The 115,343-nt window shown below is 45.4% G+C and carries 80 protein-coding genes (1 of these 80 running past the window's edge); 63 read left to right on the top strand and 17 right to left on the bottom strand.

Translation table 11 applies throughout. From position 1 onward, the window contains the following. The 4 genes from ACFQ21_RS09590 to ACFQ21_RS09605 all read left to right on the top strand — a co-directional run. A partial coding sequence (locus ACFQ21_RS09590; protein ID WP_377578315.1) for a gliding motility-associated C-terminal domain-containing protein occupies positions 1–3,274 on the top strand: 3,274 nt, incomplete at its 5' end. A gap of 9 nt (positions 3,275–3,283) precedes the next feature. Further along, positions 3,284–4,219, top strand: coding sequence for a PorP/SprF family type IX secretion system membrane protein (locus ACFQ21_RS09595; RefSeq protein WP_377578317.1), 936 nt, complete (start codon positions 3,284–3,286; stop codon positions 4,217–4,219). A 210-nt stretch (positions 4,220–4,429) separates the two neighbouring features. After that, positions 4,430–5,845 carry a sensor histidine kinase gene (locus tag ACFQ21_RS09600; RefSeq protein WP_377578320.1) on the top strand — a complete coding sequence of 472 codons (1,416 nt, stop codon included), beginning with the start codon at positions 4,430–4,432 and terminating at the stop codon, positions 5,843–5,845. An 89-nt stretch (positions 5,846–5,934) separates the two neighbouring features. After that, positions 5,935–6,294: a response regulator gene (locus ACFQ21_RS09605; protein WP_377578323.1), complete on the top strand. Its 360-nt coding sequence runs from the start codon at positions 5,935–5,937 to the stop codon at positions 6,292–6,294. A gap of 26 nt (positions 6,295–6,320) precedes the next feature. Here ACFQ21_RS09605 and ACFQ21_RS09610 read toward each other — a convergent pair whose 3' ends face one another. Further along, the gene (locus ACFQ21_RS09610; protein WP_377578326.1) at positions 6,321–6,698 is read right to left on the bottom strand and encodes a hypothetical protein; all 378 of its coding nucleotides are present in this window, start codon (positions 6,696–6,698) and stop codon (positions 6,321–6,323) included. Positions 6,699–6,827: 129 nt separating this feature from the next. Between ACFQ21_RS09610 and ACFQ21_RS09615 the strand changes: the two genes are divergently transcribed. Beyond that, positions 6,828–7,994 carry an alginate lyase family protein gene (locus ACFQ21_RS09615; RefSeq protein WP_377578329.1) on the top strand — a complete coding sequence of 389 codons (1,167 nt, stop codon included), beginning with the start codon at positions 6,828–6,830 and terminating at the stop codon, positions 7,992–7,994. Between the two features lie 69 nt (positions 7,995–8,063). Further along, complete coding sequence (locus ACFQ21_RS09620; RefSeq protein ID WP_377578332.1) at positions 8,064–8,294, top strand: hypothetical protein; 231 nt, start codon at positions 8,064–8,066, stop codon at positions 8,292–8,294. Positions 8,295–8,333: 39 nt separating this feature from the next. On the opposite strand, the gene ACFQ21_RS09625 is transcribed toward ACFQ21_RS09620, so the two are convergent. Further along, on the bottom strand, positions 8,334–9,641 hold the full coding sequence (locus ACFQ21_RS09625; RefSeq protein ID WP_377578335.1) for a glycoside hydrolase 5 family protein: 1,308 nt from the start codon (positions 9,639–9,641) through the stop codon (positions 8,334–8,336). A 326-nt stretch (positions 9,642–9,967) separates the two neighbouring features. Between ACFQ21_RS09625 and ACFQ21_RS09630 the strand changes: the two genes are divergently transcribed. From ACFQ21_RS09630 to ACFQ21_RS09655, 6 genes are all read left to right on the top strand, one after another. Beyond that, the gene (locus ACFQ21_RS09630) at positions 9,968–10,915 is read left to right on the top strand and encodes an acetyl-CoA carboxylase carboxyltransferase subunit alpha (RefSeq protein WP_377578338.1); all 948 of its coding nucleotides are present in this window, start codon (positions 9,968–9,970) and stop codon (positions 10,913–10,915) included. A 116-nt stretch (positions 10,916–11,031) separates the two neighbouring features. Further along, positions 11,032–11,868 carry an MBL fold metallo-hydrolase gene (locus ACFQ21_RS09635; protein ID WP_377578341.1) on the top strand — a complete coding sequence of 279 codons (837 nt, stop codon included), beginning with the start codon at positions 11,032–11,034 and terminating at the stop codon, positions 11,866–11,868. A 7-nt stretch (positions 11,869–11,875) separates the two neighbouring features. Continuing rightward, positions 11,876–12,649 carry a patatin-like phospholipase family protein gene (locus ACFQ21_RS09640; RefSeq protein ID WP_377578343.1) on the top strand — a complete coding sequence of 258 codons (774 nt, stop codon included), beginning with the start codon at positions 11,876–11,878 and terminating at the stop codon, positions 12,647–12,649. Continuing rightward, positions 12,639–14,639, top strand: coding sequence for a urocanate hydratase (locus ACFQ21_RS09645; RefSeq protein WP_377578673.1), 2,001 nt, complete (start codon positions 12,639–12,641; stop codon positions 14,637–14,639). Before ACFQ21_RS09640 ends, ACFQ21_RS09645 begins: the two co-directional genes overlap by 11 nt. Before the next feature lie 69 nt (positions 14,640–14,708). Further along, entirely contained in the window at positions 14,709–15,317 is a 609-nt protein-coding gene (locus ACFQ21_RS09650; protein ID WP_377578346.1) for a porin family protein, read from the top strand. A 99-nt stretch (positions 15,318–15,416) separates the two neighbouring features. Beyond that, entirely contained in the window at positions 15,417–16,034 is a 618-nt protein-coding gene (locus ACFQ21_RS09655) for a porin family protein (protein ID WP_377578349.1), read from the top strand. Between the two features lie 80 nt (positions 16,035–16,114). Here ACFQ21_RS09655 and ACFQ21_RS09660 read toward each other — a convergent pair whose 3' ends face one another. From ACFQ21_RS09660 to ACFQ21_RS09680, 5 genes are all read right to left on the bottom strand, one after another. Beyond that, a complete protein-coding gene (locus ACFQ21_RS09660; protein WP_377578352.1) occupies positions 16,115–16,555 on the bottom strand; it encodes a GNAT family N-acetyltransferase in 441 nt (146 codons plus the stop codon). 19 nt (positions 16,556–16,574) lie between these two features. After that, positions 16,575–17,843, bottom strand: a complete 1,269-nt coding sequence (gene tyrS, locus ACFQ21_RS09665; protein ID WP_377578355.1) for a tyrosine--tRNA ligase — start codon at positions 17,841–17,843, stop codon at positions 16,575–16,577. 118 nt (positions 17,844–17,961) lie between these two features. Further along, complete coding sequence (locus ACFQ21_RS09670) at positions 17,962–18,594, bottom strand: carbonic anhydrase (RefSeq protein ID WP_377578358.1); 633 nt, start codon at positions 18,592–18,594, stop codon at positions 17,962–17,964. Positions 18,595–18,603: 9 nt separating this feature from the next. Next, positions 18,604–20,160, bottom strand: coding sequence for a SulP family inorganic anion transporter (locus ACFQ21_RS09675; protein WP_377578361.1), 1,557 nt, complete (start codon positions 20,158–20,160; stop codon positions 18,604–18,606). Between the two features lie 133 nt (positions 20,161–20,293). Further along, on the bottom strand, positions 20,294–20,632 hold the full coding sequence (locus tag ACFQ21_RS09680) for a hypothetical protein (protein WP_377578364.1): 339 nt from the start codon (positions 20,630–20,632) through the stop codon (positions 20,294–20,296). 257 nt (positions 20,633–20,889) lie between these two features. On the opposite strand from ACFQ21_RS09680, the gene ACFQ21_RS09685 reads away from it, so the two are divergent. Continuing rightward, positions 20,890–21,363, top strand: coding sequence for a pyrophosphohydrolase domain-containing protein (locus ACFQ21_RS09685; RefSeq protein WP_377578367.1), 474 nt, complete (start codon positions 20,890–20,892; stop codon positions 21,361–21,363). On the opposite strand, the gene ACFQ21_RS09690 is transcribed toward ACFQ21_RS09685, so the two are convergent. The 3 genes from ACFQ21_RS09690 to ACFQ21_RS09700 all read right to left on the bottom strand — a co-directional run bounded on the left by ACFQ21_RS09690 (position 21,360) and on the right by ACFQ21_RS09700 (position 22,200). Next, the gene (locus tag ACFQ21_RS09690; RefSeq protein ID WP_377578370.1) at positions 21,360–21,512 is read right to left on the bottom strand and encodes a hypothetical protein; all 153 of its coding nucleotides are present in this window, start codon (positions 21,510–21,512) and stop codon (positions 21,360–21,362) included. The genes ACFQ21_RS09685 and ACFQ21_RS09690 overlap by 4 nt on opposite strands. An 85-nt stretch (positions 21,513–21,597) precedes the next feature. After that, a complete protein-coding gene (locus tag ACFQ21_RS09695) occupies positions 21,598–21,849 on the bottom strand; it encodes a hypothetical protein (protein WP_377578373.1) in 252 nt (83 codons plus the stop codon). A gap of 201 nt (positions 21,850–22,050) precedes the next feature. Continuing rightward, positions 22,051–22,200, bottom strand: a complete 150-nt coding sequence (locus ACFQ21_RS09700) for a hypothetical protein (RefSeq protein WP_377578376.1) — start codon at positions 22,198–22,200, stop codon at positions 22,051–22,053. A gap of 73 nt (positions 22,201–22,273) precedes the next feature. On the opposite strand from ACFQ21_RS09700, the gene ACFQ21_RS09705 reads away from it, so the two are divergent. The 8 genes from ACFQ21_RS09705 to ACFQ21_RS09740 all read left to right on the top strand — a co-directional run bounded on the left by ACFQ21_RS09705 (position 22,274) and on the right by ACFQ21_RS09740 (position 42,084). Further along, a complete protein-coding gene (locus ACFQ21_RS09705; protein ID WP_377578380.1) occupies positions 22,274–23,164 on the top strand; it encodes a hypothetical protein in 891 nt (296 codons plus the stop codon). Positions 23,165–23,263: 99 nt separating this feature from the next. Then, the gene (locus ACFQ21_RS09710; protein ID WP_377578383.1) at positions 23,264–25,309 is read left to right on the top strand and encodes a carboxy terminal-processing peptidase; all 2,046 of its coding nucleotides are present in this window, start codon (positions 23,264–23,266) and stop codon (positions 25,307–25,309) included. Positions 25,310–25,399: 90 nt separating this feature from the next. Then, positions 25,400–26,194 (top strand): thymidylate synthase, encoded by a 795-nt coding sequence (thyA, locus tag ACFQ21_RS09715; RefSeq protein WP_377578386.1) that lies wholly within the window; start codon positions 25,400–25,402, stop codon positions 26,192–26,194. 153 nt (positions 26,195–26,347) lie between these two features. Next, positions 26,348–26,800: a hypothetical protein gene (locus ACFQ21_RS09720; RefSeq protein ID WP_377578389.1), complete on the top strand. Its 453-nt coding sequence runs from the start codon at positions 26,348–26,350 to the stop codon at positions 26,798–26,800. Positions 26,801–26,927: 127 nt separating this feature from the next. Then, the gene (locus tag ACFQ21_RS09725) at positions 26,928–29,447 is read left to right on the top strand and encodes a PIG-L family deacetylase (RefSeq protein WP_377578391.1); all 2,520 of its coding nucleotides are present in this window, start codon (positions 26,928–26,930) and stop codon (positions 29,445–29,447) included. Positions 29,448–29,593: 146 nt separating this feature from the next. Next, entirely contained in the window at positions 29,594–31,279 is a 1,686-nt protein-coding gene (locus ACFQ21_RS09730) for a sodium:solute symporter (protein ID WP_377578393.1), read from the top strand. A 131-nt stretch (positions 31,280–31,410) separates the two neighbouring features. Further along, positions 31,411–33,843, top strand: a complete 2,433-nt coding sequence (locus ACFQ21_RS09735) for an ABC transporter permease (RefSeq protein ID WP_377578395.1) — start codon at positions 31,411–31,413, stop codon at positions 33,841–33,843. A gap of 318 nt (positions 33,844–34,161) precedes the next feature. Further along, entirely contained in the window at positions 34,162–42,084 is a 7,923-nt protein-coding gene (locus ACFQ21_RS09740) for an Ig-like domain-containing protein (protein WP_377578397.1), read from the top strand. A 187-nt stretch (positions 42,085–42,271) separates the two neighbouring features. On the opposite strand, the gene ACFQ21_RS09745 is transcribed toward ACFQ21_RS09740, so the two are convergent. Both ACFQ21_RS09745 and ACFQ21_RS09750 read right to left on the bottom strand, forming a co-directional pair. Next, on the bottom strand, positions 42,272–43,357 hold the full coding sequence (locus tag ACFQ21_RS09745; RefSeq protein ID WP_377578399.1) for a Gfo/Idh/MocA family protein: 1,086 nt from the start codon (positions 43,355–43,357) through the stop codon (positions 42,272–42,274). Between the two features lie 286 nt (positions 43,358–43,643). Continuing rightward, positions 43,644–44,678 (bottom strand): DUF6588 family protein, encoded by a 1,035-nt coding sequence (locus ACFQ21_RS09750; protein ID WP_377578401.1) that lies wholly within the window; start codon positions 44,676–44,678, stop codon positions 43,644–43,646. A gap of 226 nt (positions 44,679–44,904) precedes the next feature. Here ACFQ21_RS09750 and ACFQ21_RS09755 point away from each other — a divergent pair, with 226 nt between their 5' ends. Continuing rightward, positions 44,905–47,340 carry a serine hydrolase gene (locus tag ACFQ21_RS09755; RefSeq protein ID WP_377578403.1) on the top strand — a complete coding sequence of 812 codons (2,436 nt, stop codon included), beginning with the start codon at positions 44,905–44,907 and terminating at the stop codon, positions 47,338–47,340. A gap of 204 nt (positions 47,341–47,544) precedes the next feature. Here ACFQ21_RS09755 and ACFQ21_RS09760 read toward each other — a convergent pair whose 3' ends face one another. Continuing rightward, a complete protein-coding gene (locus tag ACFQ21_RS09760; protein WP_377578405.1) occupies positions 47,545–48,648 on the bottom strand; it encodes a family 20 glycosylhydrolase in 1,104 nt (367 codons plus the stop codon). 224 nt (positions 48,649–48,872) lie between these two features. Here ACFQ21_RS09760 and ACFQ21_RS09765 point away from each other — a divergent pair, with 224 nt between their 5' ends. From ACFQ21_RS09765 to ACFQ21_RS09830, 14 genes are all read left to right on the top strand, one after another. Further along, the gene (locus ACFQ21_RS09765) at positions 48,873–51,101 is read left to right on the top strand and encodes a cation:proton antiporter domain-containing protein (RefSeq protein ID WP_377578407.1); all 2,229 of its coding nucleotides are present in this window, start codon (positions 48,873–48,875) and stop codon (positions 51,099–51,101) included. A 132-nt stretch (positions 51,102–51,233) separates the two neighbouring features. Continuing rightward, the gene (locus ACFQ21_RS09770; protein WP_377578409.1) at positions 51,234–54,431 is read left to right on the top strand and encodes a ligand-binding sensor domain-containing protein; all 3,198 of its coding nucleotides are present in this window, start codon (positions 51,234–51,236) and stop codon (positions 54,429–54,431) included. Positions 54,432–54,675: 244 nt separating this feature from the next. Next, entirely contained in the window at positions 54,676–55,419 is a 744-nt protein-coding gene (locus ACFQ21_RS09775; protein WP_377578411.1) for a LytR/AlgR family response regulator transcription factor, read from the top strand. A gap of 292 nt (positions 55,420–55,711) precedes the next feature. Beyond that, a complete protein-coding gene (locus ACFQ21_RS09780; protein ID WP_377578413.1) occupies positions 55,712–57,937 on the top strand; it encodes a glycosyl hydrolase family 18 protein in 2,226 nt (741 codons plus the stop codon). A gap of 84 nt (positions 57,938–58,021) precedes the next feature. Continuing rightward, positions 58,022–60,790 (top strand): Ig-like domain-containing protein, encoded by a 2,769-nt coding sequence (locus tag ACFQ21_RS09785; RefSeq protein ID WP_377578415.1) that lies wholly within the window; start codon positions 58,022–58,024, stop codon positions 60,788–60,790. A gap of 136 nt (positions 60,791–60,926) precedes the next feature. Next, positions 60,927–62,132 carry a formate-dependent phosphoribosylglycinamide formyltransferase gene (gene purT / locus ACFQ21_RS09790; RefSeq protein WP_377578417.1) on the top strand — a complete coding sequence of 402 codons (1,206 nt, stop codon included), beginning with the start codon at positions 60,927–60,929 and terminating at the stop codon, positions 62,130–62,132. A 58-nt stretch (positions 62,133–62,190) separates the two neighbouring features. Beyond that, positions 62,191–62,544: a TerB family tellurite resistance protein gene (locus ACFQ21_RS09795; RefSeq protein WP_377578419.1), complete on the top strand. Its 354-nt coding sequence runs from the start codon at positions 62,191–62,193 to the stop codon at positions 62,542–62,544. A 684-nt stretch (positions 62,545–63,228) separates the two neighbouring features. After that, the gene (locus ACFQ21_RS09800; RefSeq protein ID WP_377578421.1) at positions 63,229–64,749 is read left to right on the top strand and encodes a catalase; all 1,521 of its coding nucleotides are present in this window, start codon (positions 63,229–63,231) and stop codon (positions 64,747–64,749) included. Between the two features lie 59 nt (positions 64,750–64,808). Further along, positions 64,809–65,828: a glutamyl-tRNA reductase gene (locus tag ACFQ21_RS09805; protein ID WP_377578423.1), complete on the top strand. Its 1,020-nt coding sequence runs from the start codon at positions 64,809–64,811 to the stop codon at positions 65,826–65,828. Between the two features lie 37 nt (positions 65,829–65,865). Further along, on the top strand, positions 65,866–66,951 hold the full coding sequence (gene hemH / locus ACFQ21_RS09810) for a ferrochelatase (RefSeq protein WP_377578425.1): 1,086 nt from the start codon (positions 65,866–65,868) through the stop codon (positions 66,949–66,951). A 5-nt stretch (positions 66,952–66,956) separates the two neighbouring features. Next, the gene (locus ACFQ21_RS09815) at positions 66,957–67,466 is read left to right on the top strand and encodes an ankyrin repeat domain-containing protein (RefSeq protein WP_377578427.1); all 510 of its coding nucleotides are present in this window, start codon (positions 66,957–66,959) and stop codon (positions 67,464–67,466) included. A gap of 93 nt (positions 67,467–67,559) precedes the next feature. Then, positions 67,560–68,456, top strand: a complete 897-nt coding sequence (locus tag ACFQ21_RS09820) for a helix-turn-helix transcriptional regulator (protein ID WP_377578429.1) — start codon at positions 67,560–67,562, stop codon at positions 68,454–68,456. A 67-nt stretch (positions 68,457–68,523) separates the two neighbouring features. Then, a complete protein-coding gene (locus tag ACFQ21_RS09825) occupies positions 68,524–68,916 on the top strand; it encodes a DUF983 domain-containing protein (protein ID WP_377578431.1) in 393 nt (130 codons plus the stop codon). Positions 68,917–69,005: 89 nt separating this feature from the next. Next, a complete protein-coding gene (locus tag ACFQ21_RS09830; RefSeq protein WP_377578433.1) occupies positions 69,006–69,356 on the top strand; it encodes a response regulator in 351 nt (116 codons plus the stop codon). 58 nt (positions 69,357–69,414) lie between these two features. Here the strand turns inward: ACFQ21_RS09830 and ACFQ21_RS09835 are convergent, their stop codons facing one another. The 3 genes from ACFQ21_RS09835 to ACFQ21_RS09845 all read right to left on the bottom strand — a co-directional run bounded on the left by ACFQ21_RS09835 (position 69,415) and on the right by ACFQ21_RS09845 (position 73,654). Then, on the bottom strand, positions 69,415–71,082 hold the full coding sequence (locus ACFQ21_RS09835; RefSeq protein ID WP_377578435.1) for a metallopeptidase TldD-related protein: 1,668 nt from the start codon (positions 71,080–71,082) through the stop codon (positions 69,415–69,417). 10 nt (positions 71,083–71,092) lie between these two features. Further along, the gene (locus ACFQ21_RS09840; RefSeq protein ID WP_377578437.1) at positions 71,093–72,811 is read right to left on the bottom strand and encodes a metallopeptidase TldD-related protein; all 1,719 of its coding nucleotides are present in this window, start codon (positions 72,809–72,811) and stop codon (positions 71,093–71,095) included. Positions 72,812–72,940: 129 nt separating this feature from the next. Beyond that, entirely contained in the window at positions 72,941–73,654 is a 714-nt protein-coding gene (locus ACFQ21_RS09845) for an OmpA family protein (protein ID WP_377578439.1), read from the bottom strand. Positions 73,655–74,113: 459 nt separating this feature from the next. Here ACFQ21_RS09845 and ACFQ21_RS09850 point away from each other — a divergent pair, with 459 nt between their 5' ends. The 4 genes from ACFQ21_RS09850 to ACFQ21_RS09865 all read left to right on the top strand — a co-directional run bounded on the left by ACFQ21_RS09850 (position 74,114) and on the right by ACFQ21_RS09865 (position 79,185). Continuing rightward, complete coding sequence (locus ACFQ21_RS09850; protein ID WP_377578441.1) at positions 74,114–75,265, top strand: hypothetical protein; 1,152 nt, start codon at positions 74,114–74,116, stop codon at positions 75,263–75,265. Next, the gene (locus ACFQ21_RS09855) at positions 75,213–77,417 is read left to right on the top strand and encodes a hypothetical protein (RefSeq protein WP_377578443.1); all 2,205 of its coding nucleotides are present in this window, start codon (positions 75,213–75,215) and stop codon (positions 77,415–77,417) included. Before ACFQ21_RS09850 ends, ACFQ21_RS09855 begins: the two co-directional genes overlap by 53 nt. Before the next feature lie 6 nt (positions 77,418–77,423). Further along, positions 77,424–78,158, top strand: a complete 735-nt coding sequence (locus ACFQ21_RS09860) for an SDR family NAD(P)-dependent oxidoreductase (RefSeq protein ID WP_377578445.1) — start codon at positions 77,424–77,426, stop codon at positions 78,156–78,158. A 106-nt stretch (positions 78,159–78,264) separates the two neighbouring features. Beyond that, on the top strand, positions 78,265–79,185 hold the full coding sequence (locus tag ACFQ21_RS09865) for a DUF6268 family outer membrane beta-barrel protein (protein WP_377578447.1): 921 nt from the start codon (positions 78,265–78,267) through the stop codon (positions 79,183–79,185). A gap of 399 nt (positions 79,186–79,584) precedes the next feature. Here ACFQ21_RS09865 and ACFQ21_RS09870 read toward each other — a convergent pair whose 3' ends face one another. Further along, positions 79,585–82,089, bottom strand: coding sequence for a phosphocholine-specific phospholipase C (locus ACFQ21_RS09870; protein WP_377578449.1), 2,505 nt, complete (start codon positions 82,087–82,089; stop codon positions 79,585–79,587). 486 nt (positions 82,090–82,575) lie between these two features. Here ACFQ21_RS09870 and ACFQ21_RS09875 point away from each other — a divergent pair, with 486 nt between their 5' ends. The 23 genes from ACFQ21_RS09875 to ACFQ21_RS09985 form a co-directional block, all read left to right on the top strand. Continuing rightward, complete coding sequence (locus tag ACFQ21_RS09875; RefSeq protein WP_377578451.1) at positions 82,576–84,213, top strand: hypothetical protein; 1,638 nt, start codon at positions 82,576–82,578, stop codon at positions 84,211–84,213. A 2-nt stretch (positions 84,214–84,215) separates the two neighbouring features. Then, a complete protein-coding gene (locus ACFQ21_RS09880; RefSeq protein ID WP_377578453.1) occupies positions 84,216–84,764 on the top strand; it encodes a condensin complex protein MksE in 549 nt (182 codons plus the stop codon). Beyond that, entirely contained in the window at positions 84,739–88,419 is a 3,681-nt protein-coding gene (locus ACFQ21_RS09885) for an ATP-binding protein (protein WP_377578455.1), read from the top strand. Before ACFQ21_RS09880 ends, ACFQ21_RS09885 begins: the two co-directional genes overlap by 26 nt. A gap of 289 nt (positions 88,420–88,708) precedes the next feature. After that, positions 88,709–89,134 carry a helix-turn-helix domain-containing protein gene (locus ACFQ21_RS09890; protein WP_377578457.1) on the top strand — a complete coding sequence of 142 codons (426 nt, stop codon included), beginning with the start codon at positions 88,709–88,711 and terminating at the stop codon, positions 89,132–89,134. 165 nt (positions 89,135–89,299) lie between these two features. After that, positions 89,300–89,911, top strand: coding sequence for a DUF4255 domain-containing protein (locus ACFQ21_RS09895; RefSeq protein ID WP_377578459.1), 612 nt, complete (start codon positions 89,300–89,302; stop codon positions 89,909–89,911). Between the two features lie 3 nt (positions 89,912–89,914). Further along, a complete protein-coding gene (locus ACFQ21_RS09900) occupies positions 89,915–91,093 on the top strand; it encodes a hypothetical protein (protein WP_377578461.1) in 1,179 nt (392 codons plus the stop codon). Positions 91,094–91,102: 9 nt separating this feature from the next. Beyond that, entirely contained in the window at positions 91,103–92,545 is a 1,443-nt protein-coding gene (locus tag ACFQ21_RS09905; RefSeq protein ID WP_377578463.1) for a phage tail sheath family protein, read from the top strand. Positions 92,546–92,597: 52 nt separating this feature from the next. Further along, positions 92,598–93,029: a phage tail protein gene (locus tag ACFQ21_RS09910; RefSeq protein ID WP_377578465.1), complete on the top strand. Its 432-nt coding sequence runs from the start codon at positions 92,598–92,600 to the stop codon at positions 93,027–93,029. Positions 93,030–93,032: 3 nt separating this feature from the next. Then, positions 93,033–93,500 (top strand): phage tail protein, encoded by a 468-nt coding sequence (locus ACFQ21_RS09915; RefSeq protein WP_377578467.1) that lies wholly within the window; start codon positions 93,033–93,035, stop codon positions 93,498–93,500. A 3-nt stretch (positions 93,501–93,503) separates the two neighbouring features. Next, positions 93,504–93,677 carry a DUF5908 family protein gene (locus tag ACFQ21_RS09920; protein WP_377578469.1) on the top strand — a complete coding sequence of 58 codons (174 nt, stop codon included), beginning with the start codon at positions 93,504–93,506 and terminating at the stop codon, positions 93,675–93,677. Then, complete coding sequence (locus ACFQ21_RS09925; protein WP_377578471.1) at positions 93,677–94,357, top strand: CIS tube protein; 681 nt, start codon at positions 93,677–93,679, stop codon at positions 94,355–94,357. The genes ACFQ21_RS09920 and ACFQ21_RS09925 overlap by 1 nt, the downstream gene beginning before the upstream one ends. Before the next feature lie 30 nt (positions 94,358–94,387). Further along, positions 94,388–96,025: a type VI secretion system tip protein VgrG gene (gene vgrG / locus ACFQ21_RS09930; RefSeq protein ID WP_377578473.1), complete on the top strand. Its 1,638-nt coding sequence runs from the start codon at positions 94,388–94,390 to the stop codon at positions 96,023–96,025. Between the two features lie 11 nt (positions 96,026–96,036). Continuing rightward, positions 96,037–96,330: a PAAR domain-containing protein gene (locus ACFQ21_RS09935; protein ID WP_377578475.1), complete on the top strand. Its 294-nt coding sequence runs from the start codon at positions 96,037–96,039 to the stop codon at positions 96,328–96,330. 23 nt (positions 96,331–96,353) lie between these two features. Continuing rightward, the gene (locus ACFQ21_RS09940) at positions 96,354–96,773 is read left to right on the top strand and encodes a GPW/gp25 family protein (RefSeq protein ID WP_377578477.1); all 420 of its coding nucleotides are present in this window, start codon (positions 96,354–96,356) and stop codon (positions 96,771–96,773) included. Next, positions 96,770–101,302: a carboxypeptidase-like regulatory domain-containing protein gene (locus tag ACFQ21_RS09945; RefSeq protein ID WP_377578479.1), complete on the top strand. Its 4,533-nt coding sequence runs from the start codon at positions 96,770–96,772 to the stop codon at positions 101,300–101,302. The genes ACFQ21_RS09940 and ACFQ21_RS09945 overlap by 4 nt, the downstream gene beginning before the upstream one ends. Positions 101,303–101,331: 29 nt before the next feature. Beyond that, entirely contained in the window at positions 101,332–104,826 is a 3,495-nt protein-coding gene (locus ACFQ21_RS09950; protein ID WP_377578481.1) for a coiled-coil domain-containing protein, read from the top strand. Positions 104,827–104,866: 40 nt separating this feature from the next. Then, the gene (locus tag ACFQ21_RS09955; protein ID WP_377578483.1) at positions 104,867–106,234 is read left to right on the top strand and encodes a contractile injection system tape measure protein; all 1,368 of its coding nucleotides are present in this window, start codon (positions 104,867–104,869) and stop codon (positions 106,232–106,234) included. Next, complete coding sequence (locus tag ACFQ21_RS09960) at positions 106,221–107,723, top strand: ATP-binding protein (protein ID WP_377578485.1); 1,503 nt, start codon at positions 106,221–106,223, stop codon at positions 107,721–107,723. Before ACFQ21_RS09955 ends, ACFQ21_RS09960 begins: the two co-directional genes overlap by 14 nt. A 21-nt stretch (positions 107,724–107,744) precedes the next feature. Next, on the top strand, positions 107,745–108,929 hold the full coding sequence (locus tag ACFQ21_RS09965) for an eCIS core domain-containing protein (RefSeq protein WP_377578487.1): 1,185 nt from the start codon (positions 107,745–107,747) through the stop codon (positions 108,927–108,929). A 3-nt stretch (positions 108,930–108,932) separates the two neighbouring features. Further along, positions 108,933–110,168: a hypothetical protein gene (locus ACFQ21_RS09970; protein ID WP_377578489.1), complete on the top strand. Its 1,236-nt coding sequence runs from the start codon at positions 108,933–108,935 to the stop codon at positions 110,166–110,168. Positions 110,169–110,206: 38 nt separating this feature from the next. After that, positions 110,207–112,171, top strand: a complete 1,965-nt coding sequence (locus tag ACFQ21_RS09975) for an eCIS core domain-containing protein (RefSeq protein ID WP_377578491.1) — start codon at positions 110,207–110,209, stop codon at positions 112,169–112,171. A 31-nt stretch (positions 112,172–112,202) separates the two neighbouring features. Beyond that, on the top strand, positions 112,203–114,071 hold the full coding sequence (locus ACFQ21_RS09980) for an eCIS core domain-containing protein (RefSeq protein ID WP_377578493.1): 1,869 nt from the start codon (positions 112,203–112,205) through the stop codon (positions 114,069–114,071). Between the two features lie 24 nt (positions 114,072–114,095). Beyond that, positions 114,096–115,343 carry the 5' portion of an eCIS core domain-containing protein gene (locus ACFQ21_RS09985; RefSeq protein ID WP_377578495.1) on the top strand. 429 nt of this gene lie beyond the right edge of the window, so 1,248 of the gene's 1,677 nt are visible here — the first part of the coding sequence; the start codon lies at positions 114,096–114,098; its stop codon lies off the right edge, out of view.

Consider the following 115,343-nt stretch of genomic DNA (forward strand, 5'->3'; position numbering starts at 1 on the left):
CGACTTCACGATCGAATGGTTCGAAGGCAACACAACAACGACAGCACTTGGCACAACGGTAGGTGTAGTGGGCGGAGCCAACGGAGAGACAGCTTCTCAGTTACCAGCGGGTACATATACTGTACGTGTAACGGATAATGTATCTCCAGGCAACAGCTGTTTATCAACTGCGACCTTCACCGTAACGGATGATCTTCCTGTAATCGCTATCGAGCAGGCCGCTATAACACTGACGCACCAGGCCGATTGTAATCCAGCGGATGGTTCAGCACAGGTAACAGACATTGAAGTTGATGGAGTATCGATAGGCAGTGTAGCAGGGTATACGTTCGAGTGGTTTGAAAGTGATGGTACTACGGTAGTAGCTTCATCAGGTTCAGCCGCTACGATTGGTACAGCTATAGCAGCAGGTGACTACTTTGTACGCGCAACGAACACAGCATCAAACTGTAGCACATCACTGACACCGTTCACAATCAATAACATCACAGTAAATCCTACGATTGCAGCTTCAACCAACAACAGCAACACCAACTGCGTTGGTGCTACACCGAACGGAACGATCACGGTTCAGATCAACGGAGGCGCTCCTGTAGCCGACTTCACGATCGAATGGTTCGAAGGCAATACAACAACGACAGCACTCGGCACAACGGTAGGTGTAGTGGGCGGAGCCAACGGAGAGACAGCCTCTCAATTACCTGCCGGTACATATACCGTTCGAGTAACAGACAATGTATCTCCAGGCAACAGCTGTTTATCAACTGCGACCTTCACCGTAACGGATGATCTTCCTGTAATCGCTATCGAGCAGGCGTCTATAACACTGACGCACCAGGCTGATTGTAATCCAGCGGATGGTTCAGCACAGGTAACAGACATTGAAGTTGATGGAGTATCGATAGGCAGTGTAGCAGGGTATACGTTCGAGTGGTTTGAAAGTGATGGTACTACGGTAGTAGCTTCATCAGGCTCAGCCGCTACGATTGGTACAGCTATAGGCGCAGGTAACTACTTCGTGCGTGCTACAAATACGGCATCGAACTGTAATACCTCGCTCACTCCGTTTACGATCAATGATATATCTGTAAATCCTACAGTAGTAATTGTGCAGAATGCTCCTAACGTAGCATGTAACACAAGCTATACCGGAGAGTTGACAGCTTCTGTAACAGAAGGCACAACAACGGGTGTTACCACCGGGTATACCTTTGAGTGGTTCCGTGGTGCCAACAACACGAACGCGGTCGACTTCATTGCAACAGGTGTTACGCTTTCCGGAATGCAGGAAGGTGACTACACAGTTCGGGTGACCGATGTAGCATCAGCAGGCAACGGATGTATCGGTATAGCAACGATATACCTGGAGAGAGAAGTACCGGTATATAACAACGATGTTACGACCATCGCACAGACACAATGTGCTCCTGCATTAGATGGCTCTATTAAGGTAACTACGGTGAGACAGGATTTGATGGGGACTACCAGGTTCCTCGATATGAACGATCCTGCTGAACTTGCTAACTTCTCGTTCCAGTGGTTCGATGCAGCACAGAGTCCGATAACGGGCGTTGTTAATGGCAATGCAACATCGCCGAACCTGACCAGTGGCACATACTACGTGCAGTCAACCGATAACCTGGGTTGTACCTCGTTGTTCACCATTGCGATTATCGATGATAATACAGCTCCTCCAGCGATTTCTCTGGATGCGTTTACAAACCCGGCAGTATGTATACTTCCTGAAGTTACCGGTTCATTGAGCGTTATTGCTGACAATAATCCGAACTTTGGAAACTATACATTCGCCTGGTACCAGGGTAACAATACTTCTGGGGCTGTTGTCGATTCCGATAATGAATTGAATGGTATACCGTACACCGCTACAGCGACCTATACAATACGCGTAACAAACAATACTACGCACTGCTTCTCGGATGCGACATTCAAATTCAAGACCGATACAGTTGCAGTTCAGACACTCGCTTCTGCTACACCGTTAACAAGTTGTATCACCACAAACGGAAGCTTGTTTGCAACCGTGCCGCGCGGTGATGGTAGTTTGTACGACTACGACTGGTATACCGGTTCAGTTGTAAGCGGTACTCCGATTTATACTGGAAGTGTAGTAACAATTGCTCCGCTGGGTGTATATACCGCTGTAGCAAAGCACCCCACACTGAATTTCTGTACGATATTGCCGGATACAGCTACGGTAACCGACAGCAGAATATACCCGGAGGTAAATATTACACCAATGTCTCCGCTTACGTATTGCGATCCTGCTAAGCTCAACGGTGCTGCCAATGCGGATGTAAATGGTACCATCATCGGGTATACTTTCGATTGGTTCGAAGGTTCGATCTCGGGTTTACCGCACTTCACCGGAAGCGCAGCGACCAACCTGGCAGCCACAACGTATGTGGTACGCGCTACCGATGTAGTCTCAGGTTGCACAGGAAGTAATAGTATAACGATCACCGCTGACCCGATGACAGTGCCTGTTCCGCAGGTAGTGCTCGTGGCGAACCGTACGGATTGTGAAACCCCGAACGGTATACTCTCCGCATCCGTGAATGGCAACATCAGCGACTATGCTTTCAACTGGTATGACGGTGGTGCTGTTAAGCCGAACGCAGATGCTACCGGTGATGTATACTGGAATCTCGATGCAGGACAGTACGCAGTAACGGCCATTGAAGAAATATCAGGTTGTGCTTCGGATCCGGTTATAGGAAAAGTAGAGGCCATATATGTATATCCTGAGTTTATGCTGAAGACAACGCCTGCGTTGTGTACTGAGCAGAATGGTACTGCAGAACTGATTATTCTGAACGGAAGCGATATTCAATCTATCGAATGGAATATCAACGGTACATTAATGACTGGTAATATAATCGGTCAGCTTCCTGCAGGTACCCATACTGTTACCGCGATAACGTCACTGCATTGCGAAAAGTCAGAGACCGTGGTGGTGAAAACAGAGATCAATGTTTATAACGCAGTGTCTCATAATAACGATGGTATGAACGACTTCTTTGAGATCGGATGTCTCGAAGAGTTCAAGAACAACCACGTTCGAATCTTCAACCGTGCCGGAACGCTGGTATATGAACAGCGCGGGTATAATAACCAGGATCTGGTCTTTACCGGTGTGTCGAACCGCGGTATTAGTATACTGGGTAACGGATTACCAGATGGAACATACTTCTATATTATCGATAAAGGTGATGGATCGGAAGTGAAGACCGGATATTTAGAACTGTTGAAATAAAAGACCCTTATGAAAAAAATGATAATATGCCTGGCTCTGATGGGAATGTCTGTTCCCTGGAAACTTTTTGCGCAGCATAATATTGTATACTCACAATATTTATTCAATGGCTTGCTGATTAACCCCGCCTATGCGGGAAGTCACGTGCAGCTTAGCGCCACACTGAACTATCGCAACCAATGGATCAATTTTGACGGAGCTCCTGAAACAACAACACTGGGTGTACACTCCGCTTTTCGAAGAGAGCGTGTAGGCCTGGGGTTGTTAGTAACGAACGACAAGATCGGTAGCTATAGGAATACAGGTCTCTTCGGAAGTTACGCCTATATCATCAAGCGTCCGGGCGGGGGAGTTCTCTCGCTCGGTGTGCAGGGTGGCTTCAACAACTTTAAGGCAGACTTCACCGAGCTGAATTTAAAGGCTGATGCTGACCCGATCTTCAATGGATTTTTCAATGAACTAAGACCTAATTTTGGCGGTGGTATATTTTACTATAACAAAAAAATGTTTGCCGGTTTTTCAGTGCCAACCATACTGAAGCATGCTGATTTCTTTAAAGGCTCATTCGAGCAATTGGCATTACCACGTGTATACTATCTGCATGCCGGTACAACGTTCCCGATCGATCGCATGGAGAAAGTGAAAGTAAGTCCTTCCTTCTTATTGCGCGTACAGGATGGAACGCCACTGAGTGCCGATATAAACCTGAACGTTATCTTTTATGATCAGATCAGCATCGGACACTCGTATCGTACGGGCGATGCTATTATCACATTCCTGAGCTTCAAGCTGAGCGAGAAATTCCACTTCGTTTACTCATACGACTGGACTACTTCGGCTATCGGAAATTACTCGCGGGGTACGCATGAGTTCACGCTTAACTTCCGCACCCGGATCCGCAACGTTCACAAAGATGTGGAATGTCCGTACTTCTATAGTCACTAATCAGGAAGTTATAGCGAGTTGCTTTTATCTGGACAAGTTTATCTGGATAAGTTGATGCAGTATTGCGGTTATCAAATCCCACATTGATAGCAGTCGTTGTACGTATTGGGGAACAAAAGAGTTTACCATTGTTCAGTATGTAGGTTTTTCGGTCAGTTTGGGCGGGCACATGTTTTTAGCCGTCACAATAATTTTGATTCCGAAAATTGTATGGAAGTCTATAACAAGGTAATACAGGTTGGTTCGCTGAAGATAGAGATTTCCATTTCCGACAGGACCAACACGATTTTATATCAATCTCCCAGCGACCATCAGACAGCCGCGACCAATCCTTATTATGTTAACCTGACAGCCCGTGATGAAGACGACAAACGTATCTGGCAAACTCCTGTCATGGACGATCACGGTGAAGTAAAATTTTATACCTCCATATACGAGGCCATCGAAGACGCCCGCAGGAAACTCGGTGAAGCCGGTGAAGGCTTACAGTTTGACTTGCCCGGCATTTCTAAAGAATTACAGATTCTGCTGATAGAAGATATACAGGAAGACCTTGAACTGATGTCCATGACGTTGCGTAAAGCCGGTATGCGGTTCAAGATCAAGCAGGTGGATACCCGCGAAGAATTCGTACAGGCACTAGCCGATTATAATGCTGATATAATTTTGTCAGATCATGCTATACCTCAATTCAATTCACTTGAGGCGTTGGCAATGGCCCGTAAGGTAAAGACAGATATACCATTCATCATTGTGAGTGGCGGTGTATCACAGCACATGGCGAAAACATGTATTCAACAAGGCGCCAATGATTACGTATTGAAATCAGATATATACCGTTTACCTCTGGCGATTCAAAAAGCGTTACGCACCAGTAATACATCGTACGCTACACGCGAAGATCTGATTCACCGGGTAGAAGAGCTCACCAAAACAAATCACGAGATTGAACACATGATATATGGTGTGGCGCATAATTTACGTTCACCGTTGAACTCTGTGTTAGGACTATTGGACCTTGCCAAACAGGAAAGTGAAGCAGCTTCTAAAAACCTGAAGCATTATTTTCAGATGATGGAAGAAAGTATACGGAAGCTTGATAGCTCAGTGAACGATCTCCTGAAGTATGCCCGTAATTCCAAGAGAGAAATTACCATTGAGAAGATTGACTTCCGCACGATCATCGAAGACGGTATACAGCAGATGAAGTTCATGAAAGGATTTGATCGCATTCGTGCTACTGTGGATGTAAATCAATCGTCCTTATTTTATTCAGATGCGTACCGTATACGCGCCATTATAAACAACCTGATCTCGAACTCAGTAAAATATATGGATTACTCCAAGTCCAGCCCTTCCATTGAGGTTAACGTGGAAGTAAAAAAGCACCAGGCTACACTGGCATTTAAAGACAACGGTATTGGTATCAACTCATCTTATCTGTCAAAAATATTCAGTATGTTTTACCGTGCCACGTCTCAGAATGAAGGGTCTGGTCTGGGACTATACCTTGTAAAAGAAACCGTACAGCGACTGGGCGGTACGATTCACGTTGAGTCGGAGGAAGGCGATGGCACTGCATTCTACATCACGCTGCCGAATCACTACGCAACCTCCATGAGTTAAGCAGACACCTGAATACGCTACATTTCTGACGAAGTTTTACAGTTAGCCGGAATAAATTATATTGCCAGCCTGTACAAGAATGGCTTTATATGAAAATACTCGTCTGCGATGATGATGATGTGGTGCTGGGAATAATCAAACTTACCTTACAAAATGCAGGAATGGAACCCTACCTCGCCGGTGACGGGAGAGAGGCATTGCGCCATTTACGTGAACATGAACATTTTGATCTGATCATCACCGATATTCACATGCCCTATCACAATGGTGATGAAATATTAAAGATGGTGCGTGAAGAGCAACAGAAAAATACTCCCATAATCATGCTTTCTTCAGATGGTGAAGAAGAAGTGATTGCGCTCGCGCTTAAGCTGGGTGTTAACGAATTTATCACCAAGCCCCTTGATCCTGCCAAGCTCCTCAAGAAAATTAAGAAGCTGGTAAAGTAGTCTGGGTATAGTTCAGGACTGGTTTGTCAGACTGTTTCCTCTTCTTTCTGCGTCAAAATTTTTTCCTTCTTAATGTCGATTCTCAGAAAGGCATACAAACTCATGTATATATTGGCGATCCACACCAATGCAAAACCGGCAATGATATAGCCGCGCCAGTCGTGTAGCAGTAAAGTATAGCGAGTGAGGATTAACATGAATATCGTTACATAGTGACTGAAACAATATTCGCAGGTAAAGAGGTAAAAGAATTTTCGTTGCACGATGGTGTGGCAATCTTTACTTTTTCGGATGCAATATTCCCGTGGTTCCTTAAATACTTCTTCATGCGTAACCGTCCAGGCAATGCACGCAATCGGGATGGCCAACACAAACAGCCAGATAACTTGTTCATTTAATTCCATAGTCAGTAGCGATTCCGGTATGCTATAAAATCTCTTGCCAGCACTGGTGTTCTTTTTCAAATGGGCTATAAAAAGATGCAATCATATTTTGGGGGTAATATCTGCCGGTTGCGTCTTATCAATATGATCATGAAATGTTTAAGAGTGTGGTTGACGATTCACCTTTTAATAGTACCTGCCTATGTGCAAGCGCAGTCTCAACGAAATGTCACTGCAGTCCTGAAAGCACATATACTCTCAGAAGCAAACCAGGCATTGAAGGAGACTCCCGTTACCGTTACAGCGGCACACAGCGAGCGTAGTGCAGGAGGGAAGCATGACTTTTATTCCGAAGGTGATTACTGGTGGCCTGATCCTGAAAATCCACAAGGTCCCTATATTCAGCGGGACGGCATGACGAACCCGGATAATTTTACAGCGCATCGTAAAGGGATGATTCGCTTCAGCAGAATTATAGGCGCGCTGGCATCAGCCTATAAAATTACCCGTGACGATAAATATGTAAAGCACGCCATGATCCACCTCCGGGCATGGTTTGCAGATACAACTACGATGATGAACCCTTCGTTGCTTTACGCGCAAGCTATCAAAGGCAGACATACCGGGCGAGGTATAGGTATCATCGATACGATTCACCTGATGGAGGTAGTACAAGGTATAATGGCGATGGAAGAGTCGCGCAGCATGAGCCGCGAGCTACTGCAACAGACACGACAATGGTTTCGCCTATACCTGCAATGGCTTACAACACATCCGTATGGTAAAGATGAAATGAATGCAGAGAACAATCATGGTACCTGCTGGGTAATGCAGGTTGCCGCTTTCGCGAGATTTACTTCGAATGATACGCTTCTGAATTTCTGCAGAGATCGCTATCAAAATATATTACTTCCGAATCAAATGGCTACTGACGGAAGTTTTCCCCGCGAACTCAAACGCACCAAACCATATGGCTATTCCCTGTTTAATCTCGATGCCATGGTTATGGTATGTCATATACTTTCGGATGCTGACCACGACCTGTGGCACTATAAAACAGCCGATGGAAAAAGTATACAGAAAGGAATTGAATTTTTATACCCGTATGTAAATGACAAAAGTAAATGGTCTTATCCGAAAGATGTTATGTACTGGGATCAATGGCCGGTAGCCCATCCGTTCTTGGTGCTCGGAGCTAACACATTCAAACAGCGTAACTGGTTTGAAACATGGAAAGGCCTCGACCATAATCCAACGGTGGAAGAAGTACTTCGAAACCTGCCGGTACGAAACCCGATCATCTGGTTACAGAATTGACAACCTCTATAGTTGCTGCGGAGTAAAATAGTTTACTTTTGTGCTCAGTAAACAGAACGATGCGCACCTATGAAAATGGTTAGTAGAACAATCGGCAACGGGTATTTTAAAGTTACCTTCTATTCCAATGAAGAATGGCAGGAATTTCTTGAAGTACAGAAAATGATGGGCAATGATATAGCATCACTCGAAGTTGCCGATGTAAAAGATATTCGTGAAGGATTTATAACCCGCTGGCGAGATTATACCCAACGCTTCTACAGCGAAACCAGTCCCCACACATTTATAATCGAAGAGTAAAAAAGAAGAGGCAGAGCAATCTCTACCTCTTCTTACTCCTTAATCCTTACTTCCCAATTCTCCTATCTTCACGGCATAATCCTGAATAATCAAATTAGTCGCAGAGTCCCGGTCATACACCGAATACCATCCCTGCGTTTCATGGGGTGGGTCGCCTATAAAATCATCTCCGGCCTTCCAGATACAGGCAGGTTGTCGCGGTCTGCCTTCGCCACCCCACGCCCAGAAGTTACAACCGGCAACAACACTGTTCGATTGATTTGCTTTTTGATATATACCCTGAAATATACTCGCATAGTATAGATTGCGTATGCGTGTAGAAGATGCTGCATCGTGACTGTTGCTGTCGCGCGAAATACCAAACTCCTCCAGTACTAATGGCTTGTTCAGTTTGCGGGCAATCGCTTCATGATGATCGAGATAATTTAAAGCATAGTGTACAGAAGAGTCGTACGTTTCTTCAGCACGCTGCGGATCATATACATTCCAGTTCTGCACCCATATATGAATGGTCATATAATCTATACTCTTGAATGAATGATCTTTCTCCGGATCGGTACCGGCATACGCAGATGAAGTAGTGCCTTCACTGCCGGTAGTTACCAGGTGATTGGTGTCGAGTTTCTTGATCAATGCAGATGTATTCTCAATCCATGAAGTATATTCTTTTGTATGATTGACACCCCGCGGCTCGTTGCAAAGTTGCCACGCCATAATTGTGGGATCATCTTTATAGTGTATATCCGAGTAAGAATTTTTACGATTGACAATAAACGTGATGTGCTTGTTCAGCATCTCCACCGCCTGCGGATGAGTATAGAACTGCGCGACAAATTCCTGGTAGCGTCCCCAGTCTCCACCCGGGTGTGGCGGTGGATACGGAATAGAGTCCGCGGCATTTGCCCAGACTATATATTGTCCCATGCCGCCCGACCAGTTCCAGAAGTTGGAGAGGCAAACAATAGCGTACATATTTCGCGCACGCATTTCATGTAACAGAAAATCGAGACCGTCTAGTACCTCTTCGTTATATATACCTGGAGCTGTTTGCAATGCAGGCACCATACGGTACGGCTCGGAGTCAGGACCTTCACTCGCGGCCATAATGCGCAGGTTGGTAATGCCCATCGCTTTGAGTCGGTCTAGTTCACGAATCAGTCGTGCACGATCTCCGCCCTTGCCTTTCGATCCCAGATTTAGTCCGTACCAAAAATTGGTGCCGAGGTAGTAATAATCTTTTGTTCCGATCTTGAAATGTGTTCCGTCTACCGTAACAAATTCTGCTTTCTTCTGGCAGCCGGGTAAGGCCAGTATAGTGGCCATCAGGAGCCAATGAATAATCTTCATGATGTATAATAGCGTTTGGTTGTTATGATAAAAATAGAGTATAACAATGCAGTGTACTGTTGACAGTTGTGCTAAAGAGCGGGGGTAAATCTTTCAATTCGCCTCCGATATTCAGTGATCAAAGTATATCTGCGGATCGGATGATAGTAGATCGTGAAGATGCGACAAAGAGACTATCCGGTGTGGAATTCAAAAGCGGGCCATAGGATACGTTAAAAAAATAAAAAACAGAAATCGGAGGATAGTTTTTCTTTTCATGCATTTCTCTTCCAGAAATTACCGATATTTCACAATACTTCTAACTTTGTGCCCACAAAATCGACCATATGCTATTGGATTTTGAGAAGCCTATTGCGGAGTTGGAGTCAAAACTTGGCGACATGAAAGGTTTAGCCAGCGACAGCGATAAGGAAGTACAAGCTGCTGTGAAAGCACTCGAAAAGAAAATTCTTGATCTCAAGAAAGAGACTTTCGAGAATCTTACCGGCTGGCAACGTGTTCAACTTTCGCGTCATCCCGACAGACCGTATACACTTGACTACATCTATGAGATCACAACTGACTTTATCGAGTTGCACGGTGACCGCACTGTGTCTGACGATAAAGCGATGGTGGGTGGTCTTGGAACTATTGATGGACAAACCTTTATGTTAATCGGCCAGCAGAAAGGCCGCAATACCAAGCAGCGCCAGTTGCGTAACTTTGGTATGGCGAACCCGGAAGGCTATCGTAAAGCGCTGCGCCTCATGAAGATGGCTGAGAAGTTCAACAAACCTATCGTAACGTTCATTGATACTCCGGGAGCTTTCCCTGGACTTGAGGCAGAAGAGCGCGGACAAGGTGAAGCAATTGCGCGTAACCTAAAAGAGATGTTCGGACTTACAGTACCGGTAATCTGTATCGTGATTGGTGAAGGTGCTTCAGGTGGTGCCTTGGGTATAGCGATCGGTGATCGCGTGTTAATGCTCGAGAACTCCTGGTACTCGGTAATTTCTCCTGAAAACTGTTCAACCATTCTTTGGAGAACCTGGGACTATAAAGAGCAAGCTGCAGAGTTACTGAAGCTTACCGCGAAAGATATGCATGCGCTTAAACTGGTAGATGGTATCATCAGAGAGCCACTCGGTGGCGCACATACTGATGTAAAGTGGATGGCAAAAGAAGTGAAGAAAGTTATATTGGAACAAACCAAAGAACTTCTGAAGCTTACACCGCAGCAACGTATCGAACAACGTATCGATAAGTTCTGCAGCATGGGTGTTGTAAAAGAATAAGAACCTTAAACTTTAGGAATAAAAGGCTACCGGATATCGGTAGCCTTTCTTTTTTATAAAAATCCCGATACCTTAAGCGCCAGAGAAATACATCGAAGCTATATACCTGCACGAGAATGAAACTACATGTAATGAATACCGGCCTGTTTAAACTTGACGGAGGTGCCATGTTTGGCGTAGTACCTAAATCGATCTGGCAAAAAACAAATCCTGCCGATGAAAACAATCTCTGTACATGGGCCATGCGTTGCCTGCTGATAGAAGACAAAGGCAAACTGATATTGATTGACAACGGCATTGGCGATAAGCAGGATGCTAAATTTTTCAGTCACTATTATTTGCATGGCGATGATAGTCTCATCAAGTCACTGAACAAAGCAGGTTTTTCAGAGAGTGATGTAACCGATATGTTTCTCACACACCTTCACTTCGATCATTGCGGGGGAGGTGTACGGTACGAGAATTCGAAACTTGAACTGGTATTTAAGAACGCAACGTATTGGTCTAATGCCGATCACTGGCAATGGGCAACCAAACCCAACCCGCGCGAAAAGGCGAGCTTCATAAAAGAAAATATACTTCCGATGGAGCAAAGCGGCCACCTGAAGTTTATCGATATAAATACATCTCCGTTTTCGCAGTTCGAGATATTCTATGCATCCGGCCATACGGACAAAATGATGATTCCGAAGATCCGGTATAAAAACAAAGTGATCTGCTATATGGCCGATCTGCTCCCGTCTGTTGGACATATACCGCTGGCGTATGTAATGGGATATGACACGCGTCCGTTAATGACACTGGAAGAGAAGGAGAAATTTTTGAACGAAGCAGCGGATAACGGCTATATACTCTTCCTGGAACACGACCCGGTAAATGAGTGCTGTACCGTAAAACGTACAGAGAAAGGTGTGCGGGTTGATCAGACTTTTTCATTGGCAGAAATTCTATAAACTATATATGAAGATCGGTATTGTACTCTCCGGAGGCGGAGCAAGAGGTATATCACACATTGGTGTGTTAAAAGCATTGGAAGAGTTTGGTGTCAAGGCGAATTGTCTCGCGGGCACCAGCGCAGGTTCCATTGTAGGATCGCTCTATGCATATGGCTATAGCCCGGATAAAATATTGGAAATTATTCAGGCCACCAGTCTCTTTAAGTCTGTTCGTCCGGCATGGGCGTTAACAGGATTGCTCAGCCTCGAGGGACTTCGCGATGTATTGCTGAAATATATACCGGAGAACTCGTTTGAGTCACTCAAAGTACCGATGACCATCGCTGCAACGGATATCAAAAAAGGCAAAGCGGTCTATTTTTCTAAGGGAGAATTGATCCCGACTATATTATCGTCATGCTGTGTTCCGGCTGTGTTTAATCCGATACAATTTCAGGAGTGCACATTCGTGGATGGTGGTATAGTAGACAATCTCCCATCAAAGTCCATTCGTGAGCAATGCGATTTTCTGATCGGTTCACACTGTAACTATATATCCGATGATGTCGATGTGAAAAATTTCAGAACCGTTATTGAACGCAGTCTGCTCATCGCCATCAACGGAAATACTACCGTAAGCAAAAGCCTTTGCGATGTATTGATCGAACCTCCGGAAGTAGGCAAAGTAAGCGGCTTTGATCTGAGCAAGGCAAAAGATCTTTTTGAAATCGGGTATCAGTTTACCAGGAATAATTTTAAACCTGAAGATTTCCGGGCCTATGACAACGCTGAGTTTTAAAGAAGAGATACTGCAAGGTATACCGGATGAATTACCACCCGTAAAACCGTACGATGCTTCGGTGAATCATGCACCGAAGCGTAAAGATATACTCACGACCGAAGAGAAAAAGCTGGCGGTTCGAAATGCGCTCCGGTATTTTCCGGCACGTCATCATGAAGTACTGGCGCAGGAGTTTTATGATGAGCTCATGCGGTACGGACGTATCTATATGTATCGCTTTCGCCCAGCCTATACTATGCATGCGCGGCCGATCACGGAGTATCCGCACAAGTCGCTGCAGGCAGCGGCTATCATGCTTATGATCCAGAATAATCTCGATCCGGCAGTAGCACAACATCCGCACGAGTTAATTACCTACGGTGGTAACGGTGCTGTATTTCAGAATTGGGCGCAATATCTTCTCACCATGAAGTATCTCGCGCAGCTTACAAACGAGCAAACCCTGCACATGTACTCCGGCCACCCGATGGGTATATTTCCTTCGTCCAGGGAAGCACCGCGTTGTGTTGTTACTAATGGTATGATGATCCCTAATTATTCCAAACAGGATGACTGGGAGCGTTACAACGCACTGGGTGTAACACAATATGGACAGATGACGGCTGGCTCCTATATGTATATAGGTCCGCAAGGTATAGTACACGGAACAACCATTACGATACTGAATGCCGGTCGTATGATCAGCAAAAAAGGAGAGGGACTTGCCGGAAAATTATTCGTTACCTCGGGGCTCGGTGGCATGAGTGGCGCCCAACCGAAAGCCGGAAATATAGCGGGCTGTATTACGGTAGTTGCTGAAGTAAATGCGAAGGCAACACAGAAGCGTCATGAGCAGGGATGGGTGGACGAAGTGATCACCAACCTGGATGATCTGGTAACGCGCGTACGAATAGCACAGCAACAGAAGGAAGTAGTTTCCATTGCGTACCAGGGTAACGTGGTGGATGTATGGGAGAAATTTGCTGCTGCCAATATATATATCGATCTCGGCTCAGATCAGACTTCGCTTCATAACCCCTGGGCTGGTGGTTATTATCCAGCGGGACTTACCTTCGAAGCTGCGAATGATTTGATGGCCAACAACCCGGAACATTTTCAGGCGCGCGTGCAGGAGTCGTTACAACGGCATGCCCAGGCGATCAACAAACATACCGAACGCGGCACGTATTTCTTTGACTACGGAAATGCGTTTCTCCTGGAAGCTTCACGGGCCGGTGCGGATGTGTGGGCGAAGGATGGTATAAATTTCAGATATCCATCGTATGTGCAGGACATTATGGGACCGCTGTGTTTTGATTATGGATTTGGTCCGTTCCGCTGGGTATGCACCTCGGGCAATGAACAGGATCTTGACTATACGGATAAACTTGCCGCTGATGTATTAAAAGATATACTGAAGCATGCACCTGCAGATATACATGCACAGCTTCATGACAATATTCAGTGGATTACACAGGCCAAAGAAAACCGATTGGTAGTAGGCTCGAAGGCTCGTATACTATATGCCGATACCGAAGGCCGCATTGCTATAGCGCTTGCTTTTAACGAAGCCATACGTTCGGGCAAAATAGGACCGGTTGTATTAGGGCGCGATCATCACGATGTATCGGGTACGGATAGTCCGTATCGAGAGACATCCAATATATATGACGGGTCTCGTTTCACGGCTGATATGGCGATCCACAATGTTATAGGCGATTCATTTCGCGGAGCAACCTGGGTATCCATTCACAACGGTGGGGGTGTGGGTTGGGGCGAAGTGATCAATGGAGGTTTCGGTATGTTGCTGGATGGTACCGATGATGCCGAACGCAAACTCCGGAACATGCTATATTTTGATGTTACCAATGGTATAGCACGCAGAGCATGGGCACGCAACGATCATGCTGTTGCAACAATCGGACGTGCTATAAAAAATCAGGCCGACCTTACTATTACGCTTCCTAACGAAGTTAGCGGTAGTTTACTGGATAAATTAGCTCCTTAAACCTTAGTAATCTTTTATCGTTTGATTGTTTGTTTAAAATTTGCACCCACTAACAACAATCAAACGCTTATGAAAAAACTATTAACTGTTTTATTATCGCTAGGTGCTTTCATGTCAACGGTTTATGCACAGACGACACAAGGCAACCTGGTATTTGGAGGATCGGTCGGCTATTGGTCAAGCACAGAGGAGAATGCATTTGAAGATGAGAAGGAGTCCGAATTTACTTTTTCGCCAAGTGTAGGATACTTTGTTGTTGATAACCTGGCCGTTGGAATAAACCTGCAATTGACTTCTAACAAGTATGACAACGGAGTAGGTGGTGATGACAAGACTACTACATTTGTTGTAGGACCGTTCGCACGTTACTATAAATTTACATCAAACGATAAATTTGCGTTCTACGGTCAGGCTGGCTTTGACTTCGGATCCCGTAAGTATGAACCAGACGGGGGAAATGAAGTGAAGTCTAGCGCTTTCGACTTCTATATATCACCAGGTTTCTCGTATTTCTTCAACGAGCATTGGGCTATAGACCTGCAATTACAGGGTATCCGGTATGAATCTTATGACCCTAACACCGATGGTGATGCAGACGATGACAAAGATTCGCAATTCTCAATAGGTGTAGATTCTTTCAATCCATCTTTAGGTATACGCTTCTATTTAGGTAACTAAACTGTTTATAACTCATTAAATCGCCGAAAACCTCTGCCTATAGCAGGGGTTTTTCTTTATAGGCACTATATTTGAGTATCGTGGATTAAACCAATTCATATGAAAAACAACCATTTTAAATTTGTGATGATTGCAGCGCTTGTACTGGTAAGCACAGGAGTGTTTGCGCAAGCTCAGCTTGCAATAGGTATTAAGGGAGGTCCTAATTTTGCGAAACTAGATGGAACAGATGCTGCCGGAACCTATAAAAGCAGAACCGGCTGGCATGGTGGTGCGTTTGCTCTTTTTAAATTCAGTAAAATAGGTATTCAGCCTGAAGTACTTTTTTCACAACAGGGTTCAAAGATCAAAGTAAATCAAAACGACCTGGAGCAGAACTATAGCTACGTAAACGTACCAATCATTGTAAAGCTATATACAGTAGCCGGTATAAACTTGCAGGTAGGTCCGCAGTTTGGTTTTGTTACCAAAGCTGAACGTGATGAGGTAGATGTTAACGGTATTAAAACAACGCAGGATGTTAAAGACCGTTTGAAAGGTTCTGATGTGAGTCTTGCGTTAGGTGCAGGCTGGGATCTTCCATTTGGTTTGACTCTGGATGCACGCTATAACCTTGGCTTGAGTAAAATTGACGACAACGATCCGGCTGCTCAGGATGTAAAGAACCAGGTATGGCAAGTGTCATTGGGTTATAAACTTATCAAGCTTGGTAAGTGATAAAGAAATGATCGTATAGCTATATCCTATAGCTTGCTAAAAAGAAAAAGCTGCTTTTACGGGCAGCTTTTTTTTATGACTTATATCGAAGTGTTCCAGCGATAAAGATTATCAAAGGCCGCCTCACCGTATTGTATAAATCCGTTGCGGGTATAGAAGAGGTTTGCTTTACTGCCTTTCAATGCAAGGAGTATAATCTCCTGAGAATTTTCCTGAGCTTTACCTTTCACACGATCGAGTGCTATACGACCTATACCCTGTCCCTGATAGGCAGGATCGATATAGAAATGCTCAAGCTTTAGCGCATACTCTTGTTGCAAGGTTGCGTAGAACCCGATCACTTTACCGTCTGCGATAACAAGGGTTGTGTCTTCCGGTCTGAAATTCTCGACCAGTCGTTCTCTGGCGCGCTGCGGATCAAAGCGGCCTATATTTTCAAGGCTTTCTTTCATCGAAGCGATTCTGATGGATACCAGCGTTTCAATATCCGAAGCGATAGAAATCCTGAACTCAATTGTCACAGACGAGAAGCTGTAAATCTTAAATTACTTTTATCAGGTAGTAATTCTTCTTGCCTTTCTGCGCGAGTAAATATTTACCGTAGAGTAAATCTGCTGCCGTAAGCTTGCGCTCGAGATTGATCTTCTCTTTGTTGATACTTACTCCGTTACCCTGAATGGCTTTACGCGCTTCACCCTTGGAAGTATATATCTGCGTTTTTTCACCCAGTAAACCGATTGGATCTACGTTGTCGCTGAATATACTTTTTTCTACCGTAAAGGTTATGCTTTCATCGAAAGCGTCTTCAATTTCTTCACCGGATAATGTCTTGAAATCTTCGAATGACGAACCAAAAAGTATACTGGTCGTATCCTGTGCTCTTTTCAGTTTCTCTTCACCGTGTACGCGCGCAGTTATATCTTCCGCGAGTGCACGTTGAAGTGTTCCGGTGCGCGTGCTGTTTTCAAGCTCCAGCGCTTCAATCTCTTCTTTACTCTTCAAAGTAAAGATGCGTATGAAGTTAGGAGCATCGGCATCCGATACATTAAGCCAGTATTGGTAGAATTTATAGGGCGATGTCTTCTTCGGATCAAGCCATACGTTACCACCTTCGGTTTTGCCGAACTTGGTTCCGTCTGCTTTGGTAATAAGCTTGGTGGTTAATGCAAAAGCATCACCATTGGATTTACGCCTGATGAGCTCCGTACCGGTGACTATATTTCCCCACTGATCCGATCCACCCATCTGTAACTTGCAGTTCTTGTTCTCAAACAACCAATAGAAGTCGTAGCCCTGCACCAGTTGGTAGGTAAATTCGGTAAAGGATAAACCTGTCTCCAGGCGTTTCTTTACAGAGTCTTTTGCCATCATATAATTGACGGTAATATGCTTACCAACATCGCGGATAAACTCAAGCAGTTTAAAGTCTTTGAACCAGTCGTAGTTGTTTACGAGTTCAGCTCCGTTCTCACCGCTAAAGTCGAGGAAGCTTTCCAGTTGCCTGCGTACACACGCTACGTTGTGTTGCAGTATATCTTCAGAAAGCAAATTACGTTCAGCTGATTTACCAGACGGATCACCCACCATACCCGTGGCACCACCTACCAGCGCTACCGGCTTGTGCCCGCAGCGTTGAAAGTGAACGAGTGTCATAATCTGCACCAGGTGACCGATGTGCAGGGAGTCTGCCGTTGGGTCAAAACCTATATATCCTGAAGTAACTTCTTTATCCAGTTGTTCTTCCGTACCCGGCATGAGATCATGCACCATTCCGCGCCAGCGCAGTTCTTCTACAAAATTCTTTTTCATCTGTTTATAGTGGCGCAAATATAGCCGAGTGGGGGCTAGCTTCAAAAAACAAGGCCCAATGTTCTGTAAACACGGGCCTCTCGGGAATATTAATAACTAGCTGATAACTTGATTATTATTATTCAATGATATAGCGGTAGATTGGATCGATATCACACGTGTGATCGACCCGGCAAACCTGGTCGATCAAACCGTTGTCGATGTGATACACCCAACCGAGAATAATCGGGCGTTGTTCGCCCTTCCATGCGCGCTGCACGATCGAGGTCTTGGCCAGGTTTGTGCATTGCTCCATCACATTCAATTCAACCAACCGGTCGGCCCGTGCATCGAAGTTCTCGATTGCCTCAAGCTCCTGGCGGTGAATGCGATACGTATCTTTAATGTTACGTAACCACTTGTTGATAAGGCCGTAGTCGTTGTTTGTCATCGCGGCCTTAACACCTCCGCAGCCATAGTGGCCACAAACTATAATGGTCTTTACCTTCAACACCTGCACGGCATATTGCAATACACTCAAGAGGTTCAGGTCGGTGTGCACTACCAGGTTGGCTATATTACGATGTACAAATATATCTCCCGGCTCTGTGCCTGTCACTTCGTTCGCAGGTACACGGCTGTCCGAACAACCGATCCAGAGAAATTCAGGAGTCTGTACAAACTGATGTCTTTTGAAAAAATCTTTATCGTATTTGACGCGTTCCTGCGCCCATGCTCTATTTTGAAGTATTAGTTTTTCGTGTGATTCCATGGAATGTAATTAGTTAGGTATCCGGAAAAATTCGCTTGATGATGAGTACGTCTTCTTGACTTCTACTTGTATGTTCCTGCTTGGAGCGTTAAGTATAAAGTCTTCGATGGTCTCTATAATATCCGCATCAATAAACTGCGAATTTCCTCCGTCTATAATCAGGTTGGCACCTTCGGGTATACGTTCAAATGTCTGACGTAACACGGCTTTGTTGAGGAATGATACATCTTTGTTGAGGCGCAGCAGGTAATTACCCTCGTGCTTGACAATAGATATAGCTTCGTGAAAATTACTTTTCAACACGAAGAACACACCTACAACTATACCGATAAAGATACCCACCAGTAAGTTGGTTAACAGTATAGCAATAATGGTAACAATGAAAGGAAGGAACTGGTCCCAGCCTTTACGGAACATCTCTCTGTAGAGTGATGGCTTGGTAAGTTTATACCCTGTCATGAGCAGTATACCAGCCAGTGCCGAGAATGGAATTAAGTTTAATATACCTGGAATAAGTACGATCGCCAGCAGGAGCATGGAGCCATGAAGTATAGTTGACATCTTGGTGCGCGCACCGGAATTGATGTTGGCCGATGAACGTACGATTACCGCAGTGATAGGCAACCCTCCGATAAGTCCGGATACAAAGTTACCAATACCTTGTGCTCTCAATTCACGGTTCAGCGGAGTGATGCGTTTGAATTCATCCAGCTTATCGGCCGCTTCAATACTCAACAGACTTTCAAGACTTGCTACCAGGGCAATGGTAATGGCTGTGATATAGATCTTGGGATTTCCGAACTGTGTAAAATCAGGGAACGAGAACAGGCCCAGAAAATCATTGAAGTCTTTCGACACCGGCAGCGACACGAGGTGCTCTTGTTGAATCGTAAGAGAAGGAGAAGATTTGAACAGCACATTTAGCACAACACCCAACACCACAGCAACGAGAGGTCCCGGAACAAACTGGAAGAACTTGTGTCTCTTGAGTGCCGGCTTATCCCACAGGATCAGGATCGCGATGGATAAAACGCAGATTATAATTGCTCCCGGAGACAGGTAATTTAACGCAGAGAATATTTCTGAAAATGTATTCTCGCCATCTGACTGAATGAACGATTCATCACCTTCGTAGTCTTTGTCATATCCCAAAGCATGAGGAATCTGCTTCAGAATGAGAATGAGACCAATGGCCGAGAGCATTCCTTTAATAACACTGGCAGGGAAGAAGTGCCCGATCGATCCGGCCCGAAGAACTCCCAATACAAATTGAAATATACCAGCCAATACAACGGCCAGTAAAAATGCCGGGTACGATCCTATATCATGAATGGCGGCAATAACAATGGCTGTTAAACCAGCCGCTGGTCCGCTCACGCTCAGGTTAGAGCCGCTGAGTGAACCGATAACAATACCACCGACAATACCGGCTATAAGACCTGACAGCAGCGGAGCGCCAGAAGCCAGTGCTATACCCAGGCACAACGGTAAGGCTACCAGAAATACAACGATACTGGCAGGTATATCATACTTAAAATTCCCGAAGGGGTTTGAAACATTTCGCATTTGAAAAATAATTGACTTGATAAAAAGTTATGCTTGCTGATGACGCTAATGCGTGTACAGAAAATTCCAGTTCATTCCCTTCTTTACACGAGAGAGAAAGCTATGTTCCAGAGATTGCTAAAGAGTCAGCGGGTCAGGCTTCGGGAGGGGGGCAGAAAAGTTCTTTGCTTCGGGTGAGCAGTTTTGTGTTTGAACTTATCCAGTGAACTTTATTGAGAGCTACTACGGTAAACGTTTCAGGATGAATGTGGTGCGTAAGCAGAAGATCAATCTCGGATGATACCGGGTTTCCTTCTTCAGAGCAGGAGCCTGCTATATCTTTTTCTTCTTCGTTGGCTGCACCGGCTACAAGTTTGGCGATATTTTCCATCATCTTCCGGTTCTGCAATAACTGAAGCGCTTCGACTTCAGCCAGGAAGAAGTTCATGTTGAAAAAGATGATCACTGTAAACAGCGTCATTATTTTCTTCATAACCATGTTGGCAAATACCTTCATCAAGGTCAAAAGTACGTTATTTTTTCAAAATTGGTTTCGATTCACGTTCTTCGGGCGTTAAATCAAAAGCGTTTAAACCCATTTTGACCTTTCAAATGCCTGATAAACATGCCAGAAAGAACAGTTCGGAAGCTGTATTAAATTTAGCTTAAAAATTTAGAGAAGGTACGTGAACCGGCTTTTGGTAAACAGAAACTATACATCGTGATTATACTATAATAAACCTGAAATACATGAAACAGCCTGATGCGTTGAACCTGGTAGCCGAATTTCACAAAACTTTTAAACATCCGATTCTCGATAAACCCGCTATACCGGGAGAAGACCGATGCAAACTTCGTGTAGCACTAATCGCCGAGGAATTGAAAGAACTTGAAGTAGCTATACTCGAGAAAGATATAGTTAGTGTTGCTGATGCACTATGCGATATTCAATATGTACTCTCCGGAGCTATACTGGAGTTTGGTCTGGGAGACAAGTTCAGTGCATTGTTTGAGGAAGTACAGCGCTCGAATATGAGCAAAGCGTGTCGCACAGAAGATGAAGCCAAAGCAACTGTTGAACACTATCTGAAGAAGGATGGTACTGAATGTTATTATAAACAGGAAGATGGTAAATGGCTGGTATACCGTAAGTCTGATAACAAGACGATTAAATCAATAAACTATAGCCCGGCTGATCTGGATGGTATAGTTACCAAAGCTTAAATATAGAATTCAAATTGAAAGACTGAATCCTGGCCACGCTGTTGTAAGGGATTGATTGCCAGGATTTGGCCTTCGTTATAGGCCTTGATGAACTCCGTTCTGCTGATTCTTAATTTACTATGTCCGGGCTTTACGCGGTGATACTGCATACGGCCGGACGTGTTAGCTGTAGCCGTATAAATATAGCTGAACTGCAAGGGGATAGGGGAGGGTATATACCGCATACCAAACTACTCATCCGTTGTACGAATTTCTGAACTCTAATTGTATAATCGAATTCTGCTGCGCGTTGTACTGGGCCAATAGAGCATACGCCCATTGTGGTACATAGTTAAAGTTTCCTTCAAGCTCATCAATCTTCATACACAGTTCGCGTACATAAAATCGTATCTGCTCCAGATTTCTGCAGGCCGTGGGCTTCTCAAAATTCCGGGAGGTAAAATTCTTTAGCTCCGTTTCTATCTTTTTGCGCTCGTAGTCGTTCATAATTGTGTGTATTATTACACAATAATACGTATTATTTAGATAAAATATTAATATATATTGTGTAAAATTGCACAAATATTTTTGACATAGAAATCCCATTCTGAATCCAGAGAAATATCCACTATTAAATTAGATTACTTAATTTAATTAACTGAAAATCAGGCACTAATTGATGAGTAATTAAAGTTACAGATCACTATTCTAGTCCAACGAATTTTTAGTTACCCAGTAACGATACGCTATCAGCGCCTGATCAAATTTGCTCAATTGTGTAATGTCCCGCTTGCTGTAACGAGGTATAATGGCTTTATTGATGCGCGCCAGAATTTTAAAAAATGTTTTTGACAGCATGCTCTGTAATATGTTTATTTCCTAAATCGTTTTAATCCTTATATTTAAAAGTAAAGTACTAAACCAGAACTTAATGCAAACACAAAGCCCCTTTCTAGAAGTATGGAATCTCTGCATGATCATAGGTGCTATCATCATGACTGCTGCCGGAATTGCAATCTACCTGCTACACAAACTAAGGATATCAACCATAAAAGATTACAAGGCGAAATACGACTATATCAACCAAAAGGAAATTAAGAATTACAAAAAAGTATTCCTCTGCTTCGCTGTGGCGGCTATGCTGTTGATCAACTTATATAGCATGGGTAAACTGCACACCGTAGAGGTATGGTTTTTTGTAAGGCTCTTTATGTCGATTGCCGGTGGTACGCTTGTAGCTTATGTAGCTGCACTGGTGCTGGATTACTACTACCCGACTGTATTGAACGGTAAACTTCGTAAATGGCGCTTCATGCCGCGTACGAGTGCAGCCGGTAACAAGATGAGGTTACTCAGCGAAGAAGAAGAAGATGTACACCTGGAAGAAGGTATGCAGGCGGAGGAAAATGTTTTCTCGATCGACTATGATGTGTGGATTGACGAGAAAAGCGGTGAAGTAAAGATCGACAAGTATCCCGGCCATTTACAGGCATTGAAATGCAATAGCTGCGGATTCTACACGATGCGGATTGTTAAGGAAGAAATTACCCGCCATCCAAGTAAAGATGCAGCCGGTGAATTGATTAAGCACTTTCAGTGTTCATACTGCAAATCTGTTCGTGCGACTGCCTATAATATTTCGACAAAAGAAGCTGACGATTACCGGAATGAAGGTATCCATACCTTTAAACGGAACAAAAATATTGACATGGTGCGCGTAGAAATTCACTCCAGTGTTTCAGGTAAGAAATTCTTTGAGTTTCAGAGTCTTGAGCAGGCGCAGAAGTTTTTGGATGAATATGACTCCGAAAAAGGAGGCTAGACTTTTTTATAGAAGTATGATCGTAAACGTCCTTTCTTACGTTATGAAGAAAGGCATACGATTTGCCGGCAATAGTAGAAAGGGAATAAAATACAAGGGATGATGATGAAGAAAACATTTTTTGCAGGGATTATCAGTACAGTACTTTTAGTACCCGGCTTTCTTTTTGGAGGCATTGCAGACACAACGCAGTTAAAGCCGAAACCTGTTTTTGGGAAAGAGGCGAAAGTTGTTACCTATATATTGGATAACAATCACTACCGGAAGATAACACTGAACGACTCGCTGTCGTCTGTTATCCTCGACAGCTATATCAAGAACCTCGACAACAACAAAACGTACTTTACGTCAGCCGATCTCGCGACTTTCGAAAAGTATCGTCTGGTGATCGATGATATGACGCGCGCTGAAAACGTAAACGCAGCATTTGATATATATACTGCGTTCAGAAAACGTTTTGTTGAACGCATGGACTATATATCCAAGAACCTGATCAAGGAAAAGTTCGACTATACAACCAACGAATTTTACGAGACAGATCGCGATAAAGAGCCGTGGTGCAAAAACGAACAAGAGCTCAACGAAGTCTGGAGAAAGATCATTAAGAGCCAGGCACTCAGCCTTAAGCTTGCCGGAAAAACACAAGCCGAGATTGAGAAGATGTTGACAGAACGTTACGATCGTTTCAGAAAGTCCATCCTTCAGTTTAACAGCGATGATGTTTTCAGTCTGTATATGAACAGCATCACCGAGTCGTATGATCCCCATACCAACTACCTGTCACCGAAAGCTGCCGATATCTTCAAGCAAAATATGAGCTTGTCGCTGGAAGGTATAGGAGCGAGACTGCAAACTGAAAACGACTATACCAAAGTAGCAGAAGTTATCGTAGGAGGTCCTGCACACAAGAGCGATCTTATTCATAATGGCGACCGCATCATTGGCGTTGGTCAGGGTGAGAAAGGTGAAATTGTAGATGTTATCGGCTGGCGTATTGACGATGTTGTAAAACTTATCAAAGGTCCGAAAGGCACTACCGTAAAATTACAGATACTCCCGGTAGAGTCTGGTGTGAATGGCCCGTCCAAGACTATACAAATCGTACGCGATAAAGTAAAGCTGGAAGATCAGCAAGCCAAGAAGAGTGTTATGCACTACGAGAAAGATGGCAAGAACATGAACCTCGGTGTTATCACACTGCCAAGTTTCTACATGGACTTTGAAGCCTATCAAAAAGGCGATCCGAATTATACCAGTACATCGCGCGATGTGAAACGTCTCATCAAAGAATTACAAGACGAAAAAGTAGATGGCATTGTGCTCGACCTGCGTAACAACGGAGGAGGTTCTCTTACCGAAGCGATCGAACTTACCGGTTTGTTTATCAAGGAAGGTCCTGTGGTGCAAGTGAAGAACTCTCTGAATCGCATCGATGTACAGACTGATGATAACCCGGCAGTTATCTATAACGGTCCACTGGTAGTGTTGACCAACCGCTTCAGTGCATCAGCATCTGAGATATTTGCGGGTGCTATACAAGACTACCATCGCGGTGTTGTAGTGGGTGAATCTACATTCGGTAAAGGAACCGTACAGACTGTTATTGATCTGAAACGTTTCATCAACGATCCGGATAATGAAGTAGGTGAATTGAAACTTACTTTCCAGAAATTCTACCGCGTTACGGGAAGCAGCACACAGAACAAAGGTGTTACTCCCGATGTAAAATTACCCACAGCACTCGATCCTCAGCAGTTTGGTGAGAGCTCAAACCCAAGTGCTTTACCGTGGGATGAGATCAGAGGAACACTATTCCAGAAGACTCCTGTAATCAACGATCGCGTAATTGCGAACCTGAACAAGTCATACCAGGAACGCCTGAAGTCTGATAAAACACTGGCGCAATTTGTAAACGATACGGAAGAAGTTCGCCAGAGCTACCGTGATACCAAGGTATCGTTGAATGAAGTAGCGCGTAAAAAAGAAATGGAAGACGCAGAGAAGAAAAAAGCTTCACGTACTTCACTCAGCACAAGTCTTCCCAACAAAGAAATACCAACGTCTGATCTGAAGGAGTTAGACGATGAATACCTGCGCGAAGGACTCTTCGTATTGGGCGATCTCATCATTACAAAAATCGGTTAATCAATCAGTTACAGCTTCATGAAGTTATTTTCTCAACACGCTTGAGAAAGTAACTTCATGTGCCGTACTTGCATGGGATTGTAAATTCCTATGAAGCAGTATCTCGACCTGATGCAAGACATCCTCGATAACGGGGCAAGCAAAACTGATCGCACCGGCACCGGTACATTATCCGTATTCGGAAGACAACTTCGATTCGATCTATCAAAAGGTTTCCCGCTTGTTACTACCAAGAAGCTTCACTTACGATCTATCATTTACGAATTACTCTGGTTTCTAAATGGCGATACCAACATCAAGTATCTGAACGATAACGGTGTGACTATCTGGGACGAGTGGGCTGATGAAAATGGAGAACTCGGTCCGGTATACGGAAGCCAGTGGAGAAGTTGGCCTGCACCGGATGGCAGACACATCGACCAGATCACACAAGTAATCAACCAGATCAAACAGAAACCGGATTCACGCAGACACATCGTTACCGCCTGGAACCCTGCTGAAGTTGATAAGATGGCGTTGCCTCCATGTCATGCACTGTTTCAATTCTATGTAGCCGATGGTAAATTATCGTGTCAGCTATACCAGCGCAGTGCAGATTACTTTTTAGGTGTTCCGTTCAACATTGCATCGTATGCGTTAATGACCTATATGTTTGCGCAGCAGTGTGATCTGCAGCCCGGTGAATTTGTGTGGACTGGTGGTGATGTACATTTATATACCAATCACCTCGAGCAAGCTAAACTTCAGTTATCGCGTGAGCCGCACGCATTGCCGGAACTAGTAATCAAACGCAAACCCGAATCAATCTTCGCCTATGCGTTTGAAGATTTTGAGATACGCAATTACCAGTCGCATCCATCCATCAAGGCTCCTATAGCAGTCTAGGCTTTTATCGTTAACAGAATTTTAACAATTGTATAGGTTGTACTGCATGCTGTTCGTGTGGTACAACAAGACGTTTATACACGCAATCTTTTTAGAAGTAGTACAAGTCTGCCGCAGTTAAATTTCGTATATTTAACATAGCTACACACTCCTATGAAACCCCTGTGCATACTCTGGCTGGTACTGTCTTCTTTTGCAGAAGATATTCCTTTTAAATCAAAAGATGAGTTTGAGGTCAACCTCGATTTCAAATTCAGAACACGCGTTAAAGAAACATCCGAAGTATATACTTCAACAGCTTCCAATACCTCCGGTCCATTACCGTATCTCACCATCAGTATGAAAGTATTAAAGCTTGCACCGGGCGAAACCAAGATCCGTATCATCAATAGCAAAGGTCAGCTGCTATATACACGCAAAGCTGTTGAAGGCACCGTTGTAAACCTGGACATGGGCTATACCGATGATATTAAAGGCCGTGTCACCGAGCACGAATATACCCTTGTATTTATATCACAGGACAAAAAGCCCTTGAGTCGCATTGTGATTCATTTCCAGGAAGATGGCTCATACTTCATCAACGATGAAAAGCGTGGTAAGGTATAACGGCCCATCGTTTCGCAACATCAGGTGCCATTCATGTATCTTCTGCCACGCCCAATCGCATGAGTGATGTTGGTTTTCATTTTTTTAGCGTTAATTCGCACCAACAAAACTATATCCACCATCCACCATGAGGACTTGTGTTTTTGTGCTTCTGCTGATGCCATCATTTATTTTTGCGCAGCAGAACAGGCAACCTGATGCCGCACAGATAAAATTAAAATTAAAGAAACTGAATGTACTCGCATCCGTGCTATATATGGCGGCACATCCCGATGACGAGAACACGCGCATCATAACCTATCTCTCGAACGACTATCTCACGACTACTGGTTATTTATCATTGACCCGCGGTGATGGCGGACAGAATCTGATCGGACCGGAAATCCGTGATCAGCTTGGTTTGATCCGCACGCAAGAGTTACTCGCTGCCAGGCGCATTGATGGCGGACAACAATTCTTTACACGTGCCAATGACTTCGGATTCTCGAAGTCTGCCGATGAGACTTTTCGCATTTGGAATAAAGATGAAGTACTGTCGGACGTAGTAGCAGTATTCCGTCAGTATCAACCCGATGTGATTATCACACGTTTTCCTCCGGATGAGCGCGCAGGGCATGGTCATCACACAGCCTCTGCTATACTCGCACAGGAAGCTTTTGATCTCGCTGCCAATAAAGATATATATGCTGATCAGGTGGCACAATTCGGAACCTGGCAACCCAAACGTTTATATACCAACACCGGCAGATGGTGGAATACAACCATCAACGAAAATACGCCCGGTATAATAACGTTACGCGTTGGAGAGTATAGCACCTTGTTAGGACAGTCTTACACGGAGATTGCAGCCATCAGTCGCAGTCAGCATAAGAGCCAGGGATTCGGTTCCAGCGGTACACGCGGTGATCAGCCGGAGTTCCTGGAGTATATGAAAGGTGCACGGGCTGAGAAGAATATACTCGAAGGTATAAATACAACCTGGAGCCGTGTAAAAGGTGGTGATAAAATTCAGCCACTCGTTACAAAAGCCATCGCTGAATTTGACGGAGAGAAACCATCGGCAACCGTAAAGATTCTATTGTTATTGCGCAAGGAAATACAAAAGCTTGAACCGGGTATATGGAAAACACGCAAGCTTGCCGAAACGGAACAGCTTATAGCCGACTGCCTTGGACTTTTCATGGATGTTACTGCCGACAAATATTATGTAGCGCCCGGGCAACAGGTAACAACATCACTGGAGCTTGTGAATCGTTCCGGTATAGATGTTACCGTGAATCGCATACAGGCGAGCGACCTGGGTATAGATTCAACACTGTCGCTTGCGTTGAAGAATAATATACCAGCCAACATCAGGTATATAAAAGCAGTGCGTAAATCAAAGCCTTACTCATCGCCTTACTGGTTAACCGAAAATCACGGAGTGGGCCTGTTTACGGTAACGGATAAAAGTCTCATTGGTAAACCGGAAAATGACCCGGCTATACAATTTACATTGGATGTTACGATAGCAGGAGAGGCGTTAACCATAGTACGACCGCTGCGTTATAAATGGACTGATCCTGCCAAAGGAGAACAAGCACGTCCGTTTGAAATTGTACCACCTGTATTTGTAAATGCCAACAGCAGCGTAGTAATCTTCAGCGATGCCAGTCCGAAGGATATCACCATCACCGTTACCTCGGCCAGTGACGGGCGTGTATCCGGTACGTTGCGCCTTGATTTACCCCAAGGCTGGAAAACACAACCGGAATCTATACCTTTTGAATTAACCGAGCGTGGACAGGAGCAGACAAAAACATTTCAGTTATATCCGTCTTCCAAAGAAGAAACTACGGTGGTGAAGGCAGTAGCCGTCATTGGCAACGAATCATTCGATCACAGCTTCCAGACCATCAGCTACGATCACATCCCGACACAAACACTTTTACCAAAAGCTGAAACGAAAGTTGTGCGGATGGATCTGAAGAAAGATGGAAAGATCATTGGCTATATCCGTGGTGCAGGCGATGATATACCGGCAGCATTGCGCTATATGGGCTATACCGTACTTGAAATGAAGAACGAAGAGGTAAACTTACTTAACCTGAAACAGATGGATGCCGTTGTACTGGGAGTACGCGCCATTAATACCAACAAACGCATGGGCTATATTATGCCTGCGCTGCTGGAATATGTAAAAGCAGGAGGAACACTCGTAGTACAGTATAACACCAATGGCGACCTGACCACGAAAAACTTTGCACCGTATCCGCTGGAGCTGTCACGCGACCGCGTAACGGAGGAAGATGCCGAGGTGAAAATTCTAAAACCCGATCATCCGCTCGTAAATATACCCAACAAGATTACTGCGAAAGATTTTGATGGCTGGGTACAGGAACGCGGACTATATTTTCCGAATAAATGGGACAATAACTTCGAAGCAATCCTGTCCATGAATGACAAAGGTGAAAAACCAAAAGAAAGCAGCCTGCTGGTAGCCCGCTATGGCGAAGGCTACTATATATATACCTCGCTGTCATTCTTCCGCGAATTACCAGAAGGAGTTTCCGGAGCCTATAAACTGTTTGCCAATATCGTGTCCTTGAACACCAGACGCGCAGCCGTTCCCGAGGTTCGCAAGAAACGCAAAAACAAACAAGGCTAACAAAACGTACACACCCAAACACGTAACAACGTAAACACGCAAATGAAGCCCCCTATATTTAGTTCCTGGCAGCACTGGTACTGGCTTGTTATCGGAGTAATGGTTGTGCAAATATTTTTATATTACTGGTTAACCCGCGCGTTTGCATGAATTATCTGGATTGGGTAATACTCTTTGGAACCATTGCATTTATCGTGCTTTACGGAACCTGGCGAACCAAAGGCGCACGCAACATTGAAGGCTACCTGAAGGGCGACAACTCCATGAAGTGGTGGATGATCGGTATATCCATCATGGCGACACAGGCCAGTGCTATAACATTTTTGTCAACACCGGGGCAGGCCATTGAAGATGGCATGCGCTTTCTGCAATTCTATTTTGGATTACCCATTGCCATGGTCATCATCTCGGTAACCATGGTGCCTATATATTATAAGCTGAAAGTATATACCGCGTATGAATACCTGGAGACACGCTTCGATCTGAAGACAAGACTACTGGCGGCTATACTATTTTTGATTCTTCGCGGACTCTCGGCCGGTATAACGTTGTTTGCTCCGGCACTGGTTCTGTCTACCATTCTGGGCTGGCCTACATCCGTTACTACCATTCTTATCGGCTCGCTGGTAATTATATATGTAGTATCCGGAGGTACAAAGGCTGTGAGTCTTACGCAGCGTCAGCAGATGGCAGTGATCATGATCGGTATGATCCTCGCAGGTGTTCTTGCCTATAGCATGCTCCCGAAGGATGTGTCGTTTAGCGATACCGTTGTATTGGCGGGAAGTTTAGGCAAGCTGAACCTGGTGAACCTGGAATTCAACCTGAGCGACCGCTATAATATATGGTCAGGACTTATAGCCGGTACATTTTTATTCCTGTCCTATTTCGGAACCGATCAATCGCAGGTAGCGCGTTACCTCAGTGGTTCTTCCATTGCTGAGAGCCGGTTAGGACTTATGTTCAACGGGCTGTTGAAAATCCCGATGCAGTTCATGATTCTCTTTATAGGTATCATGGTATTTGTATTTTATCTCTTTCATCAGTCGCCCGTATTTCACAACACCGTGTTGAAGGAGCGTGCGCTGAAAACAGAACAGGCCGAAGTGCTGAAAGGATACGAACAAGACTATACGAATCTATACCAGAAGAAACGCGCATCGGTCGATCAACTCGTAGATGCTATACATGCGGATGATGAAGACGGTATAAAAAAGAACAGCCAGAATGTGAAAGTCATCGCGCAGCAGGAAACCACGATACGCGATTCGGTTAAAGCTACCATCGCGAAAGCTATCCCCGGAGCAAAAACTCAGGATCGCGACTATATATTTCTGAACTTCGTACTGAATCATTTGCCAAACGGAATTATAGGACTGTTGCTCGCGGTAATGTTTTCAGCAGCCATGTCGTCTATGGCGGGCGAGTTGAATGCACTGGCATCAACTACCACGGTAGATATATATAAGCGAGCTGTACAAAAGGAAGCAGACGCTGCACACTACCTCGCAGCATCGCGATGGTTCACAGCCTTGTGGGCTATACTGGCGATGGTCTTTGCCATGCTGGCTACATTTGCCGAGAACCTTATTCAATTTGTAAATATTGTGGGGTCGCTTTTTTACGGCACCATCCTGGGTATATTTTTAACGGCATTTTATGTGAAGCATGTAAAGGGCAATGCTGTATTCATAGCCGCGTTGGTGGCGGAGTGCGTAGTGCTTTACTGCTTTTTCTATACCGACATTGCTTTTCTGTTATACAACTTTATCGGGTGTGCTGTCGTGATTGTGGCAGCGTTGCTGATACAGTTTTTTTTCAAATCACGATAATTCATTCTCCCGCCAGACGCGGTAATTTACCAGGGCTGCAGCCGCTGGACACGTCTGTTTTGCTGTTCTCATAAAAAGAACATCCCTCACGAACGCTTTTCGTTATCCTCAGGTATTAAAAATCTAACCCCATGCTTCGTAACTTTTTTAAAACTGCAGTACGCAACATCCTCAAGCATAAGACGTATTCGCTCATCAACTTTATCGGGTTGACGTGCGGACTGGCGTTATCGCTCCTCATCATTTCGTATATACGATCGGAGTTAAGCTACGATACATTTCACCAGAAAGCAGATCGCTTATACCGGCTGGCTTATACAGCACCCAACGGTTTGAAGCTGGCGACATCGCCACCGCCTATTGCTCCGGCTATGAAAGATTTCTTTCCGGAAGTAGAAGAGACTGCGCGTGTGTATGGACGCAACGTAAGTATATCGCGCGGTGAACGCAATGAATCGTTCGAGGAGACAGATATATACTTTGCAGACTCTACCTTGCTGAACATGTTTACGTTCGAGTTTGTTAAAGGTAATCCCGCGAACGCGTTAACCGAGCCTAATACGGTTTTGATCAACGAAGCGATGGCGGTGAAATATTTTGGCGATCAGAACCCGATCGGGGAGTCGCTTGTATTCGGAGGCAAGCATCCTTTTAAAGTAATTGGTGTGGTAAAGAATTTTCCGGAGAACTCGCATCTCCGCTTCAATATGCTTGTGCCTTACGAAAGCATGTATCACCTCGAGAATGATCAGGCTGCAAAAGTGATGCGCCTTAATCTCTCTGTCAATTTTATCATCAGCCATTCCTATACCTATATATTGCTCAAGCCCGGTGCCGATCCTGCTAACGTTGATCAGAATATGCAGGCTTTTCTGAAGAAATATGCGCAGCCTAATTTCCTGGTCGGGCAGGTATTTAATTTGATGCCGCTTACCGATATACATTTACGTTCTACCATGCTGGCAGAACCATCGTCCACGAGTTCCATGACGACCATTTATATCTTTGGTGGTGTTGGTATACTTACACTTCTCATTGCCTGTATAAACTATATCAACCTTTCCACGGCACAATCGTTTACACGCATCAAGGAAATTGGTATTCGCAAGATTTTAGGTTCACTCAAGTATCAGCTTATTGTCCAATTCCTGGCCGAAAGCTTTTTGTTCTGTCTCATTGCATTCGCGCTGTCATTCGCAGTATTCTATGCTACATTGCCGCTGCTGAATGATTTCACTGGCAAGCAACTGGTTTTCGGACAGGTAACCGATGCATACCTGCTCACGATCTCTTTTATACTCTTGCTATCGATAACACTGCTCGCGGGCGGATATCCGGCATACTTCATTACGCAGTTCGAGTCTGTAAACTCCCTCAAAGGCGATAAAGTAAATTATGGAAGTCAGTTGTTTCGGAAGGTGCTCGTGGTATTTCAGTTAGCGATAGCCTGTACGTTGCTGATCGGTTCACTGATGATCATGAAGCAGCTTCGTTATCTCAACAACCTCCCGCTCGGTTTTCAGAAGGAACAAGTCATCACGGTGCCGTTATTCAGCCAGAACCTCAATGGTATATTTGCCGGTAAAGATTCCGTATTTGCCGTACGACTGCAAACCTTCCGCGACCTGGTGGAAAATCAGACCGGTGTAAAAGGCACTGCTCTTTCTTCTAACGCTCCCGGTCTGGGTGCTACGTATCGCGGCACGATACCGGAAGGCTTCACGCAAGAGGACAATCTCTTCATCGCGAACATGTCGGTTGATTATGATTTCATGAAGACCTATGATATGAATGTTATCGCCGGTCGCGCATTCTCAAAAGATTATGGTACCGATCAGGCATCAGCCTATATCGTCAACGAAAGTGCTGTGACCGAATTCAAATGGGACACTCCGGAAAAAGCCCTGGGAAAAACCATCAACCGCGAAGGCAAAGAAGGTAAAGTGATTGGTGTGGTAAAGGACTTCCATTTCTCATCGCTTGCAGCGCCTATATCTTCCATGGTGATCGAGTTAAATCCCAACCAGTTTACTACGCTCAGTATAAAATTTGAAAACGCCAACGTGCAGCAAACTATAGATAAACTTCGCGATCAGTGGAGTAACATGTTTCCTGAAAAGACGTTCGAGTTTAACTTCCTCGATCAGCAACTGGATCAGCAATACCAGGATTATCAGAACTTCGGCAAGATCATCCAGTCGTTTACAGCTATCGCCATATTGATCTCCTGTCTCGGAGTATATGGACTTGTCCTATTCGTGGTGCAACGCAAGTTTAAAGAGATTGGTGTACGCAAAGTGCTCGGAGCAAGTGTTGCCAGTATTCTTAATCTTATATATAGAGACTTTGCGTGGTTGCTGCTGGCGGGTTTTGTAGTAGCCGTACCGTTGTCTTATTATTTTCTGAACAAATGGCTGCAGAATTTCACGTATCATACTGCTATTGATGTAGCAACATATATACTTAGTTTCATTTGTGTATTCCTTATTGTAACCGTTACTGTCAGTTACCAGGCATTGAAGGCATCACTGTCCAATCCGATACAATCATTGCGTACCGAGTGATGATGAAGTAATTATACTATATATAGGATGAACGACTGTTATAACGTTCATCCTATATATGTTTAGACACCAGCCGCTCACAGAAATTTTTTATTTTTTTACACCTTGTTGTTGGGTATATAGATATATTTTTATCTACTTTCAGCATGTGATTCGATCGTTGTTTATCAACCACCGTATAACTATAGGCTAGTTTAATATCGAATCACAACCACCGGTTTTTATTCAGATTATGTGCTAATGTTTTTTTGAAGGGGGACAAATGAGCCCGGTGTTATTCTATTGTCTTTTTTGTATAACTCTAAATAACCCTGACTGATGAAGCAATTTTACTGGTTTCTTCAGCGATCGGTATGTATGCAACTGGTCGCAGTGTGGTTAGCTGTCCTCGCTAATCAGGTGCACGCTCAGCAACGAGCTGCTCTCGAACAAGGGATCTTCCGTATTAAAGTATCGGAAGAACTCGCTCAACAACTTGAACACGCCCGCGTGTCCAGGAATGCCAACAACGTGGTGTTAACAGGAATTACTTCGATTGATGCTGCCAGTGTTAAACACAAGGTGAGCGGTATCAAACGCGTATTCCGCGATGCAGGTAAATTTGAAGCCAAGCACCGTAAGTATGGTTTGCATCGCTGGTATGAAATTGAAATGGACAAGGCGGGGTCCGTGCTCGCGGCTATAGCTTCGTTTCAATCCATCGAACAAATTGAGAAAGCTGAACCGGTATATAAGAAAAGTATAATCGGTTCCGATCGCAAGGACTTTGGTTTTGCGCGCGTAGATGAAAAGACGTTCCATGCACCGGCAACTTTACCAGGCCCATCGAACGATCCGTTACTCGCGAATCAATGGCACTATAATAACACAGGACAAGCCGGTGGAACGGTGGGGTCTGATATCAGTCTCTTCCAGGCATGGGGCCTTGAGACTGGTAACTCGCAAGTAATTGTCGCTGTTACCGACGGCGGTATACAGGTAAATCACCCTGATCTGGATAAAAACGTCTGGGTAAATATAGATGAGATCCCCAACAATGATCTCGATGACGATAACAATGGTTACGTAGATGATATCAACGGCTATGGCTTTGGTGATAACACGGGAGATATAGCACCGGATGATCACGGTACACACACTGCAGGTACCATTGCTGCGATTACCAACAACGGTGTTGGTGTAGCGGGTGTTGCCGGAGGTTCCGGTTCCGGGGACGGTGTTAAGGTAATGTCGTGCGCTGCGTTTGGCGCTGTCGGTACCGGAGGCTTTGCTGAGACCTATATATATGGTGCCGACAACGGTGCCGTTATATCGCAGAACAGCTGGGGCTATACCAACCCCAATGTATTTGAGCAGGCCGTACTCGATGCGATCGACTACTTTATTGCAGAAGCTGGTACAGATGAAGATGGAAATCAGATCGGACCGATGCGCGGTGGTATCGTAATCTTTGCTGCGGGTAACAGCGACAGCGATGCTTCATACTATCCCGGTTTCTATGAGCCGACACTCGCGGTATCTGGCCTTACCAACCAGGATAAAAAAGGATGGTATTCTAACTATGGTACATGGGTAGATATAGGTGCACCGGGAGGAGAGACGTTTGTAAACAACGATCCGCACGGTGTATTGAGTACAGTTGCCGGAGGACAATATGCATACTTCCAGGGAACATCCATGGCGTGTCCACACGTATCGGGTGTGGCAGCGTTGATCGTTTCAAAATATGGTGGCACTGGTTTTACACCTGAGATGTTACGCGGCCGCCTGATCTCAACGGTAGATAATATAGATGCAGCTGATCCTGCTTTTGCCGGCAAGCTTGGCGCAGGAAGAGTAAATGCTTTTGCTGCATTGCAGGAAGACGATGGCGATGCGCCTGCCGCTATTACGAACCTAGCAGCTACCGATGTTACAATCACATCCGTTACCTTAACATGGACTTCGCCTGTTGATGCCGGAAATGGTTCAGCTTCGGTATATGATATACGTTACTCAACTTCTCCGATAACAGAAGGTAATTTCAGTTCAGCGACACCAGTGGTAAATCCTCCGGCTCCTCAACCGGCAGGTACTGATGAAGAATATACAGTTACAGGTTTACTGGGAGGCACTATATATTACTTCGCCATCAAGTCTGCTGATTTTTTCGGTAATTTTTCTGACATGTCCAATGTAGTACAACAGGCTACGGCACAACCACCGGTAATTGTTGTTTCACCAACTTCGTTAACGGCTAACTTAGCTACTGCGGGTACTACAACGCAGACGTTGACAATCGCCAACACCGGTGCCGGTACATTAAACTATACCATTGATCTAGCTCCTGGTTTTGCAACTGTGCAACCGGATAGTGGTTCCGTTGCGCCTTCAGGCAGCCAGGATGTAACCGTTACATTTGATGCCGGCGGATTACTGGCAGGTACATACGAACAGGCATTGCATATATTCAGCAATGACCCGGCAAGTGATACCGTGACGGTGCCGCTTACTCTCGAGGTAACAAACAACGGAGTGCCTATTGCTTCCGTTGAGCCCGATACACTTGACTTCGGTGATGTGTTTGAAACAGGTTCGAAAACACGATCAATTACACTGGCCAACGCAGGCTCTGAGCCATTGGAGATCACGGGTATAACTTCCAATAATACTGATTTTACTACCAGTTTTGCATCTGCCATTACACTGGCTGCATTCCAGGATACAACAGTACAGGTAACCTATACCGCTTCATCGCTCGGAGTGTCTTCCGGTATAATAAGCATCGCTTCGAACGATCCGGCTAACCCGGTGTTATCGGTTGCTGTAGTGGGAGAAGGTGTAGTAGCACCTGCGATAGAAGTTACTCCAGACTCATTGTCTGCTACTTTAAATACGGATAAGACTTCCACAACAACGTTAACCGTTAAGAATACAGGAGGAAGTGATCTTGAATTTTCGGTAGCGGTAGTATCAGAAGCTCCGGCCACGGTAGCTGCTGTTAAAACTATTACGGTTCCTGTATCCGGTACAAGTACGAGTGGTGCATTGGAAAAACGTGTAGCATCTTCAGGCTATACCAACCAAGTTAAACTGAAAACTCCGCGCAAGCTGGCCACGGTGTCCAATGTACTCATCCTCACTCCGGATAACAATGTTACCGACCTCGAAGCTATACTGGATGCGTATGATGATATAGAAGCCGATATATACCCGAAAGCATCGCTGCCAGCCATTACGCTGGCCGACCTGGAAGGATACGATATCGTAGTAACGTCCAACAATACACAATGGCTTGGCAATGGAAGCGTAGAACCGGAAGTAATTGGCGATCTGCTTGCAGACTATATCGATGATGGCGGTAAGGTAATTGTTAACCAGTTTGTATACTCGTATGATGCCTGGAAACTGGAAGGACGTTTCATTGACGAACAATACGGTCCGTTTATACCCTCTACTACCGATGCGGAAGTTGTAGCGGAACTCGGTGACATTCTTGCTCCAGGCCATCCGTTGCTGGAAGGTGTAAGTGAGCTGGAATATAGCGGCTATGTACAAAATGTATCGCTGGCACCAGGCGCAGTAGCCGTTGCCGAATGGGACAACGGTCAACTCTTCCTCGCTGCCAACAGCGATGTTGTAGCACTCAACCTGCTGCCAAGTCTTGGTAACGGTGGTCCGTTGCAGTGGACTGGTGATCTTGGTACAATCTATGAAAATGCTGTTCATTACCTGGCGGGCGCTTCGTTCGTAAGCGTTGATCCAAGCGAGGGTACAGTAGCACCCGGATCGCAGATCGATCTCGAAGTAACATTTGATGCCACCGGGTTGAATGCCGGTATATATACGGCATCTGTCGATATAGCCAACAATACTCCGAACCAGGAATTGGTTTCAGTACCAGCTGTATTAACCGTGCTCGGTGCTGAATTCATTGTAACACCGGATTCATTATCCGAGGAACTTGAAAAAGGACAGACAGTAACCCGCACACTCGTGTTGCAAAACAATGGTCCGGATGATCATAATTATACCGTAAGCATTGCAGGCGCACTAGGTGCTTCCGTTACAAAAATTACTACGAAGCAAACACAGGCTGGTGCAGCTACAAGCGCTGCCGATAAAGTAAAACGAAACGCATCTGCGAGACAGGCTATCGATGTAGCCGGTAAAGCAGCGCTGAGTCTTCGCGAAAATAATGCTGCGTCCAGGGCTGCCGTTGTGCAGGCGTCTACTACGCAGTATGGAACGGACTTCGAAAACTTCGCTGCAGGTGATATCAGCGGACAGGAGGGATGGTTCGGACAGTTCGGTAACTGGACCGTTGACAGCACGAATCCATTCAGCGGAGCGCAACACTTCCGCAGTGCAGCCGATGGTTTTGGTTTAACACAAGCTGTGTCACCTACAGTAGCCATCGGAACAGAATCGAAATCAACCGCTACGCTGAAAGTAAATATACAGGGCACTGGTGTTACCTGGCAGATCATTCCGCAGTCACCATCAGCCGGATTTGTGAATACACGAATTCAGTTTAATCCAGACGGCACCGTGAGCGCATTGGTGAGCGATGGAGTCGGTGGTGCAGGATTTGAATCGATCGGTACAACTCCTTCCGGTTATTTTGATCTGACAATAGAGGTAGATCGTGATTCATCATACTTCCATGTATACTTTGATGAGATAAAAGTATTTACCGGACAGGGCTTCGCAGGAAGTATCGAAGAGATATTCTTCCTCTCGCTGATGGAAGTGGCTGGTCCTACACTGGACATTGACGACTTCCGTATCATCGATGGTACAAACGAAGAAGCACCTGAATTTATATCCGTGTCTCCAACGTCCGGAAATCTTCCATCCGGAGCTTCCGTAGAACTCGCAGTAACATTTGATGCGGGTGACCTGGAGTTCGGTACATATTCAGCCAATATCAATATTGATATCGATGGATCGAAACTGAATGTACCGGCTACATTAGCGGTTGTAGGCGACCCTGCTATAAAAGTTAGTCCTACAGTATTGCAGGCTGTTGTAGACTATAAACAAGATACAACGCATGTATTCCGCATTCACAACACAGGCGGACGACCGCTGGAATATAGCTTGCAGGTGATTGGTGCATCTACCGATGTAGCAAACTTGCCGGCAAAACCGGTAAGTAAATTTACCAATGCAAAATCGGACAAACGCATCCTGGATAAGATAGCCAAAGATAACGCAGCGAGTAAATCGGCTGTGAAGAAACCTGCGGCTATACAAGTGCTGGCCGGAACGTCACTGCTGCAGGAAGACTTTGAAGATGCAAGCTTCCCGCCAGGCGGATGGAGTGTAGTAGATAATGCAGGCTCCGGTATTACCTGGAAATTTGCAGCCGCATATGAAGAGTCCAACTACGCAGGCACAGGTGAAGCTGCTACGGCAAGCAGCGATGCTTTTGGTACAGGTGAATTTGATACTGAACTTATAACCCCGGTAATCAGTACAGCTGGTTATAAGAATATAGCGGTACAGTACAATGCCAATTATCAGAACTATGCGGGTCTTGATTTCCTTGACCTGGATATACAGGTAGATGGTGGTGCATGGACAACGGTATTGAGTTGGAACGAAGATCATGGTTTAAATCGTGAACCTTCCGGAGAAGCTGTTACCGTTGAACTTGGTGAATACCTCAACACAGCATCATCCTTCCGTCTGCGCTGGCACTATTACGATCCGAATACAGATGACTGGGATTGGTATGCTCAGATCGATGATGTAGTTATACTCGGTAATCCACGCGCGTGGCTGACTGTAGAACCGTCATCCGGTATAGTACCGGTGCAAGGTGTAGCCGATATAGCCGCTACATTTGATGCATCCGACATTGAAGCAGGTTCTTATGTATCTGGTATATTAGTTACCAGCAATGCTCCAACTGATCCGCTGGTAGGTGTAGTGGCATCACTCACCGTTCGCGAACCAGCTGTTATTTCAGTTGATCCGGATTCACTCCACCAGCAACTTCCGATAGGAGGTATAGCAACACAAACGCTGACCATTACCAACTCGGGGGAAAGTACATTGAAGTATGCCTTTGGTAATACACCGGTGCCTGCAGCAGCATCTGTTCTGAAAGTTGCCGGTGAACGCAAAGCACCTAAAGCTACACGTACAACGCCAACAGCAGCAACCGCTGATCTTCGCGATGCACGCGCATTTGTTGCCACTGCACCTGCGAAGAAACTTTCTGCTGAACTATATGTAACCGGCTTCGAAGAATTTGCTACCGGTGATATTGATGGTCAGGAAGGTTGGGAAGGACAATGGGGTAACTGGACCGTTGAGACCGAGAATCCATTTGAAGATGCACAGCACTTCAGAGGACTGGCCGATGGTTTAGGACAATCCCTCGGGTTCTCTCCGGTTGTGCCAATCGGTACCGATCCTATATCTTCTACCAGCATGCGTCTGAATGTGCAGGGCAGCAATGTTACCTGGCAGATCATTCCACAATCGCCAACTGCTGAACTGGTAAATACCCGTTTCGAGATTGCCCCGGATGGAAGTCTGAGCGCTTTGGTTCAGGACTCTGTCGGCAATGCTTCATACGCGCCAATAGACTATACGTTGCCTTCCGGATATTTTGAGTTCCGGATTGATGTAGAACGTGCTACATCTATATTCAGAATATATATAGATGGTGTTGAGATTTTCGAAGGACAAGGATTTGCCGGTGATATCGAACAAGTCGTTACCTTCTCGTTAATGGAAGAAGCTGGGCCTACTTTCGACATCGATAACCTGGCTATATATGACGGACCTGCACTAACACCATGGTTAGCCTATACACCTAAATCAGGAACTGTTCCTCCGGGTGGATCGGCAACCGTAACGGTCACGTTCAACGCTGCTGACTTAACACAAGGCTGGTATGCAGATACACTGCGTATAGCAAGCAACGATCCTGAAAATTCACCGGTGCTTGTTCCGGTAACTTTGGAAGTGATCGGCAACCGCCCTCCGGTATTGGATGAAATCGACTCTGTTGAAGTAATCGAACTTGGTTCAATCGAAGTTACCTTCACGGCTACCGATGCAGATGGTGATCCGGTTACGGTACAATTGATCGAGAACCTGCCATTCATTACGCAGACAAGCTCAGCCAACGGTACGGCTACCTACAGCATCGTTCCTGCCATAGGACATGCCGGTGAGTATGATTTGCCGGTGTTGGCCACCGATTCAACAGGTGCTATCGATTCGGCAACATTCCACTTGTCGGTTATACCGTATGGAGTGGAGAGCTATAGCCTGGTGAATACCAGCAATGGCCAGGTGTTAACTACCTTTACAGATTCTGTAACGATCGATGTAGGTTCCATCAATCTATACAATGTTACAATTCGCGCCAATACTAACCCGGCAACGGTAGGTAGTGTACGCTTTATTAAAGATGGCACTAACGCCAACCTGGTAAATACACCGCCTTATAACTTCAATCCGTTCTTCCTGTATCAGTTTACGTCTGGTACGCATACGCTTCGTGCAAATGCCTATACCCGCGTGAACGGAACCGGTACAGCGGGTAAGAGTCTGCTGGCGCATGTTACGATTCTCAACTCTTCTGCAGTAACCGATCTGGATGTAGTAAGAAGCAACGGTGTTAAACTTGCCGATCTTGAAGACAGCAGCACGATTAACACCAGTCAGCAGTACTATAATTCGATCAACATCCGCGCAAATGTAGCGGGCTCTGCCGTGAAGAGTGTTGTGTTTGAATTGAATGGCGTGCACTATCGCACCGATAACAATGCTCCGTATGCACTGAGTGGTAATGGTCCTAACGGAACCGATACACCATGGCCGGCACAACCGGGTATATATACCCTGAAAGCTACGCCATACTCATACTTCAACGGAACCGGTGCTGCAGGTGCTCCGACCTTTATAACCTTCGAAGTAACCAATGGCGCAACTTCAGCACGTGCTGCTGCACCGGATGATCTCGGAGAAGAAAGCGGAGTATTCGGCCTCGATATATACCCTGTGCCCGTACAGGATGAACTGACCATCCGCCTGAAAGGTAAAGCTGAAGGCAATGTTGGTGTAGTGATCCACAACACACAAGGTATAGCGTTGTTCAACGCACACGGTGAAGCCAGCGCATTCCGTAACTATAAAGTGAGTACAACGAAGTTAGGTCTTGCACCAGGTGTATACTTTGTACAAGTTCAACTCGCCAATGGAAAACGTGAAATACGGAAGTTTATTAAAGAGTAACGCACGATACAGATAAGTTAAGAAAGCCTGCGGTCTTTTAGATTGCGGGCTTTCTTTTTTTGTTGCTACCTTCCGGCTGCTGGTGGAGTTTCTTTCCTTTACGATTTATCTGAATAGCAACGATTGGTATATATACCTGTAGCCTCAACGATTTCAGTCCAGCAGCTGGAGACCAGTAGCCAGCAACCTATACAGCTACGCGTCCATTCGCAGCCACCGATCTATAGATCGCTTCCACCACGCGTATGTCTTTCAGCCCTTCTTCACCGGGAACAAGCATCGGTTTTTGTTGCATGATGGCGAGTGCATCATCGTCCATTTGGCGTGCCTGCTGGTTGGGAATGGTTGCGTTCAGTTTTATACCTGAACTTGTTTCACCATTTATACCGCTATACGCTTGAAACGGTGACAACTTATACCAGCCGTTCTTGCACGTTACCCGCAGGTCGTTCATACCTTTTCCAAAACTCGTTTCGCATTTGGCTGTTACACCTCCGGGAAACTCCAGGTCAAACGCCATGGTCTCATCTACATCTTTATATATTTCCGGGCGTGTGGTGGATTGTCTCGCAGTAACCGCGATCGGTTCGAGGCCGGTGGTATAGCGTGTCGCATTCAGCGGATATACTCCCATATCATACATGGAACCGCCTCCCAGTTTCTTGTTTTGTTTCCAGTGATCAGTGCGTCCGTCAAAGTAACCTGCGGCTGCGGTTACGGAAGTAATTTTACCAAATGGCAATTCCTTCCGGTATTGAATAATTTTTTGCGTGTTGGGCTCATGATGCATGCGATAGCCTATACTTAGCTTTACCTTGTTTTTATTACAGGCATCGATCATGCTTTTACATTCAGCTACCGTCATGGCCATTGGTTTTTCGCACCATACATGTTTGCCGGCATTCGCAGCGCGTATACTATAGGCAGCATGCAGGGCAGGAGGGAGCACGATATAGATCACATCGATGTCAGGATTATTGGCGATGGAATCAAAGTTATCGTAGTTATAAATATTCTTGTCCGGAATATTAAATTGTTGTTTCCATTTCTCCGCCTTGGCCGGTGTACCCGTTACGATACCTGCGAGGTAACAACGCTGTGTAAGTTGCAGGGCAGGAGCAAGCAGATCGGTGCTATAATAACCCAGGCCTACCAGTGCTACACCAAGCCTTTCTTTTTTCTGCGGAATAAGTATACCTGCAAATGCCGACTGACTAATGATGAGTCCGGAAACTCCAGCCAGTGTTTGTCCGATAAAATGACGTCTTTTCATAGGGGTATTTTTTATGTGAAATATAGCTTTGAGCCACGAGCTGTGAGTTGCGAGTTTGTTAGTGTCCCAGGGCCGCGGTTTTCCTGTATAAAACGATATACTTTCCTTCTCGCAGCTCGTAACTCAAAGCTCACAGCTACTTCCAATATACATTTATCTCGTAATGACAGCAATCAAAAATACCTGAAGAGTACATCACGCCAGACAAACGGACGATTTCATCAAGCATAAAAAAACTCCCGCGGTTAAACGGGAGTCTCATTCATCTTAAAATATAGCACACACTTTAGTTGAATGTAAAGCCGAAGCCCGCAGTGAGTAATTTCTGTGAATGAGCGAGCGTAAAATCAGAGTTCAGCAACACCGGTCCGAATTTGAATTGTATACCGGCTGTTCCGCGAATACCTTGTGTAGAGTATTCATACGAGAAGGGATCCGTTAATGTGAATGGAGTTTCCAGCAGCACATCCGATTCTCCGCCACCGCTTCCTACTTCATATATACCTTTCACATCATACTTCACGCTGGAGTGTTGATATCCTACCGATCCGTAGAATGTTACTACCTTGAAATTCTTGCTTACCACCGTCTGAAGCGTTATACCTTTACCGGTCATTTCACCTTTTTGTCCGGAGCCGGCAAATTCACCACTCAGATCCGCATCACCATTCATCTGCGTATAGCCAGCAAAGAATGTCCAGGAGAATGGAAGTTCTATCAAGCCGGGTATATGTTGTTTGATATCGTGCATCACGCCAACACCCCAGTTACCAACCTTCACATCGTTGATCTTCACTTCCGGTGTATAGCGTATACGTATATCGGTATTCTTGAAGAGCCCTACGCCAAGTTGTAATGTAGGAAGCACCGCAGATTCCAGCGGGTAATCTTTACCGGGTTCAAATCCTTCCGGACCATTAAACCGGGTGCCGCTGTTCATTTTGGATGTAATCAGAAATTCGGATTCTTCATTCTTCGGACCGTATGCCGTAGGGATTTGTGTACCGCCTTCCGTTGTTCCTTCAAAGGACAACCCAGACACACCCGCAGGCATGTTGAAGTATTTTTGATCTTTGCTGACCAGAAGATTATTTACCGTAACACTCAGGTCAAACCCAAAACGCTTGTGGGTTTTAGCGGTAGTATACCAGCCGTTGTTCAGCAAGGTGCCCAGATCTTTGGTAAGAGGTTCAAGATAAGCGCCCGTTAGCAGTTGAGCATTTTCTTTTCCGGCAGGGAAAAATTTAGCGATGTCGTTTTGAGCACATGCAGGCGCAGCGCATACAGCCAGCGCCACACAGAGCAGGTATAGGTTTCTCATACTGGGGTTTGATTAAGCCATTTGAAACAAATATACAATAAATACAGAATGTATGCGGTAACACATACTCCATAAAGATGGAGTTAGCACACTATTTGCTGAAGGTGATGACAATATATACCTTATACTTCGTGATGAATAAATAGATGTTTTAGCACATGATCTATCGTTCATCTTAAGAAAGCGTTATATATTTAGTAGTAAATTCCAAACCTTAAACCCCACTATGGCAACATTACCTCGTTCGTTGCAGCAACCTGTACGTATGGTACTATATGTACTGCTGGTCTCTGCGCTGTCAACACAACTCTACGCACAAAAGAAAAAAGCTCCGGTAAAAACGGTTGATCCTACAACAGTTTTCAGCAAGGCGTCCTATAAAGGTATACAAGCCGGGCAGTATATGAAGAACTGGCTGGTGGTTGGACCGTTATTGGTAAAAGACGATACAGTGGGTGCTCCTGATATTCAGCAGGAAGAGAGATTCTTTGATGAAGATCTCGTAACGTCCATAACACCGGTGGCCGGCAAGCCGATACCGCCCGTTATGCTCCGGGGAAAATCATTTGCGTGGAAGCCCTATTCTGCTACTGCCGATAAAATCGATTTCGATGCGCTCTATAGTAAACCGGATTACGCAGTAGCCTATGCGTTGGCAGAGATCAAAACAGATTCAGCCTTTACAGCTTTTCTGGCGGTGGGCAGTGATGATGGTGTAAAGGTTTGGCTCAACGGCAAACTCGTACACCGTAACTGGGTAGGCCGGGCGTTAACGCCTGATCAGGATGTTGTACCCGTAACATTCGTGAAAGGCAGCAATCAATTGCTATTGAAAGTCCAGGATGTTGTTCGCGATTGGGGATTCACCGTTCGCTTTCTCGATCGCGAGGCCTTGTCCAATCAGTTGATCAAAGCCGCTGCCAAAGGTGACATGAATGAAATCAATGCGCTGATCAATGGTCGCGCAGATTTAAATAAGACCGATGCCTCTGGACTCACTCCCTACACCGCAGCGTTGTTAAATGGCCGTGAAGAAGCTGCCGCACTGTTGCTACAAAAGGGCGCAACGAAAACGGCAATGCCGTCAGCGGCCCAGTTAACCGATGCGCTCTATAGTTCGCTGCAGGGAAAGGAAACACCCGGCATCGCTATACTTGTAGCAAAAGATGGAAATATACTTTACAAGAAAGCCTTTGGTTATGCCAATATTGAAAAGAAGACACCCGCTACTCCAGAAACAAAATTTCGTATAGGTTCCATCACCAAACAGTTTACCGCAGCTGCTATACTTAAATTACAGGAAGATGGTAAACTGAAAGTGACCGATAAACTCTCGAAGTATATACATGATTTTCCGCGTGGTGAAGAAGTAACGCTGCATCATTTACTCACGCATACATCCGGTATTCACAGCTATACCGGCAAAGGTGATTTTGAAAAACGGGTTGTTACACCCGTAACACCGGAAGAGCTGATTGCTTACTTTAAAAATGATCCGTATGATTTCAATCCCGGTGAACAGTACATGTATAACAACTCCGGATATTTTCTGTTAGGCTATATCATTGAAAAAGTGTCGGGTAAAAGCTATGCTCAGTATCTGAAAGAAACATTCTTCACTCCGCTGCACATGAACAATACCGGTGTACATGCGGCCTGGCTGAGTCTCGACAAAGAAGCACAAGGCTATTCAAACACCGATGGTAAATATGTGCCGGCTTTAAACTGGAACATGGCATGGGCCGGTGGTGCCGGAGCGCTATATTCAACAGTGGAAGACTTGTATAAATGGAACGAAGCTATATTTAATGGTAAAGTACTCCAGGACAAAAGTCTGAAGGCGGCATTTACTTCAGTAGTGCTTAACGATGGAAACCCACCGCCATCCAAATATGGTTATGGCTGGGGATTGAGTGACTATCGCGGACAACCAGTTATCGGTCATAGTGGTGGCCTGCATGGTTTCATCTCCCAACTGGCGCGCTATACAAATGAAAACCTCACAGTAGTGTTGTTGATGAACCTGATGCCACCCGATGTAAATATAAATCCGAATGCTGTAGCAGAGTATTTTATCTGGGATAAGCTGGCGAAGCAATCTTCCTACACAACGCTGGCATCACCGGTTGCCGATGTGAGTATATATACCGGTCGATATGATTTCCAGAATGGAGCCGTAATGACGATCACAGCAGAAGGAAGCGATCTCTACGCACAACTCTCCGGACAGAATAAGTTTCCTATATTTCCATCAGCACCCGATGAATACTTCTGGAAAGTTGTTGACGCCAGGATCAAATTTATGAAAGGCGAGAACGGAGCCGTAACACACGGACATTTCGTGCAGGGGGGATTTGCTATCGATGCAAGGAAATTGAAAGAGGACGTGATTGTCGCTATAGATCCGAATCTTTACAAGGAATATATAGGTAAATATGATTATGGAAATAACATTATCATTACCGTCTCTAACGAGAACGGCAAGCTATATGCACAGGGAACCAATCAACCAAAGTTTGAAATATTCCCGATCTCCGAAAAAGAATTTACCGTAAAAGAAATAAACGCACGCCTCACCTTCATCCGCGAAACTACCGGCAAAGCCAGCAAACTCATCGTAGACATGGCTGGACAGAAGAAGGAGTCGCTGCGCGTAGAGTGAAATTAGCTGCGAGTTTAAAAGGCTGCTGGCTGCAAGCTTCTGGCTACAGGGAGTTTATCAGTATATATCGTTTTATACTGATAAACTCGTAGTTCTATACCCAACAAACTCGTAGCTCAAAGCTCAGAGCTCGAAGCTCTAATAAGAAAAGTATATTTAGCAGTCTCACAAAGCCTCACCTCAAAACAATCCTGCAGCCAGCAGCTATTTATCGTAGATGGCGCGAAAGCAGTTCCACGGTGTGCTGCTCTCTTCGGCAGATTTGCTGTCTTTCTTTTTCGAGTAGAAGCCGGTAAGGAAGCTTTCGGCATCAGACCAAACGGTTTGTACAATACCCTGGTAATTTTCGCGTGTCTCCGGTGTGGCATCTTTACGGAATGTAGTCATGTCGGCAACCTGGGCTACACCTACCGGTGGATTTCGCCATGGGCATGTAACAACTCTGAATCCTTTCATCGCGAAATATACCGCTGTCTTATCCGGACGTTCATAGTGCCAGTCGCAGATCATTACATCTTTCGGTATCATATCAATCGCACGATGTGTATTGTTGAAGCTTGCTTCCCACATACCAAGTCCGGTAGTCTTGCCATCGAGCAGACGATCACCCCAGATCCAGAGTTCACGATTTTTCTGCTTGAGATGATCGCGAATCGTTCGTACTTCACCTGCAAACAATTCAGCTTTATCGCGACCGCCACATCGCGGACACTTGTCATCACCCAGGTAAAACACTTCATCCATACCGGCATGAAATGCGTTGGTCTCAAATACATCACAAATCTCATCTACCAATGAAAACACAACACCGTGTACATCCGGGTGTAGCGGACAATAACTTTTGCAATACAGTCCATCAGCATTTGGCCATACATATTTAGCAGGCATCTTTACATGCGGTGTCTCATCAAACTGTGGATACGCCCGCAGCAGGTTATGTGTAGTGCCTGCCCATGATTGATGTCCTAAAAGATTTATCTGCGGTATAATACGTATCCTGTTTTCCTGGCAAACACGCACCAGTTTTTTCACATCAGCTTTGGAGAGTGCAATGCTGTCGCGCAGCTCCGGATGTTGCTCGAACTGGTAATTATAGTCAACACGCAGGATGAGTACATTTACCTGGCGTGAAGCAAGTTCTTCTTTTACAAATTTCACAAAGGCATCTACACCGGCAGGTCGCGGTGCAGCAATGCAAAAGCCACGCACCGGAAAAGCTGTGATCTGTTTTTGTTGTGCCATCACGTTTGTGATCATGCAGACACAGCACAGCAGCATGAAAAATTTCAAGGAGACGAATCGGGTCATAGTGATAAGGGTTAAAGCGTACGGAGTGAAAGATATTACCCGGATTGTTAACGCGAAAATTTTCTATCAACACACATCAACACACTTTGAAACATTTTTACTATTTTATACCAATGGTAAAATGAGACGATAAAGCGTTGCGAAAATTAAGGTTCTTTTAATATCAGCAATAGTGGCAACCCTTAATTTTGCCAGGGTAGTACCCATACACGAAGCTTAACAATATGACACACTTACCACACCTGATCACTGATCTCGGACTTATCCTCGCGGTAGCAGGAATAACAACGCTGCTGTTTAAGAAAATCAAACAGCCCGTTGTACTCGGCTATATTATAGCAGGATTACTCGTAGGCCCGCACGTGTCGCTTATCCCTACCGTTGTAGACGATGAAGCCATTAAGACATGGTCGGAGATTGGTGTTATATTTTTACTCTTTAGCCTGGGACTTGAATTCAGTTTTAAAAAGCTTGTAAAAGTAGGAGGCTCTGCTTCGATCACGGCCGTAGTGGAAATTGTCTTGATGATTGCCGTAGGATACGGAGCCGGTTTACTCATGGGATGGTCGCAGATGGATAGTATATTTCTCGGGGCGATTCTTTCCATGTCTTCTACAACCATCATCATTCGTGCGTTTGACGAGCTCGGTGTGCGCACGCGCAAATTTGCAGGACTCGTCTTTGGTATTCTCATTGTAGAAGACCTGGTCGCTATATTATTACTCGTGTTGCTTTCCACACTGGCCGTGAGCCAGCAGTTTGCCGGGGGAGAATTACTGATGCAATTGCTCAAGCTTGCGTTCTTTCTTATACTCTGGTTTCTGGCTGGTATATTCTTTATACCTACATTTCTCAAGCGCACACAAAAGCTGATGAACGATGAGACTATGCTCATTGTATCGCTGGCATTGTGTCTGCTCATGGTTGTACTCGCAGTAGCAGTAGGTTTTTCTGCTGCATTGGGAGCATTCATCATGGGATCTATACTCGCAGAAACAACACAGGCCGAACGAATTGAACATCTTATAAAATCAGTGAAAGATTTGTTTGGTGCTATATTCTTTGTCTCGGTAGGTATGATGATCGATCCGAAGGTACTGGTGGAATATGCAGGTCCTGTACTCATCGTTACTTTGCTCACCATCGCAGGTAAATTTATGGCTACTGCTATAGGTGCTTTACTGTCGGGACAATCACTAAAGCATTCTGTGCAAGCCGGTATGAGTCTCGCGCAGATTGGCGAATTCTCATTCATCATTGCATCGTTGGGACTCTCGTTAAACGTTACCAGCGGCTTTCTGTATCCCATTGCTGTAGCAGCTTCTGCGGTAACAACGTTTACAACACCGTTTCTCATCCAGCAATCCGGACCATTCTATACGTTCATCGAACGTATTCTGCCAACACGTTGGGTCAATGCAATAACGCGGTATAGTTCCACCACGCAGCAATTGTCTTCCTATAGCGACTGGCGTGTATTGCTTCGTGCGTACGGGATGAACTTTGTGGTACACTCCGTTATCATTGTTGGCCTTATACTCTTGTCTCAAAAGTATCTTTTCCCGTTTATTGCTACTACACTTGGTGACAGCGCTAATGCGAGTCTCATCACCGTGATCTTTACCCTGCTGCTCATAGCACCATTCATCTGGGCTCTGGCTATACGCAGAATTGAACGTGAAGCGTATTCACATCTTTGGTTGAATCGGAGGTTGAACCGCGGTCCGCTCATTGCTATCGAACTGGTGCGCATTGCCGTTGCTACGATACACGTTGGCTTCCTGCTGCAATTGTTTTACCCGCCTTCGGTTGCTTTTATCATCGCGTTGGTAGCCATGGCGCTGGCCACGGTTATATTCTCACAAAAGCTGCAAGCATTTTACGATCGCATCGAGCAGCGCTTTCTGGGTAATCTGAATGAACGCGAAAATCAGAAACCGGTGCGTCCTGAAATTACACCGTGGGATGCTCACCTGGCAGATTTTGAAATTGTACCGGAGTCTGCACTCTCTGGTAAACCGCTTACAGAACTTGCACTGCGCGAACAGTATGGTGTAAATATAGCCTATATCGAACGCGGTCGTCTTTCGATCGTAACACCTGATCGCTTTGAAAAACTTTATCCGGGCGATCGCATCTCGGTAATCGGAACCGATGAGCAATTGCAGCGTGTTAAAAATGTACTGGAAGCATCGGTACTACCGGTGAAGGACGAAGCCGAGCGCGAAAATATAGGACTGCTCAATTATACCATCGCTAAAAATTCTCCGCTATATAAAAAGACCATTCGTGAATCTGCTATTCGTGAAAATGCAAAAGCATTGATCGTGGGCATCGAACGACAGGGCGAACGCATCCTCAACCCGGATTCTTTTATAACGCTGGAAGAAGGCGATATCATCTGGATCGTAGGCGATACGGAAAAGATCCAGACGTTTTTAAAAGTAGACTAGCGAACAGGTCACAGTCTGTCTGACGTTCAGCGTCTCTGTAAGCGGATCAACTTCATAATATACTTTCCCTGCATCGTGCAGGTGTAATTGTTGTCGGGTAATGGTATATTACTCTTCCTAAACTTTACACCAATGTCTGTTGCGCCACCAAATGCATACTGGCTATGTGCTGTGCTAGTGATATATACGTTACAGACTTTGCCGGCTCAGGAGCGCGACATCAAGTTTCATCACATCACAGTAGATGATGGTTTACCCAGCAATACAATCAATGCTGTAATACGCGATAGTCGCGGGTTCATCTGGATTGCATCAGAGAATGGTGTGGTGCGTTACGATGGCTATAGCTTTGTAAACTATCGCGCAACAGAAAAAGATACTGCGAGCATAAGCAGTAATGTAAGTTACGTTGTGCTGGAAGATCGCCAGCATCGGCTCTGGGTTGGCTCAGAAAAAGGGCTCGATCTGTACAATCGTAAATCCGACACGTTCGACAAACACTATTTCAACGGCATCCCTGTACGCGCCATCTTCCAGGACAAACAGGATCACGTGTGGATCGGCAGCGATAACGGGCTATATCGTTTTGAAGGAGACTCGGTATATTTCGTCAAATCGTTTTCCGAAATGTTCAATACCGAAGATGTAGTCTATAACACAATTCCGGCAATCACGGAAGACCGGCAAGGTAATCTCTGGATCGGAACATCCAACGGTGCCTATATATATAACCCGGCACGCAATAAATTCACACACTTCAGGCACGATAGAAATGATCCGTATTCACTTAGTGATAATAACGTGAGAAGAATTGTAGAAGATCGCGCGGGAAGAATATGGATTGCAACCTACGGAGGCGGACTCAATCTATACTGCGCCGATATACAGCGATTCAAAGTATATAAACATAATGCGGCTAATCCGCAAAGTATAGCTGGTCACCTGATCACTTCACTCTGGGCTGGAGATGATGGTATGCTATGGGTTGGAACCGATGGCGAAGGTATTGACATGCTGGATGCTGAAGCAGAAGTTTTTCATCACATCATTCACTCTCCCTATAATTCAGAAAGTCTCAATAACAATGTAATCCGTTCTATCAGCAGCGATGGCAGGGGAGGTGTTTGGATCGGAACCTATACCGGAGGTATAAATTTCTATAATCAGAATGCAAAAGCATTCTTTCATTTTAAAGTACCCACTCGCAATGGCAACAGTTCGATAACTTCATTTGCCGAAGAGCCTGGCGGAAATCTCTGGATTGGTACCGATGGAGGCGGACTGTGTTACTATAATCGGAATACAAAACAGTTCGAGAATTTTTATCACATCGAAGGCAATAAGAATAGTCTTAGTGATAATCGTATCATCTCGCTGCAATTAGACAAGCATGGTATATTATGGATTGGTACATACCTCGGAGGCCTTTGCCGGTATAATCCACACACGCGACAATTTATACACTATACCAGTAACGATGGTTCTGGCTTGAATGATAATGTGATCTGGTCATTGGTGATGGATCATCAGGATCATTTGTGGGTCGGCACGAACAACGGCTTGAATCGTTATGACGCTGCGACAAATACATTTACCTCCTGGAACATCACTAATTCCAACCTGAGCAACAACATGGTGCGCTGCCTCTATGAAGACAATAGGAAGAGACTATGGATCGGTACACAGGCTGGACTAAATTTACTGGAAGCTCCGTATAAACAATTTACGGTGATGAAGAGTGGAGATAAAGCCAGGAGTCTAAGCAACCATTGGATACGCACCATTCAGCAAGATCGTAAAGGCAATCTGTGGATCGGTACTTTTGCAGGAGGGTTGAACCGGTTCGATGAATCGTCTGATGCATTTATAGCCTACACCGAAACGGATGGGCTGCCCGACAACATCATCTCCGGTATACTTCCGGATGAACATGATAATTTGTGGATCAGCACCGGTCGCGGACTGGCGTACTTTGATGTGTCCAATCGTACGTTCAAGAATTATAATGCGAGCGATGGCTTGCAGAATTACCAGTTCAATATCAATGCTGCCTTTCGCAGCCGGCAGGGAGAGATCATGTTTGGAGGAACCAACGGTTTCACCTGGTTTACTCCCGATGTGATCCGGCAGGTAAAAGGAAATCCATATCCACCGCCTGTTGCATTTACGGCGTTGAAAATATTCAATACAGATATACTTCCCGGAGCAGCCGATTCAATATTATCCGCCCCGGTAAATGAGACACGTGCCATTACGCTGGCATACGATCAGTCTGTGCTTACCTTCGAATATGCCGCGCTGAACTTTATTCAGCCGGAGAAAAACCGGTATGCTTATCGGCTGGAAGGTTTTGAAAATAATTGGAACCTGGTTGATAACAAACGATCTGCCACCTATACGAACCTCGATCCGGGTAACTATACTTTCCGGGTTATTGCCTCCAACAACGATGGCATCTGGAATGAACAAGGTGCTGCGATTGATATCGTGATTATGCCACCGTTCTGGAGCACCTGGTGGTTCCGAACGATTGCTGCTATACTGGGGTGCATCGTTATTGCGTGTATCCTGAACGTTGTGCGGAAGCGCATCCGCGAGAAGATACGCATCAACAAGCTGATTGCCGAACTGGAGCTGAAAGCACTCATTGCGCAGATGAACCCGCATTTCGTTTTTAATTGTCTTACATCCATACAGGAGCTCATAGCTGTACAAAAGCAGGATGAAGCCATGCACTACTTGTACCAGTTTTCCAAATTACTGCGCATGGTATTGCAAACTTCGGAGAAAAATTCAATACCTCTCGATGAAGAGCTTACGCTGCTGGAGCTATACCTGGAACTGGAATCACTTCGTTTCGATAAACAATTTCATTATGCTATAGAAGTAGACGATGCTATTGATCCGGAAGACATTATTATACCCTCATTCCTGTTGCAGCCTTTTGTAGAGAATGCGTTGTGGCATGGGCTTATGCACAAGAAGGGCGATCGTAACCTGCGGATACGTTTTGCATTGGAAGATGCGGACCGTCTTGTTTGTATGATTCATGACAACGGTATAGGCCGTCAGCAAGCCGCAGCGATACGGGAGAAACGTGTACGAACGTATCAATCAATGGGTATTAAAATTATTCGCGATCGCATTGCACTGATGCGTAAACAAAACGAAACGTTTAACCTTCGCATTATCGATGAAGTGGATGCAAATGGTGCTGCAACCGGCACAACGGTATTGGTTCAATTACCTGTAAAAACGGAGTTACACCATCAAACTATAGCTTCGCTGAATGATAAGATCAAAGCCATTAAAACGGATGCAGCAATATAAAATGATTGCATGTTGAAGCATGTAAAAAGAGCAGGTTGTACAAACAGATCGTCCGGTAAATATGCTGCTTCATCCGAAGGAAATGGAGTAGCGCTGCGCTTTATAGTATATTTACTTACCCTCTGTTACGTGCACCATACCTCATAATAAGAAGTGTAGTATATACAACAAAACCAACCTTACGCTCCGCAAACTGCCGGTATAGATATGAATATTTAATAATTACCAGTAGCCCACTAGTTGCATGATAAAAGCGCTGATTATAGATGATGAGAGCAAGGCCACCAACCTGCTCAAGATTACAGTGGAGAATAACTTTCCGGGCCAGTTCCTGCTGGAGACAGCACAGGGCAGCGAAGAAGGATTATCGAAGCTGAATCACTTCAAACCCGATCTGTTGTTTCTTGATATTGAGATGCCGGTGATGAGTGGTTTCGATATCCTGGCTGCCACTCCGGATACAGAATGCAAAGTGATTTTTACCACCGCCTATAATCAATATGCCATCCGTGCCATCCGGTATAATGCATTGGACTATCTACTCAAACCAATAAATCCGGCAGAACTGAAAGACGCTATAACACGGTTTCAGAGTCAGAAGAATAAGCGTGAAGTATATAGCCGGCAGTTGTCCAATTTCTTTACCGGTAAAGAAAAGAATCTCGCCATTACCACCTATGATGGCGTGGTATTTCTGGAAGTTGATAAAATTATACGCTGCGAAGCTGACCTGAACTACACCAGATTTATCCTTACGGAAAACAAAACCTTCCTGTCTTCCAAAACATTGAAAGAGTATGAAGATATACTTTCAGTGCATGATAATTTTATACGCATACACCGTTCGCACCTGGTAAACCTGGATTACGTTTTGAAATTCAGGAATGATGGAAACCTGGTGTTGAAAGATAACAGTACAATACCTGTATCGAGAAGGAGAAAAGAAGAGGTGGCTGACAGGTTAAGTGTTTCGAAGACGATAATCTGAACCTGAATATATTCCGGATATAGATATAGCGAGCATCAAAAGTTGGCTAGTGGAAGACTATTTCTTTCGCTCAACCAGGAGTCAGGTGGACGCATCTGGCTCCTTCTGAATTTACAGTTTTACAGTACATATTTAAGTGTTGCATCATCGTTACCATTCAATAACTCACTGCCACCATTCAATAACTAAGTTTCCATTCTCTTCTTTGAATAGCAACATTTATAGTGGAACACAACACGCGCTGCGATTAACGTGTGTGTGTTGTGCATTTTAACCCTAAACAAATTCCACTATGAAACATTTTACGATTCGTGTACGCATGGTACCCTGCAGAAACAGCGCCTTGCTGTTTATACTGCTCTGCCTGTACATGCTGCCGGCATTCCGGCTACAGGCGCAGAATTTTAAAGTTGTCGGGTATATGCCATCGTGGTCGGGTACGGCATCCGACATACAGTATAACAAAGTAACGCACATCAACTATGCGTTCATTAGGCCTACTACAACGGGAGGGCTAACCGCCATTGACAATCCGTCCAAACTCCAGAGTATAGTATCGCTGGCACACGCGAATGGTGTTAAGGTTGGTATAGCGGTAGGAGGCTGGAGTGATCTGAACAACACAGACTTTCAAAGTATGGCCGCTAACGCAAGTTATCGAACCGCCTTTGTCAATAATTTAATTTCATTATGCCAAACCTACCAACTGGACGGAGTTGACCTCGACTGGGAATACCCGATCGATGGACAAGACCCTGTTAACTTTACCACGTTGATGACGCAGCTGGGAAATGCACTCCATGCACAGGGTAAATTTCTGACGGCCGCAGTATCGGCACAAGGATATTATGCCGGTGGTATACAAAACGCAGTATTTAATGCTGTAGACTTCCTGAACATCATGGTATATGATGGTGGCAGCGGTGCCGATCATTCACCCTATAGCTATGCAGTATCATCACTCGACTATTGGGCGGGCCGCGGATTACCTGCTTCAAAGACTGTGCTCGGTGTTCCCTTCTATGCAAGACCTTCGTGGAAGTCTTTTCGGCAACTCGTATCCGAAGGTGCGAATCCCAACCTGGACACGTATAACGGAGATTATTACAACGGTATCAATACCATCAAACAAAAAACAAACCTTGCCTTTGATCGGAATATAGGAGGCGTTATGATCTGGGAGTTATCGCAGGATGCTACCGGAAGCAATTCGTTGTTATCTGCGATCAAACAAGTGGTCGATGAACGTTCAGGCTCATCAACACAATCTCCTTATGGGGGCACAGTACGAAATATACCCGGTACAATTGAAGCCGAGCATTATGATAACGGTGGTGAAGGTGTGGCTTATCATGATCTTTCTTCCGGCAACTCGGGTGGAGCACTGCGTTCTGACAATGTTGATATAGAAGCTACTACCGATACAGGAGGCGGCCAGAATGTAGGCTGGATACAAGCAGGTGAGTGGCTGGAATATACTGTGAATGTAACAACGGCCGGAAGCCAGACTATACAAGTGCGTGTAGCGTCTACATCAGCCGGTAAAACTTTTCACATCGAATTGGATGGTGCCAATATATCCGGTACGCTTACCGTGCCGAATACCGGTGCATGGCAAACGTGGCAAACCGTAACAGCCACAACACCTTCGCTTACTACCGGACAAAAGATACTGCGCATCGTCATGGATGCCGGTGATTTCAATCTCAACAAAGTTGTCTTTAGTTCTTCTACAACCAATCCACCACCCAGTGTAAGCCTTACAGCACCGGCCAATGGAGCAACGTATACAGCACCCGCAACGGTAACCCTACAGGCCAATGCTTCGGATAATGGCTCGGTTGCCAAAGTGGAATTCTTTCAGGGCAGCACCAAGCTTGGTGAAGATACTTCATCACCCTATAGCTATACCTGGAGCAATGCGGGCACAGGAAGCTATATATTAACCGCGCGTGCTACCGACAACCAGGGTGCCACGGCTACATCATCTAACGTGTCCATTACAATTAATGGATCATCCGGCAGTTGCTCCGGTATACCATCCTATGTTGAGAATGGCGGCTATGCAGCCGGAAGTATTGTGCAGAACCAGGGTAGTCAGTATGAATGTAAACCCTATCCATACTCAGGCTGGTGCAATGGTGCAGCGTGGGCGTATGCGCCCGGCACTGGTACATACTGGCAGGATGCGTGGATACTCAAAGGAAGTTGTTCGGGCAGTGCGCGTGTTGCATTGGATGAAACGGAATTTGAGACAGCTGCAAAAGGTGTCACGCTATATCCGAATCCCGTTGAGAACGGCCGCACGAAAACCATTACACTCCTCTTTGAGCAAAGTCCAGGAGCTGTAAATGTAAAATTGCAAAACACCAATGGCACCGAAGTGCTTTCAAAATCTTACCAGGATGTAAAAGATACTTCGCTCACAGTAGAAGTACCACCGCTTGCCAAAGGGTTATACCTGGTACGCATTCAAAGCAGCCATAAGTCGTGGATACGCAAATACCTGGTCCGATAACCTGAACACGAGAAGGAGGGAGGAATCCCTTCTTCTTATCTATACTATATATACCTTAACCTGAGACTATAATTACTCCTATTCATGAAATTAAAACTATTGATTTTCATGGGCTGTTTACTGCTTGCCTTCAGTACATCAGCTCAATATACATTTCCGGCATGTTGGACACCCTGGGGACCGAGTACAACCGGTGGTCATGCCGGTGGTACACAAGTATCGCACAAGAGTGGAAATTACCGCGCCAACTGGTATACCAATGCCGAGCCCGGCACCAATGGTGATTGGGTGCTGGTAAGTAAATGTGGTGATGGTGGTATCGGTCCGGATTATAGCGGTCCGCAACGCATCATCGGATATTTACCCTACTGGGTTCCTGATTTTAATTTTACAACATTCGATCCGGGAACCGTTAATCACATCAATATAGCCTTCAACCTGTTTAAGCAGAACAATAATAACTATAACAGCGCCAACTTTGCATCGATAGCGTGGGGCGAATTTCACAATCGAAAAGTGGATTCTATACTTTTTGACAATGGTGTGTTAAACCGTGCCCATGCAAAAGGTGTAACCGTGTCCGTTGCTATAGGAGGCGCTACCGACTTTGCTTTTCTCTGGTTGCTCACGCAATACTATAACAACGATGCCAAGCTGGAGGAGATGGCAAATTTCATTACGAACTACGTTAACACAAAAGGTATAGATGGTGTTGATCTCGACCTCGAATGCTGGTGGCCGGATGCAGCGATAGCCGGTACAACAGAACAAGGTGGTCGCGTGCGCGGAGATAAGTGGGGCGGTCCGGATCAGGGGCCACATCCTGCTGCTATAGGATTGACAAAACTCGCGCAGAAGCTTCGTCAGAAAATGCCCGGTAAACTTCTCTCAGCTGCTGTGTTTGCCACATCATACTATGGCAATAATTATGACGATGCACTGGCACAGCACCTCGACTGGCTTGGTCTGATGACATACGACTTTACCGGCTCGTGGAATACATCACCTATAGGACCACACGCTGCGCTCTATAAAGTTCCGCTTGGAACGTACCAGGGACAATCAGCAGACAACCCTATATATTCCGCTGAAGATGCATTGGAGTATTGGATGGGCATGGCACCAGCGGCCTGGAATCACGATGGAGGTTTTAATGTAGCGAAAGCCAAGCTTTGCGTCGGTGTTCCGTTCTATGGCTACGACCTGGCTACGCGCAAACCTAACAACGGCAACGGTTTTGTTGCTCCCAAATGGAAAGAGATTATAGCGGAGTTTCCCAATGCCGCCACCTCGTACGATCCGCTGGACACACGCCAGCTCGGAGGCTATATCAACGCCAACAACAAGAAATTATACTATGAGACACCGAAAGGTGCCGGAGAGAAAATAAAGTATACCAAGCGCTTTGGACACCAGGGTGTAATTATCTGGGAGCTTACCGGGGATGTTGCCTATACCAGCAGCAGCAGTTTACTAAAAGCGATCAACGATGCAGCCGGTACTGTTGTGAATCCTTCCCCGGTGGTAAGTATTACAAGTCCTGCGAACAACGCTGCCTATTCACCGGGTACGAACATTACGATTACGGCAAATGCTACGGATAATGGTTCTGTAACGAAGGTAGAATTTTTCCAGGGCAGCACCAAGCTCGGTGAAGATATATCATCGCCCTATAGCTATACCTGGAACAGTGTTGCTGCCGGTAGCTATATATTAACGGCAAAAGCAACCGACAACCTGAATGCAACCACAACATCGGCAGCGGTAAATATTACCGTCGGAAATGCATCGCCCGTAACATCTATTACTTCACCGGTGAACAATGCTACATTTACCACCGGAGCGAACATTACCATTCAGGCTACCGCTACAGACAATGATGGCACCGTAGCGAAGGTCGAGTTTTACCAGGGAACCACGAAGCTGGGCGAAGATACATCGTCACCGTATGCCTATACCTGGAACAATGTATCAGCCGGTAGTTATAGTTTAACAACGCGGGCAACCGATAATGCCGGTGCTATAGGAACTTCTGCAACTGTGAATATCACCGTGGGCAATGCAACACCATCCGCCAGTGTAACATCGCCTGCTGCCAATGCATCATACACTGCACCGGCCACTGTAAACATCACAGCCAACGCGTCTGACTCCGATGGTACGATTACCAAAGTTGAATTTTACCAGGGAACAACCAAGCTCGGTGAAGATACGTCATCACCGTATTCCTATACCTGGACCAACGTTGCTGCCGGATCGTATGCACTCGTAGCAAAGGCTACAGACAACGGTGAGGCTATTGGCACATCAGCAACCGTAAACATCACTGTAACAACAGGGGGTGATAATTGTGCTTCCATTCCGCAGTATGTTGAGAACGGAGGCTATGTAGCGGGTAGCATTGTGAAGAATGCCGGCAATCAATATGAATGTAAACCATTTCCGTATACAGGCTGGTGTAACGGTGCAGCATGGGCCTACGCACCCGGCACCGGTACTTATTGGACAGATGCATGGATATTGAAAGCCAGTTGCTCCGGAGCACGTGTAGCAAATGAGTATATAGCGGAAACTTCCCTGGAAGAATGGACTGAGCCGGATGGGCTTCATGCATATCCTAATCCGGCTGCCAGCGGTAGTGATGAGGGTATAACGTTACAGTTTGCAACTGCCCCGGGAGCTTTAGCGGTAAAACTGAAAGACATTCATGGTAAAGATGTAATAGTATATACTTCACCGGATGTAAAAAGTAAAACGGTAAAAGTAAACGTACCGGTATTACCACAAGGTATGTATATGTTGCATGTAAATAGCAGCCACAAATCGTGGACGCGGAAGTATGTGATTAAATAACATTTCTCCCCCGGATGGACAGAGAATGGATTGTTCTCTGTCCATTTTTTATGACTGTCTGTCGCACCGGTTGGATTGGGATATAGCGGCATTGTATCTATATTGTGGACTTTTAATATAATCCTGAACAAAGTCCATGAGCACACCAGTTGCCAAGCCTGTTACCATCGGCACACCGTTTACATCGTCTGCTGTAAAAGTTATGCTTCTTGGCTCGGGAGAGCTTGGTAAAGAAGTAGTTATCGAGTTTCAACGCTATGGTGTGGAAGTGATTGCAGTCGATCGTTACGACAACGCCCCGGCCATGCAGGTAGCACATCGTTCGTATACTATACCGATGCTGGATGGCACGGCTTTGCGCAGTGTTATTGAAAAAGAAAAGCCACACTATATTGTTCCCGAAGTAGAAGCGATTGCTACGGCTACACTTGTGGAACTGGAGGCTGAAGGATTCACGGTGATTCCTACAGCTACTGCTGCACGCCTTACCATGAATCGCGAAGGTATCCGTACACTCGCTGCCGAGAAACTGAACGTAAGAACATCGCCCTATAAATTTGCGGGTACCTATACCGAGTTTCAGCAGGCTATCCAAACCATTGGCTACCCGTGTGTGGTGAAACCCATCATGAGTTCTTCCGGAAAAGGACAGAGTGTTGTGAAGACAGAAGCCGATGTGGAGAATGCATGGCGTTATGCACAGGAGGGAAGTCGCAGTGGAAGTGGACAAGTGATCATAGAAGGATTTATTGATTTCGATTATGAGATCACGTTGCTTACCATTCGTCATCGCGAAGGCGTGTCTTTTTGTGATCCGATCGGACACCGGCAGGAACATGGCGACTACCAGGAGTCGTGGCAGCCACATCCCATGAACGAAAAGGCTTTAGCCGAGGCCCAGCGTATAGCCCACAGCGTTGTGAACGCGTTGGGCGGCTACGGTATATTTGGTATGGAATTCTTTGTAAAAGGAGATATAGTTTACTTCAGTGAAGTTTCTCCGCGGCCACATGACACGGGTATGGTCACGATGATTTCTCAGGATCTGTCGGAGTTCGCGTTGCATGTCCGCGCTATAGTAGGTTTACCGATTCCGGTGATCCGCCAACTCGGACCATCAGCGTCTTCTGTGATTTTAGTACGGGGCGATTCGTCCTCCATTTCATTTTCCGGATTTGAAAGTGCATTGGCTGAACCCGATACACAGCTTCGTCTTTTTGGTAAACCTGAAGTGAAAGGCGAGAGACGCATGGGTGTATGCCTGGCCCGGGCCAACTCCATCGAAGAGGCTCGCGCGAAAGCGAATCGCGCGGCAAATAGTATCCGCTATAGCCTGCAGTAGTTGTAGAATGAGGATTAATTCTCTTATCTTTAGTTACCTTTACCATTACTCTCCTGTCATGATTGACAATATCAAACTTGAACACTTCAGAAACCTCGTTTCGCTGATTACAGCCGATGGCAAAATTGAAGAAGTTGAACGCGTTGCACTCTTTAAGATAGCCTATACACTTGGTATACCTTTAGACCGTTTCAACCTCATGCTGGAACGTGGCCATGAGTATCGCTTTCTCATTCCTCAAAATAACCTCGAGCGCGAAAAGCAACTCGAAGACATGATCGAACTCGCCCTCGTTGACGGAGACTTTGCTCCAGCCGAAATAGAACTCATCACCATGGTAGGCGAGAAGCTTGGCTTTACACATGCCGAAATCACGCACATCATTCAAACGCATAGCGAAGCGCTGAAATAGCTACTGGCTACAGGTTTCTGGCTGCAAGCTTGATTGGCGTTCAGACGCGGTGGCCGCTGCTAAATATATAGCTGCGAGCTTTGAGCTGCGAGAGGAAAGGCCACAGACTATTGGCGTCCGGCTGCAAGCCTTGCTTGTGAACGTCACTAAATATATAGCTGCAAAATTAAGATATAGCTTCAACGTTAGAAACATTTCTCCTTGCCAAAATCATAGCCAAAAGATAATCAACTGGTAGCTGGCCACTGGCCTGGTAGCTTAATTTTTAGAACATGTTCTTAGTAGCAAACACCAAGTAAACGGTATTTCCTAAGCCAGGAACGCAACTAAAAGAAAACCTCATATCGCTGCAAAGTAATTAAAAGCTGTTAGCTTCTAGCTAGTTGTTTATCTACAGGCTATACTTCAGCTAATTAGCGCAGGCATTTTTTTCTCGCAGCTCGCAACTCCCAGCTCGCAGCTATATAATTAACAGTAGTCACGAGCACTCACCACTATCAAACTTGCAGCCTGAAGCCAGCAGCTTTTCCCTTCTCGCAGTTATTTCACCATTTGCGGTACGTTTTCCCCTCTTCATAGAGATTGCCTATCGTGCGATAAATAAAATCGCTTTGATCTATAGGCAGCAGATTGTCCACTTTTGAGGCGGTATAATTTTAAAAACAATCCTTAATCGGTCATTTTATGAACAAAAGAATTCTCCTTGTAACAGGAGGTTTACTGCTGGCGCTAGGCGTCAATGCCCAGCAACATTTAACAACCAATACCGGTGCTCCGGTTGGTGACAATCAAAACTCCAAGACTGTTGGACAAAATGGTCAGGTTCTGCTGGAAGATATTCATCTCATTGAAAAGCTTGCTGCATTTGATCGTGAACGTATTCCTGAACGCGTTGTACATGCCCGCGGTGCCGGTGCGTATGGCGAGTTCGTTGCGGCCGACAATTTTTCAACCGTAACACGTGCTGCTTTTCTGAATGAGAAAGGAAAGAAGACTCCGGTATTTGTACGCTTCTCAACGGTAGTACATGGTAATGGTTCTCCGGAAACACTTCGCGACCCCAGAGGCTTCGCTACCAAGTTCTATACCGATGAAGGTAATTATGACTTAGTGGGCAATAACCTGCCTGTATTTTTTATTCGCGATGCCATGAAGTTCCCGGATATGGTGCATGCGTTTAAGCCATCACCCATCTATAATAAACAGGATCCGAACCGGGTGTTTGATTTCTTTTCGCATGTACCGGAAGGAACCCACATGCTGACGCGTGTATACTCTGATCTCGGTATACCAGCCAACTATCGCGAGATGGACGGCTCCGGTGTACATGCATTCAAGTGGGTAAATGCGAAAGGCGAAGTGACCTACGTGAAATATACCTGGAAGAGTATGCAAGGTGTACGCACGCTTACAGCGGAAGAAGCTGCCAAGGTGCAGGCGCAGGATTTCCAGCACGCAACGGTAGACCTATACGAAAACATTAAAAAAGGAAATTATCCTTCGTGGGAATTGTATGTTCAGCAGTTGAAAGCTTCTGAATTTGAAAAGCTGGATTTCAACCCGCTTGATCCTACCAAAGTATGGCCCGAGCAGGTCGCTAAATTAACACTTGTGGGTAAGATGACATTGAATCGCGTGCCCGGTAATTTCTTTGACGAAGTAGAGCAATCTGCTTTTGCTCCGGGGACATTGGTGCCGGGTATAGAACCTTCGGAAGATAAACTTTTACAAGGTCGTCTCTTTTCATATTTCGATACGCAACGTCACCGTATAGGAGGGAACTTTCAACAGATACCGGTAAATGCTCCGAAAGTAGCTGTAACCTCCAACAACCAGGATGGAGCCTATAGCAACCGTCAGAAGAACTCGGATGTAAATTATCAGCCTTCGGTTACGAGCAGCAATTTACCGGACGACAGCCAGTATAAATATTCACAAAGTACATTTACCAATACGGCCAGTGTACAGCAGAAGATCAGCAAGCCGAATGACTTTAAACAGGCAGGAGAGTTTTACAGAAGTCTTTCTGAAAAAGACAAGACCAACCTGATCAAGAACCTCACGGGCGATCTCGCACAAGTACAAAATAAAGATGTAGTAAGAAAGATGGTCGGCTATTTCTACATGGCCGATGCGGACTATGGCAAGCGCCTGGCGGCATCTCTTAAGCTTACACGCGAAGAAGTAGAGAAACTTTTCAGATAAACACACTTTGATAAACGGCTGCCTGTAATCTATACCGGCAGGCAGCCCTTTACTATACCATGAACACGATCACTATACTGTCACTATCCTATAAACATGCCGTACTGGACGTACGCGCTGCCTTTCAATTCAACGAAGAAGAACGGAAGCAATGGTATACTGATTTGCATACTATACCCGGATTGAAAGGAGGCGTTGTACTCTCCACTTGCAACCGCACTGAATTTTACCTGGAGACAAGCGCTGAGTTTTCACCGAAGGAATTTATCCACGGGATGCAAGTACGTAAAGGCACCAATATACCCTGGCATTTATTCGAAGTTATTACAACACCGCATGACAGTGCACGCTATAGCATGGAAGTTGCCAATGGACTACACTCGATGGTGATGGGCGATAAACAGATCATTGCGCAGGTCAAGACCGCATACCGTGAAAGTATGGAGGCCGGAAAAATCACCACATTACTGGAGCGTTTATTCCAGACTGTGTTCAGAAGTTACAAGCGTATTCACAATGAGACATCGCTGCATACGGGTTCTACATCCATCAGTTTCATTGCCGTCAGGAAGATCCGGAAGGTAATTCAACGTCCGGCTGAGTATGTTTCAATCCTGTTGATCGGTGCGGGCGAGATTGCTGCTGACTTTATGAAGTATGCTACAGCCAAAGGTTATCCCGTAACGATAACAAACCGCACAGCCGAACGTGCCCACGCACTGGCTACACGCTTTCATTGCAATACCATTCCGTTCGATCGCTTTCAGGAGAACCTGTATGCGTTTGATGTTGTTGTGTCGTGTGCATCTCTGAAAGGTATAATTACCGGTGACCAATTGCAGCCGGAACAGGCACCTGTGCTCATTGATCTCACCACCTATAAAAGTATTGATCTGCAACAACCGGAAGACTATACGTTTTTCTCACTGGATGATCTCGGCAAAGAGCGCGACCTGCACGACACGTTGCAGGCACAAGCCGTGGCACCGGCCCGACAAATTATAGAAGAAGAGAAGGCGGTCTTCGTACAATGGCTAGCATCACGACATAAGACACGATCAGTCCTGCAAACTGTTTAGCGGAGTTGATCTCAATATATACTTTACAATGAAGACTATGAATAAAAAGGCTATACTGCTGGTGAACCTGGGCTCGCCATTATCGCCAAAGGTTGGTGATGTGAGAAGATACCTTCGGCAGTTTTTGATGGATGGAAGAGTGATCAATAAATCCTATCTCTTCCGATGGATGCTGGTTAACCTGGTCATCGCTCCATTCAGGTCCCGTAAATCCGCGAAAGCGTATCGTGCTATATGGAGTGGAAATTCATTCCCGTTGATTCGCACAGGGCACGAGGTGGCTGCTAAATTGCAGTTGGCACTGGGCGATGAATACGAGGTATACCTGGCCATGCGCTATCAGCAGCCTTCTATTGAAAGTATATTGACTGAAATCCAAAGCAAAGGATTTTCCTCTATAAAAGTAATTCCGTTGTTCCCGCAATATGCTTCGGCTACGAGTGGCTCTGTTGTGCAGGAAGTAATGCGTATTGTCAGTCGCTGGGCGGTAATACCGAAGATTACATTTGTTGATAAGTTCTATGACGCTCCGCTGTTTTCTAAAGCTTTTACATCCATCGCGAAGAGCCATACAAATATAGCAACGTACGATGCCTTTATATTCAGCTATCACGGTATTCCCAAGAGTCAGTTGGGAGCGGGTACACGCGATCATGTTTGTCTCAATACCTTGTGTGAGTACTGCGAGCGTATCACGGCCGACAATGAATATTGCTACCGCGCTCAATGTGTCCGCACCACACAACGGATAGCCCGCGCGTTGCGACTTCCGGTTGCACGCGCCGTCACCAGCTTCCAGTCACGGTTGGGGCGCGAGGAGTGGACAGGCCCTTATACACACGATGTTATTGACGCATTCGGAATGCAAGGCAAGAAAAAGATACTGGTATTTTCTCCGGCCTTTGTAGCAGATTGCCTTGAGACAACTATTGAGATTGGTGAAGAGTATAAAGATATGTTTCATCAGCAATACGGAGGAACGCTTGATCTTGTCCCATCGCTCAATACAAACCCCGTATGGATACAACTGCTGCGCGAACTGGCGATTGATGCAGCTATACCGACATCTGCTGCCGGATCTAAAATCGTCCCTTTAACAAAACTGGATATTTCCCTGAATTAATATATATGATATTCCGCATCACAATTCTTATACTTCTTGCGTCAACATTGGGAAAAAGCCAGGATATATTTTCGGCAGCCCGTAATAATGATGTGAAGTTACTGCAGCACTATATAAATCAGCGTACATCCGTTGATACAACCGACCAGCGTGGTTCAACGCCATTGATCATCGCTGTCTATAATCACCAGGCAGATGCAGCCCGAATACTATTAGAAGCAAAGGCCAACCCGAACAAACAAGACCTAATGGGTAACACTGCGCTGATGGGTATATGTTTTCGCGGGTATACGGACATGGCCGCATTACTCATTCAAAATCACACGGATGTTAACCAGGTAAATTACAACGGTGCTTCTGCGCTTATTTTTGCTGCGACCTTTGGTCACACTGAAATTGTAAAACTCCTGTTGAAAGCCGGAGCGAACAAAGCTTTAACGGACAATACCGGTAAGACTGCACTGCAACATGCTCAACTTCAACAGAACGAAGCGGTTATAGCGTTGCTGCAATAGTAAAGATTTGCAGGAGGATACCGATGCATTGGCTATATTCGTGCCGACATTTTAGTCTGTATCAAGCGAACTTCATCAATCATTCCTGCATTCATGACAAAACGCTCACGGGAAAAAACAGAGACACCGGTATATTGTCTGGATACATTTAGTGAGAAAGCAAAGGAAAATGCTTTTTACATTGAGACACTCAAAGGTCACCTCAAGCAACATCCATTCATCAGCAAACCGCATCGTCATGATTTCTACCTGGTGCTATATATTACGCAGGGGAGTGGTGAACATACGATAGACTTTGTTACCTACCCGGTTGCTCCCAACAGTTTCTTCCTGATGACTCCTGGCCAGGTGCATTCGTGGAAGCTCAGTGCCGATGCAGATGGTTTTATACTCTTCTTTACATCCGAGTTTTATCAGCTTGACAAGAGTGAAAAACATTTGCTGGGTTTTCCGTTCTTTCAATCGCTTAACACCGATGCGCATCTTCAGCTCAAAACAAATGCAGAGCCGATGATCGATGTAATTATCCGTGAGATGTTGCGTGACTATACATCAACCGAGTCGCTAAACCTGCAACTCTTTCGCAGTTACCTCGATATCATTTTACTCAAGCTGACAAATCATTATCCGCAGCGAAACAAGAGTGTTGCATCCTCTACTAGCACCTATAAACTTCGCATGCTGGGCGAGCTCATCGATCAGCATTACAGTGAACACAAACAACCGCATGTATATGCTTCGCTGATGAATTTGTCAGCATCGTACCTGAACAATTTATGCAAGCAGATGTTGGGAAAAACGTTGAGCGATCTCATCCAGGAACGGATTGTCCTCGAAGCAAAACGGTTCTTTGCCTATTCGGATCTCACCATCAGCCAGGTGTCTGATAAACTCAATTTCAGCGAGCCATCGTACTTTATCCGGTTCTTTAAAAAGCAAACGGGTGTTACACCCGAACAATTTCGCGAGCAGATAAATCGTGCTATATAAACGCTGTTTTGTACGCTAACTTTTCCGTTTCTGAAAGCGTTTTTTACAGTGAATAACAACTTGAACTATGGTAGGGAAGGGAACAAAACTGTATAGCGTGCTGCATCAGAAATGCCCGCGTTGCCACGAAGGCGATATGTTTTCGCATAGTGTATGGAGTCCTAAATTTTCAGCCATGCACAAGAATTGCCCGGTGTGTGGTTTCGATTTTATACAAGAGCCATCGTATTACTTCGGTGCCATGTATTTCAGCTATGCCTTCCAGGTAGCCGTTTTCGTTCTGGTATACCTGGTGCTGCGTTATACGTACGATCCGGATACCTGGACGTATGTAATTTTTATGATACTGGGTGCGGTGCTGATACTGCCCATCAATTTCCGCATGTCGCGTTCCGCATGGATCAATCTCTTTGTGTCGTATCGCCCGGATGCAGACAGACACTTGGCCGAAAAAATCTGAAATCAGGAAGGTAAACTCTTCGATTGTCAATCCTGTGTATTACTTTTAACATCTGGTTAAAAACGGATGGAAAAGGAGCACAGATACCTATGAAGATTTTACTCATTGATGATGAACAACTTGATGTATTTATAGCCCAGAAACTGCTGAGCCTGGAGTTTGATACGACCGGCATTGCTTCGTACGGACAAGCACTCCAGTGGGCAAAAGAAAATCACTTTGATGTTGTTCTGATCGATTACTATCTGGAAGATGGTAAGCTGGGTAAAGATATGCTTCGCGAGCTGCTCGCTATAAAAGGAAAAGCGTTCAAACCATATTTACTGACCAACTATGTGGACGGACAGGAATATGAAGGTCTGAAGCGAGATGGCTTCCTGGCCATCATTGAAAAACCGCTTACGCTGGAGAAGTTCAAACAACAATTACAATTATCCTAGATATATACTGGTATAGATGCGGCAACACACGTGTGGAAACAGGTGTGTTGCCTGCATGTTAGTTCTGTATGCTCTTAAGCGGACTCTCGATATAGGTAACATCCGGTTCGCGTGCCGGTATATGTACAGGCGATAACTCCATATCGTTCAACAGCAGAGCATCCGGTACAATGAATGAGACAAGTCCGTTGCTTCCTACGTCACTGGTATATACGCGTTGTTGTTTACTGATGCCAGCAATACGTTTCAGGTTTTTTAACGCAACCGAGCTCAGTCGTACTCTGCGCATCAACTCTTCTTTCCCGGTAGTAAGATCCACTTTATAGAATTGTGAAACACCCTGAACGGACTCTGAGCTTTCTCTCACAATGATTGCGAAGTCAAGTCCTTCCTTGCGTGCTGTCTCAATCAATGCCTGCTTGAGTGCTTGTTGTGATATACCTTTATCGCTCACAACCTCCAGTACCCCCGGACCGTTGGCATGGCCGGTAGCGGTTTGTCCGGGACGTGATATAAAGCGATCGTTCATCAGATTCTTTAATGTACCTTTCTCTACCAGCACAAGCTGATCGGCCGGCACTACACCTTCTTCATCAATGTTATAAGAACCAAGCAAGGCTTCGCCATTGAATTTATGAAGCGGAGCACGCGCATATATACTGATACTATTGTCCAGAACGATTTTGCCGATGCGGTTATCCATCGTATTACCTGCATCCGGGCGATTTTCATTTATATTCGGAATGTTGTCTGTGGCCATCAATCCATCGCGGGAAGTCAGGAATATATTGGAGAATATCTGCGCAGTGGCGGCACCTATAAATAACACCGGACCAGTGTAGTCATCCTCCAGTGTAATTTCATCTCCGCTTTTCAATAAGCGTTCGGCTATAGACTTTGCTTCGGCCTGTACTTTTTCGATAGGCGGAAGATCATCGGGTGCGTTTACCTGGTAACCTATATTATCGAATGCTGAATCACCATTCTTGTTTTTAGCTTCGATACGGCAGTGCAGCGTGGCCCGGGTAAACGGAATCACAACGGTAGTGCCTTCGCTGTTCACAAAGTACTGTGTGCCTTGCGAAATGTTGATCGATACCTTGGATGATTTGAGATCCGGGTAAGCCGTAAAGACTGCTGATAGCTGCCGGCAGTAATTGTCCCATTTAGCTTTATCGAGTGAATAGGACTTGATCGCTTCGATCTTCTTCACTACCGGAACTTTCGCTAGTTCACGGTGTGGTACATCGGCTATCTTTTTATCTTTTTCCTTTAGCGTTGCCTGATGTTTTTTATACTGTTCTGCTGCGCCTTTATATACAGCATCGGTAGTAGCCCAGAGCGCGCGTCTTATACCATTGTAGTCATCGTCAGTAGGCAGAGCAACTTCGGCAGAGTTCTTCTCATTGTACGAATTGTTATTCAGACTCTCATCGTTAAACTCATAATTACCCACGAGTATACGCACAGACTTATCGCGATTCTTATACTCACCCGACTGTACCAATGCACCGAGTATGGCATATGCGCCATAATTGGTAACATCTGCTATACCATAACTGATAAAGAACGGAGCTTCATGGCCTTCGTATTTCAGTTCCGTCATGCTTCGCTTCAGTTCATCCTGCATGGCCCGCAGGATCACCGGCTCATTGCTTTGAGCACGTACGGAAATGGTGATCCCCAGTACAAGTATATAGCTATATAATAATGTCTTCTGTAGCATGATGTAAAGATTAAGGATTGGAAGAACCCGGGCGCTCCAGCAACGTAGAGTCTACATGCTCTTTCGGCTTCTTCTGCGTTTCAATTCGTCTGACAAAAAGTGATGGCGATGCTGCACTTACCGGTACACTGCCGGACTCCGCTCCGCAGAAACCTATAAATATATCGCGATCATTCGCAGCGGCTTGTATCTCTGCAAACATGGCGAGTGGTGTACCGATCAGGTCAACTCCGCGCACCAGTTCATCCGGACGCCCATCGGTATAGATGCGGTATACTTCAGTCGGGAAGATATTGAACGCATTCGGATTATACCGGTCCGTAATGGTGAACCCGCCCACCACATCTTTAAACAGGTAGCCGTATGATTTTCCCTGGCGGTTACACTCCTTGATAAGCATTTTGCGCAGATCACTCATGGACACCGGCTTCACAGCTTCCACAATCAGGTTGGATTGACGGGATACCGGGGAAGCGCCAACAGAAGCTCGTCCGTGTCCATTGGAATGAGCGAAGTTCTCCAGCGGAGTACGCGACATCAGGAAGTTCTTTAATATACCTTTCTCTACAACGGTAACGCGCTGGCTTTTTATACCTTCATCATCATAAAGGAATCCGCCATTCACCGGTTTACCGTCCACCGTGTTAACTGTAGGATCAAAGTATACATTCAGTGTTTTGGGCAATACACTTTCACCAACCTTGGCTTTGAAAGTCTGTCCGTCAAATTCATTCCGCAGGCGATGTCCTTCAATGCGATGTCCAAAGATTTCATGGAAGAATACACCGGCAGTCTGCGCCAGTAAAATTGCCGGACCGCTATACGGTTCCGCCAGCGGAGCGTTCTGCAGTTTCTTTAAAGTTGAGATCATACGCTCTACATCCGCCAGAATTTTTTCATCGGCAGGCAAGGCATCGGGTACTGCGGCATAGTAGGAGAGGTGAAGCGGAACGATATCACCATCGGTAGCACGTATGCTCGCTGTTATGTTCAGGTATGCTGCCGTATTGTTTTGTGTTATGTGTGTTCCTTCGCTCGAGATAAAATACTTGCGCTCGGTAACTATATTGAGACTTACATCGCCATCAATCAGATCTTTATTCTGAAGGAAAGGTGCCGAGTACTTCTTTACCTTCTGTTGCCAGAGCGATTCGTTGAAGATCGCGGCAAGCGGTTTGGCAGGAGGTTCCGTAAAGGATGCAGGCTGTTCTTGCGAAAAGTCTGGTACAGTGGAAGCTTTATTGCCTGGCTGCTCCGAAGCCGTCTTCACCGCTTTGTAAGCCTCCAACGCCTGCTTGTATTCCGTCTGCGTGGCTGTCCATATACTATAACGGATAGCGATGGGGTTGTTTTCATAGGGAAGCATGGTGCGCCCGAAGCCGCCATAGCCGGCACTATAATTCATCTCACCCGGTTCGGGCGGATGCGTATTGTCAAGTTTGTAATCGCCAACCTTTACACGCGTCATGAGTATACGGTTACGATTGGTAACAGAATGAATGAGGCTTCCGAATGTAGCGCGCAGACTGGCATAGTGTGCATCATGGACACGATAGTCTATATAGTATGCCGGAGTTGCTGCTTTCTTCAGCTCTTGCATACTGCGAGTGAGTTCTGTTTCCAGGATACTCATCAGCGAATCCTGCTGTGCTCTTAACGGAAGTGCGAGAAGTAACAACAACAGGCTTGCGAAAATCCGTCTGGCGGATAAGCCTATAAATCGATCCACAGGTCTCAAAAAGTTTACGGTTAGAATTATACTGAGGGAGAGACTTTTAACCGTTGGAAAAATACGTAAAAACATAAGAAGACAAAATTCCATGTGACTTTTTATCGATCTGTGCAGAAACCCGAATGACTAGCGTTTGCTCCGGATCAGCATTTCCACTCGTCTGTTCTTCAATCGTCCGGCAGCAGTATCATTGTTCATCACGGGCATCGTACTGCCATAGCCGGTATGCTGTATACGATGCGAGTCAATTCCTTTACCACGCAGATACTCGGCCACCGCCCGGGCCCGGTTCTCGGACAGCTGCAGGTTATGCGTTTCCGTTCCAGTGTTATCTGTATGCCCGGAAATAACAATCTCCAGTGGCGGCTTGCTATACATGAACAACACAACCGAATCAAGTTTTGGGAAGATTGCCGGCTTGAGTTGATAGCGATCGGTCTCAAAAAGAACTTCGTTGAGTACAATGATGCTGTCTGCCTGTACAATAATCGGAGCGCTGACAGATTCCTGAGGTGTTGTTTCGTGGCGAACCACATAAACGGAATCAGTCATTGGTATAGCTTGCGGTTTACTTCGGGGAGGCTTGCCACCATCTTTATACCCTTTGAACCGGTGGCTCCGTTGCTTCTTTACATAGGCTGCCTTCTTCCGGCATTTGTCATCAAAGCATATAAACCGCGAGAAGTAATTATGCGTTGGCAGACCATAGCCTTTCTTTTTGGTGAGGGCAATACCTTCCGGAGAAAGATGAGACACAAAGAGCGGCTTGGAACACGCTATGGCGATTACAGGCACAAACAGTAGCACCCGTGCGCGGTGGTATAGAGGGGGTAAGGTCATCAGGACAGGGTTGCTATACTAACGTGTACGTACTTCGGTTCGTATACATACCGTTAAACAACGGTGTAATAATTCGTTATCTGCCCGCAGCTTTGTCGTTTCATGCGCATTGCTTTCCCTATAGGTGTGCATGTACCTTTGGACTACTGTCATGAAGTTGGTTTAGTAAATCTCAGGTTTAGGTTAATCTGGCGCACGTATCCCGTCAACCCAAGCAGACCCTCTCTATCCATCGTGCGCTAACCCCGGATGAACTCCGGGGTTTTATTTTTAGTCTATTGTGATTCTGCAAAAAAATATAGCATCAGATATATACCTGCTTGAGAGCCTGGCGTTCTATCGTTGTGAGTATGTATAGCATGTAGCCTTAGGATCAGGACATCGAAAGTAATTCTTTTCTATAGGTTGTTTTGCTGAGGCGCTTTTCCCTATTTTCACCCTTCAATTTCTTTTCCCCGAATGTACCGACTCTGCTTTGCTGCACTTTTATTTTTTGTGGTGTGCTGTACGGACAAGCCATCGCATACTTCTCACCGAAATGCTTTCTACTATTGGCGCACTGATGTCTCAAGATTTCCCTGGAGCGACTCTACCTATAAAGCATTAAACGTTAGCAGACTTTACCTGCGCTTCTTTGATGTTGATTGGAGCGAAGAGAGCAAATCGCCCATACCGGTTTCTCCCATTAATTTTTACTATGCCTATAATTCGCCCGATACCTCAACGGAAATTGTACCGGTTGTTTTCATTACCAACGAAACGTTTACGAATTTAAATGACGAGAAATCCAGGGCACTCGCGCGCAACGTACATAAAAAGATTATGAACAAGCTCAATGGCTTGCTTGAGAATCTCGCGGGATATGACTATACATGGTGGGAGCAAAACCCCTATAATATAAAGTCGAAGAATTTCGATGAACAGGCGAAGCGCGACTCCACCTATGCAGCAAACCTGCAGCGCATACACGAAATACAATTTGACTGTGATTGGACAAAGACTACAAAAGCACAATACTTTGCCTTTCTGGATGAAACGAAGAAGTTGTTTGGAGAAAAACTGATCTCTTCCACCATCCGGCTATACCAGTATAAATATCCGGCCGAAGCCGGTGTACCACCGGTAAAGCGCGGCATGCTGATGTGTTATAATGCAGGCAACATCCGAAGTACTAAAACTGTAAACTCTATATTTGATAAGGACGAGGTGATGTCGTATCTCGATGCGAAAGAGTATCCTGTGCCGTTGGATTATGCGTTACCTGTTTTTGACTGGGCTTTGCTATACCAGCGAGGACAACTGAAAAGTATACTTTCCACTTCAATACTCCGCGAAGATTATCAACGTCACATAGGCCCCCGCGATACCAGGAGCCACGTTGCCGTTGTACAGGAAGACTTTGTATATGGCGACACAGACAACGGCCTGTATATACGCGCAGGAGACGAAATACGGTATGAAGAGCCCGACCTGGAAGACGTACAGGAAGTGGCCGAGTGGCTGTCCAGACACAAAAACAACAAAGAAGCGATTGTAAGTCTTTATCATTTAAATGAACATGATCTTCAGAAACATTCGGAAGCGATCCAGGCTATATTTGATAGTTTTTAGTCTGATACTCCTGCTGCCGACAGGCACCAATGTATCAGCATGTTTATTCTTCCCGGATAAAGAGGAGTTGCGCTATATGCTGTTCAACCCTGATATCACCGGAAACAAATCCTGGTGGACATTCTTCTATAATGCCAAGCTGAATTACCTGGATGGTCAGACATCTTCAGCCGATGATGAAAACGCACTTACAGCCGAGTGGATGAAAGTGATGCAGATATCAGACGATACGAGTGCAGCGTTTGATTGCTTCTTTGGAAGCCTCAGCGATTCAGCTCTTCAGCAAAATGCATTCTATAAAGAGATACAGAAGCGGCCCGCGTTTAAACAATATTTCAATATAGCCAGACGAAGCGAAGCCGTTAGCAATGTCTATAGTATATGGAATGACAAAGATAAAATCGAACAGGCAGAGACGGATGTAGAATTCAACAACCTGGTTCTACAGGTAAAAGAGTTGCTTGAAAAGGAGAAGGATCCTTTCTTTAAAAAGAAGTATGCCTTCCAGTTAATAAAGCTGGGGTTCTATTCGACAGACTCTACGCTGTTCAACCAGGTATATAATACTTACTTCAAGCACACTTCGCAGCGTGGCGTGCTCGATTGGTGGGCCATGCATTATAAATCCATGCGACTTGAAGGCGTTAGAACCGATTCTGCCAATTACATGCACGCACTAGTGTTCTCGCATTCGTCCAATAAAATGTTTCCTGCAAAACAATACTTTTCCAAACGGAACTTTGACAAAGTATTAACGCTCTCACAGGATCAGGCAGAAGAAGCTGATTTGTATTTGCTGCGCGAAGTCATCAACCCGGGACGCTCGCTGGAAGGTATACAGCAGGTATATAAGCGATCGCCCCAGCATAAACACTTGCCGTTGCTCATCAGCCGCGAGGTCAATAAACTCGAAGACTGGCTGGGCAGTACCCGGTACGCGAATGTCCAAATCGTTACGGTTGATGGCTACTGGGACGAAAGCCCGTTGCTGAAGAACTGGCAGCATGATTATGAATATCTCACGCGATTTATAGCGACCCTCGAGAAGATGAGAACACTGCAACAGTCTAACCCGGTATATTTCAATTATGTACTGGCCAACCTGTACCTGTTGAAAGGTGATGCGGGTAAGGCAACTGCATACATTGATAAGATTCAACCGGCAAATGAGCAGGAACAGTTTCAGACAACTGTTTTTAAAATCGTACTGACAGCACAGAAGGAGAATATACGCAATGCCACTGTGCAGGAAAAAATCGGGAAGCTATACCAGCAACTGCTGGATACCCGTGAGCATGTATTCGAGTCACAGAAAGTTCTATACTCCCTTAGCTCATACCTGCGCTATATGTTTGCCAACAACAACATGGTGCACCTCGCAGGTTTATTTGATAATTATGCAATCAATAAATTCTGCTACAGCTGCAACACCCATTCGTTCGAGTATAGCATAATCAGCTATCTCGATCGTTACGCTTCCGTGAAAGATCTTAACACGCTGCTGGCTATATATGATAAGCCGGCTAAGAATAAACTTGAAGAAGTGCTGTTGAAGCCGTATACCAACAAATATAGTTTTCTCGATCTGCTCTCGGCCAAGCACCTGCGCAAAGGCGATGTGCCGAACGCCAGGCTTGCGTTGCAAAATATACCCGACTCATTCTGGTTTAGTCATTCCAACACAACTGCGTATCTTGATCACGATCCATTCTCCGGCAACCATCTTTTGTTAACAAGCCAGACGATGGAGACTTATAATAAACGCGAAATTGTAGAGAAGATGTATCAACTGGAACAGGCTGTTGCCGGTGAATCTCCAAGTAAAAATCACCACTATATGCAACTGGCAAACGCCTGGTATAATTTTACAAGTAAATCGTGGCTCATGATCAGCTATGGACGCGGCAGCGCTACACCAGATGAAAGCGTATACAAGATAGCCTATATAAAAGCACTTGACTATTATAAGAAGGCGCTCGCGTTGGAGAACGATAAAGAGACGCGGGCAAAGATTCTTTATATGATCGTTGAGTTGAGTGAATCGCGCGACCGGAAGAAATACGCGACACAATACGAAGAATTGCAAGACACCAAATTCTATACCCGCATAAATTGTCTCACTATACAAGATATCGCCTCGGGAAATATATAAGTAATTATGACTGTATCTACTCAAAAGACCGTACTCATTCTAGGTGCCAACTCCGATGTAGCCAAGGCTGCCATTCTTCAATATATAGCCACCGGCTTTCGTGTTATAGCAGCTTCACGCAGTGTGCAGGAACTTGAGACATTTGTAAAGCACCACGCTATACCGGCAGATCGTATTGAAGTTCTTTTCTTCGATGCCGTGGCATTTGACAGCCACGAAACGTTTTATGAACGTCTATCCGTAAAGCCGCACATTGTTGTATACGCTGCAGGTTTTCTGAAAAATAATGAAGAAGCATTACACGATTGGGAAAGTAGCTTTCGTATGATGAAGGTACATTATTGCGGTGCCGTGTCGATCCTCAACATCGTTGCGAAGGACAGCAGCAATACAAACCTCGAACGCATTGTCGGGTTGTCGTCACTCTCGGGCGTGCGCGGTCGCAAGAGTAATTTCATTTACGGAAGCACCAAGGCTGCGTTTACACAATACCTGGCTGGCATGCGCCAGTATTTGTTTGGAAGAGGTGTTGCCGTTAACGTGATTGTTGCCGGGTATATACGAAGCAAAATGACAGCAGGACTTGATCTGCCTGAGTCGTTGATGTTAGAACCTGAATTTATTGCACGCTCCGTTGTGCAGCCGGGTAACTCGTTTATTATAGTGCCGGGCTTCAAGTGGAAGATTATTTATCACATTCTGCGGTTACTTCCGGAACAGCTCGTGGCCAGGCTGCCGTAGCACGATTTTTCTGAAAAAGGTAAATTATTACACGCTTATGTGATCTTCTGAAAACGCGGAAATCGTTAGCAGGGCAATGCGTTACTTTATAACTGTAAAAAGTTATATGATACCATTACCTGTTGCTTTCCGTTTAGCTATAGCGTTACTCTTTATGGTGAACAGTGTAATTGTTCACGCGCAAGACCTGAAACCCGGGCTCCCGGGAATGGCTCCGTCCAAATGGATTACTATTAAACATACCCAGGCACCTGACCGCTCTTTTCGCACGAGCAAGTCAAAACGCAAAACGTATACACAGGAGGATGCCGCATTCAAATGCTGGATCCCCATCATGCTCAAGACACAATATAGTGTAATTGCCGGCCCGCAATACAGAACGGAGCAACTTGAACTCAAAAGCTCCGGAGAAAATCCGATCCACGAGTTGTCCAATTGGAACCTGCGTTCAATAGGACTCGATCTCAAATCGCTCATCATGCTCGACAGTGTGTCGTGGTTGCTTGTAAACTTCAACGCCAATCAATGCGGTAATCTGAACGATGTAGCGATGAAGGATGTTCCGGTAAATTTTACACTCACATCGTTGTTCCTCCAAAAGAAATCGGCACGCAAGGAAGTTGGCTTTGGACTGATGATGAATACGCTGTTCCACAAATTTACACTCATGCCGGTAATGGCGTTCAACTATAATTTCTCAAAGACCTGCGGTATTGAAATGTGCCTGCCGCAGAAGATTGTGTTGCGTACCAATCTATCACCTACTGATATAGTATATGCCAAGGCCGAGGCCATGAGCCGAAGCTACTATATCAAGTATGATGACAAAGACTCAAGTCCTTTTCGCAGAACTGAGCTTGACCTCGGTCTCGCATACAATAAACAGATCAATAAACTGGTAGGAGTAGAAGCCTTTGGTGGCTATCGCAGAAATATATCCTGCTATCTTCCGGAAGATATCGTGGCCGTGAAGACTTCCGGAGCTGTGTTCACACTTGAATTATACGTGAAGCCACCACGGCTGTAGGAAATTTCCAATCCACGATTTTCCTCTTTACTGACATTTTCAGCCCGCAGCACGACCGCGTGAAATAAGCCGTTCGTCTATACATTATCCCGTTACATCTATAACATCACGAGCCTGTATAATTTTTTAGGCTCACTATCCGTAATATAGTCAAACAATTGAGAAAATAGTTTTTGGGACAGCTTCGAACACCAGCATCTTCCACGCATAACAGCGCTGGTGTCAAGCAAAAATAACAAACCATCGGATAGAGGGTCACCCTTGTAGAGGAGGGTGTTTTAGGGGGATGGTTTTTTGCCTTTGCGAGCTTTGCGAGCAAAGGCTTTTTTCTTTTATGGATTTTGAGATTAGAAGATCAAAGGATTTTAAGATTCAAACATTATAGGGATTTATAAAATTTTATTTTCCGATGGCGGGATCGGTGAGGGCTGATTTTCCGGTTTCTACGCGGCCTGCGTAACGGGTTACGAATTGTTCGTGGCCTTTTGTATGGACACTGAAGTCGTACCAGTTATGGCTTTTGGAAAGATTTACCGTTACTGTTGATTCACTTTTCGCTGCTACAGTCTTTGCTATATCTTTTGCACCGTATGCGTGGTCGTGTACGGTGAGGGTGATCGGAGTTGTGCTTTGATTTTTGATCTTCAAGACTATATTTCCGGTGAGCGATTTTTTGACTACTTCGTAGTCGCAGGTGATAATGAGTTGTGGGTCTTTACTGTTGCCGGTGAACTCGCGGAGAAATCCGTTGGGTCCGTGTATCGCGAGATGATAATGTTGCTGATCAAATTCTTCCAATGACCATGTGTCTTTCAGGGTGTCGCCTGCTTTAACCGCATAGGCGCGGGGAGGAGTTTGATTAAAGGTATATACCATGAAGGGCGAACCGGCCGCTTTCTTGCCAAACACTTCATTGCGCGCTGCGAATTGGACAACGAAAGATTGTCTGTCAGCACTCAACGTACCATCGGCATAAAGCTGATAGGGCAGTGCGTTTGACTCACGTGTACCTTTCTCCTGTCGCGGCATCAGCGTTGAGCTATATATATCTTTGTTGATGGTGGCAATCTCTTCACTGCTCAAGGCTTTATATCCCGAAGGATCTTTTTTGAATCGTGCTTTGTGGACGCCTTCAATGAATTCATCTTTCTCTAAAAATACAGGCAGCTTTATTTCCTCTCCCTGGTAAGGTTTAAAAATGGAAGTAAGATCACCACACACGGTTCTGCGCCAGTTGCTGATGTTTGTCTCTTCAATCTTCTTTCCTGTTTTGTGACTGAGAAACTTCTCCAGGAATTGAAGTATAGAAGTATGATCAAACACCTGTGAATTTACCACACCGCCTCGCGACCATGGAGACGCAATCACTAACGGAACACGGTATCCTAAACCAATCGAACTCTCTCTCGCATGATCGGTGGAATAGCGCTTTTGCTCCTGTTGCAACGTAACATACTCCACTCCGGTATCAATTCCATTGGACACTAAACCTGCACCTTCTTTATTAGGACTTGGCGGAACAAACGGAGGTACGTGATCGAAGTATCCGTCATTCTCATCGTAACAAAGTATAAATATCGTCTTCTTCCATACCTCCGGGTTGCTGGTAAGTATATCCATAGCTTCTGATACATACCACGCACCATACCACGGAGCGCCCGGGTGATCCGAAAAATTCTCAGGCGCTACCAGCCATGACACGGTTGGTAATTTACCTGTGCGCACATCTTCTCTGAATTGGTGTAGTACATCACCCTTGGGTATATTTACTTCACGTTTAACATCGCCATCCTGGTAGGTGAGTGATGTTAAGGAATGATAGTCCGGATCATTTATATTGGTCGTGAACGCTTTCTCGTGCAGGTTCTTCTCACGCTGCGAAAGCTTTGCATAGTTCTCAGGTGTCCAAACCTTCTGCTCTTCAATCGTAGTTTTTAACCAGCCCTGCCGTTGTGCGAGTTGTTTCTTCGCTTTTTCTGCTTCTGCATCATTAGCAGGCAGCGACTGTATCTTTTGCTCCAGCGATTTTATCTCGGCCTGGAGTTTACTGATCTTCTTGGGCAAAAACTTGATATAGGCTGGCAGGAACTTTACATGGTACTGGGTAAACCATTCAATCGGGTTGTCGGTAAAATTAGCAAGCCATGCATCTTCTTCACCCTCGAAACCAACACCAACACTGATCTCGTTCTGGTATATCTTCCATGAAATGTTATTGTCTTCCAGGCGTTCGGGAAATGTAGTCCATGAGGCGAGTAAATCATAATCCGTTTCAGAGTTGCGTACACGCGCTTGAGCAGTTCCGTTTTGTTGATCGCGTATCGTACCTGTCCACAGATATAGTCTGTTCGGTGTAGTACCCGTGAGTGACGAACAGAAATTCTGATCGCACACCGTAAACGCATCCGCCAATGAATAATAGAAAGGGAGATCTTCGCGATTATAGTATCCCAACGTCAAGGGCATCTTGGCATAATCCGGATGTCCTGATTTTTTTGCTTCAAGCCATCCATCATATTTACCTTCATTGCGCGCATCAACCTGGTCAGTCCAGCTATGCGGAAGCGAACCCATCCACGTTGCTTTCGTGTCTTTTATATTCAGTCGGAAAGGTATATAGGTTTCGCCGGCAGCATTGCGTTGCAACCAAACCGAATTCTTGTTGGGTAACTTTATAGCTCTCGGATCATTAAACCCACGCACACCTTGCAGTGATCCATAACAATGATCGAACGATCGATTCTCTTGCATAAGAATAACTACGTGCTCGGCATCAAGAAATGTACTGCCTACCTCCGGGTTGATAGCAAGCGCCCGCTGAATAGAAGGAGGAAGTACACCCGACAAACCGGCCATACCCGAAAGCATGGCTGCCTTCTTAAGAAATTCCCTGCGTGAGTCCATGGATAGAAAATTGGAAGATTGTAAGATTATAAAATTGAAAAATTCACGGCAACAAGAAAATCGAAAAACATCAGGAATGGAAGGATTGATGATTAAGAATAAGTTTCGGGAAGATTAAGAAGATTATAGGATTGAAAAATTGGAAGATTAGAAGATTTTGAAAGGATGATTTTATACCGTCAATTTTTGAATCTTACAATATTTCAATCGTGCAATATTTTACAGGTGAAATGTGGGTAGAGCTCTATCTAATTTTTTGATCTCATAGTCTTTCAATTTTCCAATTTAATCAAACCGATAAACATCATGTAATCAGAATCTTATCGATGCCTGATTCATGCACCGGTTCGCACTTCATCGAAAAGATTTATTGATCGTAAAGTTGTTCGTTATATTTGCAGATTCTCTGCCGGCAGAGGGCAGAAAAATATCGAGACTTTAGAAGTCCCGCCTTGATTTCAAAAACCAACAGCACAGATTTAGGAAGTGAAGAATCCGTTAAGCATTAAAGATCTCATTAATCTTCTCTACCAGAACAGGGAAGTGGTTGAAATGCTGTTCGGGAATAAGGATTCGATCAACAAGTCGGAGATACTCGCCCGCGAAGACATGACGGACGATAAGCTTGAGAAGCTCGTGATGTACGAGATCATTCACGAGAACAACAACATCATCGGACTTGACGATCGCATCACAACCTTCATTGAAGAATTCCTCGAGATCGGTGAAGTTACCACGAGCTTCATCATCGATAATATTCAGACGCTTAACGAAAGTCTGCGGTACTATCGCATTGATAACAACCCGAAGTTTCTGCGCAACATCAAGCGTTCACTTAAGAAGATCAACTCCACGACTTCGCGTGAGGTAATGAAGCTTCACAAGAACATTGATGATACTTACAAGAATCAGGACAACTACGTTATCAAACTGCAGGAACTTGACAAGTATAAACGCAAGCGTGACGATATCATTAACCTGATCAAGGAATCAGAGCAGATCATTTCTGAAGCGCAGGGATTTTTCAATACGATTATTGATGCCGAGTTGAGTTCCATTGTACTCGACTTACGCTATACGTTGGTTCGTAACCGCGATTACCTGAACGAAATCCAGGCGCAGATCATCGACTACATCAACAAGATACAATACCAGGCCGCGATCTATAAAAAGATACAACGCCTGAAAGAGTTGAAGGACTACGAAGAGCTTAAGTATAAAACAAACTTCGTAGAAGTAGTCGCGAATATAAAAGCGTTGTTCTTCCACAAGCGTAATGTGCTCAAGGGAAGATTGTCGCTTGACTTTTTGCATTCGGATCATGGCTATATGCTCACGCAGAAGGTTGCATCGAAACTGCACTTGCTGCGCAACACGCATCGTAAACCTGCCGGACGAATGGCCGCAGGATTTGACGACAGCAACCTCGAGGAGTCATCAAGCCTGAACATTACCGGACTGGTTGAAAAGTTTGTGAAGACAGACGAAGATCTATTCCAGTTCGTAATGAAATACCAGTTCCCTGAAAAAGTAGGAGAGTTGAGTCTTGAGAAACGTATTTCGCTATACGTTGGTATCTCCATTGACTTCGATGACAAACTCCAAATTACCGGAGACTTTGGCCGAATGAATTTCATCAACGAGAAAGGCCTCAACCAACGGGTGGGCTATGCGATTATTAAAGCGCGGAAGCAGAAGGTGGAGAGTGGGAAGGCTAAGGTGAAGGTTGAGGAAAATGTCGAGCGTGAGGTAGTAAATACGGAAGCAAAAAGTCCGGAAGTTGTTAGTCCGGAAGTCGGAGAAGCCGCGAGTAACAACGTAAATATACCGCAGGCAGAAGATATAGTGCCGGTACCTGTGGAGAGTGTGGTTGAAGTAACCGATATACCGAAGACAAAACGTAAAAAGACTACCATTGAAAATGTAACAGAGGAAGTTGCTACTGAAGATATACCTGTTAAAGCCGACAGTAAAAAATCCAGAAGCAAACGAAAAACAAAAGATACCGCGAGTGAACCTGAACCTGCAGAAGCGGTGATGACCGAAGGTCAACAACCTGACGACAACGCCAAACCAAAGGCTAAGTCAAAAACTCGCACCTCGAAACTTAAAGCTCAAAGCTAACTATGAATATACCCAAGCAGACACCCGAGATATTCAGTATACTCAGTAAAGGGAATTTCATCAGCTCCAATGGAAGCAAGGGGAAACTCTTTGACGTTATTAACTACGAAGATAACTTTCTTATACTGAAAGAGTTTTTTAGTCATACGGGATATTACCTCGAAAAAGGACATAACTATTATTACTTCAGTCAGCAGGAAGAAACGAACACCTTGATGGAGAAGAAGCTGGAACAGTTTGCTTATTATATCGATGTGATGGATTTCTTTTCTTCGATGGATACCAAGCCGGCCGTGGGTACACGCTACCGCGTAACGCAGATCGCAGAAGAGTGCTACGCCAACGAACGACTGAAGCAGAAACTATTTGCGCTTTCGCGCAGGGAAAAGATGACCGACAAGGTAACGGAGATCGCCAATGATTTAACCACGGGCGGTTTCTTCGAGCAGGAAGATGAAGATACCTATAAAGTGATGGATGCTATTCATTACCTCGAACAGGTCATTTCACTAATTACAATTGAAGATGATGGAGAACAGACGAATCCTTAACCGGATCATATTTATCAATATAGCCAACACGGATTACGCCAGCATAGAAATTGCCGGTAACACGTGCTTTGTCGGTACCAACAACATGGGTAAGACAACGCTGCAGCGTGCTATATTGTTTTTCTATAGCGCCAACACGCGCGGGCTGGGTATATCCAGTTCACAAAAATCATTTGAAGATTATTACTTCCAATACCCGAACTCCTATATCATTTACGAGATCGCTACGGAAGAAGGCTTGTTCCATGTAATGGTATATCGCAACAACAAACTCTTCTATCGTTTTGTAGAGAGTGCGTTTATACAGGAACACTATATCGACAACAGCGAAGCGTTGCTGCCGAAACAAATCCTTACCAAGTTCAACGAACATCGTGTAAACTATAGCGACCAGATCGAAACGTTCGAGCGTTACCGGAACATCATTTACGGTGCCGACCCGGATAAGAAGTATAAGAAGTTCGCGTTGATGAAAGGTAACAGCAATTACCACAATATACCGCTGGCTATCACATCCATCTTCTTAAGTTCGGAAGCTACGATTAAAGCCGAGTTCGTAAAGGAATGTATTGCTAACTCCATCAGTACAAAACATACTAACATTGAACTGAAAACAGTGGAGCGCCAGTTGCGTCAGTTCACCGAGCGTTACCAGGACATTGAGACATTCTTCCGCAAGGAAAATTCGCAACGTGGTGATCTGATCAAGGATAACTTCTCACAGATACGAAATCTCAAGAACAAACAGCGTGCACTTGCCGGTGAATTAGGCGGTGCACTGAAGTATGCAACCGAGCAAAAGGAACTGCTGGGACAACAGGCTGCCGAGAAACGCGAGGAAATGGACATCATTGAAAAGGAGTTCAGAGAAAAAGAACTTGCGCAGCAGGAGAAGAACAAAGAGATCAACCAGGATATAGGAGCGCTGAAGTCACGCCTGCGGGAAGCCGATAAAAAACTGAAGGAGTACGAGAGCCAGGGGATAACTGAGCTGCTTAAAAAGGCAGAAGAAAAACCTCAACTCGTACTACAGTTACAAGCGCGTGAAACGGAATATGCTACACTTACAGCAGGCTTCAGCGATGTAGAGCAACAGTTTAAAACATTGTTCGATGCACTGGAAAATGAGCGCAGGGAATTTGAAAACGTGTTAAGTTCACAGGGGCTGCAACTCGACAAGAAATTTCAGGAAGAGAAGAACAACCTGAAAGATATATACCGCAAGGAAGAAGCCGAGCGTAAGGAGCGACATGCCGCAGAAGCCGATCGCTACAAGCAGCAGCTCAATCAAAAGGAACTCGAAAAGAAAGATGCCGACTTCCGTGAAAAAGATATACGCAAAAAGAAATACTTTGAGAAGGAGATTGCTTTACTGAAAGGGCACCTGGAAGATATAGCACGTCACAAGGTAGAGCGGAGCTCGGCTCTCACGGTAAAGATGAACACCATCGACCTTCTCAAGAAAGAGGGCGATCACATTCGTGAACGTAACAAACTTACTTCGGAGCAATATATAGCGAAGAACAAAGAAGAAGTTGTAGCGCTCGAAGAGAAGATTAAAGTTATTAACGAGAAGCTGTCCGTTCACCAAAGCGCGTTCTTTGGCTTTTTACAAGATAACTATCCAGACTGGTATAGCACGATTGGTAAAGTCTGTAACGAAGAGATACTCTTTAACCAGGAGCTGAATCCGCAGTTGCTGAAGAATGGACTGGAATCTCTGTACGGCATTCAACTCGATCTGTCCAATGTAAGAGTATATTCCAAAACGCTGGATGAATACGACCAGGAGAAAAGTATATACCAGGAAAAGATAGCGGAGCTGAACCAGGCATTCCTGGATTTCCGCGAAGAACAGACCCGCGAAGAACAAACGCGCCTGGCATCGATCGGTAAAAAGACTGCGCAATTCAAAAATGAAATAGCACAGCTCGAATACGAAGCCGGGCAAGATGAACTGAAAGAGAAACAATATACCCTTGATCTGCACGAGTGGGAGAGTAAAGGTGAGGCTCAGCGTGAAAAAGATTTACTGGAAGTATATGCTGTTCAGGAGTCGATCAAAAAAGAATCGGCTGCTATAAAACAGACTATATCCGAGATGGAGGCTGTGTTAACGAAAGACCTCACTTCGCTGCAGCAGGATTTTAACAATCGTCTGGCGAAAGCTACCAAGACAATGGAAGCCGAAGCTGAAAAACTGAAAGAGCTCCGGGAAGAAAAACAGAACGACTATAGCGAGCGGAAGGCCAGCCTGCAAAAGGAAAAATCGAAAGTACTGAAGACGAAAGGTATTGACGACTCGCGCATTAAAAAACTGAAAGCGGAGATTGACGATACAAAGGATGCCCTGAATGCATTGGAAAAATACTCCGAGCTATTGAACGATTACCGCAAAGACAAGCGTGAGTTGTTTGATAAGATTGAAGAGTTTAAACGTGAGCGCGAGAAGTTTGAGGACAAGATAAGACAGTCTGATAAAGAATTTCTCAATGAGAAACAAGCGTATGCACGCAAACGTACGCAACTGGAAGAAGATGGCCGTGCGCTCAACGAAGCACTGAAGAAATATACCGATGGTCTTGAACACTTCGAGCGCCACTTCCGTGAGCGTGCCTTGTTCGACCGTCTGCGTCACATCATTGAGCCGGCTCCGGCTGAACATTCTGAAGCAGGTATCATTGGACTTTGCTCACAATTGCTGGCAAACGATACCGAGTATCACAACCAGTTTGAAAAATTCAGGAACAACGTAACTGAATTTACCGGGAGATTCCGTCCCGATAATCACCTTAACTTCAAGATCAATCCGCAGGCCGGTGAAGGTGAATATGAACGATTCGCAGCATACCTGCAGGATTTCTACAATGAGAACAAAATACAAACCTCGATTGCAGAAGTTGCCAAGAGTCACGGTATGCTCATCGATGCTATATCCAGCAAGATGAAGGCGCTGATCGAGCACAAAGGACGCATTCAGAAAATGATCACGAAGATGGAAGCCGACTTCGGCCGAGCTTCCTTTGAGAGTTCGAAACTGATCGAGTATATAAAACTGAAATCGGAAGACAGTGAGAATAAAGTGCTGCGCAAGCTGCAGCGTATAGCCGAATTCCGCGAGCAGAATCCGTTCTTATATGGTGAAGCGAACCTGTTCAACCAGGCGAATAAAGCCAAGGCAGAAATTGATAAACGCTCCGTGGAGTTACTGAATGATCTGCAGAAAACGATCAGCGAAGAGAAGCACGAAGAGATACGCGTACAAGATCTGTTTGAACTACGTTTCCGCATCAAGGAAGGTAAGAATGATACCGGCTGGATTGAGAAGATTGACAAAGTAGGTTCCACCGGAACGGATATGCTGGTGAAGGCAGTTATATATATCACGCTGCTTAACGTGTTCATCAAAGAATCTACAGAGAAGACTGCACGTAACTTCTATGTGCATTGTATCATCGATGAAGTAGGGCAGATCTCGGCATCGTACCTGAAAGAGTTGATCAACTTTGCTGAAGAGCGAAACATTTGTCTCGTAAACGGCTTGCCGAACGAAAGCAAATTGGAAACACACTATAACTATACCTATAAATTCAGAAAAGATCAGCACGGGTTCGTGAAAGTAGTACCGTTGCTTACCATGAGTATTGAACCTTGATCAAAGTATAGTTCTATCAATCATTGTCTAAACTCGCGATTCAAAGTTGCGAGTTTTTTTTGCATCATATTTCCTTCGTCTGGGGTATATATATCGTGTATGTTTTAACAGCGGATAACATGATATCACATTTACCGTTAAATAACGATCACATGAATGGGTTATAGCCCATTGTTTTTACTTGATCCTTCTGGCACTTTTGTTACCTTCACCGCCATGGTTATGGCAAGTACATTTTTCAAAGCGTAGTTGTAGTAACGGATGTTGTATAAATTTTATAAGTGCTATCATGATAAAAGAATTCAAAATCAATTCCGAAAAAGATATCGCCTGCAGGCTACAGTCATGTACTGCATGCAATGATCTTCAGTCAGTAATTGCATTTCTGGAGCAATGCAATGAACAGTATCGGGTGGCCATCGATATCGTAGATGCAAAAACCGGTAAAGTGCCAAGTCAGGAGGAAAATCATCTTCGAAAATTGCTTGATCAACTCACCAAGCGTGAGTGTGAAGTACTATACCTGGCATTTCAACGTCTTCAGAATAAGGAGATCTCTGAAAAACTTTGCATCAGTCTGGAGACTGTAAAATCGCATCGTAAAAATATAGTATCAAAAGCCGGTGTTCGTTGTCTGAATGATCTGAAGGATATATTCTTTAATATTACTGAACTGGAAAATTTTGATATTCTGAAAAATCACTCCTGGGGGTGATGTATGTACCAAAGGTATATATATACCTTTGTTGTGTTATTGATTTTAAACCCGCTTGCAACCCTGAACCCTTTCTGACGCAATACGGCTGTATTGTCGTCACCTCTTTTGTGTATACTTCTGATCTCCGGACTGTTAGCGGCCATTTGTTAATCTGAAAGACCTATGATTCGTACCGCGTTGGAATTTATCAGGAAAGAACTGGATGCCTATATCGTAGATCGCGAGCAGGACCCCGGCAACTACGCTCTGAACAACGTAGTAGATCTCAAGCCGGTATATCTGCCTGACGGCACTTACAATCTGAATAATGCCATGCACATCACCATGATGTTGATTGGTGTGGATGAAGAAAGGAGAGAAGGCAAGCGTCCATATTATGTACCGATCGAGAATAAGCAGTTCATGAAACTCAACCCTCCGGTAGAACTTGATCTGTCCATTCTGTTTATAGCACAGAGCACGAACTATCAGACAGCGTTACGCGACTTGTCTGATGTTGTGGCTTTCTTTCAAGTATATAATGTATTTGACGAATCGAAGTTTCCTGCTCTCAATGCCGATGTGAGCGACCCGGTAAATAAACCCTGGCAACTCATTGAACGCCTCAGTTTCAGGCTAACGAGTTTAACCTTCGAGCAGCAGAACAATCTCTGGGCTACACTGGGCGGTAAATATATACCCAGCGTAGTATACAAAGCGAACATGCTTACCGTATTCGATACGAGAGGTAAAGAAGCAGCACCAGCTATTACTGAAATGAACTTTGCTGATTGATCTATGGGAATCCTGAAAGTAAAATATAGTGAGTTACTCAAGGTATCGGTGGAGCAGCCGTTTTACAGCAACAGCATCTGTCCGAAATATACTACCGAGCCGCGACCGGATTTTGAAATTGTACCCACCACAGAATGTGCGGCCCTGATGAAACGCCTTGATCTATTATTCAAGAAAGACGATCATGCCGGAGGTTTCTCCGTGTGGAGCAGTATAGCCGGCACCAGTGGTGGAAATGAATTACTGAAATTCAAACCGCGTGCCACGGATATACTTACCTTTTATCTGCTACTGCGCAATCCATCTTTTGTAAACTTTAACGAGCTGCCAAATGGTACGACAGCGCAGGTATATTATTTCACCAACCAGTTGATTGATCCGGCTGCACCCCGCGATGATCTGCACCTGAGCTTCGATGCTACCGGTGTAAAAGCAGGCGACTTGACGAAACGTGTTACCGGAACATATACCTATAATAGTATGGTTCCGGTTGCCCCGGGCACAGCACGTGTAAAACACGTTGCAACAGGACAGGAAGCGCAACCTAAGTCGGTGGTAACAGAAGCTGGCAAGAGTTACCTTCTCTTTGATCTTTCTTCATTTGCGCCTGGTCCTTGCCAGTTGCTTGTAAGTGCCGTTGTTACAGATGAATTCTATTATACCGGTATAACGCAAGACACACCAGTCTTTGGCATCATCAGCCTCTCGCTGGATGCTGCATTACAACCCAACTACCGCGTTGTGGAAGCCGATGGTTCCATCACGCCACAACGGCCAGGCTACCGGCTGCATTTCACTAACCGGCAGACATTATGGCGATACCGCATGATTCTGCAACCCAACAGTCCGCTATACCTGGAGATGGCTGCACTCACACCACCAGACCGCACGGATTTTATTAACCGGCTCAATGTAATCAGCAACGATGCCACGATACTTTTCAATAACAATCCCATAAGCGATACGGTATTTGAATTTATATCTGCCAGTCCGCTATACCTACGGGAGAAATATATATCCACGACAGCAGGACCAAACACTGCGCTGCGGCTTACGCTGAAACGTTACCTGGGCGATCCGAGAGAATCGGAAGTACGGAGCAGTTTACCCTATCCCGCAACAGACCGGATAGACGCATCTGCGAGCCCGACTATATATTCTGACATCTTACTAACACTATAAATTAAAAAAATGGCCAATTATCGCTCACCCGGTGTTTATGTAGAGGAGATATCTCTTCTGCCACCATCCATCGCTGAAGTTGAATCAGCCGTACCCGCGTTTATCGGGTATACCGAAAAAGCAACCCTGCTCGTTGCCGATGATCTGATTAATGTACCGACCCCCATTACCAGTCTTGCCGATTTTATACAATACTATGGCGGGCCTCCTGTTGAGAATGCTGCCAACATAACGATTGGAGTAGACGAACTGAAAACAGGAACGGTAACTACTGGTTTCAAAACAACGATAGCAATTACTCCAGCGAATACCAGTAAAAATATACTGTATCACGCAATGAAGCATTTCTTCAGCAATGGAGGCGGACGTTGTTATGTCGTTTCGGTTGCAAAATTTGCTGCTCCGACTCGCGCTGATCTTGAACGTGGCATTGATCTCATTGCCAATGAAGACACCCCTACGATGCTCGTAGTACCCGAAGCGATCTATCTTGATCAGGCTGGCTTTGATGGTGTCAATCAGAAGATGATAAACCAGGCTGCTTCGTTAAAGGATCGTTTTGCTATAATCGATACACTTACCGCAACACTACCGAAAATTCCTAACTCGGTCAACACCGATGTAACCACAGCTATTGGAAATATACCTGCCGATGGCGCAATCAGAAGATATGGAGCGGTCTATTATCCGCATCTCGAAACATCCTATACCTATACCTTCGATTTCCAGGCGCTGATATTAAATACGCATACCGTGAATGGTGCGGCTCCGGGAGCAGGTGAAGATAAAGCGAACCAGACAATGTCTGCATTAAAGAACAGCGCATCATTGCTTTATAACGCCATCCTAACCGAGTATAACAAGTATCACATTGTACTGCCACCATCCGCTGCTATAGCAGGAGTATATTCGCGTGTAGACCGCGAGCGTGGTGTATGGAAAGCTCCGGCCAATGTAGGCCTGATGGATGTTGTGAAACCACGCGTATCGGTATCACGCCCCGAGCACGATCTTCTCAACGTAAATTCTGATACCGGTAAATCTGTAAATGCTATACTCAACAGTCCGGGTTATGGTACCGTTGTGATGGGCGCCAGAACACTTGATGGAAATGACAACGAGTGGCGTTATGTAAACGTGAGACGCTTCTTCAGCGTAGTGGAAGAGTCGATCAAGAAATCTACCAACTGGGCCATCTTTGAACCCAACACTTCGCCAACGTGGGTGAAAGTAAAGGCGATGATCGAAAATTATCTGTACCTCAAATGGAGAGATGGTGCGTTGGCAGGCGCCACTCCCGAACAGGCATTCTTTGTAAATATAGGTATAGGATCTACGATGACATCGGTTGATATACTGGAAGGCCGCATGATCGTAGAGATTGGTATGGCCGTAGCAAGACCTGCCGAGTTCATCATTCTGAAATTTGAACAGATGATGCAAACCTCCTGATATAGTATAGCTGAAATTTTTAGTTCTAAAATCAAACAACAAAATATAGTATATGGCTTATCCACTAACCTCTTTTCACTTCACTGTATCGTGGGGTGGAGATAACATAGGTTTTTCAGAAGTAAGCGGGCTTTCTGTAGAGAATCAACCGATCGAGTATCGCGATGGACTAATGTCTGCGAAGACACTTCCATTAAAGAGACCAGGCCTGCGCAAGGCCGGTAACATCTCGCTGAAGCGTGGCATTGTAACCGCTAATAATGATCTATATACATGGTTCAATAATTTTGGTGAACCTAATGTTACCAGGCGTACACTCGTGATTACACTGTTGAACGATGAAGGCAATCCTGTTTTTGTCTGGACTATATCCGAAGCGTGGCCTGTAAAATGCGAAGGCCCCGGCCTGAAAGCCAGCGGTAATGAAATTGCCATTGAAACACTCGAACTGGCACACGAAGGTATCACTGTAACACCAGTATAATTTATGCCAGCGTATTATCCTCCTGCCAGCTTTCACTTCAAGGTAGAGTTTCTCGGAGTCAGCGGTATGTCCGGTGATACGGAGCAACGCTTCCAGGAAGTAAGTGGCTTGTCCGTTGAAGTAGAGACCGAAGAGCTGCGGGAAGGAGGAGAGAACCGTTTTGTCTATAAACTTCCCAAGCGCGCCAAGTATCCGAACCTGGTACTGAAGCGCGGGCTGCTTACGAACACCGCTATATTGAACTGGTTCAAGTCTGCTATGAATACATATTTCACGGTACCTGTATACGACTTTAAACCAGCCGATATACTCATCACGCTGATGGATGAGACCGAGAGTGGAGTAGCCGCCTGGAAAGTATATCAGGCATACCCGCTGAAATGGTCATCTTCTGATTTCCGCGCCAGCGATAACTCAGTTGTTATTGAGACCATTGAACTTGCCTATCAGTATTTCGAACGAACACTATAAATCATGGCTGTACAAATCAACGAAGTAGTTATACGCGCAGTCGTAGATCCGGCTCCGCCCGCAGGCAGCAGTACACAGGCTACACAATGCGCATCCGAAAGCAGCAGCGGTAGCAGTGCAGAATCGGAACTGGCAGAAAAAATACTGGAGATCATACGCGAAAAACTGGAACGCTAATGGACGCACAAAGCCTTGCAAAATTACCCTTCAATCTGAAGATCATTCCAACAACGTTGGAAGGTATACCGTTCGGAGTTCCGTTCATTGCCATGTTCAATCCGGAAAACTTTGCCGTGCATGAAGATCTGCATTGGAGCAGTGCGTGTGCACCCGGTAAAGAAGGTACAGAGCCGAAATATGTAAAAACAGCGCCCCGTACATTTACCATTGAGTTTACGCTTGATGGAACCGGAGTAAATACGAACGGAGTAAAGATACCAGTGCCGGTACAGATCGCGTTGTTCCGCGGTGTAACGACCAATATAAAAGGAACTATACACCGGCCGCATTACCTCATGGTACAATACGGCACGTTTATCAACGTCTGTATCATGAACTCTTCGAACGTTACCTATACCATGTTCGATATGTTCGGATTCCCGATACGTGCCAAGGTAAGTGCAACCTTTACTGAACGTTCTCCGCAAGGACTCAGCGATGTGCTCGGCATGTTATCATCGCCCGATCTTACCCATCGAAAGATTGTAAAGGAAGGAGACCTGTTGCCATTGCTGACACGCGAAGTATATAATAATCAACATTACTATATACAGGTGGCACGGGTTAATCGTCTCAAGAACTTTCGCAAGCTCCAGGCGGGTACAGAGTTGTTCTTTCCGCCTCTTTCAAAGAAATAGTTTTACAGATACAGGTATATATAACGAGCAATGGACAGCGTAATTCCAGGAACCGGTACATCCACAGATGTTGTCAGCCAGAAAGTGTTGATCAATGGCACAGAGCTGAACCATGAGATCATGCTGATGCAGATTGTGGTGTCCAAATCTTTTAACAAGATAGCTTCGGCCAGACTTACCTTTTCGGATGGCTCGGCATCGGAGCGTGATTTTCCGCTGAGCAATGACGACCTGTTTAAACCGGGCAACGAAATTGAAGTACAGCTCGGATATCACAGTGAAGTCGAAACGGTGTTCAAGGGAATTATTGTTAAGCATGCTGTAAAAGTTGGAAGACAATCAAACTCGATGTTGATGATCGAGGCGAAAGATAAAGCCATCAAACTGACCAGTGCACGCAAGAGTATATATCACCTGGAGAAAAAAGACAGCGAAGTAATTACCGAACTGGCAGGCGAACTGAATACCGATGGTGTAGAAGCAACTTCTTTCACGCACAAGCAACTCGTACAATACAACGCTACCGATTGGGACTTTATCATAACACGGGCAGAAGCCAATGGCATGCTCGTATGCACCGATGATGGTAACCTGATCGTAACAAAACCAGATGCCACAACGGAGGCGGTACTGGTCGCAACCTACGGGCAAAATATACTCGAATTCGAAGCTGAGATGGATGTGCGAAGAATCAAGCAATCCATTACCAGTCACGCCTGGGACTATACCAAGCAGGAACCCGAAGCATCTGAAGATGGCACCTCTGACTTCGATGAGACAGGCAATCTTTCTTCGGATGATTTAGCCGATGTACTCGCTGCAGAAGTAAAACTGGTTCACTCCGGAAGATTGACACAGCCGCAGTTACAGGATTGGTCAGACGCCTACGCACTTCGTAATCGTCTCTCGAAAGCAGTAGGGCGAGTACGCGTGGACGGCAACGCTGAAGTGAAGCCCGGTACTGTTATTACACTCGAAGGTGTAGGCGATCGTTTCAATGGCGATGTATATGTTACCGGAGTACTGCATCACTATGCAGACATCTGGCAAACCGATATACAATTCGGCTGGCGTGACGAATGGTTCTATACGAAAGACGATGTGATGGACAAACCCGCTGCCGGTTTACTGCCCGGAGTAAACGGATTGCAGATTGGTATTGTAAAAGATATCGATGACCAGGAAGATGGCGGGCAATATCGCGTAAAGGTACATATACCGTTGATGACCACAGGCAATGATGGTATATGGGCACGCGTAGCCACGCTGGATGCCGGACCTGAACGAGGTATATATTTTCGCCCGGAAGTAAACGATGAAGTCGTGATCGGCTTTCTGAATGACGATCCGCGCGAAGCCATTATACTCGGTTGTCTTCATAGCAAAGATTCACGCAAATCTCCTTTACCGGAACAGCAGGGTTCTACACAACACGGCATTGTTACCAAAGAAGGTATAAAGTTAATCTTCGATGACACCAACAAGCGGCTCACATTGCGAGTACCTGCCGGGGCAGGAGAGAAGTCCCTCGTGATCAACAATGCGTCCGGTGCCTTTGAAATGAAAGACGAAAATCAGAACACTATAAAAATGGATTCGCAGGGAATTACGATACAAGCCGGCAGCGGCAACGTAGTAATTCGCGGAACCATGGTACGAATAAATTAACCGGTATATATATGCCAGCAGCAGCACGCGTTACCGACAATCATGTTTGTCCGATGGCCAACCCGAATGGTAATCCGCATACAGGAGGCCCCATCATGCCACCCGGTATACCTACCGTTTTGATTGGAGGACAACCGGCCGCCACTGCCGGCAGCATGTGTGTTTGTGCCGGCCCTCCGGATAGCATACTGAAGGGATCATTAACCGTGCAAATCAACGGAAGGCCTGCTGCACGCCAGGGAGACTCCACTGCGCATGGCGGTACCGTTGCAGCCGGATTGCCCACAGTACAGATCGGAGGATAACTATTGAAAACGAAAAACCGACCATGAAAGCAATTGATAAATCATTTTTAGGAATCGGCTGGAGTTATCCGCCAACATTTCGCAGAGAATGGTATGGCGTTGAAATGCTTCACGAGGAAGAAGATGTACGGAGCAGCATTCATATTATTCTATCCACCATTACCGGTGAACGCATCATGCAACCCACATTCGGCTGTAATCTGCAGCCTAAACTTTTTGAAGTGATGAATGTGCCAAATATAGCCCTGATTGAAAAACTGGTTCACGATGCACTGGTATTTCATGAACCGAGAATTATCGTAGAAGAAGTTACCTCGGAAGCAAAACAGCAGGAGGGAACGTTATTGATCACTGTTCAATATACGATCATCACTACCAACACGCGGTATAACTACGTGTTCCCATTCTATATGAACGAAGCTACAAACATTGAACACGCATGAGCTGCCATTGTCATACCGATATTGTGCGCGATGGTTCAGGCCAGTTAGGCCGTTACCTCAAGGCACTTGATCCGACTTACGCTCCCATAGATGAGCGAAGCACCGAAGAGCTATTGGTGTTCATTAAACGATATGCCGCACAGATCCGGTTCTACGATATACCGGAAAGTCACCCGGGCGATACAACACCTGCCGCTAAAGTCAGCTGGCGCGAATTCTTCAGCCGCGATATGGCCGTGATCGCAGCCGGTATAGCACTGACCGATATAGCACAGATACGAAAAGACTTTGAAGAAACCTTCCGCAATCTTCAGCAAGATCCGGAAGCCGATATATATGCGGCATTATATAGTCCGGTGCTCGGCATGGTTGCCCGCATCGATCGTTGGTATACACTCGCCATACCGGAGAATCCGCTCTATGAAACACTCACGCTGGCGATACAATCAGAGTTAAAGGCGCAGGTTCAGAAAATTACTGCGTATGAAGAAGGATTCAAGCTGGTTGATCCCGGTAAAAAACTTGACCTTGATTATTCCGCTATTAAAAATAAAACACTGTGGGGACTCGATGAACCTGCGGTAGCCGAAGGAAATATATACCAGGGCGTTGATGAGGCAGCCAAGATCAGGCATGCAGCGCTTTACGTTGAGGATATATTCCTTTCATTCTATGGTTTTATACAAAAGCTGACAGCGGAGTCTTCCAAGTACTTTGCTTTTGCGTTGGAGCAATATCCCGCTCATCAGCCACACATGGCACTCTTCATTGCGTTCCTGAAGCTGTTCAGGTTAGCACAGGAGCAAATGAATGGTATCACCGGACGCATGCTAGACTTCTATTACAGAGATGTACTGCAACTCACGGAGAAAGATTCTATACCCGATCGCGTGCATATAGTCTTTGAACTGGCTAAAGATGTAGCTGAGTATGCCGTTGGTCCGGGCACCGCGTTGCTGGCAGGTAAGGATGCTTCCGGTAAAGAGCAAGTATATAAAACGGAAAACGACCTGGTGGTAAATCAGGCGAAGGTAAAAGAACTGAAAACTATATTCATCGAAAAACAGGTTGAGGATGATGTTACCTTTATAGGATCAATATCAGCACAACCGGTAGCGAACTCGCTGGATGGTTATGGCGAGAAATTTACCGATCCCTATCCCAAGTGGCCAACGTTTGGCAGACGCCTCAATCGTAATCTGGATTATAAGAATATATGCCAGGCTATAGACATCGTACGGAATCAATTGGAATGGCGTAACGAAGCTGCCATTGGTTTTGCTATAGCATCGCCACAGTTATTATTGCAGGGTGGTAATCGTTTGATTGCGTATCGTCTGCAAGACCTGGGCAAAGTATATACCGGTGGTAACCCGGAAACCGAACGTCAAGTACGTATACTGTTTACAGGAGAGAAGAAATGGCTGGCCGTTGAGAAGCGTATGACAGACGCCCAGTTCAAGTCACTTCCCATTAAAGGTGAAACCAGATTTGCCGAAACACAGGAAACAGAAGGTAGTTACTATTTTGATACCGACACGCTGTATATATATCTACCGGCAAGCTTGCCAGGCGTTATACCGTTTGATAGCGCTATACACGAAGGCGCTTTCGTTACAATGCAGCCTGTTATGCAGGTATTGCTGGGGCCGTCCGTACTGATCAGCGAAAATGATTTTGGTAAACTTGCATTTCAAAGTGCATCACTGGAAGTTCGGGTCGGTTCAGTAGCTTCCGGAGACCAAACGATAGAACCTATTTTTGATGGACTGAAAGTTCTGACACTTCAGAACGATGATGGTATGTTAGATCCCTCCAAGGCGTTTGATCCATTTACCGCATATCCGAACCGTGGTAAGAGTCTGTATGTCGGCAGCCAGGAAGTTTTCAATAAGACACTGGATGAACTATCGCTCCATATACGATTGGCCAATCCTGCCAATGATAATGGCATTGAGTTAGCAGCTGTAAATAATAACAGTTTATTTATAGCAAGTGTACTTAAATCAAGAACATGGATAACTGTTCCGGAAGGTATGCACACGAATACGACAGACGGTTTAGCCAGAAATCTTTTACTGGGTGAGGAAGGTAATATACTGGAGCTCAATCGTAAGCCGCTCATAACCGAGCAGCCATATACCAATGCCTCTGTGAAAGGTTTTCTGCAAGTGGAATTTAATATACCAATATTCTCGACAACCAATAAAGGAGTATACGAGAACATGCAGGAAGCAGCGCAGTTTCTCAAAGTAAAAGAAATTTCGGTCAGTTATCATTCAGTCCTTGAAAGACCGGAAGCGGGTATAGATCAGTTCTTTCATGTATATCCGTTCGGTGTGCTGGAAGCTGATCTTAATGCGCGAACACAAACACGTATACTGGCACGTGACCTGGCACCAACACTCGCATCCACTTCGGCTATAACAAAACTGCGTAATGGCAATGATCTGCTCACAGATACCAAGGGTAAATTATTTCCGCAGTTTACCTACCAGGATCCGTATGCCAAATATACCGACATCGGAATCAAACCTATAGTATCCGGTCCTAAATCGGATTACCCGGTTATCACTTCGACTGTACACAGCGCTAAAAATACAAACCGACAAATTACTGCGCTTGAACGATTGATGATCGATGCCAGTGGCGTTACCGAGACAATTACCGGAAGTGCCAACCAGTATTCAAGTTTGTTACAGGAAGAAGGTATGCTTTTTATCGGACTCGAAAATCTCAAGCCGCTTCAAAGTTTATCATTGCTATTCCAATTTGTAGATGGGAGTGCAGAAGATGAAGACAATGATCCACCGGTAATTCACTGGTCATACCTCGTTAACAACGAATGGCATCCATTGAAAGGCGAGAATATAGTGTCGGATGATACGTTTGGTTTTCAGACAACGGGTATCGTAAAACTTGATATACCGGCTGACATCACCAATAACAATACCATCATCACCAACGGTTTATACTGGCTGTGTGCAAGTGTTACCGAGCATGCCAATCGTATACCGAAACTGGTAGATGTTGTGGCGCAGGCCGTGATAGCAACGTTCGAAGACCAGGATAATGATCAGACACACTTTGACAACGCACTGGCTGCAGGCAGCATCAGCAAACTTGCTGTAAAGGTGGCCGAAGTGAGTAAAGTAATTCAGCCCTTCGCTTCGTGGGACGGTAAACATCGTGAGACAGGCAAAGAGTTTTATACACGCGTGAGCGAACGGCTCCGTCACAAAGCACGCGCTATCAATGTGTGGGACTACGAGCATCTTATACTCGATCGTTTTCCTTCCATCTATAAAGTAAAAGCTATACCACACGTTGATCCGGAATGTTTATGCAGACATACCGATCCGAACAGTCCTTACAATCCGGCAAGAGTAGAAGATTGCTGTGGTCCGCAGGTTGCACCGGGACATATACTCATTGTACCCATCGCTAATTTTAAAAATAGGAATGCAGTCAACCCACTGCAGCCGAAAACAGGTCGCAGAACGTTACTGGAGATAGAGTCCTATATCAAGAAGCGTACATCACCGTTTGTAAAGGTTCATGCGAAGAACCCGGTGTATGAACAGGTACTTGTCTTCTTCCGGGTAAAATTCTATCCGGGTATAGATAAGGGTTATTATCTCAAGAAGCTCAATGAAGAGATCGTTCACTTCCTCACGCCCTGGGCATTTGATGAGACTGCAGATATAGTATTTGGACAGAAGATATACGCTTCATCGATTATCGACTTCATCGAAGAGAGACCGTATGTTGATTTCATCACCGACTTCATTATGGTAGTGTGTAAAGATGAATGTTGTACCGGTGAGGAAGATATGCCGGAAGATCAATCTGTGCCGGAGCAATCTCCGGATGGCCGCCCTATCATAACCGGTGTTGTGTACGACAGTCGCAGCAAAGCAACGTTACCCGGTGTAACCGTACAAATCAAAGGCACTACCAATAGTACGGTTACAGATACCAATGGTGCCTTTACATTGAGGACTGATTCGACAACGGATGTTACACTGGCATTCAGCTTCGCGGGGTATACATTCAAGGAGGTGCAGACACCGGTGAATCGCGCGTGGGAAATATACCTGTTGCAGATCAATTCACCTGACAACGATACGGAAGATAAAGATCTGATTGAGACACTCAGCAGTTTGTGTGGATGCAATGACTTTGAACATTTACTTCGTGAAGATTCTGAATTCAAAGGAGAAATTGTCGCGCAACCGTCTACACCGCGTTCTATTCTCGTATCGGCACCACGACATATCATTATACCTTACGAAGAGAAACCGCGCCTGACGCCTTGTGAAAAATTGCAACAATCCAGGCGTGTAGCATCGATACGGTCATCCGAATCAAACGACAAAGTAATTACACATGAATCTGCTTTGTTAACAGAGCGAAGTACCGAACGCAGTAAAGATGTAACCCGATCACTATCGTCAGTGAAGACAACCGGGAAGAAAGATATACCTGTAAAGAAACGTCCGGGCCGGTCAAAGAAATCAGACAAGTAAAGTTGAGGTAAGTATAGCCCCGTATAAATATGAAAGACCCTATCACACTCGATAAATCAAATCCATTGCAACCGGCAGAAGACTATGTAGCGCTTCGCAAGCAGGGCTTTAAAGACATTGAAAAAACCGGCAGCGACCATTGGACAGAGTATAACAATTCCGATCCGGGTATAACGATTCTCGAAGCGGTGAGCTATGCCGTAACCGACCTCGCGTATCGCACCGGGTTCGAGATAAAGGACTTGCTGGCACCGGAGCAACTTACCCCGGATACCTGGAAAGAAATATTCTATACCGCCCGGAAAATACTGCACAACAGCCCGCTAACGTTGAATGACTATCGCAAGATAATTATTGACGTAAAGGGCGTTCGTAACGCGTGGGTCGAGCCCAGCAAGAATTACGAAGTGCCGCTCTGGATCAACTACAATATATACGAAAGAAGGAGAGATAATGACTGTCAGTGTGAAGACGCTGACGACAAAGGGTGTTATGGAAAGCTGCAGCTTGATCCTGTAACGCAGGATCAGGTTACGGCAGCAAAACAGGAAGCAACGACACGGCTAGACGAAGTGATTCAGGCTATAAATACAAAGATCACCGAGCTTGAGGCAAAGATTGCCGAGCTTGATACGAAGATTGAAAACACCGAAGATGAGCTCGATAAAGAAAAGCTTATAAAAGAGCGGGACAAGCTGGCCAGGAAAAAAGGCAGAAAGATTGCACGCAGAACATCTCTCGAAGAAGAGAAAGCCATTATTCTCGCATTACCCTATATACCTTCCAAGATCGTTGAGTTCGAAGGGCTCTATAACGTAATGGTGGAATACGAAGAAGATGTAATTCAGAATGAAGAGCGCGATGAAATACGGCAACGTGTTATCGAACGCCTTACCGGTCATCGTAATCTCTGTGAAGATTTTCTGAGCGTGCAGGCGGTTGAGTATGAAGACTTCGGTATAGCAGGTTCCATTGCACTGGAAGAATATGCCGATCCGGATGCAGTATTGGCCGCTATATATTTTACGATCTATAAATATTTTACGCCTTCCATACCATTTTATACCATTCAGCAGATGCTGGATAAGGGCTATACCATTGACGAGATCTTTGAAGGGCCGGCACTGAAGCATGGCTTTATCGAAGAGAGCGAATTGGAAAAAACCGACCTGTACCGTGACATCCGGTTATCTGATATCATCAATGAGATTGCCGATATACCAGGCGTGAAGGCTATCACGTATTTACGGTTGCCCTTCCTCGGTTTTGATGATGATAGCTCCGGTAAAAATTATTTTAATGAATGGATCACCTTCCTGCAGGAAGAGAAGAAGATTGCGCGAATACAACCATCGATGTCAACGATGATGTTTTGCAAGCAGCGTGATTTTATTACCTATAATCTCGGTTCACCTGCGGATCGGAATCCCGATCGTATGCTGAAGATGTTCCATGATCATAAAGTACTGGAACGCAAATATAAACTCGAAGGTGTGCAACGTGATTTACCTGTGCCCTCCGGAGAGTATATGGCATTGGAAGATTACTTCCCGGTAACAGAGTCGTTGCCCATGTGCTATGGCGTAAGCGAACGTGCCGGTTTACCTGCCGATGCCAGTGATAAAAGAAAAATACAGGCTTTACAACTCAAGGGCTACCTGCTTTTCTTTGAGCAGCTAATGGCTGATTACCTTGTACAGCTTAACCATGTAAAAGATCTGTTTACATTCGATGACACCGTTAACCGGACTTACTTTACCCGCGCGTTAACGGAGATTGATGACCTGCAAAAACTGTTGATTGATCATCAGGGTCGTGGAGCTGATCATTGGGATCAGATACTCCACGACTTCACGCAGGTACTGGAGAACCTCGTAGAGACACCGAAGAAATTTCTGATTCGCAGAAACAAATTTCTGAATCACATGCTCGCCAGGTTCAGTGAAGACCTGACCGAGTATGAAAGTATAACACGATGGCTCACACCCTATAAAGTTGAGGAACGACTTGCATCAGACAAGATCCGTATACTCGCGAACGGAGAGTATTACAAGATAAGTACGAACCGTGGTAAAGGGTATAACTACGCTCATCCGGAAATATGGGACACCTCCAATGTATCCGGAACCGAACGAAGAGTGAGTCGTTTGCTCGGCTTCAAGTATGCAGACAGAAGAACATTGTCTATTGATTTTCTTGTGATCGAACCACTGATGGTTACCGATCCGAAAACAAATACTACATCGCAAAAGGTGAACAAGCTTGGCAAACCACTGAATGTTATCAAACTTATAGATCCGGAGACAAAAGAAGTTCTGTTCACAAGCGTGGAAGTAATAGCAGGTTGTTGCACCGATCTGCTCGTCAATGAAATTTTAACCTACGCAGATGAACGCAAATACTTCAAATTCCTCGATGACCTGAAACATCATACGCGTAAATCGGCCGGTAAGGTTGGAACATTTTCCTTTGAACTTTGGGACAATACCGATGAGGAACAGGCGGTAGTGCTCGGCTATAGCGGTAAATATACTTCACGCCAGGATCGTGAGAAGGTATATAAAAAACTGCAATACCTGATCGACCGCATGAATGACAATGAAGGACTTCATCTCGTAGAACATTTACTCCTGCGGCCGAAGTTTGATGAAATACTGGATGAAGCTAATGAAGCAATCGAAGTAAAATTACTCGATGTATGCCTCGACAGCTGCGACCTTGGTAAAGGACTTGAAGAAACGGAGACACCAAAATACCGGAAGAAGATCAGACGTATACCGGCACGGAAATGCTATGATAAAATGCCGTGGATATTGGAATACTTCCGGCAGAATCCGACTACGCAGAAGTTCGATCAATCCATACTCTTCCAGGAAGTATCACCGGATGAGAATGAAGAACCTGTGCCGCTGAAGTTCAGACGCTACGAGTCGCTCGCCAAGCGCGTACGTGATCTGCAAGAGTATGGATCGGAGCGTATACAATACGAAATTGTGTCCAATCAGCAGGAAGATCCGGATAGTCTGCGGTATAGCTTTATCATTCACGGAGAGAATGATATTGTGCTGGCGCAAAGTCTTTTTATCTTCAACAAGCGTACAAAACAGCAGATTGAAAACGGAGAGACAATTGCCAATGATATTGAAGTGGAGATACAAAACCTGATGCGCTACTTCGCTTTTGAATTGGACATGTACTGCCAGGAAAACCCCTGCGATCACAATGAAGACCCGTATTCATTCAGGGCAACCATTGTATTGCCGTGCTGGCCAAAACGCTTTCGCGATCCTACATTCCGCACACTGGTGGAGAAAACGATTCAATCAGAAGCACCGGCTCATGTCCACTTCAAGATCATGTGGATCGGCACCAGCGATATGAAAGCATTTGAAAATGTATACCAGCAATGGCTCCGCGAGATGGCACTTACCGAGATGCCATCGTACGAACATGTTAACCCGCTGGTGGAAGCAATCAATACGCTGAAGCCTTGTGGTTGCTGCGAAGATGACTGTCATGAATGATCCGTTGAGAATATATGTATGATGAGATTTTAAAAGTAGGATGAAGCATCTGGTGAATCAATTACGCATCGAAATCCATTGCCCGAGCGAGGAGCAGGCGCTGCAACTGCGGCATAACTTCAGCCTCGCACTGCAGCAACAGATTGAGGTCGTAATTGATCGCGTATGCTCACGGTATATTGCCGAGGACGAATGGATTCATCTGAATAGACTGGAACTTGATCTGGGTACATTCAGTACCTATACATTTTACCAGACGTTTGCAGATGTATTCTCGGGAAAATTTGAAGAAGCACTGTTGCAGAAGATCGCTTCTATACCACCCGAAGAAAGGAGGGAATCCATACAGCGTTCACAGGTTGAGTTGTTGCAATATTTCCTGCTGGCAGGCACTACACCATGGTGGGCCGATGAAAAAGAACTGGATATAGATGCAATTGTATCGGAGCAAATGCAAAAACACAAAGAAGGTTTTGTGAATTTTCTACAACGAAACAGGTTCAATGAAAACCTGTGGCGAAGAATTGTTTTGCAATTGAACCCGGATACCCGCTATAAAATCGTAGCTGCCTTACCCGCGCTGTTGCCAATAGTACAGGTATATAAAACATGGACAGATATGATCCTGGAGCAACACAATTCGCTGGCATCAGGTGTGGAAAGAACAGATATACTGCTCGCGGATATAGTATTGGAACATGTCCCCGCGTTATCAGAGGCGGACAATGCCAACCAGGTTCAGACTATATTTGAGAAATCTGTTCCTCGCATTTTTTCCGGTGCATCTCAACAAGAATTGCAGAATGCAGTAACTGCGTTGCCTACGGCGATTGGGCAGAACACAACTCCATTTGGCGCTATAGTGAATACTGAAGCCAGCGCAATGCCTGCTGATACAACGCCTGTTGCAGAGAAGTATATTTCCAAATATGCGGGTGCTGTTTTACTTGCGCAGTTTCTCCGACCATTCTTTCAGAAAATTGATTTACTGGATGGCGTATCGTGGAAAAGCAAGGCAGCACAATATAAAGGTGTGCAACTGGTACGATTTCTCTGCACAGGAGAGCAGTATACTCCGGAATATAGCCTGGTACTGGAGAAATTACTATGTGGTGTGCCGATAGAAGAACCTGTACCACTGGATGCCGCTTTACAGCAGAAGGAACTGGACGAAGCGATTGTCCTATTAAACGCAATCATCGAGCATTGGCAGGCACTCCGAAATACTTCGGTCGATGGTTTACGAAACAGTTTCCTGGTACGTGACGGAAGTTTATCGCGAAACGATGGACACTGGCTATTGCAGGTAGAGCGAAAGACGATGGATGTTCTGTTGGAGAAACTTCCGTGGGGATATACTACTATAACATTGCCCTGGAATAATTACCTGATCTATGTTGAATGGTAAACAAAATAGTATAGGACAAGAACTGATCGTGTCGGAGGCTGGTATGACGGGTTCTCCACTTGATCGAAATGCAGAGACACTTGCACGCGAGATCGGCTGGTTCGCCCGCGTGGTAAACGAACGTTTGCAGGATTACTTTCCGAAAGACAAACTCGAAATCCAGCAGGAGAAAGAACATAGCTGGATCAACAAGATATTAAACCGAAGCTCCGGCACGAAAGGCACTCAATTGGACAACTCCACAACGGTTGGGCTGGGCGAAAATATATCCATCCCGGACCTCACACAAGATACTTCCGTATATGCTGAGTTCGTTAACTACTACAAGCTCAATGCTGACGAACGGCTTGTCCTTATCCTGGCCATCATTCCACATGTGCAACCGCATTTACTGGATGTATTCTTCTCGATCAACAAACCGCTGGGCAGAGGCTATACCGAGTTCGGTGGCGTAAAGGGAAACCGGCACAGTGGCTTCGTTCCCACCATTGAGACAGCACTGTTCTTACTGGCGGGTAATGATTTGAGTTACCGTTTCAGAGTATATAGATTGTTTGAGCCTGATCATATATTCTCAGCACACAACATCATTCAACTTGACCACAGCTCTGGCAGCGAACCTTTCTATAGCAGTTCCATTCTCATTACTGATGAGTATGTAGATTTCTTTACGACCGGTAATATTCGCAAGCCTGCATTCAGCATGGAGTTCCCTGCGAAACGCCTTACGACAAAAATGGAGTGGACCGATCTCGTGGTGGATGAATTCACCGCACAACAACTCGATGAACTTCGCGTGTGGTTAAAGTATGGAAAGACACTATATGAAGAGTGGGGGATGGATAAGAAACTTAAGCCAGGCTATAAAGCTTTATTTCATGGTCCACCAGGTACTGGTAAAACGCTTACGGCCGCGTTGCTCGGCAAACTATATAATCTCGATGTATACCGGGTTGATCTGTCAATGGTGATTTCGAAATATATAGGAGAGACTGAGAAGAACCTGGAAAAAGTATTCCGCAAAGCCGAGAATAAGAACTGGATACTTTTCTTCGATGAAGCCGATGCCTTGTTTGGTAAACGAACCGGTATATCGGATGCACATGATAAGTATGCCAACCAGGAGATAGCTTACTTATTGCAACGTCTCGAAGACTACCCGGGACTTGTTATACTCGCTTCGAACATGCGCAACAATGTCGATGAAGCTTTCACAAGACGATTGCAGTCCATTATACATTTCCAAAAACCGCAGCCGCGCGAACGCCTTCGTCTGTGGAACGGTGCATTCAGTGAAGTATGTCAGCCACCGTCCAGCAGTGACATGGAGCGTATCGCACAACAGTATGAACTTTCGGGAGGATCTATTATAAATGTTGTTCAGTTTGCCTCGCTGCTGGCACTGAATCGCAATGACAACGTGGTAACAGTGGATGATCTGTTACAGGGTATCCGCAAGGAGTTTAAAAAAGAAGGGAAGACGATGTAAGTATCATTAAAGATATAGTGTATGGAGAGCGAGCTTTCGAAGAATAACAATGATAGTAAAAGCCATTCATCCGCAGCCGCCAATATCCAATGCAAGCTGGCGGTTGGTTCCGTTAACGACTCAATGGAAGCACAAGCCGATGCGGTTGCAGACCAGGTGATGCGCCTGCCTGCAAACGGCATCGTTCAACGTAAGTGTTCTAAATGTGAAGAGGAAGAGAAGGCACAACGAAAACCGATAACGTCCTTCATACAAAAGAAAGAAGCATCCGGAAATACAAGTATAGCTTCCGATGCAGTGTCTAATAAAATTCAGGAGACGAAGGGAAGTGGTGCATCACTCGATACACCTACGAAAAATTTTATGGAGAGTCGTTTTGGTACAGATTTCTCCGGCGTACGCATTCACACCGATAGCCAGGCCGTTGCGTTGTCGTCCGAACTAAATGCGCAGGCGTTTACGGTTGGCAATGATGTATACTTCAATACAGGTAAATATAGCCCGGAGTCCTCCGAAGGAAAACATTTGCTCGCGCATGAGTTGACGCACGTTGTACAACAAGGAACCGATTTACAAAGAAAACAGATTCAACGAAGAGTCATTGACGCAAATGTGGTAACAACACAGCCCATGCTAACCAGGTTAGGTCTGACACGACAAGAAGTTATCGATGCTATACGCGATGCTGACACGGATGCGATTCAACTGGCTCAAAATGCCGAAGACACTTTAACAACACAATTGGCAAATGCTGTAGCCGGAAATCCCGTAGACGCAAATGCCGAGTTGATACTAAATGAGGAACTGGGGTTGTCCTTTAACAACGTAGCGCATCGGGGACTAATACGACAACAGATCCAGAGGTTTGTCAGAGTAAGAGAGACACTTCAATCGGGCTACTTACGATACATGGGTCTGGGAATCGGTAATGTTTCCCTCGTTGGATGCCAGACTGGTAATTGTGGCAATGACTTTGCTTTCTCTTGTCCGGGAAACAGGTTGATCGTGCTTTGTCAGACTTTCTGGGATACACCGGACGAGCAAGGTGCCACTCTTCTGCACGAACCATTTCATATCTGGTTTCACATGGCACGACATGAAGTGGATGCCTTGAGAAGAGCTGATGCAAGTTGTTTTGAATCATTCGCGCTTCGTGTATCCGGAAGAGCAGCACCTCCATCTTGTGCAGCGCACACAAACGGTTAATATATGTATCAAACAATCGCACCTATACCGGCAAAACCTGAATCTGTCGCCTTGGGAAACCGCAGCTATAGCGACCCCGCTCAACAGACAAACGATATATATATGCCTTTGTATGATCTCTCGCTTGCAACAGGTTTACGGCAGGAAAATAGTATTATGACGGACGCTACCTCGCACCGTAGCAATCTATCGGCATTCATTCAACGAAAAGTAAACCAATCATTGCCTGCTGTACACAGAACGACATCAGGCATGCCCGTTATTCAACGACAACCCAGACCGGTGCCCGTGGCTCCGCTACCAACTGTAACACCTGTCATCACACAGCGATACCGGCCAACCGGAAATATTAGCCGGACAGAATTCGATAATTATGTTCGTACGCATTTTGGCGTTAGTGATATACATACGGGTACACAACAAGAACAGGAACAACGCAGCACAAGAAGAAATATACCCACGGTTACAATTCCAGGCTGGCAGCGATGGGATCCGGGAACGGCATCTGATGACTATACCAGTATCATCAATGGGATTGAAGATATGGCTGATGCTTTGGGTGCTATACCTACGATTACATCCATTACTTTCTTCAAAGTATTTTACGAGCCCAATGATGCAGGTGTTGGCGTTCCGGATTCAACTATAGGTGCGATGTTCGGAGCAGGAAGCCTCACGATCTTCGAGGCCTTTAGTGGTTCAACGAATCCTGCTATCGGAATCAACACTCCGGGCGGAGCACCCATAGCAACCAGGAACCGCGAGCGAGATATAGCGCGCACCATCACACATGAGCTGGGACATGGTGTTGCCGAAGCGGCTATGGCATCGCAGAATAACCAGACCTTTGTTGATTTCAGAGCAGCGGTAGGATGGATTGGCAACCCGGCAGAGCTATATGATATAGGCCAGCCAACCGTACGCGCTGCAATCGCGAGTCAAACACAACCACCGGTTCAACATCGAATAACAACAGGTCGTTGGTTTGATGATACCGTTAGCGAGCAGCCCATGTCGCGATACGCTGTCGATGGAGGTCCCAGTGAAGACTTTGCTGAATCGATAGCAGCCTATATAAACACTCCCATTGTACTTCAACAGCGCTCTCCGGCACGGTATAATTTCATTCGAAACAATATAAATACATGGCGTACACGCATGCGTGCCACCATGCCGGCACGCGTGCGTCCACCGGTTGGAGACTTTCCGATACCCGATGGAGACTCCGCGATGGCATAAATATTATTGACGTAATATACATAATCAAGCTATAGATTATGAAGAACGTTTCACTTTCACAGCAGACGCAATCAACTCCGGCAGCGGAGTCTAAGCCTTCGCTCAGTATGGCAGAAGGTGATCAAAGTATACTGGTACCCATCCAGTGTAAACTTACCGTTGGCCCAGCGGACGATCCGATGGAAGCAGAAGCCGATGCCATGGCTGATAAAGTAATGCGCATGCCGGAAAATAATTTTATACAACGCAAGTGTTCGCACTGTGAAGAAGAGGAGAAAGCTCAGCGCAAACCGCTGGCTTCGTTTATACAAAAAAAGGAAACGTCGGGTAGTGGTACCGTGGTGTCTGATACGCTAGGCGCTCAGATTACATCAACCCGCGGAAATGGCGGCACGCTGGACAAGCCTGTCAAAAATTTTATGGAAACACAGTTGGGAGCAGACTTCTCAGGCGTTCGCGTTCATACCGACAGTCAGGCTGCAGCGTTTTCTTCTGCATTGAATGCGCAGGCCTTCACGATTGGAAATGATGTATACTTCAATTCAGGTAAGTATAGTCCCGAATCATCAGAAGGGAAACATCTGTTGGCGCATGAGTTGACGCATGTCGTACAGCAACAGGACAATGTAATTTCGAAGAAGCCATTTATACAACGAATCCCTCGTGACCGTATACATGATCCTATCCTTGACGATTTCAGCCGCGAAACCGGTGTACCTCGTGACCGGGCATCACAGCATAGTGAAGAGTATAGAACATGGTTGAATAGCAAATTTATTAATCCGATAATTGATACCACTTGCGCTTCAAATACGCAATTTGTTATCGATATAGTAAATGAATCGCTTGCATGGATCGATGATATATATAGTCAGTTAGTAGGATTTGCGGCCGACCAGATTTTCAATACTCCGGGAACAGCGCCTTCTGCAGATCATACCCGAATAGCTTCGGCACTGCAACAGACATTTCATACCACAGATGAACTATATGTCCAATTACTCGCATCACGGTTTTACCACATCGGAAGAATGTTACGGGAGCCTAACCGGGTCACTATATTTTGTGGTGGACATAAATGCAGGGCATCAGGATCAAGTCATGTAGCTGCCTATGTAGATACTCCGTACGAAATACACTTGTGTGGTACCGGTAGAAATATAGCTACGTTTATTCATGAGATGGGACATGCCGTTATTCCAAATGTAGGGATACGTAATACTGTAACACAAGGAAACGGTATTACCGACAGGGCCTATGACCACGAACGCGTTTTTCATCATCTTACTCCGGAAGAAGCGCTGGACAACGCGGAGTCTTATGGAATTTTGGCAGAAGCACTCCATAACCGGACAACGGGCAATCTCGTTCCTGCTCAACCTGACAGAACAAATTGCACAAATACGGCATTTGTACTCTCTGCATTTGCAAGAGCTGAACTCTGGACGAGACGAGGATGGCAATTAATTGGACAGATGTCTGACCGATTAAGAGGCAGCGCTCCATTAACAGACCTGCCTCAGGCTGAGCTGGATTTCCTGAACAGACATTTACCTCTCGTTACGTCTACAGCGGATCTCCGGGCATTTAATAGTTTATTTACCAACCTGTATACATCGTCTTATCACTCTTCACTCGGTTCAGTTCTCAATTGCCAGGGCGCTGCTAGCGCACCGTGCAGTAGCGGTGCCGTGGGAATTTCGGGAGCTGGAACTGTAACTTCTTCTGCAGTTTCTCTGGCAACGCAATCGCCCTCCGGAGAAATTGATTTCTGTCCTGCATGGTTTAGTTTATCTGAAACAGATCGTATCAAAACTACCTTCGTTTTGTTTCTCATGGGAAGACCTTCTTGGATGCATTCTGGTATAAGTATGACAAATGCATTTGCTATAGCTGATTTTGCAAAAGCAACACTGGATGAAACGTTACCACCTCCAACAACACGAGATGCTGTGGAACATTTCTTTCGTGATCAACCTACGGCACCCGTTACAACTCCTTAGCTAGTTTATAGATTACAACAACGATAATCTCATGACACAACATCATCAGAATCAACAACCACAAAAAACACAAGCTTCGTCACAACCTCCCGTGGAGACAATAAGAAGTGATCAGGATGCTATCGTTCTACCCATCCAATGTAAACTTACCGTTGGCGCAGTTGACGACCCGATGGAAGCAGAAGCCGATGCCATAGCCGATAAAGTGATGCGCATGCCGGAAAATAGTTTTATACAACGTAAATGTTCGCATTGTGAAGAAGAGGAGAAAGCTCAGCGCAAACCACTGGCCTCGTTTATACAAAAGAAAGAATCGTCCGGTAGTGGTACCGTTGTATCAGAGGCGGTGAATAACCAGATAGCATCCACTCGCGGCAGCGGAAGTACACTGGACAGCTCCACGAAAAGTTTTATGGAAAGTCGTTTTGGAGAAGACTTCTCCAATGTACGCATTCATACCGGTCAGTACGCATCACAGTTGTCACAAGACCTGAATGCGCAGGCGTTTACAGTAGGGAACGATATATACTTCAATTCCGGGAAATATACTCCGGAGTCCAATGCCGGTAAATATCTGCTTGCCCACGAGTTAACTCATACGATACAGCAGCAGGGCATACAACGTAAAATACAGCGAACCAGCGCCCGCGCAACCGGTCCCAATACAGCAACGGTAGAACATGAAGGCGCAACTTATAGAGTAACAAAAGTAGTGGATACAACTACCACCCGTACAACGCAACGTCCCAGGTTCGGTGGCGGAATAAACATGGATAATATTTTTGTTAATCTCACGTGGTGTACCGATGACCTGCGAGGCGAAGTAACCCTGGGAGCAAATATACCCGAAGCAGCAAGAGGTGCAGCGCAACAGCTACTGGACGCCATTACTCGCGGTGCATCGGGTTCGGAATTATCGCGTATACTTCGCTCTGCGGAAGCTACTCCATTCCTTGAAATAGTATTTGCACAATCCGGAGAATTTAGTCTGACAGCACGGGGTGAAGTCTCCATCAGTTCTGAAGGCGTTCAAGGTGGTGGTGGAAGTATAGGACTCCGAAGAGGACCTTTAGATGTAGACTTACGAGGTCAGGGAAATGATGAAGGCTGGTCCATCACGGCAAACGTACGGATAACACCCGGACGTAGTCAGGATCGCTTCAGATGTACCAGTCTGCGGCAACGTATCTCCACGCGTTTTAAATGTGAACGCCTGACACCGGCACATACAGAAACAAGAACACGAACAGTAACATCAACCGATCGGCAATCCAAGTATATATACTTTAACTATGCTACCGACAGAATCAACGTTGCGCAAAGCATGGAAAATATTGCGGCTATACAGCAATTGCTCACCCGTGGTTATCGTGTAACTCAGATCCTCGGCTTTACTTCTCCGGAAGGACCACTGGGCAGAAGAAGAGGCAGTACATTTATGGGTAATACATTGCTTGCCCAGGCGCGTGCTGATGCGGCCCAGCAACGGTTGCTGCAGCTATGTGCCGGGCTTGCCGGTGCAGCGGGCACATGTGTGTCCGGAGTTACTCCTTCGGTCGCACCCCTTGGTGAAGGAGAATTATACTCTTTGCCAGATGATTCTATTGAGGGCGATCCACTGGCCCGACATGCAACGCAGGAGTTCTCAACAAATCCAGCAGAAGCTGTGCACCGCGATGAGACCTTAATGCAACGACTGCCACGGTTAACTGCCGCTCAACAGGCCGATCTTATATACCCGCTTTTGCGAAGGGCAGCCATTGTTTTTGAGAAAGAGACTTCGCGCCAGGAAGATTACGAACACGCGGTTCCGGAAAGTTACGCAGAGGTTACATGTCCTACAGAAGTTGTAAATGCTGCAAGGCTCGTATTATCATTAACCAGTCCCCGGAGACCTTAACCCGATAACGATATATACTATATCATGAAAGAAACGTCACGGCCTCCATCATCCAGCGTTGTACCTGCTGCAAGTTCTCCATCGCAGTGTCAGGCTACTGTACAGGAACAAAGTGTTGTATTGCCGGTACAATGCAAACTAACCGTTGGGGCAATAGACGATCCGTTGGAAGCTGAGGCCGATGCTGTAGCGAATAAAGTAGTGGCTATACCACAAAACAGTTATATACAACGGAAGTGCTCACATTGTGAAGAAGAGGAGAGGGCTCAACGCAAGCCGCTCGCAGCGTTCATACAAAAAAAAGAGGCATCCTCTGGTAGTACAGTTGTACCGGAGTCTGTCAGCGATCAGATAGCATCGAGCCGTGGCAGTGGCAGCGTATTGGACAGCGGTACGAAGAGTTTTATGGAAAGTCGTTTCAGTAATGATTTTTCGAATGTGCGTATTCATACCGACAATGAAGCAGCTTCGCTATCAACGCAACTAAATGCTCAGGCTTTTACTATCGGCAATGATATATACTTTAATAACGGAAAATTCGCGCCTGCGTCATCAGCAGGTAAAAGATTATTGGCGCATGAACTCACGCATGTTGTGCAGCAGTCTAATACCGTACAAAGACGCTATATTCAAAGAGTTCCATTCGCAAGACGAGATCCTATTCATGACTTTATACTGGATGACTTCAGCAGGGAAACCGGATTACCGCGAGATCAGGTTACGCAACACAGCGCAGCATACGCAGAATGGTTACGCAATCGTCCTGTTCGCCTGGGAAGCTCAGCCGGAGGAAGGGGGATATATGCTTATGAATTTCCAGGCACCACCACCAATCGTGCGCTGGTAATTGGAGGTGTTCACGGATCTGAGTTATCAGGAATTGAAGTGGTTGAACAACTTATTACGCAATTGCGGACAGGACCACGTCCATACTATACGGTGACTATTGTACCTCGCCTGTTTCCTGACAATGCCCATGTGCGTGAAGGAAATCGGGCAGCCATTCAAGCCGATTCAAATGTAGGCAGATATACCCGCAGTACAGCTGTAGATCCGAATCGCCAAATGCCCGAGTTCGGGAGATCATTCGATCCTTCTAACCCGGTGGATAGCAGAGGCAGAACCATCGAAGCAGAAAATGTTATGTTGCTGGAACTTATCGACCGGATCAGACCGAGCAGAGTTGTGAGCGTACATGCTATGCATAGTGATGCATCGGCCGGTATATTTGCTGATCCGAGAACCGATCAGAATCAGATTGCTTTAGGTTAC

It is taken from the genome of Ohtaekwangia kribbensis (assembly GCF_042676245.1).
Classification (GTDB): Bacteria; Bacteroidota; Bacteroidia; order Cytophagales; family Cyclobacteriaceae; genus Ohtaekwangia; species Ohtaekwangia kribbensis.

Coding starts and splice junctions, on each gene's coding strand:
- ACFQ21_RS09595 (WP_377578317.1), top strand. CDS start 3,284: ATGAAAAAAATGATAATATGCCTGGCTCTGATGGGAATGTCTGTTCCC.
- ACFQ21_RS09600 (WP_377578320.1), top strand. CDS start 4,430: ATGGAAGTCTATAACAAGGTAATACAGGTTGGTTCGCTGAAGATAGAG.
- ACFQ21_RS09605 (WP_377578323.1), top strand. CDS start 5,935: ATGAAAATACTCGTCTGCGATGATGATGATGTGGTGCTGGGAATAATC.
- ACFQ21_RS09610 (WP_377578326.1), bottom strand. CDS start 6,698: ATGGAATTAAATGAACAAGTTATCTGGCTGTTTGTGTTGGCCATCCCG.
- ACFQ21_RS09615 (WP_377578329.1), top strand. CDS start 6,828: ATGAAATGTTTAAGAGTGTGGTTGACGATTCACCTTTTAATAGTACCT.
- ACFQ21_RS09620 (WP_377578332.1), top strand. CDS start 8,064: ATGAAAATGGTTAGTAGAACAATCGGCAACGGGTATTTTAAAGTTACC.
- ACFQ21_RS09625 (WP_377578335.1), bottom strand. CDS start 9,641: ATGAAGATTATTCATTGGCTCCTGATGGCCACTATACTGGCCTTACCC.
- ACFQ21_RS09630 (WP_377578338.1), top strand. CDS start 9,968: ATGCTATTGGATTTTGAGAAGCCTATTGCGGAGTTGGAGTCAAAACTT.
- ACFQ21_RS09635 (WP_377578341.1), top strand. CDS start 11,032: ATGAAACTACATGTAATGAATACCGGCCTGTTTAAACTTGACGGAGGT.
- ACFQ21_RS09640 (WP_377578343.1), top strand. CDS start 11,876: ATGAAGATCGGTATTGTACTCTCCGGAGGCGGAGCAAGAGGTATATCA.
- ACFQ21_RS09650 (WP_377578346.1), top strand. CDS start 14,709: ATGAAAAAACTATTAACTGTTTTATTATCGCTAGGTGCTTTCATGTCA.
- ACFQ21_RS09655 (WP_377578349.1), top strand. CDS start 15,417: ATGAAAAACAACCATTTTAAATTTGTGATGATTGCAGCGCTTGTACTG.
- tyrS (WP_377578355.1), bottom strand. CDS start 17,843: ATGAAAAAGAATTTTGTAGAAGAACTGCGCTGGCGCGGAATGGTGCAT.
- ACFQ21_RS09670 (WP_377578358.1), bottom strand. CDS start 18,594: ATGGAATCACACGAAAAACTAATACTTCAAAATAGAGCATGGGCGCAG.
- ACFQ21_RS09675 (WP_377578361.1), bottom strand. CDS start 20,160: ATGCGAAATGTTTCAAACCCCTTCGGGAATTTTAAGTATGATATACCT.
- ACFQ21_RS09680 (WP_377578364.1), bottom strand. CDS start 20,632: ATGAAGAAAATAATGACGCTGTTTACAGTGATCATCTTTTTCAACATG.
- ACFQ21_RS09685 (WP_377578367.1), top strand. CDS start 20,890: ATGAAACAGCCTGATGCGTTGAACCTGGTAGCCGAATTTCACAAAACT.
- ACFQ21_RS09690 (WP_377578370.1), bottom strand. CDS start 21,512: ATGCAGTATCACCGCGTAAAGCCCGGACATAGTAAATTAAGAATCAGC.
- ACFQ21_RS09695 (WP_377578373.1), bottom strand. CDS start 21,849: ATGAACGACTACGAGCGCAAAAAGATAGAAACGGAGCTAAAGAATTTT.
- ACFQ21_RS09700 (WP_377578376.1), bottom strand. CDS start 22,200: ATGCTGTCAAAAACATTTTTTAAAATTCTGGCGCGCATCAATAAAGCC.
- ACFQ21_RS09705 (WP_377578380.1), top strand. CDS start 22,274: ATGCAAACACAAAGCCCCTTTCTAGAAGTATGGAATCTCTGCATGATC.
- ACFQ21_RS09710 (WP_377578383.1), top strand. CDS start 23,264: ATGATGATGAAGAAAACATTTTTTGCAGGGATTATCAGTACAGTACTT.
- thyA (WP_377578386.1), top strand. CDS start 25,400: ATGAAGCAGTATCTCGACCTGATGCAAGACATCCTCGATAACGGGGCA.
- ACFQ21_RS09720 (WP_377578389.1), top strand. CDS start 26,348: ATGAAACCCCTGTGCATACTCTGGCTGGTACTGTCTTCTTTTGCAGAA.
- ACFQ21_RS09725 (WP_377578391.1), top strand. CDS start 26,928: ATGAGGACTTGTGTTTTTGTGCTTCTGCTGATGCCATCATTTATTTTT.
- ACFQ21_RS09730 (WP_377578393.1), top strand. CDS start 29,594: ATGAATTATCTGGATTGGGTAATACTCTTTGGAACCATTGCATTTATC.
- ACFQ21_RS09735 (WP_377578395.1), top strand. CDS start 31,411: ATGCTTCGTAACTTTTTTAAAACTGCAGTACGCAACATCCTCAAGCAT.
- ACFQ21_RS09740 (WP_377578397.1), top strand. CDS start 34,162: ATGAAGCAATTTTACTGGTTTCTTCAGCGATCGGTATGTATGCAACTG.
- ACFQ21_RS09745 (WP_377578399.1), bottom strand. CDS start 43,357: ATGAAAAGACGTCATTTTATCGGACAAACACTGGCTGGAGTTTCCGGA.
- ACFQ21_RS09750 (WP_377578401.1), bottom strand. CDS start 44,678: ATGAGAAACCTATACCTGCTCTGTGTGGCGCTGGCTGTATGCGCTGCG.
- ACFQ21_RS09755 (WP_377578403.1), top strand. CDS start 44,905: ATGGCAACATTACCTCGTTCGTTGCAGCAACCTGTACGTATGGTACTA.
- ACFQ21_RS09760 (WP_377578405.1), bottom strand. CDS start 48,648: ATGACCCGATTCGTCTCCTTGAAATTTTTCATGCTGCTGTGCTGTGTC.
- ACFQ21_RS09765 (WP_377578407.1), top strand. CDS start 48,873: ATGACACACTTACCACACCTGATCACTGATCTCGGACTTATCCTCGCG.
- ACFQ21_RS09770 (WP_377578409.1), top strand. CDS start 51,234: ATGTCTGTTGCGCCACCAAATGCATACTGGCTATGTGCTGTGCTAGTG.
- ACFQ21_RS09775 (WP_377578411.1), top strand. CDS start 54,676: ATGATAAAAGCGCTGATTATAGATGATGAGAGCAAGGCCACCAACCTG.
- ACFQ21_RS09780 (WP_377578413.1), top strand. CDS start 55,712: ATGAAACATTTTACGATTCGTGTACGCATGGTACCCTGCAGAAACAGC.
- ACFQ21_RS09785 (WP_377578415.1), top strand. CDS start 58,022: ATGAAATTAAAACTATTGATTTTCATGGGCTGTTTACTGCTTGCCTTC.
- purT (WP_377578417.1), top strand. CDS start 60,927: ATGAGCACACCAGTTGCCAAGCCTGTTACCATCGGCACACCGTTTACA.
- ACFQ21_RS09795 (WP_377578419.1), top strand. CDS start 62,191: ATGATTGACAATATCAAACTTGAACACTTCAGAAACCTCGTTTCGCTG.
- ACFQ21_RS09800 (WP_377578421.1), top strand. CDS start 63,229: ATGAACAAAAGAATTCTCCTTGTAACAGGAGGTTTACTGCTGGCGCTA.
- ACFQ21_RS09805 (WP_377578423.1), top strand. CDS start 64,809: ATGAACACGATCACTATACTGTCACTATCCTATAAACATGCCGTACTG.
- hemH (WP_377578425.1), top strand. CDS start 65,866: ATGAATAAAAAGGCTATACTGCTGGTGAACCTGGGCTCGCCATTATCG.
- ACFQ21_RS09815 (WP_377578427.1), top strand. CDS start 66,957: ATGATATTCCGCATCACAATTCTTATACTTCTTGCGTCAACATTGGGA.
- ACFQ21_RS09820 (WP_377578429.1), top strand. CDS start 67,560: ATGACAAAACGCTCACGGGAAAAAACAGAGACACCGGTATATTGTCTG.
- ACFQ21_RS09825 (WP_377578431.1), top strand. CDS start 68,524: ATGGTAGGGAAGGGAACAAAACTGTATAGCGTGCTGCATCAGAAATGC.
- ACFQ21_RS09830 (WP_377578433.1), top strand. CDS start 69,006: ATGAAGATTTTACTCATTGATGATGAACAACTTGATGTATTTATAGCC.
- ACFQ21_RS09835 (WP_377578435.1), bottom strand. CDS start 71,082: ATGCTACAGAAGACATTATTATATAGCTATATACTTGTACTGGGGATC.
- ACFQ21_RS09845 (WP_377578439.1), bottom strand. CDS start 73,654: ATGACCTTACCCCCTCTATACCACCGCGCACGGGTGCTACTGTTTGTG.
- ACFQ21_RS09850 (WP_377578441.1), top strand. CDS start 74,114: ATGTACCGACTCTGCTTTGCTGCACTTTTATTTTTTGTGGTGTGCTGT.
- ACFQ21_RS09855 (WP_377578443.1), top strand. CDS start 75,213: ATGATCTTCAGAAACATTCGGAAGCGATCCAGGCTATATTTGATAGTT.
- ACFQ21_RS09860 (WP_377578445.1), top strand. CDS start 77,424: ATGACTGTATCTACTCAAAAGACCGTACTCATTCTAGGTGCCAACTCC.
- ACFQ21_RS09865 (WP_377578447.1), top strand. CDS start 78,265: ATGATACCATTACCTGTTGCTTTCCGTTTAGCTATAGCGTTACTCTTT.
- ACFQ21_RS09870 (WP_377578449.1), bottom strand. CDS start 82,089: ATGGACTCACGCAGGGAATTTCTTAAGAAGGCAGCCATGCTTTCGGGT.
- ACFQ21_RS09880 (WP_377578453.1), top strand. CDS start 84,216: ATGAATATACCCAAGCAGACACCCGAGATATTCAGTATACTCAGTAAA.
- ACFQ21_RS09885 (WP_377578455.1), top strand. CDS start 84,739: ATGATGGAGAACAGACGAATCCTTAACCGGATCATATTTATCAATATA.
- ACFQ21_RS09890 (WP_377578457.1), top strand. CDS start 88,709: ATGATAAAAGAATTCAAAATCAATTCCGAAAAAGATATCGCCTGCAGG.
- ACFQ21_RS09895 (WP_377578459.1), top strand. CDS start 89,300: ATGATTCGTACCGCGTTGGAATTTATCAGGAAAGAACTGGATGCCTAT.
- ACFQ21_RS09900 (WP_377578461.1), top strand. CDS start 89,915: ATGGGAATCCTGAAAGTAAAATATAGTGAGTTACTCAAGGTATCGGTG.
- ACFQ21_RS09905 (WP_377578463.1), top strand. CDS start 91,103: ATGGCCAATTATCGCTCACCCGGTGTTTATGTAGAGGAGATATCTCTT.
- ACFQ21_RS09910 (WP_377578465.1), top strand. CDS start 92,598: ATGGCTTATCCACTAACCTCTTTTCACTTCACTGTATCGTGGGGTGGA.
- ACFQ21_RS09915 (WP_377578467.1), top strand. CDS start 93,033: ATGCCAGCGTATTATCCTCCTGCCAGCTTTCACTTCAAGGTAGAGTTT.
- ACFQ21_RS09920 (WP_377578469.1), top strand. CDS start 93,504: ATGGCTGTACAAATCAACGAAGTAGTTATACGCGCAGTCGTAGATCCG.
- ACFQ21_RS09925 (WP_377578471.1), top strand. CDS start 93,677: ATGGACGCACAAAGCCTTGCAAAATTACCCTTCAATCTGAAGATCATT.
- vgrG (WP_377578473.1), top strand. CDS start 94,388: ATGGACAGCGTAATTCCAGGAACCGGTACATCCACAGATGTTGTCAGC.
- ACFQ21_RS09935 (WP_377578475.1), top strand. CDS start 96,037: ATGCCAGCAGCAGCACGCGTTACCGACAATCATGTTTGTCCGATGGCC.
- ACFQ21_RS09940 (WP_377578477.1), top strand. CDS start 96,354: ATGAAAGCAATTGATAAATCATTTTTAGGAATCGGCTGGAGTTATCCG.
- ACFQ21_RS09945 (WP_377578479.1), top strand. CDS start 96,770: ATGAGCTGCCATTGTCATACCGATATTGTGCGCGATGGTTCAGGCCAG.
- ACFQ21_RS09950 (WP_377578481.1), top strand. CDS start 101,332: ATGAAAGACCCTATCACACTCGATAAATCAAATCCATTGCAACCGGCA.
- ACFQ21_RS09955 (WP_377578483.1), top strand. CDS start 104,867: ATGAAGCATCTGGTGAATCAATTACGCATCGAAATCCATTGCCCGAGC.
- ACFQ21_RS09960 (WP_377578485.1), top strand. CDS start 106,221: ATGTTGAATGGTAAACAAAATAGTATAGGACAAGAACTGATCGTGTCG.
- ACFQ21_RS09965 (WP_377578487.1), top strand. CDS start 107,745: ATGGAGAGCGAGCTTTCGAAGAATAACAATGATAGTAAAAGCCATTCA.
- ACFQ21_RS09970 (WP_377578489.1), top strand. CDS start 108,933: ATGTATCAAACAATCGCACCTATACCGGCAAAACCTGAATCTGTCGCC.
- ACFQ21_RS09975 (WP_377578491.1), top strand. CDS start 110,207: ATGAAGAACGTTTCACTTTCACAGCAGACGCAATCAACTCCGGCAGCG.
- ACFQ21_RS09980 (WP_377578493.1), top strand. CDS start 112,203: ATGACACAACATCATCAGAATCAACAACCACAAAAAACACAAGCTTCG.